General features: G+C 36.9%; 118 protein-coding genes, 1 pseudogene and 1 riboswitch (2 of these 120 running past the window's edge). Of the genes and pseudogenes, 25 read left to right on the forward strand and 94 right to left on the reverse strand.

All coding sequences use genetic code 11. The annotated features are described in order from the left end of the window. The 8 genes from rbr to NSA47_RS04955 form a co-directional block, all read right to left on the reverse strand. Nucleotides 1-501 carry the 5' portion of a rubrerythrin gene (gene rbr, locus NSA47_RS04920; RefSeq protein ID WP_257529798.1) on the reverse strand. The gene continues 36 nt to the left of window position 1, outside the view, so only the first 501 of its 537 coding nucleotides appear in the window; it begins with the start codon at nt 499-501; its stop codon lies beyond the left edge, outside the window. After that, a complete protein-coding gene (locus NSA47_RS04925) occupies nt 498-944 on the reverse strand; it encodes a Fur family transcriptional regulator (protein WP_257529799.1) in 447 nt (148 codons plus the stop codon). The genes rbr and NSA47_RS04925 overlap by 4 nt, the downstream gene beginning before the upstream one ends. A 225-nt stretch (nt 945-1,169) precedes the next feature. After that, a complete protein-coding gene (locus tag NSA47_RS04930) occupies nt 1,170-3,218 on the reverse strand; it encodes a methyl-accepting chemotaxis protein (RefSeq protein WP_257529800.1) in 2,049 nt (682 codons plus the stop codon). Nucleotides 3,219-3,376: 158 nt separating this feature from the next. Beyond that, nucleotides 3,377-3,865 (reverse strand): VanZ family protein, encoded by a 489-nt coding sequence (locus NSA47_RS04935; RefSeq protein ID WP_257529801.1) that lies wholly within the window; start codon nt 3,863-3,865, stop codon nt 3,377-3,379. A gap of 308 nt (nt 3,866-4,173) precedes the next feature. Next, nucleotides 4,174-4,965, reverse strand: coding sequence for a family 1 encapsulin nanocompartment shell protein (locus NSA47_RS04940; protein WP_257529802.1), 792 nt, complete (start codon nt 4,963-4,965; stop codon nt 4,174-4,176). Between the two features lie 17 nt (nt 4,966-4,982). Continuing rightward, nucleotides 4,983-5,342 (reverse strand): encapsulin-associated ferritin-like protein, encoded by a 360-nt coding sequence (locus tag NSA47_RS04945; RefSeq protein WP_257529803.1) that lies wholly within the window; start codon nt 5,340-5,342, stop codon nt 4,983-4,985. A gap of 127 nt (nt 5,343-5,469) precedes the next feature. After that, on the reverse strand, nt 5,470-5,736 hold the full coding sequence (locus NSA47_RS04950) for a hypothetical protein (RefSeq protein WP_257529804.1): 267 nt from the start codon (nt 5,734-5,736) through the stop codon (nt 5,470-5,472). Between the two features lie 12 nt (nt 5,737-5,748). Beyond that, nucleotides 5,749-7,110, reverse strand: coding sequence for a TRAP transporter large permease subunit (locus tag NSA47_RS04955; RefSeq protein WP_257529805.1), 1,362 nt, complete (start codon nt 7,108-7,110; stop codon nt 5,749-5,751). A 374-nt stretch (nt 7,111-7,484) separates the two neighbouring features. On the opposite strand from NSA47_RS04955, the gene NSA47_RS04960 reads away from it, so the two are divergent. Continuing rightward, nucleotides 7,485-8,873: a sodium:solute symporter family protein gene (locus tag NSA47_RS04960; protein WP_257529806.1), complete on the forward strand. Its 1,389-nt coding sequence runs from the start codon at nt 7,485-7,487 to the stop codon at nt 8,871-8,873. Between the two features lie 92 nt (nt 8,874-8,965). Further along, nucleotides 8,966-9,172: an alpha/beta-type small acid-soluble spore protein gene (locus tag NSA47_RS04965; protein ID WP_257529807.1), complete on the forward strand. Its 207-nt coding sequence runs from the start codon at nt 8,966-8,968 to the stop codon at nt 9,170-9,172. A gap of 50 nt (nt 9,173-9,222) precedes the next feature. Here NSA47_RS04965 and NSA47_RS04970 read toward each other — a convergent pair whose 3' ends face one another. Next, nucleotides 9,223-10,485, reverse strand: a complete 1,263-nt coding sequence (locus NSA47_RS04970; protein WP_257529808.1) for a uracil-xanthine permease family protein — start codon at nt 10,483-10,485, stop codon at nt 9,223-9,225. A 428-nt stretch (nt 10,486-10,913) separates the two neighbouring features. Here NSA47_RS04970 and NSA47_RS04975 point away from each other — a divergent pair, with 428 nt between their 5' ends. From NSA47_RS04975 to NSA47_RS04985, 3 genes are read left to right on the forward strand one after another with little or no spacing between them, the layout of a single operon-like run. Further along, entirely contained in the window at nt 10,914-11,285 is a 372-nt protein-coding gene (locus NSA47_RS04975) for a GntR family transcriptional regulator (protein WP_257529809.1), read from the forward strand. Beyond that, nucleotides 11,282-11,980, forward strand: coding sequence for an ABC transporter ATP-binding protein (locus tag NSA47_RS04980; protein ID WP_257529810.1), 699 nt, complete (start codon nt 11,282-11,284; stop codon nt 11,978-11,980). The genes NSA47_RS04975 and NSA47_RS04980 overlap by 4 nt, the downstream gene beginning before the upstream one ends. Further along, nucleotides 11,974-12,759, forward strand: a complete 786-nt coding sequence (locus tag NSA47_RS04985) for a hypothetical protein (protein ID WP_257529811.1) — start codon at nt 11,974-11,976, stop codon at nt 12,757-12,759. Before NSA47_RS04980 ends, NSA47_RS04985 begins: the two co-directional genes overlap by 7 nt. Before the next feature lie 134 nt (nt 12,760-12,893). Here the strand turns inward: NSA47_RS04985 and NSA47_RS04990 are convergent, their stop codons facing one another. Together NSA47_RS04990 and NSA47_RS04995 are read right to left on the reverse strand one after the other, a co-directional pair. After that, nucleotides 12,894-14,117 carry a sensor histidine kinase gene (locus NSA47_RS04990; RefSeq protein ID WP_257529812.1) on the reverse strand — a complete coding sequence of 408 codons (1,224 nt, stop codon included), beginning with the start codon at nt 14,115-14,117 and terminating at the stop codon, nt 12,894-12,896. Between the two features lies 1 nt (nt 14,118). After that, entirely contained in the window at nt 14,119-14,790 is a 672-nt protein-coding gene (locus NSA47_RS04995; protein ID WP_257529813.1) for a response regulator transcription factor, read from the reverse strand. 212 nt (nt 14,791-15,002) lie between these two features. Between NSA47_RS04995 and NSA47_RS05000 the strand changes: the two genes are divergently transcribed. From NSA47_RS05000 to NSA47_RS05015, 4 genes and pseudogenes are all read left to right on the forward strand, one after another. Next, the gene (locus NSA47_RS05000) at nt 15,003-16,103 is read left to right on the forward strand and encodes a S1C family serine protease (RefSeq protein ID WP_257529814.1); all 1,101 of its coding nucleotides are present in this window, start codon (nt 15,003-15,005) and stop codon (nt 16,101-16,103) included. 80 nt (nt 16,104-16,183) lie between these two features. After that, complete coding sequence (locus NSA47_RS05005; protein ID WP_257529815.1) at nt 16,184-16,870, forward strand: polyphosphate polymerase domain-containing protein; 687 nt, start codon at nt 16,184-16,186, stop codon at nt 16,868-16,870. Nucleotides 16,871-16,892: 22 nt separating this feature from the next. Next, nucleotides 16,893-17,588 (forward strand): annotated as a pseudogene (locus NSA47_RS05010) (DUF4956 domain-containing protein). 12 nt (nt 17,589-17,600) lie between these two features. Continuing rightward, on the forward strand, nt 17,601-19,265 hold the full coding sequence (locus NSA47_RS05015) for a CotH kinase family protein (RefSeq protein ID WP_257529816.1): 1,665 nt from the start codon (nt 17,601-17,603) through the stop codon (nt 19,263-19,265). 113 nt (nt 19,266-19,378) lie between these two features. Here NSA47_RS05015 and NSA47_RS05020 read toward each other — a convergent pair whose 3' ends face one another. From NSA47_RS05020 to NSA47_RS05090, 15 genes are all read right to left on the reverse strand, one after another. Further along, on the reverse strand, nt 19,379-20,170 hold the full coding sequence (locus NSA47_RS05020) for a methyl-accepting chemotaxis protein (protein ID WP_257529817.1): 792 nt from the start codon (nt 20,168-20,170) through the stop codon (nt 19,379-19,381). Nucleotides 20,171-20,315: 145 nt separating this feature from the next. Further along, nucleotides 20,316-21,254: a ribose ABC transporter substrate-binding protein RbsB gene (gene rbsB / locus NSA47_RS05025; protein WP_257529818.1), complete on the reverse strand. Its 939-nt coding sequence runs from the start codon at nt 21,252-21,254 to the stop codon at nt 20,316-20,318. 77 nt (nt 21,255-21,331) lie between these two features. Further along, a complete protein-coding gene (gene rbsC, locus NSA47_RS05030) occupies nt 21,332-22,297 on the reverse strand; it encodes a ribose ABC transporter permease (protein WP_257529819.1) in 966 nt (321 codons plus the stop codon). A gap of 3 nt (nt 22,298-22,300) precedes the next feature. Beyond that, nucleotides 22,301-23,797 carry a sugar ABC transporter ATP-binding protein gene (locus NSA47_RS05035; RefSeq protein WP_257529820.1) on the reverse strand — a complete coding sequence of 499 codons (1,497 nt, stop codon included), beginning with the start codon at nt 23,795-23,797 and terminating at the stop codon, nt 22,301-22,303. Between the two features lie 33 nt (nt 23,798-23,830). Beyond that, nucleotides 23,831-24,250 (reverse strand): D-ribose pyranase, encoded by a 420-nt coding sequence (gene rbsD / locus NSA47_RS05040; protein ID WP_257529821.1) that lies wholly within the window; start codon nt 24,248-24,250, stop codon nt 23,831-23,833. Between the two features lie 13 nt (nt 24,251-24,263). Beyond that, nucleotides 24,264-25,193, reverse strand: a complete 930-nt coding sequence (gene rbsK, locus NSA47_RS05045) for a ribokinase (RefSeq protein ID WP_257529822.1) — start codon at nt 25,191-25,193, stop codon at nt 24,264-24,266. 13 nt (nt 25,194-25,206) lie between these two features. Beyond that, the gene (locus tag NSA47_RS05050) at nt 25,207-26,232 is read right to left on the reverse strand and encodes a LacI family DNA-binding transcriptional regulator (RefSeq protein ID WP_257529823.1); all 1,026 of its coding nucleotides are present in this window, start codon (nt 26,230-26,232) and stop codon (nt 25,207-25,209) included. Between the two features lie 263 nt (nt 26,233-26,495). Then, nucleotides 26,496-27,731 (reverse strand): amidohydrolase family protein, encoded by a 1,236-nt coding sequence (locus NSA47_RS05055; RefSeq protein ID WP_257529824.1) that lies wholly within the window; start codon nt 27,729-27,731, stop codon nt 26,496-26,498. A gap of 25 nt (nt 27,732-27,756) precedes the next feature. Beyond that, on the reverse strand, nt 27,757-28,038 hold the full coding sequence (locus NSA47_RS05060) for a DUF503 domain-containing protein (protein ID WP_257529825.1): 282 nt from the start codon (nt 28,036-28,038) through the stop codon (nt 27,757-27,759). A 17-nt stretch (nt 28,039-28,055) separates the two neighbouring features. Beyond that, the gene (locus NSA47_RS05065; RefSeq protein WP_257529826.1) at nt 28,056-29,081 is read right to left on the reverse strand and encodes a threonine aldolase family protein; all 1,026 of its coding nucleotides are present in this window, start codon (nt 29,079-29,081) and stop codon (nt 28,056-28,058) included. 204 nt (nt 29,082-29,285) lie between these two features. Continuing rightward, nucleotides 29,286-31,178, reverse strand: a complete 1,893-nt coding sequence (locus tag NSA47_RS05070) for an ABC-F family ATP-binding cassette domain-containing protein (protein WP_257529827.1) — start codon at nt 31,176-31,178, stop codon at nt 29,286-29,288. Nucleotides 31,179-31,214: 36 nt separating this feature from the next. Beyond that, nucleotides 31,215-31,970: an exodeoxyribonuclease III gene (locus NSA47_RS05075; protein WP_257529828.1), complete on the reverse strand. Its 756-nt coding sequence runs from the start codon at nt 31,968-31,970 to the stop codon at nt 31,215-31,217. A gap of 265 nt (nt 31,971-32,235) precedes the next feature. Continuing rightward, the gene (locus NSA47_RS05080) at nt 32,236-32,778 is read right to left on the reverse strand and encodes a hypothetical protein (protein WP_257529829.1); all 543 of its coding nucleotides are present in this window, start codon (nt 32,776-32,778) and stop codon (nt 32,236-32,238) included. Beyond that, nucleotides 32,741-33,139: a hypothetical protein gene (locus NSA47_RS05085; RefSeq protein ID WP_257529830.1), complete on the reverse strand. Its 399-nt coding sequence runs from the start codon at nt 33,137-33,139 to the stop codon at nt 32,741-32,743. Before NSA47_RS05085 ends, NSA47_RS05080 begins: the two co-directional genes overlap by 38 nt. Nucleotides 33,140-33,190: 51 nt before the next feature. After that, a complete protein-coding gene (locus NSA47_RS05090; RefSeq protein ID WP_257529831.1) occupies nt 33,191-33,715 on the reverse strand; it encodes an ATP:cob(I)alamin adenosyltransferase in 525 nt (174 codons plus the stop codon). Nucleotides 33,716-33,890: 175 nt separating this feature from the next. Beyond that, nucleotides 33,891-34,072, reverse strand: a riboswitch (cobalamin riboswitch). A 246-nt stretch (nt 34,073-34,318) separates the two neighbouring features. On the opposite strand from NSA47_RS05090, the gene NSA47_RS05095 reads away from it, so the two are divergent. The 4 genes from NSA47_RS05095 to NSA47_RS05110 are packed head-to-tail and all read left to right on the forward strand — an operon-like array spanning nt 34,319 to nt 36,829. After that, nucleotides 34,319-34,693: a GntR family transcriptional regulator gene (locus tag NSA47_RS05095; RefSeq protein WP_257529832.1), complete on the forward strand. Its 375-nt coding sequence runs from the start codon at nt 34,319-34,321 to the stop codon at nt 34,691-34,693. Nucleotides 34,694-34,695: 2 nt separating this feature from the next. Continuing rightward, the gene (locus NSA47_RS05100) at nt 34,696-35,544 is read left to right on the forward strand and encodes an ABC transporter ATP-binding protein (RefSeq protein WP_257529833.1); all 849 of its coding nucleotides are present in this window, start codon (nt 34,696-34,698) and stop codon (nt 35,542-35,544) included. A 1-nt stretch (nt 35,545) separates the two neighbouring features. After that, nucleotides 35,546-36,154, forward strand: a complete 609-nt coding sequence (locus NSA47_RS05105) for an ABC-2 transporter permease (RefSeq protein ID WP_257529834.1) — start codon at nt 35,546-35,548, stop codon at nt 36,152-36,154. Between the two features lie 12 nt (nt 36,155-36,166). Next, a complete protein-coding gene (locus NSA47_RS05110) occupies nt 36,167-36,829 on the forward strand; it encodes an ABC-2 transporter permease (RefSeq protein ID WP_257529835.1) in 663 nt (220 codons plus the stop codon). 299 nt (nt 36,830-37,128) lie between these two features. Here the strand turns inward: NSA47_RS05110 and NSA47_RS05115 are convergent, their stop codons facing one another. From NSA47_RS05115 to NSA47_RS05165, 11 genes are all read right to left on the reverse strand, one after another. Further along, nucleotides 37,129-38,490 (reverse strand): MATE family efflux transporter, encoded by a 1,362-nt coding sequence (locus NSA47_RS05115; RefSeq protein ID WP_257529944.1) that lies wholly within the window; start codon nt 38,488-38,490, stop codon nt 37,129-37,131. A gap of 116 nt (nt 38,491-38,606) precedes the next feature. After that, complete coding sequence (locus tag NSA47_RS05120) at nt 38,607-39,521, reverse strand: sugar phosphate isomerase/epimerase family protein (RefSeq protein WP_257529836.1); 915 nt, start codon at nt 39,519-39,521, stop codon at nt 38,607-38,609. Nucleotides 39,522-39,533: 12 nt separating this feature from the next. Further along, nucleotides 39,534-40,577 (reverse strand): Gfo/Idh/MocA family protein, encoded by a 1,044-nt coding sequence (locus NSA47_RS05125; RefSeq protein ID WP_257529837.1) that lies wholly within the window; start codon nt 40,575-40,577, stop codon nt 39,534-39,536. 17 nt (nt 40,578-40,594) lie between these two features. Next, nucleotides 40,595-41,638, reverse strand: coding sequence for an ABC transporter permease (locus NSA47_RS05130; RefSeq protein WP_257529838.1), 1,044 nt, complete (start codon nt 41,636-41,638; stop codon nt 40,595-40,597). 1 nt (nt 41,639) lies between these two features. Then, entirely contained in the window at nt 41,640-43,148 is a 1,509-nt protein-coding gene (locus tag NSA47_RS05135) for a sugar ABC transporter ATP-binding protein (protein ID WP_257529945.1), read from the reverse strand. Between the two features lie 150 nt (nt 43,149-43,298). Beyond that, nucleotides 43,299-44,282, reverse strand: a complete 984-nt coding sequence (locus NSA47_RS05140) for an ABC transporter substrate-binding protein (RefSeq protein WP_257529839.1) — start codon at nt 44,280-44,282, stop codon at nt 43,299-43,301. Between the two features lie 70 nt (nt 44,283-44,352). Further along, on the reverse strand, nt 44,353-45,333 hold the full coding sequence (locus tag NSA47_RS05145) for a Gfo/Idh/MocA family protein (RefSeq protein ID WP_257529840.1): 981 nt from the start codon (nt 45,331-45,333) through the stop codon (nt 44,353-44,355). A 12-nt stretch (nt 45,334-45,345) separates the two neighbouring features. Beyond that, a complete protein-coding gene (locus NSA47_RS05150) occupies nt 45,346-46,158 on the reverse strand; it encodes a sugar phosphate isomerase/epimerase family protein (protein ID WP_257529841.1) in 813 nt (270 codons plus the stop codon). 211 nt (nt 46,159-46,369) lie between these two features. Then, nucleotides 46,370-47,371 (reverse strand): nucleoid-associated protein, encoded by a 1,002-nt coding sequence (locus NSA47_RS05155; RefSeq protein ID WP_257529842.1) that lies wholly within the window; start codon nt 47,369-47,371, stop codon nt 46,370-46,372. A gap of 127 nt (nt 47,372-47,498) precedes the next feature. After that, on the reverse strand, nt 47,499-47,864 hold the full coding sequence (locus NSA47_RS05160; RefSeq protein ID WP_257529843.1) for a DUF4363 family protein: 366 nt from the start codon (nt 47,862-47,864) through the stop codon (nt 47,499-47,501). An 11-nt stretch (nt 47,865-47,875) separates the two neighbouring features. Beyond that, nucleotides 47,876-48,604, reverse strand: a complete 729-nt coding sequence (locus NSA47_RS05165; RefSeq protein WP_257529844.1) for a DUF421 domain-containing protein — start codon at nt 48,602-48,604, stop codon at nt 47,876-47,878. 328 nt (nt 48,605-48,932) lie between these two features. Between NSA47_RS05165 and NSA47_RS05170 the strand changes: the two genes are divergently transcribed. The 4 genes from NSA47_RS05170 (at nt 48,933) to mgsA (ending at nt 51,475) form a co-directional block, all read left to right on the forward strand. Further along, complete coding sequence (locus NSA47_RS05170; RefSeq protein ID WP_257529845.1) at nt 48,933-49,820, forward strand: DUF5685 family protein; 888 nt, start codon at nt 48,933-48,935, stop codon at nt 49,818-49,820. Further along, nucleotides 49,804-50,421, forward strand: coding sequence for a J domain-containing protein (locus tag NSA47_RS05175; protein WP_257529846.1), 618 nt, complete (start codon nt 49,804-49,806; stop codon nt 50,419-50,421). Before NSA47_RS05170 ends, NSA47_RS05175 begins: the two co-directional genes overlap by 17 nt. 14 nt (nt 50,422-50,435) lie before the next feature. Further along, nucleotides 50,436-50,942, forward strand: a complete 507-nt coding sequence (locus tag NSA47_RS05180) for a hypothetical protein (protein ID WP_257529847.1) — start codon at nt 50,436-50,438, stop codon at nt 50,940-50,942. Between the two features lie 122 nt (nt 50,943-51,064). Next, nucleotides 51,065-51,475: a methylglyoxal synthase gene (gene mgsA / locus NSA47_RS05185; RefSeq protein WP_257529848.1), complete on the forward strand. Its 411-nt coding sequence runs from the start codon at nt 51,065-51,067 to the stop codon at nt 51,473-51,475. Between the two features lie 116 nt (nt 51,476-51,591). Here mgsA and NSA47_RS05190 read toward each other — a convergent pair whose 3' ends face one another. The 5 genes from NSA47_RS05190 to NSA47_RS05210 form a co-directional block, all read right to left on the reverse strand. Then, the gene (locus tag NSA47_RS05190) at nt 51,592-52,302 is read right to left on the reverse strand and encodes a YczE/YyaS/YitT family protein (protein WP_257529849.1); all 711 of its coding nucleotides are present in this window, start codon (nt 52,300-52,302) and stop codon (nt 51,592-51,594) included. Nucleotides 52,303-52,478: 176 nt separating this feature from the next. Continuing rightward, entirely contained in the window at nt 52,479-53,021 is a 543-nt protein-coding gene (gene thpR, locus NSA47_RS05195) for an RNA 2',3'-cyclic phosphodiesterase (protein ID WP_257529850.1), read from the reverse strand. Between the two features lie 96 nt (nt 53,022-53,117). Then, nucleotides 53,118-54,287 (reverse strand): N-acetylglucosamine-6-phosphate deacetylase, encoded by a 1,170-nt coding sequence (gene nagA / locus NSA47_RS05200; RefSeq protein WP_257529851.1) that lies wholly within the window; start codon nt 54,285-54,287, stop codon nt 53,118-53,120. Then, nucleotides 54,274-55,731 (reverse strand): PTS transporter subunit EIIC, encoded by a 1,458-nt coding sequence (locus tag NSA47_RS05205; protein WP_257529852.1) that lies wholly within the window; start codon nt 55,729-55,731, stop codon nt 54,274-54,276. The genes nagA and NSA47_RS05205 overlap by 14 nt, the downstream gene beginning before the upstream one ends. Before the next feature lie 13 nt (nt 55,732-55,744). Continuing rightward, nucleotides 55,745-57,076: a family 4 glycosyl hydrolase gene (locus NSA47_RS05210; RefSeq protein ID WP_257529853.1), complete on the reverse strand. Its 1,332-nt coding sequence runs from the start codon at nt 57,074-57,076 to the stop codon at nt 55,745-55,747. Between the two features lie 196 nt (nt 57,077-57,272). On the opposite strand from NSA47_RS05210, the gene NSA47_RS05215 reads away from it, so the two are divergent. After that, nucleotides 57,273-58,040, forward strand: a complete 768-nt coding sequence (locus NSA47_RS05215; RefSeq protein WP_257529854.1) for a MurR/RpiR family transcriptional regulator — start codon at nt 57,273-57,275, stop codon at nt 58,038-58,040. Nucleotides 58,041-58,366: 326 nt separating this feature from the next. Here the strand turns inward: NSA47_RS05215 and NSA47_RS05220 are convergent, their stop codons facing one another. The 23 genes from NSA47_RS05220 to proC all read right to left on the reverse strand — a co-directional run bounded on the left by NSA47_RS05220 (nt 58,367) and on the right by proC (nt 78,881). Then, nucleotides 58,367-58,918, reverse strand: a complete 552-nt coding sequence (locus tag NSA47_RS05220) for a BMC domain-containing protein (RefSeq protein ID WP_257529855.1) — start codon at nt 58,916-58,918, stop codon at nt 58,367-58,369. A 1-nt stretch (nt 58,919) separates the two neighbouring features. Beyond that, nucleotides 58,920-60,251: a 4Fe-4S dicluster domain-containing protein gene (locus tag NSA47_RS05225; RefSeq protein ID WP_257529856.1), complete on the reverse strand. Its 1,332-nt coding sequence runs from the start codon at nt 60,249-60,251 to the stop codon at nt 58,920-58,922. Nucleotides 60,252-60,264: 13 nt separating this feature from the next. Continuing rightward, entirely contained in the window at nt 60,265-61,662 is a 1,398-nt protein-coding gene (locus NSA47_RS05230) for an aldehyde dehydrogenase family protein (protein ID WP_257529857.1), read from the reverse strand. A gap of 8 nt (nt 61,663-61,670) precedes the next feature. Next, nucleotides 61,671-62,618 (reverse strand): cob(I)yrinic acid a,c-diamide adenosyltransferase, encoded by a 948-nt coding sequence (locus NSA47_RS05235; RefSeq protein ID WP_257529858.1) that lies wholly within the window; start codon nt 62,616-62,618, stop codon nt 61,671-61,673. Between the two features lie 11 nt (nt 62,619-62,629). After that, complete coding sequence (locus NSA47_RS05240) at nt 62,630-62,893, reverse strand: EutN/CcmL family microcompartment protein (protein WP_257529859.1); 264 nt, start codon at nt 62,891-62,893, stop codon at nt 62,630-62,632. 377 nt (nt 62,894-63,270) lie between these two features. Beyond that, the gene (locus NSA47_RS05245) at nt 63,271-64,005 is read right to left on the reverse strand and encodes a hypothetical protein (RefSeq protein ID WP_257529860.1); all 735 of its coding nucleotides are present in this window, start codon (nt 64,003-64,005) and stop codon (nt 63,271-63,273) included. A gap of 1 nt (nt 64,006) precedes the next feature. Then, entirely contained in the window at nt 64,007-64,834 is an 828-nt protein-coding gene (gene eutJ, locus NSA47_RS05250; protein WP_257529861.1) for an ethanolamine utilization protein EutJ, read from the reverse strand. 18 nt (nt 64,835-64,852) lie between these two features. Continuing rightward, on the reverse strand, nt 64,853-65,509 hold the full coding sequence (gene pduL / locus NSA47_RS05255; RefSeq protein WP_257529862.1) for a phosphate propanoyltransferase: 657 nt from the start codon (nt 65,507-65,509) through the stop codon (nt 64,853-64,855). Between the two features lie 8 nt (nt 65,510-65,517). After that, nucleotides 65,518-65,793 carry a BMC domain-containing protein gene (locus NSA47_RS05260; protein ID WP_257529863.1) on the reverse strand — a complete coding sequence of 92 codons (276 nt, stop codon included), beginning with the start codon at nt 65,791-65,793 and terminating at the stop codon, nt 65,518-65,520. A gap of 2 nt (nt 65,794-65,795) precedes the next feature. Continuing rightward, nucleotides 65,796-66,347 (reverse strand): BMC domain-containing protein, encoded by a 552-nt coding sequence (locus NSA47_RS05265; protein ID WP_257529864.1) that lies wholly within the window; start codon nt 66,345-66,347, stop codon nt 65,796-65,798. An 11-nt stretch (nt 66,348-66,358) separates the two neighbouring features. Continuing rightward, nucleotides 66,359-66,709, reverse strand: coding sequence for a glycerol dehydratase reactivase beta/small subunit family protein (locus NSA47_RS05270; protein WP_257529865.1), 351 nt, complete (start codon nt 66,707-66,709; stop codon nt 66,359-66,361). A gap of 8 nt (nt 66,710-66,717) precedes the next feature. Further along, nucleotides 66,718-68,520 carry a diol dehydratase reactivase subunit alpha gene (locus tag NSA47_RS05275; protein WP_257529866.1) on the reverse strand — a complete coding sequence of 601 codons (1,803 nt, stop codon included), beginning with the start codon at nt 68,518-68,520 and terminating at the stop codon, nt 66,718-66,720. 15 nt (nt 68,521-68,535) lie between these two features. After that, complete coding sequence (locus NSA47_RS05280) at nt 68,536-69,054, reverse strand: diol dehydratase small subunit (protein ID WP_257529867.1); 519 nt, start codon at nt 69,052-69,054, stop codon at nt 68,536-68,538. A 14-nt stretch (nt 69,055-69,068) separates the two neighbouring features. Next, nucleotides 69,069-69,710, reverse strand: a complete 642-nt coding sequence (locus NSA47_RS05285; RefSeq protein ID WP_257529868.1) for a propanediol/glycerol family dehydratase medium subunit — start codon at nt 69,708-69,710, stop codon at nt 69,069-69,071. Nucleotides 69,711-69,723: 13 nt separating this feature from the next. Then, nucleotides 69,724-71,388 carry a propanediol/glycerol family dehydratase large subunit gene (locus NSA47_RS05290; protein ID WP_257529869.1) on the reverse strand — a complete coding sequence of 555 codons (1,665 nt, stop codon included), beginning with the start codon at nt 71,386-71,388 and terminating at the stop codon, nt 69,724-69,726. Nucleotides 71,389-71,405: 17 nt separating this feature from the next. Then, nucleotides 71,406-72,203 carry a propanediol utilization microcompartment protein PduB gene (gene pduB / locus NSA47_RS05295; RefSeq protein WP_257529870.1) on the reverse strand — a complete coding sequence of 266 codons (798 nt, stop codon included), beginning with the start codon at nt 72,201-72,203 and terminating at the stop codon, nt 71,406-71,408. 2 nt (nt 72,204-72,205) lie between these two features. Then, entirely contained in the window at nt 72,206-72,502 is a 297-nt protein-coding gene (eutM, locus tag NSA47_RS05300) for an ethanolamine utilization microcompartment protein EutM (protein WP_257529871.1), read from the reverse strand. Nucleotides 72,503-72,730: 228 nt separating this feature from the next. After that, nucleotides 72,731-73,831: a response regulator transcription factor gene (locus NSA47_RS05305; protein ID WP_257529872.1), complete on the reverse strand. Its 1,101-nt coding sequence runs from the start codon at nt 73,829-73,831 to the stop codon at nt 72,731-72,733. A gap of 10 nt (nt 73,832-73,841) precedes the next feature. Further along, on the reverse strand, nt 73,842-75,071 hold the full coding sequence (locus NSA47_RS05310) for a sensor histidine kinase (RefSeq protein WP_257529873.1): 1,230 nt from the start codon (nt 75,069-75,071) through the stop codon (nt 73,842-73,844). 299 nt (nt 75,072-75,370) lie between these two features. Next, complete coding sequence (locus NSA47_RS05315; protein WP_257529874.1) at nt 75,371-76,513, reverse strand: anti-sigma factor; 1,143 nt, start codon at nt 76,511-76,513, stop codon at nt 75,371-75,373. Next, a complete protein-coding gene (locus NSA47_RS05320; RefSeq protein ID WP_257529875.1) occupies nt 76,503-77,009 on the reverse strand; it encodes an RNA polymerase sigma factor in 507 nt (168 codons plus the stop codon). Before NSA47_RS05320 ends, NSA47_RS05315 begins: the two co-directional genes overlap by 11 nt. 176 nt (nt 77,010-77,185) lie before the next feature. After that, a complete protein-coding gene (locus NSA47_RS05325; protein ID WP_257529876.1) occupies nt 77,186-77,923 on the reverse strand; it encodes an L-2-amino-thiazoline-4-carboxylic acid hydrolase in 738 nt (245 codons plus the stop codon). Between the two features lie 154 nt (nt 77,924-78,077). Next, nucleotides 78,078-78,881 (reverse strand): pyrroline-5-carboxylate reductase, encoded by an 804-nt coding sequence (proC, locus tag NSA47_RS05330; RefSeq protein WP_257529877.1) that lies wholly within the window; start codon nt 78,879-78,881, stop codon nt 78,078-78,080. A gap of 403 nt (nt 78,882-79,284) precedes the next feature. Between proC and NSA47_RS05335 the strand changes: the two genes are divergently transcribed. Next, nucleotides 79,285-79,671, forward strand: coding sequence for an allophanate hydrolase-related protein (locus NSA47_RS05335; protein WP_257529878.1), 387 nt, complete (start codon nt 79,285-79,287; stop codon nt 79,669-79,671). Nucleotides 79,672-79,752: 81 nt separating this feature from the next. Here the strand turns inward: NSA47_RS05335 and gltS are convergent, their stop codons facing one another. Next, nucleotides 79,753-80,961: a sodium/glutamate symporter gene (gene gltS / locus NSA47_RS05340; protein ID WP_257529879.1), complete on the reverse strand. Its 1,209-nt coding sequence runs from the start codon at nt 80,959-80,961 to the stop codon at nt 79,753-79,755. Nucleotides 80,962-81,357: 396 nt separating this feature from the next. Between gltS and NSA47_RS05345 the strand changes: the two genes are divergently transcribed. Continuing rightward, nucleotides 81,358-82,290: an LCP family protein gene (locus NSA47_RS05345; RefSeq protein WP_257529880.1), complete on the forward strand. Its 933-nt coding sequence runs from the start codon at nt 81,358-81,360 to the stop codon at nt 82,288-82,290. A gap of 66 nt (nt 82,291-82,356) precedes the next feature. On the opposite strand, the gene manA is transcribed toward NSA47_RS05345, so the two are convergent. Continuing rightward, nucleotides 82,357-83,304 carry a mannose-6-phosphate isomerase, class I gene (gene manA, locus NSA47_RS05350; RefSeq protein WP_257529881.1) on the reverse strand — a complete coding sequence of 316 codons (948 nt, stop codon included), beginning with the start codon at nt 83,302-83,304 and terminating at the stop codon, nt 82,357-82,359. A gap of 627 nt (nt 83,305-83,931) precedes the next feature. Here manA and NSA47_RS05355 point away from each other — a divergent pair. Together NSA47_RS05355 and NSA47_RS05360 are read left to right on the forward strand one after the other, a co-directional pair. Then, a complete protein-coding gene (locus NSA47_RS05355; RefSeq protein WP_257529882.1) occupies nt 83,932-84,582 on the forward strand; it encodes a GPP34 family phosphoprotein in 651 nt (216 codons plus the stop codon). Nucleotides 84,583-84,585: 3 nt separating this feature from the next. Beyond that, nucleotides 84,586-84,849: a MerR family transcriptional regulator gene (locus NSA47_RS05360; protein WP_257529883.1), complete on the forward strand. Its 264-nt coding sequence runs from the start codon at nt 84,586-84,588 to the stop codon at nt 84,847-84,849. Between the two features lie 193 nt (nt 84,850-85,042). On the opposite strand, the gene NSA47_RS05365 is transcribed toward NSA47_RS05360, so the two are convergent. The 8 genes from NSA47_RS05365 to NSA47_RS05400 all read right to left on the reverse strand — a co-directional run bounded on the left by NSA47_RS05365 (nt 85,043) and on the right by NSA47_RS05400 (nt 93,711). Beyond that, entirely contained in the window at nt 85,043-85,213 is a 171-nt protein-coding gene (locus tag NSA47_RS05365; protein ID WP_257529884.1) for a hypothetical protein, read from the reverse strand. Nucleotides 85,214-85,336: 123 nt separating this feature from the next. After that, nucleotides 85,337-87,307, reverse strand: coding sequence for a BglG family transcription antiterminator (locus NSA47_RS05370; RefSeq protein WP_257529885.1), 1,971 nt, complete (start codon nt 87,305-87,307; stop codon nt 85,337-85,339). Nucleotides 87,308-87,311: 4 nt separating this feature from the next. Then, nucleotides 87,312-89,984: a glycoside hydrolase family 38 N-terminal domain-containing protein gene (locus tag NSA47_RS05375; protein WP_257529886.1), complete on the reverse strand. Its 2,673-nt coding sequence runs from the start codon at nt 89,982-89,984 to the stop codon at nt 87,312-87,314. An 83-nt stretch (nt 89,985-90,067) separates the two neighbouring features. After that, on the reverse strand, nt 90,068-91,300 hold the full coding sequence (locus tag NSA47_RS05380; protein WP_257529887.1) for a PTS fructose transporter subunit IIC: 1,233 nt from the start codon (nt 91,298-91,300) through the stop codon (nt 90,068-90,070). Between the two features lie 139 nt (nt 91,301-91,439). After that, entirely contained in the window at nt 91,440-91,757 is a 318-nt protein-coding gene (locus NSA47_RS05385) for a PTS fructose transporter subunit IIB (RefSeq protein WP_257529888.1), read from the reverse strand. Nucleotides 91,758-91,773: 16 nt separating this feature from the next. Then, a complete protein-coding gene (locus NSA47_RS05390) occupies nt 91,774-92,223 on the reverse strand; it encodes a PTS sugar transporter subunit IIA (RefSeq protein ID WP_257529889.1) in 450 nt (149 codons plus the stop codon). 320 nt (nt 92,224-92,543) lie between these two features. After that, nucleotides 92,544-93,002 (reverse strand): type VII toxin-antitoxin system HepT family RNase toxin, encoded by a 459-nt coding sequence (gene hepT / locus NSA47_RS05395; RefSeq protein ID WP_257529890.1) that lies wholly within the window; start codon nt 93,000-93,002, stop codon nt 92,544-92,546. A 109-nt stretch (nt 93,003-93,111) separates the two neighbouring features. Beyond that, nucleotides 93,112-93,711, reverse strand: a complete 600-nt coding sequence (locus tag NSA47_RS05400) for a TetR/AcrR family transcriptional regulator (protein WP_257529891.1) — start codon at nt 93,709-93,711, stop codon at nt 93,112-93,114. A 309-nt stretch (nt 93,712-94,020) separates the two neighbouring features. On the opposite strand from NSA47_RS05400, the gene NSA47_RS05405 reads away from it, so the two are divergent. Next, nucleotides 94,021-94,902, forward strand: coding sequence for an ABC transporter ATP-binding protein (locus NSA47_RS05405; protein WP_257529892.1), 882 nt, complete (start codon nt 94,021-94,023; stop codon nt 94,900-94,902). 26 nt (nt 94,903-94,928) lie between these two features. Then, nucleotides 94,929-96,542 (forward strand): ABC transporter permease, encoded by a 1,614-nt coding sequence (locus NSA47_RS05410; RefSeq protein WP_257529893.1) that lies wholly within the window; start codon nt 94,929-94,931, stop codon nt 96,540-96,542. An 80-nt stretch (nt 96,543-96,622) separates the two neighbouring features. Here NSA47_RS05410 and NSA47_RS05415 read toward each other — a convergent pair whose 3' ends face one another. The 11 genes from NSA47_RS05415 to NSA47_RS05465 all read right to left on the reverse strand — a co-directional run bounded on the left by NSA47_RS05415 (nt 96,623) and on the right by NSA47_RS05465 (nt 107,317). Further along, nucleotides 96,623-96,907 carry a hypothetical protein gene (locus NSA47_RS05415; protein ID WP_257529894.1) on the reverse strand — a complete coding sequence of 95 codons (285 nt, stop codon included), beginning with the start codon at nt 96,905-96,907 and terminating at the stop codon, nt 96,623-96,625. 4 nt (nt 96,908-96,911) lie between these two features. After that, nucleotides 96,912-97,544 (reverse strand): class II aldolase/adducin family protein, encoded by a 633-nt coding sequence (locus tag NSA47_RS05420; RefSeq protein ID WP_257529946.1) that lies wholly within the window; start codon nt 97,542-97,544, stop codon nt 96,912-96,914. A gap of 1 nt (nt 97,545) precedes the next feature. Beyond that, nucleotides 97,546-98,484: a 1-phosphofructokinase family hexose kinase gene (locus tag NSA47_RS05425; RefSeq protein WP_257529895.1), complete on the reverse strand. Its 939-nt coding sequence runs from the start codon at nt 98,482-98,484 to the stop codon at nt 97,546-97,548. 34 nt (nt 98,485-98,518) lie between these two features. Further along, a complete protein-coding gene (locus NSA47_RS05430; RefSeq protein ID WP_257529896.1) occupies nt 98,519-99,889 on the reverse strand; it encodes a PTS galactitol transporter subunit IIC in 1,371 nt (456 codons plus the stop codon). A 29-nt stretch (nt 99,890-99,918) separates the two neighbouring features. Then, entirely contained in the window at nt 99,919-100,200 is a 282-nt protein-coding gene (locus tag NSA47_RS05435) for a PTS sugar transporter subunit IIB (RefSeq protein WP_257529897.1), read from the reverse strand. A gap of 146 nt (nt 100,201-100,346) precedes the next feature. Further along, nucleotides 100,347-100,805, reverse strand: coding sequence for a PTS sugar transporter subunit IIA (locus NSA47_RS05440; protein ID WP_257529898.1), 459 nt, complete (start codon nt 100,803-100,805; stop codon nt 100,347-100,349). A 93-nt stretch (nt 100,806-100,898) separates the two neighbouring features. After that, a complete protein-coding gene (locus NSA47_RS05445; protein ID WP_257529899.1) occupies nt 100,899-101,537 on the reverse strand; it encodes a histidine phosphatase family protein in 639 nt (212 codons plus the stop codon). Between the two features lie 50 nt (nt 101,538-101,587). Then, nucleotides 101,588-102,043: a PTS sugar transporter subunit IIA gene (locus NSA47_RS05450; RefSeq protein WP_257529900.1), complete on the reverse strand. Its 456-nt coding sequence runs from the start codon at nt 102,041-102,043 to the stop codon at nt 101,588-101,590. Nucleotides 102,044-102,073: 30 nt separating this feature from the next. Then, on the reverse strand, nt 102,074-103,864 hold the full coding sequence (locus NSA47_RS05455; RefSeq protein ID WP_257529901.1) for a BglG family transcription antiterminator: 1,791 nt from the start codon (nt 103,862-103,864) through the stop codon (nt 102,074-102,076). A 332-nt stretch (nt 103,865-104,196) separates the two neighbouring features. Beyond that, nucleotides 104,197-105,612 (reverse strand): alanine/glycine:cation symporter family protein, encoded by a 1,416-nt coding sequence (locus tag NSA47_RS05460; protein WP_257529902.1) that lies wholly within the window; start codon nt 105,610-105,612, stop codon nt 104,197-104,199. 553 nt (nt 105,613-106,165) lie between these two features. Beyond that, complete coding sequence (locus tag NSA47_RS05465; protein WP_257529903.1) at nt 106,166-107,317, reverse strand: trans-sulfuration enzyme family protein; 1,152 nt, start codon at nt 107,315-107,317, stop codon at nt 106,166-106,168. Nucleotides 107,318-107,772: 455 nt separating this feature from the next. Here NSA47_RS05465 and NSA47_RS05470 point away from each other — a divergent pair, with 455 nt between their 5' ends. After that, entirely contained in the window at nt 107,773-108,555 is a 783-nt protein-coding gene (locus NSA47_RS05470) for an IclR family transcriptional regulator (RefSeq protein WP_257529904.1), read from the forward strand. A 324-nt stretch (nt 108,556-108,879) separates the two neighbouring features. Here NSA47_RS05470 and NSA47_RS05475 read toward each other — a convergent pair whose 3' ends face one another. The 8 genes from NSA47_RS05475 to NSA47_RS05510 all read right to left on the reverse strand — a co-directional run. Then, on the reverse strand, nt 108,880-108,978 hold the full coding sequence (locus NSA47_RS05475; RefSeq protein ID WP_257529905.1) for a putative holin-like toxin: 99 nt from the start codon (nt 108,976-108,978) through the stop codon (nt 108,880-108,882). A 329-nt stretch (nt 108,979-109,307) separates the two neighbouring features. Continuing rightward, nucleotides 109,308-110,177, reverse strand: coding sequence for a ketose-bisphosphate aldolase (locus tag NSA47_RS05480; RefSeq protein WP_257529906.1), 870 nt, complete (start codon nt 110,175-110,177; stop codon nt 109,308-109,310). 28 nt (nt 110,178-110,205) lie between these two features. Beyond that, a complete protein-coding gene (locus NSA47_RS05485; protein ID WP_257529907.1) occupies nt 110,206-111,060 on the reverse strand; it encodes a class II fructose-bisphosphate aldolase in 855 nt (284 codons plus the stop codon). Nucleotides 111,061-111,167: 107 nt separating this feature from the next. After that, nucleotides 111,168-112,259 (reverse strand): PTS fructose transporter subunit IIC, encoded by a 1,092-nt coding sequence (locus NSA47_RS05490; protein ID WP_257529908.1) that lies wholly within the window; start codon nt 112,257-112,259, stop codon nt 111,168-111,170. An 11-nt stretch (nt 112,260-112,270) separates the two neighbouring features. Continuing rightward, nucleotides 112,271-112,582, reverse strand: coding sequence for a PTS fructose transporter subunit IIB (locus NSA47_RS05495; RefSeq protein WP_257529909.1), 312 nt, complete (start codon nt 112,580-112,582; stop codon nt 112,271-112,273). A 15-nt stretch (nt 112,583-112,597) separates the two neighbouring features. Next, entirely contained in the window at nt 112,598-113,053 is a 456-nt protein-coding gene (locus tag NSA47_RS05500; RefSeq protein WP_257529910.1) for a PTS sugar transporter subunit IIA, read from the reverse strand. 38 nt (nt 113,054-113,091) lie between these two features. Further along, nucleotides 113,092-114,924 (reverse strand): BglG family transcription antiterminator, encoded by a 1,833-nt coding sequence (locus NSA47_RS05505; protein ID WP_257529911.1) that lies wholly within the window; start codon nt 114,922-114,924, stop codon nt 113,092-113,094. 318 nt (nt 114,925-115,242) lie between these two features. Continuing rightward, nucleotides 115,243-115,343: the end of an alpha-mannosidase gene (locus NSA47_RS05510; RefSeq protein ID WP_257529912.1), read on the reverse strand. Its footprint extends 2,953 nt past the window's final position; the window shows 101 of its 3,054 coding nt (coding positions 2,954-3,054); its start codon lies beyond the right edge, outside the window; the stop codon is at nt 115,243-115,245.

Here is a 115,343-nt window from a genome sequence, read left to right on the forward strand (position 1 = left end):
TGGATGATCGCAAACTGGGCATAGATTTGGTGCTTTTTCTCCATAGTGGATATGTCCACAGTTTCTACACTTCCAAGCAATTTTCTCCTCTTCTACAAAGGCAGTTTCTTCTTCTACTCTCTCTAGAAGTTTTTTGTATCTTTCCTCATGCTCCTTCTCTATTCTACCAACACCTTCAAATTTTACAGCAATTTCATTAAATCCTTCTTCTCTAGCTACTTTAGCGAACTCTTTGTACATATCCGTCCATTCGTAATTTTCTCCTTCTGCTGCTGCTTTTAGATTGTCAGAAGTAGTTCCAATACCTTGAAGATATTTGAACCATAACTTAGCGTGCTCTTTTTCATTCTTTTGTGTTTCTTGGAAAACATCCATGATTTGCTCATAGCCCTCTTTTTTCGCTACGCTAGCAAAATATCCATATTTAGTTGATGCTTGAGATTCTCCTGCAAAGGCAGCCCATAGGTTTTGTTCTGTTTTAGTTCCTTTTAAATCTTTCATTTTATTACTCCTCCCTTTTGTTCTTCATTGTTTTTATAGTTACATTTCTTACAGATTCCTTTAAAGTATATATTTTTTTCTTGGATCGTAAAATTCTTTAATTCCTCTGTAAGAAATTTATCCATATCTACAGTAAAATCAAATATCTTTTTACAACTCATACACTTAAAATGCCCATGAGAACGTACATCCCCATCATATCTTACCTCGATATCCTCTATGGATAACGCCCGAGCCAGTCCATTATCTACAAAAAGCTTTAGGGTGTTATAGACAGTGGTCTTGGAAAGTGTGGGCATTTCCTCTACCAAAGCCATATAAATTTCATCCACAGTAGGATGGGTGGCATTTTTAATTAGATATTTAAGAATTTGTATTCTTTGATAAGAAGGTTTTATGTTTCTAGAGATCAAATTCTCTTTTAAATGTTTTTGCTCTAACATAACTCCTCAACCTCCATCCAAAAGAATTTATGTAATGATTACTACTTTGTAATGATTACAATTATATATTAATCCATCTATGAAGATTTGTCAATATCTTTTTCCAAAAAAATTTTTACCCTAGAATGTTGTGATCAATCACAACATTCTAGGGTTTTTGCCTTATTCCCTCTATACTTTTACCTTATATTCTATTTTTTCTTCTTTCCCATTCCAGATTTTTGTCTATATCTTAAACCTTTCTACTTGACTATTTAACTCCTCAGCTATTATGGCTAACTCTTCGCTGGAGTTGGATATCTCTACCATAGAAGCAGTTTGCTCCTCTACAGATGCAGACGCCTCTTGGCTACCTGCTGCATTTTCCTGGGATATGGCTGCAAGATGCTCTATGATTTGTACAATTTTTTCTTTTTGCCCGCTCATTTCTTTACTGGAATCATTGACAGCTGTTAGGCTCTCTCTCATGTTTTCTAAAGCCTGGGCTATGCCTTCAAACTTATGACTGGTCATATTCACACTTGAAGATTGAGACTTTGCTATTTCTTCCACTTCATCCATAGTCTTCACTGCAGTGGAGGTTTTATAGATAAGATCATTGATTATTGTACTTATTTCCCCTGTAAATTGGTTGGATTGCTCTGCTAGATTTCTGATTTCATCGGCCACTACAGCAAAACCTCGTCCTGCTTCTCCAGCTCTTGCTGCTTCAATGGCTGCATTTAAAGCCAACAGATTGGTTTGCTCTGCAATGCTTTTAATCATTTCACTGGCTTTCACAATATTTTCTGCACTTTCATTGGTATTTAAGATGACCTCTTGTACTTCCTTTGTAGCTTTCATACTCATGTCTGTCTTTTCCACTAAATCCTGAAGTAATTCCGCCCCTTCATCCTTGAGCCGGCGAACCTCCCAGGTTGCCTCATTTAGATCTTTAACATAGTCTGTATTTTTTATAATGACCTTTCCAAGATCTGTAACCGATACAAAACCTTCCTCCGTATCTTTTGCTTGTTCACTAGCGCCACTGGCTATAGACTCAATAGCATTGGCTACCTCATCGGCTGCCTTGGAGGATTGTCCCGTCGTCACAGTAAGTTCCTCAGAATGGGCAGCTACCATCTGGGCTTTATCCAATACATTTTTTATAATCTCCCTTATGGATATTTGCATAGCATCTACTGCCCTGCTTATTTCACCAAATTCATCTTTTCTATTTAGCAAGTCCTCTGATACCTCATTGCTAAAGTCACCCCCAGCAAAAAGATTCATTTGCTCTTTCAATCGTCTTATCGTTTTTATAGCATAGTTAGAACTTGAAAATAAAATAGCTCCCAATAGAAGAAGAACTACTAGGCCTGCAATAGAAATAATGAGAATATTTCTATTGATAGCAGTATTTATATTTTTCATGGAAAAACCTACATCAATAGCTCCTACTTGCTCCCCATTAACTACCACAGGATAAAACATGTCATAAACAGAGGTTTTGTCCTCCTCAGAAACAGACCTTTCCGTATAGATTTCGCCTTCTTTAATGGCCGTTGTGGCCCCTTTATTCCCCGAAAGATCTAACCCAATTTTCTCTTTATCACTATGGGCAATGGCCTTTAAATTGGGATCAACAAATAGGGCATAATCAACTTCATTATTGGCAGATAGATCCTCTACCAGCTGTTGATAGCCAAACTGTTGGGTTAGCTGATTAACTTGGTCAGCATCTATACCCACTTGGGCAAAAGTGCCATCGTCATATCTTATATATCCGTATTTAAAGTATGTATTGCTGGTGGTATTCATTCGAATATCCTCCATCAATTCTTTATCATTGCCATGGGCGAAGTCATATAGGGCATGTCCCTCTTCAGGGGTCCAGCCCATATACTCAGGAATATTGGTATGGGTGATAAAACCTTCTGGATTAAAATAGTTGATATGATCTATTCCATACTCCTTTACTAACTGGGCTATTTTTTCGTTAGTAATATTTTCTTTGATTTCTCCTATAGAGGTAGCTACGATTCTAATCTGTTGCTCTATGGAATCATTAATGATTTCTAAGGCTTTGGTATTTCCCTCTAGCTGCCTGCCTATTTCTTCTAAAATAATGTCTCCATTTCTGTCCATCTCGTTAAATAAGCTTGCCCTTGCGGAAAGAGAAGATGCTACCCCTATCAACAATATAGACAATACCACCACTAGGATAGGTATGGTCAATAATCGGATCCTAATAGAGCTAGAGCCAGTCTTTCCTTTTAGTAATTTGTTTTTCAATAATGTTTCCTCCTCTTAAATATATGATAAGGTTTTGAATATTAAGAATAGGCTTGTTTTATTCCTAGTATTCGTCTGTTTATTTGGTTATCCAAGTAAATCATCGGCATATTTTGTGAAAATTTTAGGAATTTTGACATAATCCTTTTTCTGGCCTTTTATTTAGATCTTTTCACTTTCCAGGAGGCCATAGCATATCCTGCAATGCCTGTCAAAGCTCCCATGCTATCAATGAAAACATCCCTTACCTGCCCACTTCTTCCTGGAATATATAATTGATGGATCTCATCGAAGGCAGCATAGGAAATACATAAAATTAAGGCAAAAATAAAAATTTTAAATCCCTTTACTCCACTTTGTCTCAGGGCATGTACTAGGAGTAATCCCAATACAAGATATACTGAAAAATGGGCCATCTTTCTTATAATATGATGGAGATATTCTACTCTTTGTACCGTCATAAAGGTATCTAGATCCAAGGGCATCACTTTATCCACTATAGATATTATGCTTTGGGTTATTTTGGCACTTAAACCTGCTGATTGTTTTGCTGGTTGAGCAGAAAAAGCAAAAATCATCACCATCCATAAAATAACTCCCGTCCAAGAAAGTATAATTTTTGTTTTTCTATTTTTAAATTTTATCATTGTATAAACACCCCTAGTCCTTTTATTTATCAATAATCTAAAGAAGACCATCATGGCAATGCATGATGGTCTTCTTTAGATTATTCTACTGGAAATCCTCAAGAACTTCTAGGGTAAAACCTATGCTTATAAAATAATCTGTTGTGCTAGTTAAATTCCGATTTTCTCATGTTCCAAGGTTAAGAGCTTGTAAATTTGCCTTCAGCAGTATCAAAAACTCGCTACGCTCAAACACTTGATTTAAAACACTTTCAGCTGTACAAAGCAAACTCTCCATTTAACGAGCACAACGAGTGAAAATAATTCTTTTATACTCTATATTTTATAATAATATTTTCATCCAATACTCTAAAGGTAAAGGTTTCAGTGATAAAAAGTCTTACTTCTTTATCGTCATGGCCTTCATATCCAATGGAGAAATCCTGGCCAATGGTAAATTCCAAATCATCATGATTGTATGGAATGAGATAAGCTCCCTCTACCACGGTACTGTATAAAACCTTTCCTCCCAATAAAGACTCTATTCTCTTGACTAATGGGTATCCTTGGGACTTTTTATGCAATCGCTTATAGGCTTCTTTTCCGACAATTAAAGTAAAGGCTTCTTCTACATAGTGCTCCTTCAAAGTCACTACTCCTTCTGAAAGGGCATCCATGATGGCCTGGTCATCATTGCCAAAGGGAATGATATTATGGGCGGTGCTTTGATCAAGCCCTTGAATATTTCCTGCTTCATAACCCTTGTAAACGGCATTTTCCTCAAATTCTGCAATCTTTCTTACCGCTTCTTCCAAGTTATCTAAGTCAATATCCCGAGCTCCTCGGGCCACATTATCCATTTCCCAACGATTCAAGGTGAAACTAGCTCTGGCTTCTACCAAGGGCTTCACTTGGAAAACCCCTGTCTTTACATCTTTTTCATCCTCTTTCAAGATAAGACGCCCCTCAGGGATAACTGTATAGTCCCATCCCTTAGGTCCATCTACCTTTACAGCTTTTCTTGCAGAAAGACGGCTTTTTAAAACTTCTGCTGCTTTTTCATCAATTTCACTCCATGCCTCTGCTGATATAGGTGCTAAGCCTCTTTTTAAAATATCCATAAAAAAACCTCCTTACTTTATTTTAAATCTCCAATTTGAAGTCCACCGGTTGAACTAGAAGAGCTTTCTCCTGTTTCTTCACCCATAGCAGCTTCTTCCAACTCGGTAATAGGTCCTTCAGTAAATAAATAAGTACTTAACTCTTCATCCCAGCCCCCCATATTTCTTCTTAGCCACTCAAGGGTCATGCAGGCATGTTCAATTTCCTCATCTCGATTATGGGCCATGATGGCTTTTAATTCTTCATCTTTAGATGCATTTACCCTCTGGTTGTACCAATCTACAGCTTCAACCTCTTCCTTTAAACTGTTTAATGCTCTGCTGATATCCCTTGCCTTTTCATCGAGCAACTCTACTGGCTCATGATATTGTGACATTTACATTCTCCTCCTCACATTGTATGTAATTTATTACCAACTTAATTATTCTAATACCCAACTCCTTTATAATATAATCAATATAATGCTAAAATATAACGTTTTTTATCCATAAAAATGCATAGCTCTATCTATTCTTTTCATCCTGTAAAGATAGAGAGTGACTTTTGGTTAAATAAAGATAAAATAAACCCACAATAATAGCTAGGGCAGCTATCTTGATAAATAGAGGCATAATCCCACTGGCAGCATAGATAGCCATTGTGCTTCCCCTCTCTCCTCCTGCAATAATGGCCACGACAAATAGGATAAAAACAATACCTCCTCCTAAGAGAGAAATCAAAATAAACAAGCTAAATATATATTTCAAAACACGTTCTATAGATGTAAACATTTTTTTCCCTCCTTAAATAAAGAAAACTGGTAATAGTCCCATGAGGATAAGTATAGCCACCGTTAGATGGGCCAATACCCAAATATAAGCAAGTTTACTGGTTTCTTTTATATTGGACTCTGCTATACCCATAGCAGCATACATGGCTAGGGCCAGGGGAGGTGTCATCCCTTCTAAAGCTCCTGTTATGGCAGGAAGCATGGCAGCAGCGATAATAGGATTAACGCCCACAGCCGTTAAGGTGCCCACAATGCCTGCCCCAAATATAGCAATTTGGGAAGATCCCGGTAAAATCATTCCTAAAAATGTCGTCAGTAGAGGAATGAATATGGCCAATTGCATCTTGGACATGTGAAAGGATTGGACATATTCTCCTAGAGAAGCCCCTACATTGGCCTCTCCATAAAGGTATGAAATGGAGTAAGCAAAGTAAACAGTGGCCGCCACAGGAGTGATTTGCCTGATGCCGTCTTTAAAAAGATTTAACATCCCTGAAAAACTAAGCCCTCCTTCTATACTATCCCTACTAATAAATAAAGAATAAAGGGCAGCTACTCCGGGAGTAAAGAGGATGACGCTACTGGAAAAGGCTTTAGCCCCTTCTTCCCCGAGTCTAGCGGTAAAAAAAGTACTGCCAAATTTGAAATCTAAATATAAAGGTAAAAAGATAATCACTGGCACCAATAGGGCCTTCCATCCTTTTTTGATGGTTTCTTTAAAATCAGGTAATTCTTCTTTGGGTACAGGCTCTACTTTATAGTATTTACAGAATAAAAATAAAGTGATTAGCCTTTGTAAAATGAAATATATTCCGATGACCCAAACAGCTATCCAAAAGCTAGATAGGGGGTATTTCCCAGGCTCCAAGGCATCCAAAACCCCAAAGGCCAAAAGAATGGTGCCAGAGGGGGGAATCATAGGACCTAAAGAACTGGCAGACATCTCTACAGTAGCAGCTAAGGCCCTAGGGAATTTTGTTCTAATCATAGCAGGTATGGTGAATACCCCTGTAGCCGCCACATTGCCAGGACCTGTCCCCGATAAAGCCGCCATAAATGTGCTGGAAACCAGACTTACATAGCCAGCTCCTCCACTAAGTCTACCCACTATGGACAATACAAAATCGATAATGGCATTGACCACATTGGTCTTACCAAAGATAAAGGCTAAGGATAAAAAAGCTACAATAGCATAAAACAAAGTATTGGTAGCTGGTTTTACCAAAAATTCTATGAACTTGTCATATCTCCCCAACACAACAATCATTACCCCATAACCAATAAACATGGCTTCATATATGGGTCTTTTCATTACAATAAATACAACCACAATGGTAACAAGCAATGCCAACAAATATATTAATTCTACTGGCATATCTAACCCCCCTTTACTTAATTTTCAGAAAATTAAAGATAAAAAATAGGCCCTAAGAGTTTTTGCCCTTAGGGCCTTTTATTCATTATACTATAACGATTACATTTTATCAATTTTTTCTATTCCATATATATTTTACTCTGAAAGCTAGGTTTCCTATGTCTATTTTTATTTTTTCATCAAAATATGTTACAATAATATTATTGTTAAATAATTGTCCTTTCACAAAAAATAAATTTACTTTTAGCAAATATTTGTAATGATCGTGGTGTGAAAGGGAAATAATAATTATAGGAGGTGGGGAAGAATATCTTAATGAATAAAATCTTTAACATGACTTGGTCATTTAAAAGAAACTATTTAGGAGTGTAAACATGGAAACTACATATTTAATTTTTATCATAGCATATTTAGTAGGTATTTCAATATACGGTTGGTATTTAAATAAAAAATTTATTACCAATAGCGATGATTTTGTCACTGCTGGACGGGTACTGCCCTTTCCTGTATTAGTGGGCACACTACTTGCCACCTGGATGGGTAGTGGCATGATTACAGGTACGGCAAACTTCATCTATGAACGGGGACCCATAGCCGCCATCTTCTTTTTGATAGGGGAGCCCGTAGGGTTGCTCTTAATTGCATTATTCTTAGCAAAACGTATTCGGGAAAAGGTAAGTTATACCCTTCCTGAATTGATAGAAGAGAAGTATGGTGTAGTTGCAAGGACAATCGTCGCTCTATGTATTGTTCTGGCTTATATAGGGATAGTGTCCTATCAGTTTACAGCGGGAGGTTATATATTAAACCTGGTTACAGGTATTAGCGTACCCTTGGGAACATTTATCAGTGCAGTTTTTATTGTTTTTATATCCGTTGTAGGGGGCTTAGTTTCTGTAGCCTATACGGATGCTATAGGAACATTAATTATATTTGCCGCCATGATCATTGGCCTTCCCCTTGCTGTCAGTCAAGCTGGAGGGTTATCCGCCCTACTAGCTGCTTTGCCTGCAGAAAAAACTACAGTTACAGGAGGACTAAGCAATGTTCAATTGATTGGATATATGTTACCTGTAATATTTTTGGTGTTGGGAGAACAAAATATATACCAGCGTTTTGGTGCGGCTAAGGATCCTAAGGAGGCCACTCGATCTGGTTTTGGATTATTCGGTTTAGCCCTACTATTGGACTTTCTGGTCATCGCTTTAGTTGCCACCAGCATCGTACTTTTCCCTAATCTAGAAAATCCTGATACAGCATTTCTTCAGGTGGCCATGGGCTTACCTACCATAGTGGGCGGTCTTATTATTGCCTGCTCTGTGGCTTTATTTGTCACCACTGCCGACTCTTATTTATTATCGGCCTCTACCAATGTCATCTATGATATTTGGGTAAGGCTATTTCGACCTAAGGCTACAGATAAAGAAAAAATTGTCGCCATAAGGGTTTGCATTATCCTATTGGCATTATTTGCACTCGTTATCGGAACTTTCTTCCCCTCTATCTTGGATATACAGATGTATGCCTATTCCATGTATGGAGCGGCAATTACTCCAGCATTATTAGGGGCTCTATTTTGGAAAAAAGCTACTAAAGCAGGGGGTCTTTCCTCGATCATAGTCGGTGGCGGTACGGTACTTGTCTGGGATGTCCTTTTAAAGACCCCTGGAGATTTAAACAGTATATTGATTGCTGGCCCCTTGGCCATATTGGTTTTGATTGTTGTAAGTTTAGGGACACAAAATAGAAAAAAGAAATTCTAAATGATCTGCACACACTCCCTGTGAAGGGAAGCACTTCCAGTATGTTTTTGTTCTGAAAGAATCAGACTAAGCATTACAAGGAGGTGTTCATTATGGGAAAAAGACCCTTAGTGCCAGAGGCTAAAGCAGCACTGGATAAATTGAAAATGGAATTTGCCAGTGAAATAGGGATAAGCTTAGATGGGAAATATCAAGGCAATACATCCTCTAGGGTAAACGGAGCCACTGGAGGACCTATCGGAGGAATGATGACCAAAAAGATGATAGAAGAATTTGAAAAAAATTTAATTGATGAATAATCTACAGGAAAAAACCGAGGGGCCAATCCCCTCGGTTTTAAATTTTCTCACTACATCATGGATGCTTCTTCTTCATCTTCTACCTCTGTTGGCAAAATGGCATTTAGGAATATTCCTACAATAGCAGCTAAGGCCATTCCTACTAGTTTGATGTCCACTAAGCCAATTTTTATTTCAATGACAGCTCCCCCTAAACCAAAGACCAATATAACAGCGGCAATAATCATATTTCTTGTTTTCGAAAAATCCACTTGATTGTTCACAAGAGTTCTAGCCCCTATAGATGCTATCATTCCAAAGAGTACGACGACTGCTCCTCCAATAACTGGTGAAGGGATGGTGCTAGTAAAGGCATTTAGCTTTGGAACCAATCCAATTAAAATGGTAATAACGGCGGCAATTCGCATGACTTTGGGATCGAACACCTTAGTCAAAGCCACTACTCCTGTATTTTGTGAGTATGTGGTATTGGCTGGTCCTCCAAATAAGGCTGATATAGATGTAGCAACCCCATCTCCCATAAGTGTTCTCGTAAGACCTGGATCTACGGACAATTCTTTTCTCACCACTCCACTCATAGCCAACACATCCCCGATATGTTCCACAATAGTGACCAACGCAATAGGTGCTATAATGGCGATGGAACCTGCATTGAACTTCGGTAAGGCAAAGTTTGGCATTCCTATCCATGCAGCTTCTACAATGGGAGTATAATCTATCCTACCCAAAACAGCAGCCAGTACGTAACCAGCAATAAGTCCCATAATAACGGGAACGATTTTCATAAATCCTTTTCCAAACATAGCTACACTAATGATCACCGCCAAAGTAACTAAGGACAATAACCAGTCTTGAGAGGCCATGTTTATGGCATTAGGTGCTAGGGTCATACTAATGACGATGATAATAGGCCCGGTGACAATAGGTGGGAAAAACCGAAGAATTTTCTCCACTCCGAAAACAGAAATCAGCAAAGCTACAATAACATAAATAAGTCCTGCTATGACAATGCCTCCTCTAGCATAGTCAAGGCCATATAACTCTCCTGCAAAAATCAAAGGGGCGATAAAGGAGAAAGATGAACCTAGATAGGCTGGCACCTTCCCTTGGGTAATGAAGTGGAAAAGTAAGGTTCCAATACCCGACATAATGAGAGCTACCCCTACATCAAGTCCCGTCAAAATAGGTACCAATACTGTGGAAGCAAATAAAGTAAATACGTGTTGTATCCCCAAAGCTACGCTCTTTACTGGTCCCAAGGTGCTGATATCTTCAATGGGCGCATTTCTTGTAACAACCTTTTGTTTTTTCACTTTTGTCCCTCCTTATTAGAACAGTTTGTGTGAGCAGATTATACTTTCATCTCAAAATAAGAATCCCAAGTACCTCCTGTGAATAATACAATAACCCATGATATTAGGCTTAAATAGAAGTGAAAGATTTTCTGCTGGTATTGTATTATCTACCCATAATTTTCCCTTTCTAACGATTATAAAGGTATTTAGGATCATCACTATCCTAGCATATAGGAGGTAAAAGAATTGTTGCTTCTTGTAAGCATAATTATTGAAAGACATCCAGGGCTGGGTTGTTGAAAGGGATTAAGGCTTTGCCCTAGTTTCCTTTATGGCCCATAAGAAATAGCATGAAAAAATCTATTGCATTTCTAGGAAATATTATGTATTATTGTATTAGATGATTAATACAATAATACAGTAGTGATGGGAAAGGAGTTGTTATAGTGAAATGGAATATTGACTCAGAGCGTCCGGTTTATATTCAACTCATTGAACAAATACAAGCAGGGATCGTCTCTGGTCTTTTCCGTCCTGGAGATCGGTTACCCTCGGTAAGGGATCTGGCGGCAGAGGCTAGGGTGAATCCTAATACTATGCAAAGAGCTTTATCTGAATTAGAACGGACCCATTTAATCTACACCCAGCGTACCAATGGTAGATATATTACTTCTGATTTAGAAATGATTAAGGAGTTAAAAAGGCAATCCGCTCAGGAGCTCATTATGGACTTTTTGGAAAAAATGAAGCAATTGGGTTTAGAAAATGATGAAACCTTAGAGATGATGACAAAAACTGTAAAGGAGATGAAGGAATGAATCCTATTTTAACATGTCAAGACATTACCAAAAGATATACGGGTTTTACTGCCCTTTTCAATGTAGATCTTACTTTAGAAAGAGGACGCATTATTGGACTATTAGGCCCCAATGGCAGTGGAAAAACCACTTTACTTAAATTAATCAGCGGCCTTTTAGTGCCGGATATGGGAAAGATCGAAGTTTGCGGAGTAGAACCAGGGATTGCTACAAAAAAACGGGTCTCTTATTTACCAGAAAAAACTTATTTGGCTGATTGGATGAGAGTAGATCAGGTCATGGATTTTTTCCAAGATTTTTATCAAGACTTTGATAAAGAAAGAGCTTATGGTATGTTAACTGATCTCCACATTGATCCCAAGCAAAAATTAAAAACTATGTCCAAGGGAACCAAAGAAAAAGTACAATTGATTTTGGTCATGAGTCGAGAAGCCGACCTTTATTGTTTGGATGAACCTATAGGAGGTGTGGATCCTGCCTCTAGAGATTATATTCTAAATACCATTCTTTCAAATTATCGAGAAAAGTCCACCATCTTGATTTCCACCCATCTTATTTCCGATATTGAAAAGATTTTAGATGAGGTAGTTTTTCTGAAGGATGGTAATATCACCCTACATTCATCTGTAGACGATATTCGACTAAAGGAAGGAAAATCCATCGATTCTCTATTTAGGGAGGTATTTAAATGTTAGGAAGATTAATGAAGCATGAATTTAAGGCTACCTCAAGAATATTCTTTCCTTTGTATCTGGTTCTTGTATGTATCTCTGTGATCAATCGCTTTACCCTTCATTTAAGTATGGATGAGGGTCTTATTCAAATCATTACTAATTTTTTCACCTCTGTACAAATAATATTAAGTATTGCTATTTTAGTGATTACAGTTCTTTTCATGATTATACGATTTTACAAAAATCTTTTAAGCAGTGAGGGATATTTAATGTTTACCCTACCGGTAAAAACCCATGAATTAATTCTCTCTAAATTGCTGATGACTTTATTTTGGTTTTTTACTAGCTTGATGGCGGTATTGATTTCTCTATTTATCGTCTTTGGGACTATGGATAATATCTCTTTGTTTATAGAGGTTATATCAACAACCTTTGAAGCATTAAATGCTAGTTTTGGTGGCAATTGGGTGTTACTCTGTATAGAATTTACTATACTTGCCCTCTTAAGTTTGACTTTCAATATATTATTGGTGTATATCGCCATTGCCGTAGGTCAATTGTTTACTAAGCAGAAGCTAGTGGCATCTTTTGTCTCTTATGCTGTATTTTATATGGCTATACAATTGTTTCTCCTGATAGTACTTGCTACTTCTGGTTATTTTATTTTTCAAGATACCTATTTAATATCTACTCTTCCTCAAGTAGCTTTTCCAATAGTCATCCTTACTGTTTTCATTGGATGTATAGTTTCTTATGGAGCAACCTACCATATTTTAGATAAAAAACTCAACCTAGACTAAAAAACAATTGCCTTTTTCTACAAAAAACCTCGAAGAATTCTTCGAGGTTTTATGATTATCCTTAACATCTTCATCTCTATGACCTTTTAAATTACCAATTGTTTATAGAATTCAGTAAAAAAATCATGAAAGTCTTAATGCAATGATCCCTTATTCTTTTCCTTGGGTAGTTTCACAACAAAAGTAGTATCTACCCCTACATTACTTTCAACATAAATTTTTCCATCATGTTTCTGGATAATGGATTTGGCTATGGCTAACCCCAGACCATAGCCTCCACTTTCCCTCGCCCGGGAAGAATCTTCACGGAAAAATCGTTCAAATACTTTATCAATATTTTCTGGTGAAATTCCCTTACCAGTATTTTTAATTTCCATTTCTATCATGTTTTTCTTAGAGAGTAAATTTACAAAAATTGACCCCTGGGAAGGCGTATTTTTAATGGCATTATCTATCAATATATTTATGACTCGCTCAAGACTGTCCTTGTCCCCATATAAGGATATATTTTTTTCAATATGACTCTTGAATATAATATTGTTTTCAAAGATAGAGGCTTCAAAATATAACAACACTCCCTCTAAAATATTGCTTAAATTGAAAGATTGCATAAGGAGGGGTTGTTTAAGCCCATCCATTTTTGCCAAGGACAACAAATCATTGATCAACTCTGACATTCTTTCTGTTTGAGACTGTATAAAACCTAACCATTTTGCCTGGCTGTTTATTTTTTCCTCTGGATTTGAGGCAATTACAGATAAATTTGTGTTAATAATCGCTAGAGGAGTTTTCAGTTCATGGGAGGCATCGGCAATAAACTGTTCTTGCTTTTCAAAGGTTTCCTTAATAGGCTGGATGGTTCGCTTGGCTAAGTAAAGACTAATTAAGAATAATAAAATTAAACTTCCCATTCCCGAAACAATAAATATCCTTAGCATGTTCTTTAGATTTTCTTCCATAGGCTTTCTATCCACGAAGGCTATTTTTATGCCAAAGGGTACTTCCTCCTTTAAGAAAGAATATTTATAATTTCCTACTTTAATTTTCCCAGAACTCTTATTCACTTCTATAGCCTTAGAAACTGCCTCCTTAATAACTTCCTCCTCCATGGTAATAAATGAAGAAAACACAATCAATTCATTATTGTTATTTAACTCCACTAGTAAACTTGTAGCCATTCTAGATTCAATGGGAGAGAGTTTAGGAGGCATATTCATCACTTGATTTAGTGTAAAGGTCAGTTGCCGTTGACTATTGAAGGCAGTGAGTATATAGATTGCAGCAAAAATAGCCACAAAGACAAAGGTTAATAGTGACATATTAATCATAACAAATTTTCGTTGTAAGGTTTTAAACATATTATGCCTCCAATTTGTAACCGACTCCCCTGAGGGTAGATATTTTAGCTTTTGTACCTATATACTGAAACTTCTTCCTTAGGAAGGAGATATAAACCTCCAGATTATTATTCTCTGCTTCTGATTCATAGCCCCATATCTTTACTAATAGATTTTCTTTATTCACTACCCTTCCCGGTCTAAGTAGAAAATATTTAAGAATTTCCACTTCCTTAGCCGTAAGTTTTATACTATTTTTTTCTCCCTCAAGAAGGTAAGTAGACAAATTTAGGGAAAAATCTTCAAAGGATAAGGTCTCATCTTTGATCACTTCCCCTTTTCTTCTAGCTAATGCTCTTAACCTTGCCAACAGTTCTTCAGTAGAAAATGGCTTTGGGAGATAGTCATCTGCTCCACAGTCTAATCCCCTTATTTTATCTGATATTTCCCCCTTAGCGGTAAGCATGATCACGGGAGTAGATATATTTTCCTGTCGTATCCTTTTTAATATTTCAAGTCCACTGAGTTTAGGCAGCATAATGTCAAGAATGATCACATCATAAATCCCCGTTAAAGCATAATCTAGTCCATCTTCCCCATTATAGACTCCGTCTACTGTATATTTGTTTTTCTTTAAGATTTGTATTAAGGCTTCAGACAATTGCTTTTCATCTTCAACTAACAATGCTTTCATACCCCATCACGCCCTTTTAAAAATATTTATTAGCATTATATCATATCTACCTTAAAACAATTTTAAATGGACTATAGATACAAAAATCTTCCATTTAAGACTGAATTAAGGATTCCATTATAAGATAAGCGTAGGATCAGGAAGCAAAAGGATGTTTATCCCGTAGGCATCCCATGTAAATCATTTTTCAATCGAGGATGGAGGTTTTAGATATGACAAAGAGCTTTAAAAGACTCACCATAGCTTTACTCATTATAGGTCCCATTTTTCTATCGGGCATTGCCGGGTTTATAGGGGCATACTTTGGACAGCATTTGTATTCAAAAGCTACTGTATCAGAGGAAAGCATCTTAAACAATAATATATCATTAAAGAACACAAAAAATACTTCAGGGGAAGCCCTGTCTTATTCTGAAATAGCCGACTTTGCTACAAACTCTGTGGTTGAAATTACTACCGAAACCGTAACGGGAGGCCTTAGAATGAGACAATATATTTCTGAAGGTGCTGGAAGTGGGGTAATTTTATCCAAAGATGGATATATCGTAACCAACAACCATGTTATAAGTGATGCAAATAAAATCACCGTTACCACTACCAATGGAAAAAATTATGCGGCAACCCTTATTGGCACAGATGCCAAAACCGATTTAGCCGTGCTCAAAATAAAGGCTACGGATTTACAGCCCGTCCAATATGCAGATTCCTCCAAATTAGCAGTAGGAGAATCGGTTATTGCCATAGGAAATCCTCTAGGGGAATTAGGAGGAACGGTAACAGAAGGCATTATATCTGCATTAAATAGAGACATTGTTATTGATGGAGAAACCATGAATTTACTGCAAACCTCAGCAGCCATTAACCCTGGAAACTCAGGTGGGGGATTGTTTAATCAATATGGAAAACTCATTGGAATTGTTAATGCCAAATCCAGCGGCTCTGATATAGAGGGATTAGGCTTTGCCATTCCCGCAAACACAGTAAAAAAAGTGGCTGAAGATCTCATCGCCCATGGATATGTACAAGGCAGAGTTGATACTGGATTATCCTTAATCGATGTATCCAATGAAAGGACAGCTATGCTCTATAAAATACAAAGACTAGGTTTATATGTTTTACAAGCAACGGATGATGCTCGTCAATTTCAACCTGGGGATTTCATAGAAAGTGTTGAAGGGACAGAGGTAAGTACCCTGGCAGAATTTAATAAAATAATTGATCAGCATAAAGTTGGAGATACCATAAGCATTATAGTAAGCAGGGGTAGAAATAAACTGGAAATTAACTTAACCCTAAAGCAATTTACCCATTAGCCCAAGGGCTTCATTTAAGACTGAATTAAGATCAGTGAAGTAAAGTAAATACAAATAACAATTATACTAGGGGTGAGAAAATGGATCAATTAAAATTCAGGCATGAAATAAAGCACTGTATTAACACTTTAGATAGCTATATTGTGAGAAGCAGGCTAAAGCATATTATGAAACCAGATGACTTTGCCTTAAAGGATGGAAAATATAAAGTTAGAAGTTTATACTTTGATAATCCTTATGATAAGGCTCTTTTAGAAAAGCTAAATGGCACAGGGAAACGAGAAAAATTTAGAATACGCCTTTACAACGATGATTCCTCCTTTATTAAACTGGAGAAAAAAAGTAAGATAAGGGGATTAACATTAAAAGAAGCTATACAAATAAGTGATGAACAGTGCAAAGCAATCCTCAAAGGGGATCTCTCTTGGATGTCAAATTCAGAGAATCCACTGATTTTAGAGCTTTATATGAAAATGAAAAATGAAGTTTTACAGCCTAAAACATTAGTAGACTATACCAGGGAGGCCTACAGATATGAGCCTGGAAATGTAAGAATTACTATAGATGGTCATATAAAAACTGGGCTTTTTTCTAAGGATTTGCTTAATCCTGTTTTACCTACAATGGAGATATATCCTTCAGGATATCATATTTTGGAGGTGAAATATGATGAATTTTTACCCGGAATAATCAGCGATATCCTACAAACAAACGAACATAGAAGCATCTCAGTATCCAAATATGCAGCCAGTCGATTATATGGCTAATCAAAAATTATGGAGGCGGAAAATGAATCCAACAAATCAACCTACTACTTTTAATGATATTTTCAAATCAAGTTTTCTTGAAAAAGTTTCATCCTTTTCTCTTTTAGACATGGTCCTTGCCATGGGACTAGCCTTTGTATTAGGTCTATTTATATTTTTAGTGTACAAAAAGACCTTTAAAGGCGTGATGTATTCCATTAACTTTGGCGCTTCACTGATGGCTATGACAATGATTACAACCTTTATCATACTCGCTATTACATCCAATGTAGTGCTCTCTTTAGGTATGGTAGGTGCACTTTCTATTGTAAGGTTTAGATCTGCTGTAAAGGAGCCCATTGATATAGCCTTTTTATTTTGGTCTATAAGTGTTGGAATTGTTCTTGGTGCAGGCCTTATCCCCCTTGCAGTACTGGGCTCCTTATTTATAGGAATAGTGTTACTGGTATTTGTGAACAAAAAAAGTACTGACAACCCCTATATTCTGCTTGTGAATATGGCCGGGGATAAAAGTGAAAATAATGTAATGGAGTTTGTTAAGACGAAAGTAAATAAATATGTAGTAAAATCAAAGACCCTATCCTCTGAAAGTCAGATAGAGTTGTCCATAGAAGTTCGACTTTAAAATATGTCAACAGATTTTGTCAATGGTTTAAGTAGAATTGAAGGAGTCAGCAACGCTGTACTTGTAAGCTATAACGGAGAATATATGTCCTAGGAGGAGGGAGCAATGCTAGAAAATAAATATATCAATAGAATAATTATCCTAGGAATGACTGTGGGAATAGGCTTAACCTTGTTTTTCATCCTATCTCCTAAAAGTCTAGAAGTTACTTCAAGCTCAACTACCCCAGCAGAATATGCCCATCTTTTGTTTAATAAAGATAAGGTAGCTGAAATAAATATACAAATGGACAAAACCGATTGGGATTGGATTCTTGAAAATGCTACAAATGAAGAATATAGAAATGCAGACATCACCATTAATGGCGAAACCTTTTATAATGTTGGTATACGCCCCAAGGGGAACTCTAGTCTGAGTATGGTCGCTAGAGACAATACCACCAATCGATTTAGCTTTAAAATAAAATTTGACAAATATGTAAAGGAACAAAGCTATTATGGGTTAGATGAGCTAGTGATCAATAATATGATGAGCGATACAACCTATATGAAGGAATACCTTTCTTATGATTTATTTGAAAAAATGGGAATTACAACGCCCTTATATGCCTTTTCCAATATCCGTATCAATGATGAACCCTGGGGGCTTTATCTTGCTGTAGAGGGTACCAAAGAGAGCTTTTTAAAGAGAAATTTTGAGCAAGATTATGGAAATCTTTATAAGCCAGAGGATAAGGGGTCATCCCTTATGTGGGTAGATGAAAAACATTCTAATTATCAAGGAATTAAGGATAACGCTCAAACAGAGATTACCTCTAGAGATTTTGACAAGGTAGTTGAAATGATTAAGCACCTTAATGAGGGAATAGACTTAGAGAAATATTTAGATGTGGATGAAATCCTTAGATACTTTGCAGTAAATACCCTATTGGTAAATCAAGATAGTTATATTAGTAATTTTCATCATAACTATCTCTTATATGAGAAAAATGGGATTTTTTCCGTTTTCCCATGGGACTTAAATATGTCCTTTGCTGGATTCCAAGTTGAGGGAGCACAACAGGCGGTGGATCTAGCTATTGATAGGCCCTATAGTGGAAGTGCAGAAAACTATCCCTTGATGAGTAAGCTCCTTGAGGTTCCAGAGTATAAGGAAAGGTATAACCACTATTTAGAAGAAGCTGTTCAGCTTTATTTTAAAAGCGGACTATTTAAGGCAACCATTGATCAGGTAGATGGTCTAATTAATGAATATGTTAAAAATGATGCTACTGCTTTTTATCCCTATGAAGAGTATAAAGCTTCCCTCCCCGTATTAAAAGAATTTGGGAAACTAAGAGCCAATAGTGTTCTTGCCCAATTAGAAGGAGAAGCAACAGCTGGTACGGTAGCTTTGGACTTAAAGGCCCTTGGTAGTATGGGTGGTGGAGGAGATAGACCTGATGATATGCCTAAAGAAGCTGCTGCCTTTGCACCCAATGAAAAATCCGGACCTCCCAACTTTGAAAATCGAGAGAAATTTAATCAAGATAAATCTCCCCAACCTCCTGAGAATGGACCTGGCCAAGTTCAGGATAGAAACCTTAGAGAAGAAAATCATCAAAATAAAAATCCTATAAGAGGGCAAGGCACCTTTGGTAGAGGTATGGAAAAAAAGGGCCAGAAGGAAAGATTTATCGTGCTATTCTGTATTTTGATTATGATCGTTGCTATAGTCTATGTGAAACAATTTAAGAGATATAAGTATCTTAAAGGAACTTCCAAAGCATAAAACTTATGATGGAGAGAGGACTATATCCTCCAAAATATCCTATTGGCAATGAAGGAATTCCCCATCCATATAAAACCTTCGGAGTTATCCCGAAGGTTTTATATTGATTAAAATTATTTTAAAGATGTCGCCAATTCCTTTGTTGCCCTTTCTAGTTCTAGCCCTACCTCATGTTGATTTTGAGAAATATCATTCAGTTGATCCACTTCTTTATGAATAGAGAAGACTTCTTCGCTAATCTTCCCTAAGATTTCTGTTATTTTCTTGGTAAATTCTTCACTATTAGCAGCCAGCTTTTGTACTTCCTTTGCTACAATAGCAAAACCCTTTCCATGCTCTCCTGCTCGGGCAGCTTCTATAGAGGCATTTAGACCTAGAACATTGGTCTGGCGAGTTATCTTGTTGATAAATTTAATGATCTGGTCGGTCTCCTGCACATGTTGTAGGGTAATATCGGCAAATTGATTAAGCTTATTGCTAAGAGCCGTCGTCTGCTCTATACTATCATGCATCTTTGCCACACTTTGTTCTGTGACTTGACCAATATTCCTTATTTCATTCATTTGCACTTCTAATTGATTGGTGAGTTCTTCTTCATTGCCCACAAGAATAGTCATTACCTTAGCCGCCGTGCTGCGGATAATTTCCGCATGATGGATATTATGTAAATTGATTTCCTCTGTTACCTTGTGGCTTCCTGTAACTTCAATAATTAGATCTACCTTTTCCGCTAACATCTCCCTAATGCTATCACTATGGGATATCCCCAAATCCCGGGCTAGTCTTATTCCTGGTGCATTTTCATCTACATCTACTATCCCTACTATTTCAATATCTCTCATTTTTTTTAGTGTTTTTAGGATAGAACTTCCTCCCTGTCCTCCACCTATAATGATTACCTTCACAAGATCTTCCCCCTTAGATAGTCTCTTATTTATTGCGCTAGATATTTTATCTTATTAGACATTTTATCTAAAAACCCTTCAAAATTCTAGAAGTTCTTTAGATGGAGTACAGTAAAATACCTATTTTATTCTCCAAATTATTGCTCTATTCTTTAACAAGTGCTAAATCTACAGGAATATAATCTTCTAAGGATTCCCCAGCGATCACCTTCATAGCTGCTTCTACACCTTGGCCTCCAATCTCCTTTGGAAGCTGTTGTACGGTTGCTGCCATACTGCCATCCTTTACTGCTGCAACGGCGTCATCTGTTGCGTCAAATCCTACAACCATGATCTCTTTACCAGAGGACTTAATTGCTTCCAATGCACCTAGAGCCATTTCATCATTATGAGCAAATACTGCGTCAATCTCTGGTTGGGCCTGTAAAATATTTTCCATTACTGAAAGCCCTTCTGCCCTATCAAAATTTGCAGTTTGTTTTGCCACTACTTCAATATCGCTCTCCCCAATAGCTTTGTTGAATCCTTCTCCTCTTTCTCTGGCTGCTGATGCTCCTGGAATTCCTTCTAATTCAACAACCTTACCAGCACCTTCTAATTTCTCAATAATAAATTCTCCTGCCATTTCTCCTCCTGCCACATTGTCTGAAGCGATATGGGCAACAACTTCCCCAGAGCTTGCGGATCGGTCAAGGGTGACCACAGGAATTCCTGCCTCATTAGCTGCTGCTACTGCACTACCTACTGCATCTGAATCAGTTGGGTTAATCATAATCAAATCAACTTTTTGCGTAATAAGATCTTCTACATTTGCAAGTTCTTTTGCCGCGTCATCTTGGGAGTCAAGGACTACAAGCTCCACACCTAATTCATCTGCTTTGGCTTGGGCCCCATCCCTTAAATCTACAAAGAAAGGATTGTTTAATGTGGAAACCACAAGACCAATTTTAGCACTACTTTGTTCTCCCGCAGTTGATTCTTCTCCCTCTGGAGCCTTATCTCCTTGTTCATTGCTACACCCAAAGAAACCAACCGCTAAAACCAATATCAATAATAATGCGAATACCTTTTTGATCCTTTTCATTTTCCTCCTCCTCTTTCCTTATAATTTGATTTATCTTTAACCCTACTAGGGGTTAAATTCTTGTACAGTGTCTACTCCTATTGGGATAGTTTTTGCTTTCTATCCAATAGAACCGCAATTAATATGACTACCCCCTTTGCCACGTCCTGATAGTAGGATGAAACTTGCAAAAGATTTAGGGCATTATTTAAAATCCCTATGATTAAGGCTCCTATAGCCGTTCCATAGATTGTCCCTATACCGCCAGACATGCTAGTGCCGCCAATGATCACCGCAGCTATTGCATCTAATTCATAGCCTACTCCTGCAGTTGGCTGTGCTGATCCCAGTCTTGCTGTGACAATAATGCCTGCTAAGGCAGATAATAAGCCTGAGAATCCATAAACAAATAGTTTTATATTATCGGTCTTAATCCCTGAATACATCGTGGCTTCTTCATTGGAGCCTAAGGAATAGGTATATCGACCAATTCTCATATGATTTAAAATATAATAGGCGATAATAAATACAATAATCATAATGTACACGGGAATAGGAATACGAAATAAATATCCTGTTCCAATCTTAGAAAAGATAGCAGAACCTTGGGCTCCACCAGCACGAATAGGTTTTCCTTGGGTAAATACCAAAGTAAATCCCCTTAATAAAGTCATGGTACCCAAGGTAGCAATAAAGGGCTGTAATCTCCCCTTGCTGATGAAAAGACCATTGATTATTCCTACGGCTAATCCCAACAATAAAGTAATGATGATGACAACTACAATATTCATCCCAGAGGATATGAGACTAGCCGCAATGGCTCCACAAATGGCTAAAACCGATCCTACCGAAAGATCAATCCCCCCGATAAGTATGGCGAAAGTCATGCCTGTAGCAATAACTGCATTGATGGAAGTCTGTCTTAATACGGTTAAAATATTTGACCAAGTTAAAAATCGATCATTTAGTATGCTCATCACAATAATCAAAAAGAATAATACAATCAATGGCTTGTTTTTGGATAAAATATCTTTCCACGATCTTTCCTTTAAGGATATCTTCATTCTTTATCTCACTTCCTTTCCCACAGCTAAGCTCATAATATTTTGCTGATTGGCCTCATCTATATCCAAGACCCCTGTTATCTTCCCTTCATGCATAACCAAAATTCTATCGCTCATCCCTAAAATCTCTGGTATTTCAGAAGAGATCATGATAATGCTCATTCCTTCTTCTTTATATTGATTAATGAGTTCATAAATCTCCTTTTTTGCCCCAACATCTACTCCCCTAGTTGGCTCATCTAAAAGCAGAATTTCAGGATTTGTATTTAAGTTTTTTGCCAAAGAAACTTTTTGCTGATTGCCTCCACTTAAAAATTTTAATAATTGTTTTGCACTGGAAGTTTTAATAGACATGCTTCTTATATACTTTTGAGTAGCCACCTCTTCCTGGGATTTTCTAATGTTTCCAAATCTTCCACCAAAGGACTTTAGGGAGGATAAGGTAACGTTTTCAATCACATTTAGGTTCAATACAACCCCATTGGCCTTCCTATCTTCTGAAACATAAGCAATTCCATGTTTTAAGGCGTCTTTCGGATTGTTTATTTTTACTTTTTTTCCCCTTATGAAAATATCTCCTTTGTCTTTTTGGTAAATGCCATAAAGGGTTCTTGCAAGTTCTGTTCTTCCTGCACCCATAAGACCTGCAACTCCTAGGACCTCACCCCTTCTGAGGCTAAAGGATGCATTGTTTACAAATTTATTGGTCATCCCCTTTACTTCCAAAACAACCTCTCCCAATTGAGTTTGGGTTCTAGGATATTGTTCCTCTAGTTTTCTTCCCACCATCATTTCAATAATTTTATCCTGATCTAAATGGCCAATAGGCTTTTCCCCTACCCATTCTCCGTCTCTGAGCACAGTGACATCATCACAAATTTCAAATATTTCATTTAATCTATGGGAAATATAGACTATACTATGGCCCTGTTGTTTTAATTCTTTGATGACTTGAAATAGTTTTTGGGTTTCAGCAATGGTAAGTGCTCCTGTGGGTTCATCCATAATGATTACTTTAGCATTTAAAGAAAGAGCCTTCGCAATCTCAATAAGTTGTTGTTTTCCCACACTTAGGTTTTTCACAAGCTCCCTAGGATTTTCCTCTAGTCCTAGTTTGTCAAGCCACTTTTTTGCTTCCTCATATAACTCAGCCCATTTTATATTTTTCGCTTTGGTCACAGGTTCCCTACCCAAGAATATATTTTCCCCAATAGACAAATGCTGAACGAGGTTTAGCTCTTGATGAATAATGGCTATTCCACTGTCCTGGGATTCTTTTGTACTGGTGAAATTTACAGCTTTGCCTTGGAAATACACTTCGCCAGAAGTTTTTAAATATACCCCTGTCAGGATTTTCATCAGCGTAGACTTACCTGCACCATTTTCACCTAGTAGTGCCATAATTTTCCCCTTATAAATATTGAAATCTACTTTATTCAATACCCGGACGCCAGAAAATTTCTTTACGATATTCCTCATGGATATAATTTTTTCAGGCATAATTCCCCCTCCAATTTCTACATCCTACTGGTTTTAAAAGACTACTCCCGATACCAAAATAATATTTGCATAGGGTGTAAATTCGCCAGTTCTAATAATGGCCTTGCTCTCTAAGGTTTTTTCTTTAAATTCCTCATGGGAGACATAGAATATTTGAATATCTCGGTTATCCTGTTGTTTGAGACTGCAGATTTTCTCCAAAATTTTATGATGAAGATCTATGCTTTTTTCCTTTATTTCCTTAGCCATAATCACCATTTCTATTTGTTGTTCAGATAAAATGGCCTCAAAAACCTCCATAAAACTAGGTATGCCCTTTGATACTGCTAAATCTATCCTTTGAACACCCTTTGGTACAGGTAGTCCGGCATCCCCAATGGTTAAAGTATCTGTATGCCCCATTTTAGATATCACATAGGAAATTTCCGAATGTAATAACGTGCTTTTTTTCACTTGCCTTCCTCCTTTACATCGTGTTTTGCCCATTGAACCAGTCTTCAAATTGGTCAACTTCTCTTAACAAGGGAAGGGAAGTCTGGGCTCCTTCCTTTGTCACGGTCATTGCACCAACTTTCATGGCAAATGCAATGGCAGCATCCATGGTTTGGTCCTTACTGAGGCTTGCGGCCAAGGCTGCATTAAAGCTATCTCCGGCAGCTGTCGTATCTATGGCTCTCACTTTATATGCCGGATAATGCTTTGTTTCTTCTCTATTTATGTACATACATCCCTTATGGCCCAAGGTTACTACCACCTCTTTTACCCCTTTGTCTACCATTTTCTTTCCGGCAATCTCTATCCCTTCCAGGGTATCTGTTGGATACTCACTTAATAACTCCAATTCCGTTTCATTGGGTGTTAAAACATCTGTATTCATAAGAATTTCTTTATCCAGCTTAGCTGCTGGTGCAGGATTCAATATCGTCATTTTTCCTGCTGATTTAGCTATTCTCAAGGATTCTCTAACGGTTTCTAAGGTAGTTTCAAGCTGAAGGAGCAAAAGATCTGCTGTGGTAATGATTGGACTAAAATTATCAATATCTTCCACAGTTAACCTATAATTTGCCCCTGGTGCCACGGTGATCACATTATTCCCTTTAGGATCAACGATAATGGAGGCTACTCCAGTGGAAGCATCGGTTTTTTCCAAAACTCCCTCTATATTGACCCCATCCCTTTTAAGGGAATCTTTCAAAATCCTCCCCATAGCGTCTTGCCCTACACAACCTATCATATGTACTTCACATCCTAGCTTTGCAATAGCATCGGCTTGGTTGGCTCCTTTCCCTCCAGGAATTTGTTTAAAGCTTTTTCCCATCACCGTCTCCCCAGATCTAGGAATTCTATCTGCATTAATCACCAAGTCCATATTTAAACTCCCCACTACTGCGATCATAGCCTTCTCCCCTTTAACTAGATTTTCTAACAATTAACTCGGTATCTAAAATTATCTTTCTTCCCTCCGAGGATTTATTTCTTGGCTGTTCTTTATTTTCAATACCGTCTATAAGTATCTCTGCCGCCCGATAACCCATCTCATAAATTGGCTGTTTAATGGTTGTAAGCTCTGGTTCTACCATACTGGCCACATAAATATCATCAAATCCCATAATCCCAACATCCTCCGGCACCCTTAAAGAGGCCTCTTTAAGGGCTTTCATAGCTCCTATAGCAATTAAATCGTTTCCACAAAATATCGCATCAAAGGGTATATTTTCCTCCAACAATTGTCTTGTGGCTTCCATACCCCATTGACTTTTGTACTCACCTATTTTTACATAATGGTTATCATAGGTAATTTTGTTTTGAGCCAATGCATTTTTGTATCCATCTAATCTATCTTTGGCCGTTTGTGTATTCATAGAACCTGCAATATAGGCAATTTTTTTATATCCCTTTTCCAAAAGATAATTTACCCCTTTGCAGGAAGCTTTCTGATTGTCTATAAGCACCTTTCCCATTACATTTGGCATTGCATAGTCCCTATCAATTAACACAATAGGCATTCTATATTTTCGAGATTCTCTAGCAATGTCTTTTCGGTCTGCAGAATGGGCAAATATAATCCCATCTACCATTTTTTCTGTTAAAATGTCAATATACTTATCTTCCTGTTCTAAGTTATCATCTGTATTACAAATAATGATGCTATATCGTGCCTGCCTTGCCTTATCTTCCGCACCCCTGGCAATCTCCGGGAAAAATGGATTTACAATATCTGGTAATACCAACCCTAAGGTTCTGCTCTGTCTGGTCACAAGACTTCTCGCCATTGAATTGGGAATATAATCTTTCTCCTTAGCAATTTCTAATACCTTTTCCCGAGTTGCTTGGCTAATGCTTTTATCCTTGTTATTAAATATCATAGAAACTGTGGCAATGGAAACCCCAGCCTCCTTGGCAATTTCTTTAATGGTTACCGGCTTTTTTGTCATAATGATCTTCTACTTTCTTTTTCATTATTAGGTTAAACGTTTAACCCACCTTTATTATACTGTAAAGTTCCAAAATTTACAATAAATAAATAACCCTAATTTTCTACAAAATCCCCCAAAAACTATAGGAAAATGACTATGGTCACTTTAGGGCTATAGAAGGGCCCCCTTACTCACAAGAATTAACTATCCTATATTTAAAAAAGAGCAGCCTCCCCCTAGGGGTGGACTGCTCTTTAGATGTTTCTTCACGATTATTTTATCTATAGAAGTATTTCCCTATTGCTTTGACTTCTAGCTACAACTTTGCCCCCTTTAATGGTATAAAGTCTATCGGGCTGAAGCCTTATGGCATCTCGGGGTGTCTTTGCATCTATAATGACGATATCTGCGATATTCCCTTCTTCTATTCCATAATTTTTCACGCCCAAGATTTTGGCAGCATCTTGGGTAATCATATCAAAGACTTTTTCTATTTCCTGGGGTAAACTCATTTGAGCTGCATGGGCAGTAACTAAAGCGACTTCTAGCATATCTGCCTTTCCAAAGGGGTAGAAGGTATCTTTGACACAATCTTGTCCAAAGCTTACATTGATTCCTGCCTCCAATAGTTCCTTGACTCGAGTAATCCCTCGTCTTATAGGCTGTTTATCCTTTCTCCCTTGAAGCATTAGGTTAGTAACTGGATTGGTAATCATATGAATACCGGCCTTTTTCACTTTGTCAATGACATAGCTGGCATAGTGGTCATCATAGGCCGCTAGGGCGCAAGTATGGCCTGCGGTAACTCTTCCTTGCCATCCTCTTTTTATGGTCTCATCGGCCAGCATTTCTAAAGTTCTGTAAAAGGGATCATCGGTTTCGTCCACATGCATATCCACATCTGCATTATACTTTTCCGCAATATCAAAGCAGATTTCAATATGTTTTTTACTGTCTTCCGGAGTATTCTCATTGGCAGGCATGCCCCCTACAATATCTGCCCCCATTTCCATAGCTTCTTCCATGAGTTTTTCACAACCGGGATCTTTGATTATTCCTTCCTGGGGAAAGGCTATGGTTTGAATATCCATAATGTCTTTATATTTCTCTTTGGTAGCAAGTACTCCTTCTAGGGGTTTTAACTTTCCTATGGTATCTATATCCACATGAGTTCTCATGCGAGTGGTGCCGTTTAATACCCCCATTTTGATTACCTGGCCTGCTCTTTCTACCACATCCTCAGTAGTATAATTTTTCTTTTTATCCCAAATAATTTCAATAGCCTCTGTGAGGGTACCGGTTTTATTCTCCCGTACTACATCTACGATATTGACTTTATCTAAATGGATATGGGGATCAATAAAAGCTGGGGTGGTTAGATTCCCCTTGGCATCTATTTCTTCTTTGGCCTTGACTTCCAGCCTCTCTGCTAGGGCTGTGATTTTCCCCTCTTGAATTCCCATATCCCATAGTCCTTCTTTGTTTCTAAGCCTTGCATTACGAATTATAAGATCCATATTTCTTCCCCCTTTATATTATTTCCTACAGGATCTCCACAGCAGAGTCCATAATTTCCAACCGATGATCTTTTTCTATAAAATCTATTATCTTCTCTACCGTCTTTCTTGCCTGTATCTGACTTAAAGATACACAGGCAAAACCTATTTCTGCCCTTTGCCAAATGTCTTGTTGATCTGCTTCAATAATGGAAACATTGAACCTAGCTTTTATTCTTTCCATCACGCTTTTCACAACACTTCTTTTTTCTTTAAGAGAATGGGCCTCTTGAATTCTACATTCTAAGGTACAAATCCCGACAAACATAGATTCACCCCCTATTTTTATCTATTTTTCTTGAAGAATTCGATTAAGGCATCTACACTTTCCTCTGTGGTAGCCCAAGAGGTAACAAGCCTTATTACTGTCCTGTCCTTGTCCAGCTTTTCTTGTACTGTGTATTTAAATTCCTTTGATAACTTTTCCAGTAAAGTATTGGGTAGTGTGATAAATAGCTGATTGGAGACAGGCTTCTCATAAAAGGTATAATCCAAGGCTTCTAATGAACTGGCTATTTTCTCTGCCATTTTATTGGCGTGCCTTGCCAGGTCGAAGTACAGATTATCTTGGAACAGGGCTTCAAATTGGATGCCTAAGACAAATCCTTTAGCCATCATAGCTCCTCGTTGCTTCATTAGGATACGAAAATCTGTCTTGAGCTCATCCCTAAGAATAACAATAGCTTCTCCTAATAATGCACCGTTTTTGGTGCCGCCAATATAGAAAACATCCACTAACCTTGCAATGTCCTTTAATGCTAAATCATTGGCTTCACTCATCAAAGCTGAACCAAGGCGGGCACCGTCCATAAAGAGAAGTAAGTCTTTTTCCTTGCAGATAGCATGAAGAGCTTCTAATTCTGCCTTAGAATATAAGCTTCCCAACTCGGTAGAGTTGGATATATATACCATCTTTGGTTGAGGTGTATACTCTTCAGCGTTTTCCTCAAGGGCTCTCTGTATTTCATAGGGTGTAAGTTTCCCTTCTTTACAGGGCACACTAATAACCTTATGTCCAGTTGCCTCTATAGCCCCTGATTCATGACCTGTGATATGGCCGGTATCCGCAGAAATCACACATTGGTGGGGACGAAGAAAGGAACCAATCACAAGAAGATTACTTTGGGTACCTCCAGGAATAAAATGAATATCTGCATCTTCCCTTTCCATAGCCTTTTTCATATATTCCTTTGCTTTTTCACTGTGAATATCTTGCCCATATCCTCCATTTTGTTCTAAATTTGCTTTGATCATGAGATCTAGAACCTGTGGATGGGCTCCCTCACTATAATCATTCATAAAACTGTACATATTCATCTCCCCATTCATCAAATTTTGGATTCACTTATTCTCCATACTTTTTTAATTTTATTATTTATCTACTATCATTAGATGTAGCAGCTATCCTTCTAGAAATTCATTATTCATTTTGTTTGCCCTTCACTTGACTTATAAAACATATCCTCTACCCTCTCTTGGGTTCTTATGGAAATTTACCTATTCCTATCCCTTTTCCTATTGTCCAATTTTTTCAGCTAATTCATTGAGATATACCCATCTTTGCATTTTCTCTTCTAGAGCTGTTTCCAGCTTAGACTTCTCTTCTGTCAATTCCTGAAGAAGGATATAATCAGTCGTTGTTTGCCCCATTTGTGCTTCTACTTTTTCTATTTTATCCTCTAATTCTGTAATCTCATCATCTATGGTTTCATATTCTCTTTGTTCTTTATAAGTAAATTTTAAAGGTTTTTCTTTATTCCTTTTGTAAGAGATATTGACCTTTTTCTCCTTAGGACTCTTTTCTTTGTCTTGACTGTCTTCTTCAAGATTATCTTTTTGGGACAATAAAAACTCAGTATAATTCCCCGTATGTTGTTCTATCTCTCCCTGCTCCTTAAATAAGAATATTTTTTCGGTTATTTTATCTAGGAAATATCTATCGTGAGATACCGCAATCACCGCCCCTGGAAAACCTTCTAAATAGTCCTCTAAAATGGTCAAGGTTTCTATATCCAGATCATTGGTAGGTTCATCTAATAAAAGTACATTAGGCGCCTCCATCAATACTCTTAAAAGGTGCAGTCTTCTTTTTTCTCCCCCAGAAAGTTTGGAAATATAGGTCCATTGTAGGGTACCATCAAATAAAAATCTTTCCATCATTTGAGAGGCGGTTATTTTATCTCCCTGGGCAGTTTCTATATATTCTGCTGCGTCTTTGATATATTCTATGGCCCTAAGCTTTTCATCAATATGATAGCTTTCCTGGGAAAATAGACCGATCTTTACGGTTTCACCACTTTCTACCCTACCGGTATCTGGCTTTATTTTACCTGCTAGAATGTTGATTAAGGTAGATTTTCCTTTGCCATTTGCTCCTATGATGCCTACTCTGTCATCCCTTAAAAGAGTATAGCTGAAATCTTGGATGACCTTTTTATCTCCAAAGCTTTTTGAGATATTGATTGCTTCTATTACTTTTCGTCCTAGTCTTGTAGCTCCTACAGATAACTCCATCTTTTCTGTATTTAGGTTTGTTTTTCCCTCTTTGAGCTTTTCAAATCTCCCTATTCTTGCCTTTTGCTTGGTGGTTCTAGCCTTAGCCCCTGTTCTTATCCATTTTAACTCTTTATTATACAATTGCTGTCTTTTTTGCTCTAAAGAACTCTGTAATTGCTCTCGTTCCATTTTCTTTTCTAAAAAATACTGATAGTTTCCTTGATACTCATAGAGCTTTCCCTTATCCAATTCTATAATTTTGTTCACGATTCTATCTAGAAAATACCGGTCATGGGTAATCATCAAGAGAGAACCCTTTCGATTATTTAGATATCCCTCTAACCAATCAATGGAGTCATCATCTAAATGGTTGGTAGGCTCATCTAAGATCAGTAAATCGCTGGGTTTAATCAAAGCCGATGCCAGGGCTATTCTTTTTTTCTGCCCCCCAGATAGCTTTCCCACTATGGCTTTAAAATCTGTAATGCCTAATTTTGTAAGGATGGTCTTGGCCTCACTTTCTAATTCCCAGGCATTCAAAGCATCCATTTGCTGACTTAGTCTAATGATTTCCTCACTGGACGTCCTTGGGGACTCTAAGGCTTTATTGTACTCTCTAATGATCTCCATTTCCTTGGCACTTCCTTGAAATACCTGCTCTAAAACTGTAGATTCCTGATCAAAATAAGGATTTTGGCTCAGGTATTCAATCCTGACGTCGTTCCCTTTAATAATTCTTCCATCCTCTGCTGCCTCTTGTCCTATAAGTACCTTGAGCAAAGTGCTTTTCCCTGTGCCATTAATGCCAATCAGTCCAATTTTATCCCCTTCGTGTATTCCAAAACTTATATGATGAAATAGCTCTTTTTCGCTATATTTTTTTGATATATTCTCTACACTTAATAAGTTCACAACGATTCCTCCTGCCATTTTCAAGGCTTTTAATGGCTATATTTCTAATGTCAAAACAATGGGACAGTGATCGCTTCCTAAAACTTCTGAATGAATCTCACTATCCTTTAATGAATCTTTTAATCTTTCTGATACAATGAAATAGTCAATTCTCCAACCAACATTTCTATCTCTAGCCTGTCTCATATAAGACCACCAAGTATAAGCATCTTCCCTCTCGGGATAAAAATATCTAAAGGTATCAATGTACTTGGACTCTAATAGCTTTGTCATTTTTTCCCGTTCCTCTATAGTAAAGCCTGCATTTTTTGTATTGCTTTTAGGGTTTCTTAAATCAATTTCTTTATGGGCAACATTTAAGTCACCGCATAGAATTAAAGGTTTTTCTTTATCTAATTCATTTAAATACTGTCTAAATTCCTCTTCCCATTCCATTCTATACGCTAATCTTGCAAGACCTCTTTGGGAATTTGGAGTATAGCAAGTTATCATGAAAAAGTCTTCAAACTCTAGGGTAATGACTCGCCCTTCTTTGTCATGCTCCTCCCTATCTATTCCATATCTTACCGACAAAGGTTTATGTTTTGTGAAAATAGCTGTACCGGAGTATCCCTTTTTCTCTGCATAATTCCAGTACATATCATATCCTTCTAAGTCCAAATCTATTTGACCTTCTTGTAGTTTTATTTCCTGTAAACAGAAAATATCTGCATCCACTTCCTTAAAATAATCCATAAATCCTTTATTCATACAGGCCCTAAGACCATTGACATTCCACGATACCATCTTCACTTTCATCTCTCCTTTCCATCATAAGCCTATTGTATCAATGTCTTCCCCAAGGAACAAGAGGGAAAAGAAACAAGGAGCCTAGAATTTCTGCTTTAAGAAAGTTTGGTCCCTTACTAGCAAGACCTCCTTTCCTGCATTAAGAAAAAAGTGTGCAATATGCACACTTTTCATGGGAAAGGAAGATATGAAGATGGCTAAAAATAAATTATTTTAGAGATAAAGCATCTATTATTTTCTTTTGAAATAAAGACCTGTTTCTGTGTCCTTAGTCTAGAATTATTCTTTTTCCTTGATGGGAAATGACCTTTTGTAAAGGCTTAAAAAGTATTAATATTAGGATAAAGTTGGAGACTCCGTGAATGATATCAAAGGGCAATCCCCTTACCCAATAGGTAATGCCATAGGCCCAACCATAGAAAAAGGATTCTGCCACAGCGAAAAATGCTCCAAAACCTAATCCATAAATCCCGCCTAAGATGGCAAAGCCATATTCACTTTTTACCTTCTTTCCTAAGGTTCCTGATAGCACCACCAACAACGGCCAAACAAAGTAATATACGATTAGCCATGTACTAAATCCATAAATAAATATTTCCGTGGTGGTAAAGATGAGCGATACTAGGAAAGTCCTCTTTATTCCAAAGACATTGGCATAAATAATAAAAAGCAAGGTCACAATTTCCACATTAGGAATAAAGGATAAGGCTAATTTCCCCCCTGTAATGGTAGCACTGAGTAGCCCGATTAGGGCAATATCCTTGGCTCTCATTTTAGAATTTTTGTAGCTCAAATTTGTAATGTTCTCCATCCATTATAGGGATTTCCTGGGGGCCTGTTTCTGCTTCTTTCCCATCTACGGTGATATAAAAATACTCACTTTCGCTCTCCTTAGCCTCATAATTCATCAGTCCTGTAACCATTGTACCAAAATCATATTTCGTAAAGGTTGCTCCTAACTCTTCTTCATGTTCTTGCAAAAGGGCCAGTAGGAATTCGTGATCTGTAGTATAGGTAAATTCTTTATCTACCCCTTCTTTTTCATTAACCACTTGTATGACTACCTTTTTTTCTCCTTCTACTCCCTTGGGAGACAGGAATGTATTGTAACCTACAAATAATAATACCGCTACTAATAAAACGCCAATAATAATGCCTACTTTTTTATTCATCTTTACTTTTCCTCCTTTTTATTTTGAAGTGGTGAAGTTTGTGCTGTTTTCTTATATTTTTAATTCATAACTTTTGGATGTAAATAATTTGTTCTCCTCTTTATCTAAAATATTGACATAAAGGCTTAGTATATATAAGAAGTTGGCCGATAAATTGGTAAAGGAAAAAAGTATAGAGGGGACTTCCTTTTCCTCTCGATGAATTTTATTCAGTAGCCTGACCACTTCCTTGGCTTTATGTCTAGCAATATTTATCTGACAGGACAGATAGGACCCCGTAGGCAAAGTGAAATGTTTAATCTTTATATCGGCCTGATACTCTTGATACAATTTGTGCAGTTTCTCCAAGTCCTCCTTCTCCACCGCTAACTTTCCTCTTAAGGAACCGTTAACGTGAAGGGACATTTCACATAACCATAATACATCTTCCTGTAAATTTCTAGGATAGTTCTCCTGTTTTGCTATAGAGTGCACCAATCCCAGATAACTACTTAATCCATCGGTCAATACTTCAAAATCACAGAACATACTTTTCTCTGGCATAAAAGTATAACATACTTCATCAAATTTCCCCATGATCTACCTCCTTCAATAAATATAAGCCATCAGCTGCTACTTCATTTGTTTTCCTGCCAACAGAAAAAACCCTTTCCACCTCACGGGAAAGGGTTTTTTCTCTGTATTCTATGGTATATATAGAATGTTATCTTCTGGTCACCATGAACAACACTTCATATCCCGTGAAGTTTCCAATTGTTCCTTCATATAGGCAGGTCTTCCGGCTCAGTACAAAAACTGTTTTTGCCTTCCCAGTTTCCCAGTGGCTAGTAAAAACAGCACATACTATACTTTACGGCGGCGGGACCGCACAGGACTTTAACCTGTTTCCCTTTTCATGCATATCTTCATGCAACCTATTTGACTTATTAACTTGTCTTATAACTCATTATATTCCCATACTTTCAAAAATACAACTAAATTTTTACAAGAAAGCGGCCAAGGTCGCTCCAGTGATATAGAAAAGCTTGGTTCCTTGCTAGCAAGGCAAACTTTTCTCTTTTCTTCTCTATCTCTTTTCAAAAAACTTATTGACAAAAAAGTATATATTTTCTATACTGTTAATATAATATATATACAGTATAGTCACACTATACACAGCTGTGTAGAAGGAGGGTTGTCATGGGAATTATGATATCCAATTCTTCCAATGAACCTATTTATCAACAGATTGCCGGTCAAATTAAAGGCATGATCATAAGGGGCCATCTACAAGAGGGAGATGCTTTGCCTTCTATTCGAGGCCTTGCCAGGGATTTGCAAATATCAGTGATTACCACCAAAAGAGCCTATGAGGAATTGGAGAAAGAAGGTTTTATCCAAACCATGCAAGGAAAGGGTTCCTTTGTGGCCATGCAGAACAAAGAACTTTTACGGGAAAAGAAATTAAAGATTATAGAAGAAAAACTTTTGGAAGTGGTCAAAGAAAGTAAATTATTAGGGTTAAGTCATCAAGAAGTTCAAGAAATGCTACAGATTTTATTTCAGGAGGTATAGAGATGTTACAAGTAGAGAATTTATCCAAATCCTTTAAAAATTTCAATTTAGACAATGTATCTTTTCACTTAGAACCAGGGTATATTATGGGTTTTATCGGACCCAATGGGGCTGGGAAAACCACCACCATTAAACTCATCATGAATCTTTTGAAAAAAGATGAGGGTAAAATTAAAATTTTTGGAAAAGACAATGTACAACAGGAGAAAGAAATCAAAGATCGGATAGGTTTTGTCTATGATTCCTCTTATTTTTATGAAGATTTATCTATAAAACAAATGAAGGATATTATTTCCCCTTTTTATAGTCATTGGGTAGAAGACACCTTTCAAAAGTATTTAAAAAGATTTGACTTGGACCCAAAGCAGAAAATAAAGAAATTATCTAAGGGGATGAAGATGAAGTTCTCTCTTAGCCTTGCCCTCTCCCACCAGGCAGAATTGATTATCATGGATGAACCCACCTCGGGTCTAGATCCTGTTTTTCGAAGAGAGATTTTAGATATTTTATACGATATTATTCAAGATGAAAATAAATCTATTTTCTTTTCTACCCACATCACCACAGATTTAGAAAAGATTGCCGATTATATTACCTTTATCAATAAAGGGAGAATAATATTCTCTAAGTCTAAGGATGAAATTCTAGAATCTTTTAAAATTGTAAAAGGAGCACCCCATCTTTTAGATGCCTCCATTCGAAAAAACTTTATCTCCCTTAGGGAAACTAAAGTTGGATTTGAGGGATTGACAGAAAGTCCAAGAATCATACAAAATACCCTAAAAGATAAAGTAATAATAGAAAAACCTAGTCTAGAAGACATTATGGTTTATATGGTAAGGGGGGAATAACATGTTTGCGTTGATTAAAAAGGATCTTATTTTAAGTTTTGGGAATAAACAAACTTATTTTTTATTGCTGTTCTATCCTCTATTGCTCTTGTTTATCACGGGCATGGAAAACCCTGGGATTATGATATTTGCCTGTGTTTCTACCTTTACGTTTTTACTCCCTCTGATTTCCTTTGCCTATGAGGAACTTCTGGATTCAAATATGCTTTTGGGTTCCTTGCCGATAAAAAGATGGGAAGTAGTGGTCAATAAATATATCTTTGCTCTGATTGTTTTTGGGCTTTCTATTCCTTATACCTATTTGTATATGAGCATTTTAAATTTTTTAGGATTTAACATTCTGGAGTTTTTCCATATATCTCTTATAAAAGATGTTTCTTTTTTCTCTTTATTCTCACTATCTATTGCTATACCCTTACATTATATATTCCCTTCTAAAATTGCTCGTTTAGCCCATGTTTTTATTTATATTCTGCTGACTAACCATTTTGTTCTGCAGGGTTCTACTACATTGCTTAAAGGGATTCAATCTCCTCTTTTAGGGATAGGGATATTTCTATTGTCTTTGGGGATCTCTATTGCGCTATATCAATCTAAGGATGTTTATTAGGAGGTGTTATTTTTGAAAGCATTAATCTGGAAAGATCTCCAGCTATTAAAATATGTAAACTTTATTATAGGGATAGTCGGTATCCTCTTTACCTTTGTTATTATGTCTCAAGAGGTATTCTTCATCTCCCAACTGGCTTATGCCTTTCTTGCCTTTGTTTTTCCCTATGTGGCTTCCATGTTTTTGTCTCAACATGAGAGTAAAAGCCAAGGAGATGTCGTTGTCAATTCTCTTCCGGTGAAAAGAAGAGAAATTGTAAAGGCCAGATATTATACCCTAGGGGTATACTCATTGGGCATTAACATCCTTATGTTTGTTTTGAGTACCTTGATTGGTGTATTTATGTCCGATAGCTTTAGGGGAAGCCCATCTTCTATATTTACCATTTTTTTGGCTATAGCTTTTACGCTGATTTTCTTTTCCCTTTATTTACCTTTCCAATATTATAGTCAAGGAAAAGTACAAATCTTTAATGGGATTTTTTATCTACTCCTTATGTTAATTCCCAATATCCTTAGAAGATATGGACAAAAAATCATGACAACAAAATTCTTCAATGTATTAGTGTCCCTAGACTTCGTGATATTAAGCTTTGTTCTTTTGCTCTTTTCTCTACTTCTCTACGCTCTATCCTTTGGTATCTCTACAATAATATATAAAAACAAAGAGTTCTAGGACTGGGAGGAGAGGATGAACAACCATCTTGGGGAGAGATCACCGTCTCCCCTGAGACTGTTTAAAAAACATATATAAAGGAAAATACCTGAATTTGTCACTGTGAGCATAGGGAAGAATCTAGCATTTAAGCTGGTTTAAGATTCTTCACTCCGCTACGCTACATTGAGAATGACACAAAGCAGGACTTTTTAAACAACTTGAGGGGAGACAACCGTCTCCCCTCTTTTTAGATTCCTATAAACTTTTTTGCAGATCTCCCTTGGTATTGTCGTTAGCATCTAGGAGGTATATTTCCCCTATGCCACAGTGGTTATATCCCTTTCATGATTTTCCATATGGGCAATCTTTTGATTATAAATATATTTAAGAAACACAATGCTTAAAATAATAGATACGACTTCTGCTATAGGATAGGCCCACCATATAAGATTCACATTTCCAAATAGAGATAATCCATAGGCCGCAGGTAGCAACACTACCAATTGCCTTGAAACAGCAGTGATCAGGCTTAATAAACCATTGCCAAAGGCTTGATACACAGAACTTGCGACAATGCTGACACCCGCGAAAATATAACTTAGGCTAATAATACGCAAGGCTGGAACACCAATACTGAGCATATCCTCTGATGCACTAAATAAAGATAACATCCCTCCGGGAAATGTTTGAATGAGGATTAGACCAAAGATCATAATACAAAGAGCATAGGCTACACTCAATTGAATGGTTTTGATAAGTCGCTCCTTAGACTTGGCACCATAATTATAGGCAATAATAGGAACCATGCCGTTATTTAGACCAAAGACAGGCATAAATACAAAGCTTTGTAATTTGAAATACACTCCAAAAACAGCGGTAGCTGTAGAAGAGAACTTGATTAAAATATTATTTATGCCATAGGTAGTCACTGAAGTGATGGACATCATAATAATAGAAGGAATACCTACAGAATAGATATCTTTAATGGTCTTTAGATTAGGCCTAAATCCCTTGAGCTTGACTGTAACTTCTTTATTTGCTTTAAGATTAAAAATAATAGCAAGAACTGCTGCCACTATTTGGCCGATGACTGTGGCCACCGCTGCACCCGCTACGCCCATTTCCGGCAATCCAAAGTATCCAAATATCAAAATAGGGTCCAAGATAATATTCACAATCGCACCCATTCCTTGGGTGATCATGGTATAAAAGGTTTTTCCGGTGGATTGAAGTAATCGTTCAAATATAATCTGAATAAATATCCCAATAGATGCTATACTGATAATACTTAGATAAGAAGTCCCATACCCAATAATCTGTGTATCATGGGTCTGGGCTGTAAAATAGGTCTTAGAAAACAGAAGACCAAAGATCAAGAATGCCACATAACTTAAAAGTCCTAAAAAGATACCATTATTGGCCGTACTATTGACCTTCTGGTAATTTTTTTCTCCAAGGTTTCTTGAGAGAAGAGCATTAATCCCTACCCCAGTACCTACTGCAATGGCGATCATAAGGTTTTGTATGGGAAAAGCTAGGGAAACCGCCGTCAATGCATTTTCATTGACTCTCGCCACAAATATACTATCTACAACATTATATAAAGCTTGTACCAACATAGAGATCATAATGGGTACCGACATATTAATCAGAAGTTTATTTACGGGCATAACACCCATCTTATTTTCTTTTGTTTGCAATATTTTTCCTCCTTAAAATTCTATACGTAAATTAAGCCTATAAAATTTAATTATACACCTTTTAAAAGAAAAAAGGAACAGATTTTCCTCTGTCCCTAGATCACAAAATTCTCCATATATTTTTTGGAAAGTCGTAAGCTGTCAAGGATGGGCTCTTTACTCTCCTCAAAGGCCTTGTCTTCCACTTCTATGCAAGCATAACCCTTGTAGCCAATATCGGTCAGGGCAGATACATAGGCTCCCCAATCCACATCTCCCAGTCCCGGTAATTTCGGACTCATGTATTCTAAGGGATAGGCCATGATTCCCACATCCTTTAATTTATCCTGATGTATTTTTATATCCTTAAAGTGAACGTGGAAAATTCTCTCTTTAAATTCATATATAGGGGAAATATAGTCCATGCCCTGCCACACAAAATGGCTAGGATCTATATTGATCCCAAAGTATTCACTGGGAATAATTTCAAAGAGCTGTCGCCAAATTTTAGGAGAGGTAAAGAGATTTTGCCCCCCTGGCCACTGATCTTCCCCAAAGAGCATGGGACAATTTTCTATAGCAATTTTAACCCCCTTTTCCTCAGCATAATGAATAATGGGCGGCCAGATTTCCTTGAATAATTCAATATTTTCCTCCACTGTTTTGTTTTGATTTCTCCCCACAAAGGTGGTGACCCTATGAATGTCTAACTTGCTACTTGCATGAATGACTTTCTTTAGATGTTCAATATTTTCATGGCATTTGACCAAATTCTCATCCATGGGATTGGGATAAAAGGCCAGAGAAGAAATTTCTATATCTTTACTGGTACAATAGTTTTTTATATAGCTAACTTTATCCTCCGTAAGATTTTCTACATCAATATGGCTGACCCCAGCATAACGGCGCTGGGCCTTCCCCCTTGGCCAACAGGCCATTTCTATACATTGATAACCCATGTCACTGGCCGTATCAATAACCTCTTCAAAACTCCAATCTGCCAAAATTGCGCTGACAAAACCCAATTTCATCAAGATCCCTCCTTAATATTGCTGCACCACAACCGTTCTTCCTGTTTTGGAAGATTCCATGCTGGCAAAAACTGCCCTCATGGCCTTTAGAGCTTCCGTCCCTGAAATCTCTGGCTCTTTGTTTTCCACGAGGCATTCCACAAAGTGGTCAATTACTCCCGACTTGCTTTGATTGTCATTGGTTTGGATTTGATCAATATCATAGTAAATATTTTCTCCATTTTTCAGCATTATTTTGATAGAGTACTGAGCATCATCATAGATATGCATAATGCCCTTAGTCCCGTACAAAATGGTGCTATTGTCCTCTGGACCATAATAATTCCAACTGGCCGTCATGGTGCCCACTATACCACCGCTCATTCTATAAATACAAAAGGCATTATCCTCTACTCCAATGGGATGACCTTGAGCATCCTTTTTATGCAAAGTCACTAACTTAGCGGTAGTCTCCACCACCACCTGGCCTGTTAAAAACTGAATTAAATCTGTTTTGTGAATACCCAAATCTCCTATAGCTCCCAAGCCAGCTTCACTTTTACGAAAAAACCAAACATTTTTTCCCGGGTCTATACTCCAAGTTTCAGGACCGCCATGCCCAAAAGTAGTTTTGAAGGTGATAATTTCTCCTATCACACCCTCCTGGATTAACTTTTTTGCCTTATCATGGGCTTTGGCATAGCGTTGATTGTGCCCAATCATCAAAAGCTTTCCTGTCCTTTTAGCTACCTCCACCATTTTTTCACAGTCTTCTAAGCGAGTAGCCATAGGTTTTTCACACAGCACGTGCTTTCCCGCTTTAAGGGCAGCAATGGCCATTTCTGCATGGACATGATTGGCTGTACAGATACTTACAGCATCTATTCCAGGATTGGCCAATAATTCCTCATAGGAAGTATAGGACTTCCCTCCGTATTTTTCTACCATCTTCTGAGTTCTGTCTTCATTTCTGCCATAAAAGCCCACAATCTCTGCATTTTTATTCTCTTTATACTCAGGAATATGCCTCACCTGGGCAATTTTCCCACAACCGATGATTCCAATCTTAACTTTCAATTTTCATCCTCCTCATTTTAACCCTCATCTTTCTTTTGCAATAACACCGCACCTATAACAATCAATCCCTTAAAAGCTTCCCTTAGAAAAGGGGGGACTCCAAAAATATTCAGTAAATTATTCATCACTGCAATAATGAGCATTCCAAAGACTGTCCCAATGATGGTCCCCCGTCCTCCACTCATGTTGGTGCCTCCCACTATAGCCGCTGCAATAGCATCCATCTCATTGCCACTACCGGCGTTGGAAAAGTCCATGGATCCAATCCTGGACACTTGGATAATAGCAGCAAAGGCCACCAATAAGCCCATCAGGGCATAAATACGTCTTTTTACCCGGTGAACATTTACTCCAGAAAGCTTGGCTGACCGCTCATTGGATCCAATGGCAATAATCTGCCTGCCAAAGGTTGTTCTTTGGGAGACAAAATACAAAATCCCTGCTATAATCCCCCAATAAAGAATAGGCATAAGCATATAATTTCCTATTCTAAGACTAGAAATCTGCAAAAATCCCTTAGGCACTGTGGGATTGTATCCCTGCATAAAATGCTGGGTTACACTGCGGAATATCTTCATGGCTCCTAAAGTAGCAATAAAGGGAGGGATTTTCCCCTTAGTTACCAGCAGCCCTATTCCTTCTCCCAAAAGAGCCCCCAACATTAGGCCTATGATTATGGCTATAATAAAGGCTGGTACACCTGTAAACCCTAAGTTTAGAAGAATACCCTTAGGTCCTCCATCTAAAAGCATCATGACCACTGCTCCTACGGCAACCAAAGTAGATCCCACCGCTAGGTCTATCCCCCCAGAAATAATGACAAAGGTCATTCCTAGGGCCATAATCCCAATGGCCGCATTGTTTCGTAAGATATTTATCCAGTTGTTAGTCCAGGAATGAAACCATTCTCCAAAGGAGGGATAGTTAAACCCTAATACCAGAGTTTGTAAGATGATCATAATCGCCAGGGCAATAGCTGTACTAAAAAGAGGTTGAGTAGTCCATTTATGTCGGAACCAACCAAGAAATGCCGTCAACTTTTTTTCTTTCACCATTTTCATTTTAGCATCCCTCCTCTTGACTTTGCTTGATTGTCCCGCCGGTAGCAAGACGCATAATATCATGCTGGTTCATGGTATCTCCCTGCACTTCTCCTTGAATCACCCCATGATACATCACTAGAGCCCGATTGCAAACTCGGATGATCTCCTGGGCTTCGCTGGACAATACCACTACAGCAATGTTTTCCCTAGCCAATCTTAGAATAATATCATAAATATCCTCTTTAGCTCCCACGTCAACCCCTTGGGTAGGATTATCTAGTATTAATAGCTTGGGATTGGCAATTAACCACTTTGCCAAGATTACTTTTTGTTGATTCCCCCCAGAAAGGCTGTAAATAGGGTCAGTTCCAAGACCCATCTTGATCCTCAGATTCCTCACCTGCTCACTAAACTTTTCCCTATGCATCTTTTTATGAATAATTCCTCTATTGGAAAATTTAGGCCAGGTAACAATCGAAGCATTTTCTATAATATTCATATCCTTAATAATGGCATTTTCCTTTCTATTTGGGGGAAGGTAGCCAATTCCTTTCTCTAGGGCCTGGGTGGTATTGAATATTCCCCGAGGTTCTCCCTGTAGATAAATATTTCCTGAAGTAATTTCCTTTGCTCCAAAAATGGCTTCAAAGAGTTCACTACGTCCATCTCCTAAAAGTCCTGTTACCCCTAGTACTTCTCCTGCATAAGCAGAAAAACTAATATTTCGGAAGTGGATATCATTGGATAGATTTTCTACTCGAATAATTTCATGACCTCTTTTGTCATGGCCTTGTAAAGATTTCATATGTACATCATGGCCTACCATAAAGCGGGCTAAATCATCCACTGTCACATCTTCTACCATGCCTTCTGCTACCATAGCTCCATTACGCAGTACTGCATAATTGTCACAAATATCCATAACTTCCCCAAGCTTATGGGAAATGAATACAATGCCTACTCCATGATTCTTCAAAGTTCTCATCATTTCAAATACCCTTAAAATTTCAGGTTCTGTTAGCGAGGTTGTAGGTTCATCCATAATGATTACAGAGGCATTCATCATCATAGCACGACATATCTCCACAATTTGCTTATAAGAAGTATTTAAATCCCGTACCATAGTGCGGGGATTTAGCTCCACACCCATATGCTGAAATACTTCCTGGGTTTTATTCACCATTTTTTCTAGATCTAAAATCCCACCCCGCTTTTTTAATTCCCGGCCAATAAACATATTTTCAAATATAGGTAAATCGTTAATAAGGTTTAGTTCCTGGTGAATAAAAGCAATGCCCGAATTTAGGGAATGGGCGGGTGTAGGGAAAGTAGCTTTCTTTCCATCTAAATAAATCTCCCCTGAATCTGGGGGAATCACTCCCCCTAGAATATTCATAAGAGTAGACTTTCCTGCACCATTTTCTCCTAGTAAGGCACAGACTTCTCCTCCCCTAATGGAAAAAGAAACCTCTTTTAAAACAAGGTTACTTCCAAAGGATTTGGAAATTTTATCCATTTCTACCTTCATCAAATCACATCCCTTTTGTTGTTAAAAGGAGTCCTCTACCCTTCATAGGGCCCTTGCCAGCAAGACCAACTTTCCTATTTCAAAATAAGAGGTTATGGCATAGCCATAACCTCTTTGCTTGCCTTTTCTATCAATTCGAACAGTTTGGAATTAATAGGGCGAATTGTCATCTAAAAATTCAGTATAATTATCTCGATCTACAATAGTGGTCGGAATAATGGTAACTTCCTCTGGCTTTTCCCCATTTAATACCTTCACTGCCACATCTACAGCATCCTTTACCATAGCAGGACTGTATAGGGCAGATTGAATCCAAATGTCTTCATTTTCAGGCATCATCTTAAAATATTCCTGCATACCGCCACCACCGGTTACAACCTTAATATCTTTTCGACCAGCCTCTTGAATAGCTTGTAGCACACCAATGGAAGTTTCATCATCCATGGAGTACACCGCATCAATTTTCTTATTGCTGGTTAGGATATCTGCAAAATCCTTCAATCCATCTTCCCTAGTAAATTGGGTAGCATAAGTAATAACTTCTAGGTCAGGAGCAATTTTTTCTATAGTCTCTACAAAACCCTTCTTTCTGAGCTCTGATACTGATCCAGAGGTAGGTACTTCTAGCATGACCACAGTACCTTCTGTTCCAATCTTATCTACAATATAATTTGCCCCTTGTATACCCATATCTTCATTGTCACCAGATACTCGATATACTCCCTCTTCATCAATGACAATATCAAAGTTCACGACGGTAATGCCAGCTTCTAAAGCTCTTTGAATGGGTACTTCCATACCTTCCCATTGGGGAAAAGCTACAATAGCATCTGCTCCCCAAGTCATTAGGTCATCTAGTTGGGCTGTCATTTCTTCTGCATTATTACTGGTTTGAATATTATATTCAATTTCTTCCCCTAGTTCTTTGCAGCGTTCCTCTGCATTATAGGCCACAGCAGCAACCCATCCATGGGTAACAGCTGGTGCTAAAATTCCTATCTTATGCTTCGCCTGACTTTCCCCTTCTTTTGCTCCTGCATCAGACTGGGTATCCGCTGGACTACTATTACAACCAGCCAGTAAAGGAACAAGCAATAGGGTAACAGCAAGTAAAATCACAAGAAACTTTTTCACATTAACATCCCCCTTACAATAAAGTATTTACTTCCATGAATTTTCCCTCTGTCTTTTGATATTTCTAGGGTTAATTCCCTTCATCATTGGATATTTCTTCTAAGATTTCCACCACAGCCAGGATTTGTTCTTGCCTTATCCTCGGAGAGGGAATACCCCTTTTTATGCAATCTATAAAATGGGATAGTTCATAATAAAACATCCCTGTAGGTGGAAGATTAATACCAGTGGAAATTTTGACTTTCTCCTCTATATCAAAATAGTAGGGGGGCCTTTCCCTCTGGTATAAAACTAAATTTTCTCCGTCATTGACCAATAATGCTTTTTCAAAATACACCCTCCACCTTGAGGTAAAGGGATAATCCGCATTATACCATGCGGCTTCTGCCACTATATTTAGTCCCTTATATGAATAATGAAAGCGGTAATGTTCCTCATAGGATTTATCCTGCCCTCTACAGCTAGTAAAGGAGTAACCCTCTGGTTTACCAAATAAACTGATCATTAAATCCAAATCATGGATATGTAAATCAAAGGGAAGAAGTCCGCTTTTTTCCTTATCAAACAACCAACCTCCTTGAGCCCAACTGGGGCAAGCAGTAATACGTTCAAAATATCCATCTAAGGGCTTCCCATATTTCTGGCTTTTTACCATTTCATGAAGAATTTCTGCTGCCTTGGTAAACTGTAAGACCTGACCTACAAATAAAAGCAATCCCTTTTTTTCTGCTCGATCAAACATTTCCTGGGCATCTTTTTTCCTCAGAGCAATAGGTTTTTCCACGATAACGTGTTTGCCCAAACTAAGACTTTCCATAACATGCTCTTTATGCAAAAAGGTAGGTGTGCAAATATCTATAACATCAATATCTTCTTGTTCAGTCATTGTGGCAATATCTTTATAGGCCGATACACCCCATTCTTTTGCCTTTTTATGATCTAAGGATGAATGGGAAACTACAGCCACCACTTGGCATCCCTCTATTTGAGCATAGTTGTTATAGTGTACTGCACCCATCCCCCCCATACCCACAATGCCGATTTTAATCATCTTCACTCCCCCTTATACCTCCAGTCCCAATGATTTAAGATAATGATAGGAATCCTGTACAGCCTGATTGATTTCTCCCAGATGCCGTGGCCCTTTTTGAGTAAATTCAATCTCAATACTTAGGGGACAATGATTTCCTGCTTTATCTAACCTTTCTATGATACTATGAAAGTCTATATACCCCTTACCTAGGGCAGGAAAGTTCCACTCCTTTTGAGCACCTGCCTTATCTTTCAGATGAATATGCCCAATTTTATCCATACATGCTTCCATATCCTTTACTACATCCACATCCCCGTAAAAAATGGCATTGGCCGTATCATAGTTAATCCATACGTGGGGGGAGTCTACCAAGTCCACAATAGTTTTTAATTGTTTTCCCCTTCCATGCTTGCCGTGATTTTCTAATCCTAGGAACAAATTGGACTCCTCTAAATACGGAATTAATTCTTTAATATGCTGTGCTACCTCTTCATCAGATACCTCCGCCCGATCCTCTAAATGGGCCTCTCCAATAGAAGAGATAATATAGCTACATTCAAAAAATGCGGCCAAACGAATATTCGCAATAAAATCTTCTATTCTGTCCCTGTCCATCAAATTACAATGACCACTCATAGAAAAAGGGTGTACACCCGATTTTTTCAATTGATCTTTAATATGATATAGTTTTTCAAAGCTCATATTGGGAAAGACATGCTCAGTCCATCCCTTGGTGGCGGTAAGTTCTATATACTGAAAACCAGCCTTTTTTATTCCCTCTATTGCGTCATTTAAGGAATAACCGTGATAGGTATTGGAGTTAATCCCTATAACCCTTTTCATCCTATCCATCCTTTCTGGGACAAAGTGTCTATCCCTATATCCTGGAAATTCTATCTATTTTAAATGTATGTACTCAATAAACTACATATTCCACCATCTCCTGATGGATTTTTTATTCTTTTCTGTGGATAAGTGTTATTTTGGGATTTTTCCATTAAAAAACTACCCACATCTTCAACATGGGTAGTGTTTATAGCTTTGTCTCGGGTTTCTATTTATTTAAAATCTGACCAATATTTTTCACTTGAATAGATAGGGTCCCATCGGGATTATTGATAAATTCTATATATTCCTTATTCTCAAAGTAATCCACAGGAATAATCAGTTCTATTCCTGTATCGGTTTTGATCTTGTGATTTTTCCCTAGTCTTATGGCAATATTTTTGTCCATCTTTACTTTATTGGAAAGACCGGCATTTTTTACTTCATTAACAAATTCCTCCTGCATAGCAGGAGAAGAAGCAAAAATTTGCTTTCCTAATTCTTCAGCATCTAAATCTTCAGAAACCTGAATGTTGTCCACAATAACATTCTTTGCTTTAGATACGGCCATGACTGTGCTTTGTCCATAGTTGTCGGCTATTCTTTCTGTAATATCGTTCATGAGCTTAACTGTTTCCTTGGGCGATATACCCGAACTACATTGCATAATATATTCAGGAATAATGTAAGCATCATCCCCACTAATGGAACGCTTTTTGTCATGAAATTTGATTTCTAAAGAAGATAAATTAATAAAGGCGTAGCCCTCTAGTTTCTGAGAGGTACTCGGTAAGATCGCGTAGTGATGAATAATATCATTTTTTACTTTGTCAGTGTCCTGTAACACCTGGTGAGTAAATCCTATTTTGTTAGGACAAAATAATAATCCTAACATCCTCTGCCCATCCAAGACAAAATCCGCTAAAATCACATCCATAGAATCCAATTGATCAGACTTTTCCATCACTTCATGGATCCGCTGGGCGATGTGGTGAGAAAAAGAAATAAAATCTAATCGATTATAAAAATATTCTATAAGCCCCTCTTCAAATTGACTGCCCTCTAAAAATTTTCCTGTTTTTAAATTGGAATCCTTAAAGGATTTTTCAATATGTTTCGCTAAAAATGTATTTACGCTATTGTCTTCGGTATCCAATTCCCTTTCAGAAAAAACTCGAATATCCGAATGAAAGTCTAAAATATGTAAAATAGCTTTATTAATAGTAATCATTCTCTGTCCCCCTGTTTTCTATGATGTGTAGTAAAAATTGTGATAGAAATATTGTATCATGGTACAGGGGGCAGGTCTACTGCTCCAAATAAACGAGGACAAGGTACCTATTCCTTGTCCTACACTCTTATCGACCTAGGCTTTCCCAATGTTCATGGGCTTCTTTAAGTTCCATGAGTGCATTGGATTTATCCTCTGCCAAAATTGCCCCTTTTAAGCGGGCTAGGTTTATTCTAAAGGCATTGAGTTCATCTCTTTCTGAACTAAACTGAATTCTTCTCACTACTTTTTTCCATGCATTTGCTAATTCTTCCCTTTGTTCGCCAACCTCTTGCCATCTTTCATTGCTTACATTGTGTTCCATTCTCTCAATAATAAGGGGGATGTTGTCATCTTTGCCCAATGGATTTTTAAGAAAATTAACACCAAACATAATCAAAACAAATATTACCAAAGTGATTATAGGTATAGTCACTACCATAAACTTTCTCATGAAAATTCCTCCTAAAATGGTCCCTTGTAGTCGCCAATATCCGTAACTTTTTTGATATGGTCATCATATTTGTCTATGTATAAACTTCCTGCATTATTAATGACGGCTAAAAACACCTCGGATACATCTTTAATTTTATGTTTTTTTAATTCCTTCATTAACCATTTTTTATCCTTGTTCATTTGACGTAGATTCTCTTCAATGAGTATTCCATCATAGATCAGTTCTGTATCAATCCCCGTGGCCGAAACTTGTATATCCATATCCAAGGGTGTTAAAGGTAAGTGCTCTGATTTTTTCAATACAGATAATTGTCCATTGGTTTCCAATATCGCAAAATCCACTTGATTGAGATCAAAAATTCCTTTATTCCTAAGTAATACCATTACATCAGATACTCTAAATTTCATTTTTTTTAATACATTTTCCATGATCTTACCATTCATGATAACGATAACTGGTTCACCCTCTATAAACTTCCCTGCATATCTCCATTTCAGAGAGATAAACTCCATAATATATCCTAAAAATGCCCAAGCAACAAGGCCTACAAAATGGGGCCATGCTCTACTGGATAAGTCTACCGTAAGCTCTGAGGCTATAGAACCAATGGTAATACCTAAAACATAGTCAAAAAAAGTAAGCTGACTGATTTGCTCCTTTCCTAGTATCCTTGCAAAGATCAACAAGGAAAAAAATCCAATAATTGCCCTGACTAATACCACCATACCTTCATTCAATCTGCATATCCTCCTTTATTTCAAATTTTTATTGGTAAATGATGAATCCCAACTAATTTTGAATTTTAAGCTCCTAAACTTATTATTGAACATAAATTGTTTTTTATCCCCTTTTCAAAAGGGTTGGACAACAAAAAGAAGCCAGGATATTGGCTTCTCTCTATTTTTCTTTTATTCATTTTCTAACCGATTCCCTTTAAACCAATCTACTGGATTTATCTAGGCAGCTCCTCTTTAAAAACTCCCCAAAATAGTATATAATTTCCCTAATGTAAAACTTGTCTACAATAGCTATTATTTTCAAAATATTAGGAAACGAGGAAATCATTTGTTTGGATATGTTATGCCCTATAAGAGTGAGCTAAAAATGAGAGAATACGAGACCTTTAGGGCCTATTATTGTGGTTTGTGCAAAACCATGGGTAAAGAATTTAACACCGCTGTACGTTTTGGATTAAATTATGATCTTGCTTTTTTAGGTATTCTCTTATCTTCTTTGCAGCCCACCAAAGACCAAGTAGTCATAGAGGGTTGTATTGCCCATCCTTTAAAGAAAAAGAAAATTATTGTCACAAATCAGAGTCTTATCTATACTGCTCACATCAGTATTATGCTTATTTACTTTAAATTATTAGATGATTGGAAGGATAATCAATCTCTTTCTTCTCTTCTTGCTAGCAGGGCCTTTTTACAGCCTATCAAAAAGGCAAAGGCATTATACCCTGAAAAATATGAGGCCATCAGAATCTATTTGGAAAAGCTATCCCTATTGGAAAAGGAAAACTGTGATCGTATAGATGAAAGTGCAGATCTCTTTGCAAAGATTATGGAAGAAATCGCTGCTGCTCCCTTTATTGAAGATGCCAATACCTTGCGCATCCTTAGGTGGCTAGGCTATCATCTGGGTCGATGGATTTATATCCTGGACGCCTTTGATGATCTAAAAAAGGATTGTAAAGACAAAAACTATAATCCCATCTTACTTCAATATCCTTATGCTGAAGAAGAAGATATAGAGGATTTTATATCTAGGGTAAAGGCCTCCATTGAGTTTACCCTTACCTTAAGTTTAGATAATATGGCTAAGAGCTATGAACTTTTAGATCCCCCCTATCATAGGGGAATATTAGATAATATTTTTTACATGGGTACTCGGTTTAAGATGGATCAAGTACTTCATGGCAAGGAGGATAAAAATTTTGAGAAATCCATATGAAGTTTTAGGCGTCCGTGAAGGAGCTGGAGAGGAAGAAATTAAAGTAGCTTATAAAAAATTAGTAAAGAAGTATCATCCTGATCAATATGCTAACAATCCCCTTTCAGATTTGGCTGAAGAAAAACTCAAAGAGATCAATGAAGCCTATGATAGCCTGATGAAAAATAGGGGAAGCAATAGTTATCAAAATCAAGACTATCATAATGCCTATCAAGGGCAATATAATAGTAATAATCCCCCCTATGAATTTATACAAATTAGGGAAATGATTCTTCGAGGAGAACTTTACCAAGCAGAAAAAAAATTGGAGTCTATCCGTACTCAAGATGGGGAATGGCACTTTTTAAGAGGTGTTATTTATCTTAGAAAGGGTTGGTATGACCAGGCCTATCAGCATATCCAATTGGCCGTTAATACGGATCCCTCTAACCAGGAATATCGTTCTGTTTTGGATAATTTACGAAATCAAAACACTGCCTATAGAAACATGGGTACTGGTCGGGGTTATCATCAAAATGATCTTTGTGATATGTGCTCCTTTCTTATTTGCACCGATTGCTGTTGTGAAGCCATGGGTGGAGATTGCATCCGCTGCATTTAATAGGAGGTAGAATAATGAATTCAGGAAGTAACACTAAAAAAATCACCTTCGGAGCAATGATGGTGATCCTCACCGTCTTGACCTTGTATTCCACCAGCCTTCTTCCCTTTAATAAGCTTTTTTTATTGGGGCTAAGCTCATTTTTTATCACCATAGTGGTCATCCATCATGGAAAAAGACAAGGACTATTGGTATATACAGCCTCCTCCCTATTGAGTTTAATGGTCATACCCAATAAAGCAATAGCCTTGGCCTATGTGCTGTTTTTTGGTTATTATGGGGTATTGAAAAGTTTTATTGAAGGGGTAAATAACCTATTTATAGAATGGGTGTTAAAACTATTGTGCTTTCACATTGCCCTAGTAGCAATTTATTTATTGGCTAGTAAATTGTTTTTTGAAGAAATCACCCTAGCTCTTCCCCTAGGAGCCTTGATTCTTGCTATGGCAGGTCTCTTTATTTTCTATGATTATATTCTGAGCCGGGCAATACAGTATTATAATCATAGGCGTAAAAAATAAGCTACACCTTTCATCATTGTATATTGTATTCTAAGGAAGCTCTTAAACTATTTGGGAAGAATTTATGATATAATTTTTATAGTAATCTTTGGAATAATCTTCAAAAAAGTGGAGGTAAAAATATGAATATTGCCCTTATTGCCCATGATAGAAAGAAAAAAGACATCGTTACACTGGCTGTTGCCTATAAAAGAATTTTACAGGAGCATACTTTATATGCTACAGGCACTACTGGTAAAAGAATCATTGAAGCCACTAATCTAAAGGTTCACCGTTTTAAATCCGGTCCCTTAGGAGGAGATCAACAAATCGGTGCTTACATTTCAGATGACAAAATGGACATGGTCATTTTTCTAAGGGATCCTCTAACTTCCCAACCCCATGAGCCAGATGTCACCGCCCTCATCCGTCTAAGTGATGTCTATGAAATTCCCCTAGCCACCAATCTAGGTACTGCCGAAATCTTACTTCGGGGATTAAAAGAGGGGTTTGTAGACTGGAGAAAATACAAAGGCAATAAAGGGGAAAGCTAAGTTTTCCTCCTTTTAAAGATTTATGATGAAGCATAATAAATGTCTTCACTTCACAATGGCATCCCTTATCTTAGCTCATTGCCTAACAGGTCAGGCATAGGTCTAGGAAGTGGATTTTATTGACCAATTCTCTCTTTTTCTTTGTGGCCTTTTATGGATTCCCACTCCTCTTTTAAGGTTCTTTGATGAACTTTTTTAGGATCAAACCTCATCATTAAAAAGATTCTATCTAAGATATAACCCATTCCCAAGGCTGCAATAATTGTCCCAATGCCATAGGGTCCTCCTAAAAGAATTCCTATAAGCAGGGCAGTAACTTCAATGGAGGATTTGATAAAAGTGACCGATAGATTTGTCTTTTTTACTAGCCCTATCATAATCCCATCCCGGGGCCCTGCCCCTAATCCATTTAATAAATATACATAAATCCCCATACAATTGACAACCATGCCAACAAACAAGAGCAAAAGTTGAAGAACCAGAGAAGAAGGAGTAGAAAATAGGCCTAGGCTTTCTATAATGTCTGCATAAAGACCGATAAGAATCATATTGAGTATACTGCCAATTCCCGGGATGATCCCTAGGAACACACCTCCTAAAATAATGGCAAGACCAGCTACTTGAGATACCCTTCCAAAGCTAAGACCTGTAAAAACACTAAGCCCTTGGTGAAAAGTCTCCCAAGGCCCAGCTCCTAAACCTGCATAAAGCATCATCATCATTCCCAATGCACAAAGGAAAAATCCAATATTTAATACCATCATTTTCTTGATAATGCTGTTTTGATTTTCCAAAATACCCACCCCTTCACAGTCATTCCCATTCATTTAAGTCATCACTTCGTCTTCTTACTCTTTTTCTATCTACACTTTCTCCTTTTCCTACAGCTTTTTCATCTCAGGAAAATTACTTTGTCTTTATCCTATCAGAAGGTGGAAGAATCTTCAATATTTTGGTAAATATATTTTATTTTTGATTGTCTCTCTTCTAAAGGCTCTTTTCCCTAATTAAAGACACGGGAATACATTTCGGTATAAACCAATTTCCCGTCTATTCTTTGAGATTTCATCAAACTTATTCTATCTACATTTATTTGTAAAGAAGGAATAGATTCTTTAAAGTCTTCCAATTCTGATTTCTTAGAAATAATTATCCTTCTCCCTAGGGTTAAATGGGGTTTAAATTTTCTATCCTCCATAGGAAAGCCTTTGACTTTTAATGCCTTTATAAGGTCTTGATTGAGCCTAGATAACCTTTCATTCTTCTTTACTCCCATCCAATAAATAAGGCCTTGGGAGCGTTTAAAACTTCCGAGCCCTTCGAGATGAATGGTAAAAAATTTTGCATTGATCTTCTCTACGGCTTGGTCCATAGCTCCTTTCACCTCATCCACCCTTGAAGTTTCTCCAATAAAAGCTAAGGTCAAATGCAAATTTTCCGGCTGGGTAAAGGTTCCCCCTGAGGAAATTTCTTTTAGATCTTTTATCACTCCCCCTATAGTTTCCTTTATTTGATCTGTAAAATTAATAGCTACAAAAAGTCTCATTTCTTCTCTCATCCTTTCATGGCATCTACGAAACACAAGGGGACAGTTCCTTTGTGCTTTATTACAGCAGAACCATCCCCCTGTACTCCCTATTCTCTAGTCTTTGTATGCACAGATACCTGCACAATAGGTTGAAATAATAGAATAACTTTCATCCATTACGATAAAGTCAGCATCCTTTCCTTTGGTTAGAGTACCCTTTCTATGGATAAGATTAGTTTGTTTTGCGGGATTTACACTGGCCATTGTAATAGCATCGGTAATTGTCGCTCCTGTATATTTTATTACATTTTTAAAACAATCTATTAGGGACATCGGCACCCCGGGATGCATATTTCCTCCATCATAATTGGTATATAATCGTCCATTTTTTATTTCTACTTCCCGATCCATTACCCTGTACTTTCCGTCTGGTAATCCCTTTAATATAAGGGCATCTGTGGTTAATATTACCCTATTTGGCCCTTTTAATTTATACATCATCTTCCATATCTCAGGATGAATGGAATAGGTATCAAAACCAGCCATCTCTGCATAAATATTATCGTTACATAACCCAACTCCTAATATTCCAGGTTCCCTATGATGCAGACTCCGCATTCCATTAAATAAATGGGTAATTTGATTACATCCTAACTCAATGGCTAGGTTCATTTCTATCATTGTTGCATTAGAATGGCCTGCTGAAATCACCACATTATTCTTTTTTAATACTCTTATGACATCTGCTGCCCCTGGTAATTCTGGGGCAATGGTCATTATTTTCATATTTCCACAGGAAGCCTTTAACCACTTTTCTGTTAGTTCTACATCTGGCAGAATAATGGCTCCCTCCGGTTGAAGGCCGGCTTTTTCTGGGTTAAGGAAAGGGCCTTCAATATTTGTACCCAGCACATCACAGACTCCCCTTTCCTTTTTCTCCATATAATTATTGATGATTTGAATAAAACGTAAAATCCCCTCATCCTTCATGGCTCCTATTGTGGGGATAACCGTGGTTATTCCTTCCATTGGAAAAATCTTCATCAATTCCGAGATTTCTCCCCCATAGGCCTCCATAAAATCAATTCCATAACCTCCATGGTTATGAGTATCAATAAAACCAGGGATAGCAAAAAAACTTTTATAGCTTTCGTCCAAGTTAGAATAATGGCGAGCACCGTCATAGGGTTCAACAGAAATGATTTTCCCATCATCTACGGTTATCACACCCTTATCTATATGTGTATATCCGGTAAAAATTTTGCTAAACCTATAGGCTTTCATTTCCTAAATCTCCGTTCATTGACTCACTAGACATGAATTCTTTTATTTTAGGTGCCAACTGCTCAACTTCTAATCCAACAATAAGTTGAACCTTTCCATTGGACATTTTTATTACCTCCATAATTCCAAGATCCTTTAAACTATCAATATCAATCTTATCAAAATCTTTGACCTGTAAGCGCAGGCGGGTAATACAGTTATCTAGTGTAATGATGTTACTAGCCCCACCTATAAATTCTAATATTTTCATTGGTTTTTCATCTGCTGTATAATTGGCATTTTGATTTTTAGATGTAGTTTGTTCCCTTCCTGGTGTTCTAATATTGAACTTTTTAATTAAAAATACAAACGTAAAATAATATGCAGCTCCTAATAACAAGCCGATAACAATTACCATGAATGGCTTGCTAGCTTTATTAAATTGCAGCACATAGTCAATAATCCCTGATCCACCTACACCAACAATTTTAATTCCCAATACATTGCAAACAACATTAGACAACCCCAAGAGGATTGCATGGGTAACAAATAAAATAGGAGATACAAACATAAAGGAAAATTCTATGGGCTCAGTAATACCAGTCATAAAAGAAGTAAATGCAGCTCCCAACAGCAACCCCTTAACCTTTTGCTTACTTTCAGCTTTTGCTGTACTATACATGGCTAAGGCCGCTCCTGGAAGTCCAAACATCATCATGGGGAAAAATCCTGATACAAAGGTTCCTGCTGTTGGATCTCCCGCAAAGTATCTTGGAATTTCGCCAAAAATTTCTGCAAATTCTGGAAGACTAGAGGGTAATTGCATTTGGATATAAGTATTGATAATATGATGTAATCCTGTGGGGATTAGTAAACGGTTAAAGAACCCAAATAAAAATGGGCCTGAGGCTGCATCTCCTAATAATACTCCCAATCTATTAATTCCTACATCTAAAATCGGGAAAATAAAGGATAATACCAGAGCACCAATAATCGCAAATAAGGAAGCCATAATCGCAACCAATCTTCTGCCACTAAAGAATGAAAGAGCTGCAGGTAGTTGTTTATCCTTATAATATTCATAGGCCAGCCCGGCAATAATTCCCGCAATTATTCCTATGAGGATATTGCTATTGACATTAGCCACTGCCGCTCTACCAAAGGAATTCAGGCCATCTCCACCATCCTGTAATGTTCTTACCAATATTTCATATACAATAACCCCTGAAAGTCCAGCGGCGACATTTTTATCCTTTGCAATACCACCTGCAACACTTACGGCAAATAAAATAGGTAAGATAGCAAAAATTGTCCATGCAGCCGTTTTAAGAAAAGGAATATTTAATAAGTCTGCATCAGATATACGGTTTAATATTGCTGCTGCTGGCATAACTGAAATAGCCAGCAACATTGAACGCCCTAAAACTTGCAATGCATCACTTATTTTTCTAAACATTTTTCTCATAACTTTTCCCCCTTTATTTAAGTTCAGGCCAATAAGCTTTATTTGCGCCCATCATATCATCCAACACTAACTTTGCTACTCGTGCTGACGGTACAGTTTGATTTAAAGTAAATGCCTGTAATGCCTTTTGATAAGAACCTTCAAAATAGGCATCTACGAGTAATTTTTCCGCTGCAACTTGGGCTTCCATTAGTCCTTTATGAAAATCACAAATATTTCCCCTCAATGAAATAGGTTCAACCCCTGTAGCCCCTACATATGCTGGAATTTCTACAACAGCATCTTCCCTCAAATTAGGTATAGCCCCCTTATTGGGGACAATAAGCATAAAACGCTGATGCAAATCATGTAGAATAGAAATAGCCATATCCACAATATATTGCCCATGTTCACCAAAATTAAAGTTTAAGATATCTTCCTTTTTCCCTTCACATATTTTCCGTGCCATCTCTTTTGTGTTCTTTTCCCTTCCATTCATCACTTTGTTCGCTCGTGTATATTCTTTATCTGCATGTTCTACTGCAATATCAGGATATAAATAATATTGCAGATAGCTATTAGGAATATTTTGGGGAAAATTTTTAGTCATTACAGACATCATGCTATACGTTTCCTGCCAACTTTCATCACCTGCATTGAAATCCGCAACTTTCATAGGGCTGATAGATAACTTTCTGATAATTTCAGGCATAACATCTCTCTTTAAGGATTTATCATATATCTTTGTGTACCAACCAAAATGATTTAACCCATAATAATCGCTAATCCAATTTTTTCTATCATATCCATAATTGACTGCTATGGTTTCTTCAATGGATATGGTCATGTCACAGGCATTTAAAATCTTTGCTTTTGGATACTGACGTCGCACAGCTTCAGCAACAATGGATTCAGGATTAGTATAATTTAATATCCATGCCTCTGGAGAATAGTCCTGCACATAGCCAACAATCTCTAGCAACCCTTTTATGGATCTTAGTCCATAAGCAAATCCCCCAAGACCACAAGTTTCTTGCCCTATTAGTCCATACTTTAATGGGATTTTTTCATCTTTCTCCCTCATTTCAAGGCCACCTACCCGAATTTGTGTAAAGACAAAATCACATTTGCTAAAGGCTTCCTTCGGTTTAGTTGTTTCCACTAATTCAACATGACAAACTCCTTTCTTTTTAAGCATAAAATCAATGATTAAATACATATCTCTATTTCTTTGGGGGTCATTATCATAGAGCACCAATTTTTTTATTGGTAATTTATCTAGATCATTTAGTAACGCCTGAACGATGCCTGGCGTATAAGTGCTACCTCCCCCTGCAATTGTGATGTTTAAATTATTTGTCGTCAAACTTCCCATCCTTTCTAATAAAAAGTCAATGACATGTCACTAATAAAATTATATAATATTTCCCAAGGAAAACGATTAACTCAAGGGATAAAGGTCTCTATTTCACATAAAGTTCATTGTTCCAAAAAGTGAAATTTGTTTTGTGACAATCTAAAATCTATGTTATTCTATAGAAAAAAACAAGGTGGGAGAGTCTATGAAGCTTGAACAATTAATCAATAATTGTAAGGAAGGTTTTTCACCGGTAGATATGGACATACTTTCATATATTCTTCAAAATAAAAATGCTATTATTAAAATGAGTGTCAGAGATTTGGCTAAAGAAGCCCATACCTCCAATGCAACAATTATTAGAATCATGAAAAAACTAGGTTTTTCTGGATATGCTGAATTTAAATATTACCTAAAGCAGCAGCAAGAAATAAAAATCCCTAAAACCTCTAAGAACAATCTGTCTCTGTTAGCAAAAGATATTGAAGAAACATTATCCCTCATCAGGCAGACTGATATGAAACCCTTATGCCAAGCCATTTTTTTGGCCAAAAGGATTTTTATCTATGGGACAGATTGGGGGGAAAGAAAGGCCGTTGAGGATTTTGTACGAAATTTTATGGCTTATCAGGTCTTTGCTACAGCTATTCCATCCATTACCGAGCTAAATTGGATCATCGATACTTTTACAGAGGAGGATTTAATTATCTTTATTTCCTTTAGTGGAGAAAATAAAGAATTAGCCCCTAAAATTACTAAATTAAAATTAAAAAATATTCCTTTTTGTTCCATAACACCACTAAGTAAAAATTATTTAGCCTCTTCAGCTACCTATAATTTATATTATCAATTTACCCCCTTAAACATAGATAGAGATCCTCACAATGAGTATAATTTTTTTTCAACACTACACATTGTTATCGAAGCTCTATTTCGTTTTTATGTAGATTCATATAAAAATGGAGTCCTCTAGCCGTGGTAAAAAATCTAGAAAGTAAGAAATACATAAAATTCCCATATCTTTTATACAATAAAAAACGGTGTTTATAGGTGAACAGAGCCTCTGTTCACCTATAAACACCGTTAAAAATACCTTTTAAAATTCCGTTTATTTACCATCTACTTATAGTATAATCTTAAAAAAAGTCATCGGATTGGCAAAATGTCATTACCACTTAGTGAGTAATTATTATTTCATCACTCTGCATGGCAATGTAAGGTGATTACTTTATGCCTATTTTATCAAATAATAAAGTGCTTTCCTTTCAACTTCTCCTAACTAAAGTCACGGGAGGTTTATTAAGTAAATAATTTAGCTATAAGTTCTCTATTGGGATTGGCGATGGCCGTGGTACAGAGGAGATCCCCTTGGGGGGCAAATTTATCTTCTACGGCAGCAATGGCTTTTTTGACAGAGGAGATTTCACCGGTAAGTATGGTGAAGCCCTTTCCTCCTAATCCTCGGGCTATCCTGATTTCCAACAGTTGGACCTTGGAAGATTTTAGGGCTGTGTCTCCTACTAGAATAGAATTTAAAGCAGACATGGTTTCTATGACTCCTATGCTATCAATTTTATTAAAGTCTGTAGTGCCAGTAAGGGCAGGTAAGACCTCTGGGTGGATGTTGGAAATGAGCGTAGATTCTATTTTAAATATTCCGCCCAAGGTTTTCCCTAAGTCTACGGCGTTTTTTACGGCGGCTACTTCTCCTGCCACTAAGCTGATGTACTTCCCTGGACAAATGGCGTTGGATAGAATGAGATTTACATTGGAGGATTTTAGTATTTGGTCGGTAACTTCTATACCCTTGGCTATACTCTTAAATTCAAATAATCCTATGGCTTTTTTCATTTTAATCCTCCTCTCCTTGTCTTGTGATGATAACTTTGTTTTGATGAATTTTTACTCTTCCTTCGATACTGGCGTGCATGTTGACTGCCATTTTATCCTGGGCCTCAAATAGAAGGTCTCCTTTTTGAACATGATCCCCGTCTTCTACTACTGGGTTACTGGGGACGCCGATATGTTGTTTATTTCCAATGATCACTTGGCTAAAGCCATCCTTTTTTTCTACCCACTCTGTATCTCGATCATAGTCTTGTAGATCTAAGCGGTATACCAATTTCTTTGCTGGAAATTCTCTGTATTCTTTAAAAGGATGGGTTTCTAATTCTGCCCTATGATTAGTATTTTTTATTCCCTGTTGAGTGAGTTGGGCCTTTAGAAAGATATTGACTTTCCAGGGTTGTAAGTTCATAATACAGGCCTGCTCGCAAAGACCACATTCGCAGCAGAGAAAGACTTCATCTACTCTGCTATGGCTATCTCCCATATTGCCATAGCTGGCAATTCTCATGATTTTACTGGGATGAAGATTGTGCCCTAAGAGGTATCTTGGACACACATCCGTGCAGAGATCACAATGGCAACAGCTGGTTTTGGCTTCTTTTAGCTGGGTAGCTATGGTCTTTTCTTTAGATGTTATGAGTCCATGGTCCTTGGGTAGGACGATATATCCCTTAGAAGTTTTCTTGATGGGTATGTCAATAGAGTAAAGGATTTTCCCCATCATAGGGCCTCCATCTATGACTTTGAATTCTTCTAAGTCTGTTCCTCCTGCCAATTCTATGGCTTCCCTTACCGATATACCCAAAGGGACTTTAAGAGTGGTGGGCTTTCGCACATGGCCGGTGATGGTTAAGTATTTTTCGGTTAAGGGCTTATCCTCTAGGGCATGACTTATATTAAGCAAAGTTTCTACGTTAATAACAATACAGCCTACCATAAGGGGGATGCCCCCCTCAGGCACGATTCTTTTGGTAACATCTTCTACAATATACTGTTCGTCTCCAGCGGGGTAGACATTTTTCAGAAGATGGATTCTAAGTTTGGGATAGACAGGTAATCTTTTTTTGATTTCTTCTATGGCTTCTGTGTATTTTTCTTTAAGGGCAATAACGCCTTCCTTAGCTCCTACTTCTTCTACACATCTGTCTAAGGCTTTTAAAATCTTGTCTGTTTCCTTGGCCATGAGGATTTGGTCCACCCGAAGGAGAGGTTCACATTCTGCTCCATTGACCAATACATATTCTGCTTGGGCATCTAGCTTGACATGGGTAGGGAAGCCTGCTCCTCCCGCTCCCACTATGCCTGCACTTTTGATTTTCTCAATAAATTCACTCAATTCCTCCCCTCCTTTATCTAATGGTAAAACCACCGATCAGAGAACACCTTCTCCTTCGGGTAAAAGTACTGGCAGAGGTCAAGCCTTCTCCTGTAGGGCCTGCAATGGTGAAAGTAGTATAGCCTTCTCCCCCCACTCCAATACCTGCATAGGAGGGTCCATTTTTCACAAAGATGGTGGTTTGTATTCTATGCCCCATTTCTGTCAGTACATCAATATTTTTAGAATGGCATATAGCCGTATGACGAAAACCATGTTCTACCTCGCAGGCCAATTTGATGCCTTCCTCTGCACTTTGCACTCGTACCAAAGGAAGTACTGGCATCATAAGCTCGGTTTGTACAAAGGGGTGGTCCTTGGAGGTTTCCATGATCAGGAGTCTAATGCTGTCCTCTACCTGAATGCCTATTGCCTCTAGGATGACTTTGACGTCTTTGCCAATAAACTCTTTATTGGGATGACCTTTTTCATTGACGAGTAATTTTTCCAGTCTGTCCATGGTTTCTTGATCCTTGATTTCATAGGCACCATGGTTTTTCATGTTGAACACCAAGTAGTCAAAGATTTCATCCTCTATAATCCCTTCTTTTTCAGCAATACAGGGCAGATTATTGTCAAAGCTTGCTCCATTTACAATATCCTTTGCCGCTTTTTCTATATCGGCGGATTTATCTACTAATACGGGAGGATTCCCTGCCCCTGCTCCAATGGCTTTTTTCCCAGAAGAGAGTACTGACTTTACTACTCCAGGACCTCCGGTGGCGCAGAGAAGGGATATTTTCTCATGTTTCATCAACCTATTGGCCTTCTCTAGAGAAGGATTATCCACGGTAACCACTAGGTTTTTAGGTCCTCCTACTTTTTCTATAGCTTGGTTGATCAATTCTACAGTCCTATTGGTGACCCTATAGGCTCCGGGATGGGGTGAGAAAACTACAGCATTCCCCGCTGCCACCATACCTATAGTATTGCAAATCACTGTCTCAGTGGGATTGGTAGAGGGGGTAATGGCCCCGATGACTCCAAAGGGAGATAACTCTAACAAAGTGAGTCCATCATCTCCGGTAAATACCCCTGAGCGTAGATCTTCTACTGATGGAGTCTTGTCAATGGCTAAGCGATTTTTAATCATTTTATCCTCTATCCTTCCCATGCCGGTTTCCTCTACTGTCCTTAGGGAAAGTTCTTCCACATAGTGGGATAGATGATTTTTGATGGAGTCAGTAATTTTCTTTCTGTCCTCCATGGATAATTCAAAATATTCTCTTTGGGCTCTATAGGCTGCTTCAATGGCTTCATCAGGGTTTTCAAAAACACCCATAGGCTTTTGATTTTGGGTATTCTCTAAGGCATTTATTTTTTCCTGTACCAATTGTACAATCTGATCCATATCTATATGTTGAATAGTCATAATTCACCTCATTCTCTTAAGATTTTGCTTCCCGCTAGGCAAACTATTTTATCTTCTTCTACTGTCCCTCCGCTTACTCCTAGGGCGCCCACTATTCTTCCCTGAATCTTTAGGGGGATACCACCGGCAAAGGTGACCACTTTGCCCTGATTGGTCGTCTCTAGACCATAAAGTTCTTGCCCTGGCTGGCTCTTTTTCCCTAGGTCTTCTGTAGGGGCTTGAAAGGCTAGAGCGGTAAAGGCTTTATTTTGGGCAATATCAATGCTCCCTAAGATTGCTCCATCCATTCTTCGTAGTTGTAGAATATTCCCCCCTGCATCCACTACAGTGATCACCATAGGGACTTTAATTTCCTTTGCCTTTTGAATGCAAGTCTCCATGATGACATCTACCCTTTTGGTATTTAGGGTTTTTCTCTCTCCTGGGTCCTCCAAACATGGAACTACTTCATCTTCATATCGACTAAGGACATAAAGAACATCGGAAAGTCTATTGATAAACTCCAAAATACATAGATTAACTTCTTCCTCCTCCATAAGGGTGATAATTTCTCTTTCGGCAAAGCGTACTTGGGTACGGGCAGAATGTAAAAAAGCCGAGGCTTTAGTTTTTCCTGGTAGGACAAAGTAGTTTTTGTCCTCTAAACTCTTTGCTATCTCATCTACTATCCCCTCTAAAAACTTGACATCCTCTGCTTGTATTCTCACCCTAAGCCGTTCTATACCCTTAGGGTCAGAGGCCAGTTCTCCCCCTACTACAAAGAGTTTTTCCTGGATGGTTCTAACCACCTTGATAAGAGTTTTATGGGTGAGATAGTTGACGGCTATGCCAATGGCGGAGTTAGCTTGATCTACTGCTCCATAAGCATGAACTCTTTGGGAGGATTTTTTTACTCTAGCACCTCCAAAGAGGCTGGTATCTCCCTTGTCTCCTGTCCTTGTATAGACTTTACTCATATTCTTTCCCCCTAATAGATTTCTAGAGAATCAATAATGGCCACTATAGCCGCATCTATGGGGGTTTTATCTTGAAAAACCGTCCGGGCCGATCCCCCAGAGGCGATGATGACTCTATCTCCAAAGCCGGCACCCACAGTATCTACGGCGATCAGGGGCTGACCATTATTTTCAAATGCTGGATTGATGGGTTGCACGATAAGGAGTTTGCTACCGATAAGTTTTTCGTTTTTGGTGGTGGCTACTACATTTCCCTTTACTTCGGCTAAATACATTTCATCACCTTGCTCTCTATGATAAATTTATGCCTTACACTGTTGAGATATTTGATTCCGATTTTCTCTTGTTTCGAGGTTAAGAGTTTGTAAATTCACGCCAGGCAGCGTTAAAAACTCGCCCCGCTCAAACACTTGACTTAAAACGCCCGTCTAGCTTATTTACAAACTCTAAGCCTCTTCACAAAGCAAAATCTCCATCAACTATCTCAACAGGTTACATGGTTATTTCAAAACAATAACTAATTTGGTTCTTTGTCCCAGCGGGGGATTACTCTAAATTCTTACTTACCTTTCACTATTCTTCGGTCTGAGCAAAACATAGAGAAATCCCTGCCTTGGATGGGTAAACCCCGGGTAGACAGAATCCTCCATCCCTATATTCTTCTCATAATCATATTCTTCTCATCTATATAATCCTCTGCTTCCATGGTGAGCTTTGAATCTTTGGCAATGTGTATAACTTTACTATTGGTATGATTTATGGAATATTCCATTCCTTTGATATCCCTTAGGGTGATAAATTTTTGATGTAAGATGGGTTTGTCTTGTATATTTTTTGGGGGTTGCTCAGGAATTTTATTGATTTTATTCTCCATGGATAGATTATGTTGTACTACCCTCACGCCTATCTCCCTCAGCTCTGTCATAAAACTATTGATTTTTTTGGCCAATCCTGGATTTTTTATATCTTGAAGATCTTCACTTAGGCAATAGACAGGCTTATTGGCTTTAAGGGTTTCATAGATAAGCCCACCTAGGCTGTCCTCAAAGTCTAAATCTTTGATGTTTTTCAGTTCTCTTAGGGAAACATTGGATAAGATCATTCCTTGGTAATCCTTTATCAACTCTTTACCCTTTAGATCCTCAAGTTTAGTGCTTCTAAGCTTGGTCATATTTTTATAAATGGGATCTTGGTATTCCTCCTGATTGTTTTGTAAGAGAGATAGGACTTCAAATTCATAGTTCCTATCTATTATTTTTTTCATTAAAATTCTTAGGGTGGAGAAATCTGTGGAATCCTTTAAAACCAAGAGAATTTTCTTTTGACACTGTAAGGCTTTTATTCTTTTGATCACTTCTTTGACGATGATATCTATGGTTGGTTGCATTTTAATTTCCCTCCACTGCACTGAGTGCTATGCCTAGGGGAGTGACTAACATGGGATTGTAGGGTTTTATGATAGGTAGGCCTAAATCTTTTTGGAAGTGTTGTTCAAATCCTTGGATTTGGGATCCTCCACCTACGAGATAAATCTCTTTAACCCCTTTATTGCCAATAGAATTTTTGACGATATTGGCCATTTTGTCTATGACTGGCAAAAGGGTAGCTAGAATTTCCCTGGCTCTCTCCTGGGAACATTTGATTTTTTCAGCCTGATCATAGTCTACATGGTAGCGTCCCGATATGACTAAATTCATGTGGTGACCTCCGGTGGCCTCGTCATGGGTGAAGACTACTTTTCCCTTTTGGAGTTGGGAAATGCCAGTGGTACCTCCACCGATATCCACCACTGCTCCTTCTTGAATCTTTAAAAGCTTTGCCGCAGCAGAAGGTTCATCTACCATATTGACCACTTGAAAATCACAGGCTTCTAATACATTGGTAACTATCTTTTGGGAGGACTCTGCTACTCCCGGTGGTATGGCACCAGCAGCTTTGATTAGGTGTACCCCCAATTGCTTTTCTAGTTGAGCCTTTAATCTGCGCACAACTTCAATAGCTCCGATAAAATCGACAATGATTCCGTCTTTCACTACCTTTGCCCTTTCAAAGGCACCGGCGATGATCCTGCTTTCTTGGTCTAGGACACACAGAACAATGGAAGATGTGCCTAGATCAACACCGGTATAGAGTTCGCCTGTATAAGGGTGATGTTGTTGGGTTTTGATGAGGGTTTCAAAATCTTTGATTTGTTTGTTGGTTTCCTTTAGATCCATCTTCCAGCCTCCTCTAACTCATTTGGTTTTTTGTATCGGCGGAAGGATTTCCCTAATCCTTACTCTATCCCCATTTTTTAGATTGGCTGCATTGGCTTCATCTACATCGATATGCATCTCTAGGGCGTATTTGTCTGATACCCTAAGCATGACGTCTTTGAAGATCAAGGCTCTAGGGCCAGTGGTTTCTACTTGAACGATTTGGCCATTTGTAAGCCCATGTTTTTGGGCGATATCCTCTGGCATGTGAATATGCCGATAGGCGGCTATGGCTCCCTTGGGCAAAATGACTTCGCCCTTGGGACCTACTAAAGTCACGCTAGACGAGTGTTGGATATTGCCTGATTCTCTGATGGGAGGATTGATGCCTAAGGTATAGCCATCGGTTAATGAGAGTTCTACTTGGGTATGGTTTCTGATGGGGCCTAGTATTCTTACTCTTTTGAGGCTTCCCTTTTGGGTTTTGACTTCTAGAGTTTCCTGGGCAGCGAATTCTCCCGGTTGTTTCAAGTCTTTATATCTGGTCAACTGATAGCCTTTACCAAAGAGGGTTTCTAAGTCCTCTTGTTTTAAGTGGATGTGTCTATTGGACACACCCACTGGCACAAGTAAGATATCTTCTATATAATTTTTTACTACCTCTTCCACTATTTTTCTTAGGTCTTGCCTATTCATGTTGCCACCTACTTTTTAGGAATAAGTATTTCCACATCAGCATGAGGTCTTGGAATAACGTGGGTAGATACCACTTCTCCTACCACTTGGGCAGCTGCGGTACCTGCATCTACGGCTGCCTTCACTGCCCCTACATCCCCTCTGACCATAACGGTGACTAATCCAGAACCTATTTTTTCATAGCCTACTAATTCTACGTTGGCGGATTTGGTCATGGCATCTGCTGCTTCTATAGCTCCTACTAAACCTTTGGTTTCAATTAAGCCCAATGCGTTATTATTCATCTTTATTTCTCCTTTTCAATATAATGAATGCATTTTTTTCGAGGCTCTCCCTTATGTCTAGGACAATCATTATCTAGACATAGATTACAGGTGGGAGTATCTTTTTCCCCAAGAACTGCTGATTCTTCTAAAGCTTCCTGAGTTTCTTCTTGAATCTCTTGAATGTCTAACTCTTCTTCCTGTTTTATTTCTTCTTGCTCTTCTATTTCCTCTATCCTTTCCTCTGAAATATTTTCTTGGCCAAAAGAAGTTTTTTCTTCTGGTCGGTTGTTAATGTTTGCATTATTTCTAATCAAAGGATCGATCTCCCTACTAGGTCTTGGAATGACTTTGTAGGAAATCACATCCTCCTTTACTTCCCTATTTCCCATTATGGCATCCACTGCTGCCTGTACTGCCCCTACATCCCCTGCTAGCTTTATGGTATGAAAGCCATTTCCTCTAGCAGCTTCTACTCCATGGAGTTCTATATAGGCTGATTTTAGGGCGGTATCTACAGCAACAATCGTAGCTGCCAATCCCTTAAGCTCTATTAATCCTAATGATTTATTCAATATTCACCACCTCAACTCCTAAAGGGTGCGCCCTTAACTAAGCGGGCAGCATTGACCCCTAAGTCTCTGCTAGCCTTTAAGGAATCTAGTAGGTTTCTGGTAAAGAGGAGATAGTTTTCCGGCAGTTTTTCTTGATAAAGACTTGCAAGATACTGACTATCGACTCCTATACCTACCCCTAGTTGAGATTCCTTTATGGCTATTTCACAGAGTTCCTTTACATCATCCTTCTCTTTAAAGATTATTGTAAAGGGAATTCCCTCTTCCTCTATCCCGTAGGTAATCTCTTCAATCGCTTCAAAACTTTTTATGTTTTTGTTTATGCATAGGACTATGCAAACCTTTTTATTTTTATCTTCCATATGATCACCTATATAACCAATCCCGTAGCAACGGCATTTCTTGGTCCCATGGTCCCCCGAATATTGCCCCGACCTGCCACTACTCCATATTGGGACAGGGCGTCGGTAACCAGTTGGGGGATTTCAAAGTCTAGGGCAGAGCCCCCTACTAGAACAACATGTTCTATGCCCCGAATATCTCCCGTCAAACTCACCTGACTTAAAGCCCTTAGGGCATTGGTGACAAATACCTTTTCCTTGGCATTTTTCCGAACAAATTTAATTTTTTCTATGGAAAGATTTTTGTCTATGGGGACCATCTCTTCTTCTTTGATGATAATGACCCGAGCAAAGAGTTTTGGATCTATGGGTTGTGGAAAAAATTCTACCGATCCATCTTCATGGCGGATGTGGAAGAGGCTCTCGGCCTTGGCTAGGGGATATTTCTTGATATCCTCGGCTAGTTCAAAGCTATCCAATCCCAATTCTGTCTGAATGAGGAGGGTGACCATATTTCCCGCCCCAGCTAGGTGAATGTGCTTTATCTCTCCCTCCCCTGTCATCATAGAAGCGTCGGTGGAACCTGCTCCCATATCCAAGATGGCAATAGGCTTATCGGCGCCCGGGGTAGTGAGAGCTCCCTTTATGGCCATCTCTGCCTCTACTCCCCCTACTTCCACCGACCTTTGGAGCCTTTCTTCCATGAGCTTGGCGATCCGATCCATTTGAAGTTTATCCGCCTTGACCATGGCAGCTACACCTACGGCATTTTCCATAGAAAATTCCCCTGCCAGTCCTCCAGTCACTTTTTGAGGAGATATGGTATCCACGGCTAAAAGGTCTTTTATCTTTACATCCCCATGTCTTTGGTCGGTGAGATTGGCCATGACATGGCGAATTCTTTCTAACATCCCCCCGGCATTGGTGCCGGCCTCTCCCACAATATCCTGTACCGGCTGACAGAGCTCTAGGGTTGTCATAAGAGCCTTTGCTCCATCATCTACATTGATTTGTTTGGAATTTTTCTCCCCCACTATAGTGATTTCACCAGCGGGTATGCTGCGTAGCTTTACATCTCCCTGGGGTGTTTTGATGACTACAGCAGAGCGATTGCCAATAAGAGCTCTAGCTATGGGGACTACAAATTTTGTTTCTTCACTATTTAGTTCAAAAAGTGTGGCTATGCCATAGGGATTGGAGAGTACTTCTACCACTTTTCCCACATGGGCAACCTCAACAGCAGTTAGCATTTTTTTAGGGATGTTGTCAAATAAAGTGACTTCATCCACTATGGGAATGACTTTTTGCAGGCGGTTATTGATCAGCACACCATCATCATTTTCTGCAATAGCCCCTGGGATATTCACTCCTCTATCCATGGCTTCATTAATTCGTCGGGCGGATTCATTGAACCCCATGGTTTTAGGAATGAGAACAATGGCCTTTTCCCCTTTGGCTAGACTTTGTAAGTCTTCAATAGGAGTGGATATCCCTACCCCTATGCCTATTCCTCCAGGTGTGGAGGGGTTGTGACCGATCATCGTAGACTCTGTAATAATGGTTTCCGTGATGGTTTCCATGGCCACATCCCCTATAACAGGTGCCGCTTCATTGATGCGGATAAGATCCACATCCTCCAGTTGAAGCCTTGCATTCTGTAGGGCTTTGTTTAGAGAACTATAAATGCCCGGTAGGTTATCCTTAGTGCCCTTTATTCCTGTGGTATTTACTAAGGCTTCACCCAAGAAGGTCAGGCCGCCATCTCCCTGCAATCTTCCTATGGCTGTTTCTGTTGAGGCATTTCCGATATCTATACCTGCTATAATTTTCATAGTGTGCCTCCCGTACTATGCTTTAAGTCTTCCTCTTTTCTCATAAAGTTCTGCTGCTTCCCGTACAAAAGCAGCGTTGATGGTACAGGAATATTTATTTTCCAACTCATCTGCTATTTCCATGAGTTCTGCCTTGGTAGACCTGTAGGGTCGTAAAGCGTTATAGATTTCTAGAATTCTTTCATCAGGAACAGCGATTAACTCTGATGCTCTTCTAAGGTTTTTTGCAAAATTATCCCGACCTACAGACTCTGCCACTTGGGCCTGCATCTCTAAGGTTTCAGGCGCAATTTTTAAATCATTTACCGAGATATCTTCCTGTAATACTCCCTCCATAGTAATGGCGTCTAAGGTTTTTCCTGTGGGGGTTTTGATGATTTCAGACATTTTTTCACTTAAAGGATAATGTTTGTCAGTGACTTTTTCCATCCTAAAATCCTTAGGAGTTTCCTTAGGCTCTGTATAGCTACTGCCTTCTTGCATATTTTTCATCACGTCTTTGATCATCTGCTCTAGGGCTTTATTATCTATCATCTTTCACCTCTCCTTTATATACTCGTTTCCAACTCTTCAGAAGGCTTATTTTTCACAACATGTTCGGTTTCTTTGATATGAAGAAGGGCTGCAATGGCTTGGTATTTGGGACGAGCCATCTGATCATTTTTTGTAGGAACAGGGTTGGGGGATTCTCCCTTGGCATATTTTGCAGCGTTTCTCCCAATATCTCTATAAGTATCTAGATCGAGCAAGGGAGCCTGGGGAAATAGTTCTAAATTACTGAGGGGCGCTAGATCTTTAGAATGAATGACTGTCGTCCCCTTGGATTGGACACCCACACCGATACCTGAGCCACTTAAAGTAGCGGCATGATGGGCGATAAAGGCTACATCAGAGGTATGATATACTCTAATTACCCTAGGGGTTAATCCTTCCTCTTCTATTCCTGCCATAACTTCCCTTAGGAGATCCTTATGGGGTACTTGGGTAATGGTTTTGGTCTGCTCTTCTCCAAAGGCAGGGCCTATACCAATGACGACTTCATCTTTTCTCTTTCCTGACTGAGCGATACCCTTTTGCCCTAGGGCTAAAGCTTCTTCCTCTATAATACAAGGAGCTGCATTATCCTTTTTATTTAGATTTTGTAGTACTTCCTCTATAATACTCTTTAAGACCTTTTCATTAATTTCCATTTATTCTACCCTCCTATTCAAAGTCAGAGGCAGCAAGAGCGTTATCGATATCTTTGACTTCCTGCCATCTTTCTTCACTCATGGAGTATCCTGTACCAGGACCTCTATAGTCGTTCTTATCATTTACTGCACTTCGCACGTGAAAGCTTTGGTCTACTATGGCGGAGGTATGAAGGTGATCTCCGGATACCCTAAGCTTTAACATATTCAGTAGGGTTTCGGCCACGTCATCATAGCCGGATTTTTTAATGGCCTTGACAATATCTAAACCTGTGATACTGCCCTTCATGAGCTCCGTAGCTGCCTTGATGTCCTCTACCATATTTCTTTCAGGCATATCCTTGGATCCATGGGCATAGGTAGCAGCTTCCACTTCTTCATCCGTGATAAGGGGTAGATTGAGTTCTCTAAAAGTAGCCTGTAGCACCTTGGCCGCTTTGTTTCTTATTTTGATGACTTCTTCTTCTTTGACTGGTCTTAAACCACCATCAACTTTAAGATCTCTTTGAAGAATATTGTAGTCATCATAGTCCTCGGCATCAAAGTTAGAACCGGCAAACATATTATCGTAATTAGGAGTGGAGGAATAGCCGGAAAAGATGAAGTCTGTCCCTGGAATCATTTGCATAAGGGTTCTAGCTGTCCTTCTAATGTCAGAGTGGGAGAAAGTCTGGTCATTACCAGAGGCCACTTCTAAATCCAACATGGCAGCCAATACATTTTCTGCTAACACGGCTCTTATTCCAGAAGGTACTGCCCCTGGTACTCCTATACAGGATATGGAACCATTTTGTAATCCCTGTACTCCTGCCCCCTTGGCTACAAATATACAACGGGACTCTAGGTAAAGCATGGAACCCTTTTCTGCATAACCCATGAGAACTTCTGCACCAGTCCCTGAAGTAAATCTCATTTTCAGCCCCCGTGAAGCATAGGCAGAGGCTAAAAAGGCCTTAGACCAAGGCGTGTCATCTCCATCAATAAATACTTGTTCTGTACCATAGACAGAAACCGTCTCAGCATAAGCGGTAAATCCTTTCATGCCTAGGGTTAATTCGGTAGCCTCTTCTACAGCACACTGGGTAAGGATACCCGGTCTACCTACATTAGCTCCGATAAGTAAAGAAATGGCATTAAAGGGTGCATATCTTACTACAGCTACAGTGGTTTCCATTTCATCAAACCCTCTTAGGGCAGATTCTGCCGCATCTGCTGCAATCTGCACAGGGTTATCCTTTACGTTGGTGACATGGCATTGATTTGAGGGGGTTTTTCTTGCTCTCATTTTCGTTAACGCCATCATGAGCTCTAGTACATTCATTTGGGCTAATACTTCAGCCGCCTTGGCTGGAGTAAGAGATAGAGTGATTTTCATGAGCTCCTCTCTAGGCACATTGATATCTACTAACATGTGAGCAATTTGCTGAGAGTCCATATTCATTACTTTCTCTGCATGTTCTAAATTAATGGCATAGTCTGCCACAAAGGTATCAATAAGGTCAAAGTCTTCTCTTTTTTTACCATCCAGTTCTACCACTTTTCCCTTTTCTATTTTTATGCTGGGTTTGGGATCATAAGGAGAGTCCATGGCAATCAGTCCTACTTCTGGCCATTCCTTTACAAATCCGTCTTGGTTGACGGGCCTTTTGGCAAGAATTTCAAAACGTTTGGATTTCATTTATTTGCCTCCTATTCTTAAATATATGGTTGTGTATTGGATGGAGCAGGTTCGTTTCCTAAGGCTTCTAGAAGTTTTACTCCCACTTCCTTAGCTGCCATAACTGCTTGCCTGACGGCTCCTGAATCTCCACTGATGAATAAAATCACTTCGTTGGTAAAGGAGGTGGTAGAAGGAGAAGCATAGCCTACGATGTCTACGTTGGCTGCCTTTACTGCGGTATCAGCAATGACAACCCCTATGGCTGCTGGTGCCCCTACAATAACGCCAAAGGCCTTTCCTATGGGAGCCCCCCAAGCTTTATTACAGGCATAACTAGCTCTAGCGGTATATTGTAGCTCGATATGCCCAGCACTATTGCCATAAACATCTCCAAAGGTTCTATCTAATTCTTTTAGAGTGACTTCTACTGCTCTTTTGGCATCGGATACGTCTTCAGCACCAAATAAAATAAGGTTTCCATGACCGGCTCCCCCTTGGGTATCTCTAGGGAGTTCAATGGAAATGATTTCGGTATTGGTGGCTTTTACGGCTTCGTCTGCAGCCATGATTTGAGGGCCAGCCCCAGTTCGTCCACCGATGATACCAATGGATTTATATTTAGGATCTAATTTCATAAATTCGTGCAGGTTGTGATCAACATTAGCGATGACTAGGCCAATAGTTTCTCCTATGGCGGTACCTACAAATTCTGTAAGACCAGGATTGCCGATATTGGCTTTTGGTTGGGCTGTTTCTCCCTTGGGCGTTTCTTTATTGTCTCCTAATTGCTTTAATACTTCTTCCATCACTTTTTCCATTAAATTTTCTTCCATCTTTAATTGCCTCCTTTATTCTCTACTCTAGTGGGTAATATGTTTTCCACATCTGTATGAGGTCTTGGAATGACATGAACAGAGACTACTTCTCCCACTCTTGTTGCTGCTGCACAGCCAGCGTCGGTAGCTGCCTTTACAGCCCCTACATCTCCTCTGACCATGACGGTCACTAATCCTGATCCTATTTTGTTGTATCCAATTAGGGATACGTTGGCTGATTTTACCATGGCATCAGCAGCTTCTATGGCTCCTACCAGACCTCTGGTTTCAATCATACCTAATGCTTCGTTGGACATTGTATAACCCCCTTTTTGATTTTTGTTCACCTGTTGTAGTCGTTATCATTACATTATAAGTATAAAAAAAAATGGCTCGAAAGCCATTACACTAATTTTTTAAGTTCTGATAGATTTTTATGGAGTTTATTATGGGATGATACTTTTTTGTCCTAGGATGATAATTTTAGGCGTAGAGAATTTTTCCATTAAAATGCATCTTTTTTTCCCTAGGCCTTCTACTTCTTATCATACAATCCACTTCCCATATATCTGGGGAGTGGCCCTTTGTAGATACTTATTGGTTTCATTTTGAGTTTCTTTGAATTGTTCCCTATATTTGCTGGGGGTGAGTCCTGTGGTTTTCTTGAATACTTTACTGAAATAGTTGGCTTCGTTGAAGCCTAGGGCATAGGCAATGCTGCATAGAGAGTGGTCGGTGGTAGTGATCATTTCTTTGGCTTGGTTTATTTTTCTTTGGGTAATGTAATCAACAAAGTTTATTCCCACTTGGGCTTTGAATAATTTGCTGAAATAGTGGGGAGATATGTTCATGTAGGTTGCTACTTTTTCTAGGGTGAGATTGTGGGTGAGTTTTTTTTCTATATATTGTAGGGCATAGTCCATTTCCTTTGGATACTTGACTCGTTTTTCTTCAATGATGACTTGAAAGATTTCTTCAAAGATAAGGTCTAGGATTTGGAGATATTGTTCCTGGGACATGATATTTTTTAGTCTCCTCTTTACTTCTTCCTGTAATTGTTTATCTACATCTATACCAAAGCCATTGGCAATGGAGGATAGAGTGATGAGAATATCCTTGAGAATAGTATGGGCTTCTTCTGCACTTTGAAACTTTGTATGGTGTAGTTCTTTGAGATTTTCCTTGGCTTTGATATAGTCTCCTTGCAGAAAATTTCTTTTGAGTTTTTCTTTTATGTCTGTGGGATTGGAATCCTGCTTTAGGATATTTTTATAAGAAATTTTACTCACTATATTTTCTAGGGCTTCGTAGATGAGTTTTGGTCGGGTGGGCTTAAGTAAATAATCGTCTATATTGTATTTAATGGCACTTTGGGCGAGTTCAAAGTCATTATAGGCTGTGATAATAATAATGGCGATGGCAGGATTGATTTCTTTTATTCGCCGAGAGGCTTCCATGCCCCCTAGCTTGGGCATTTTTATGTCCATAAAAATAATATCTACCTCATGTTCTTTTACAAACTCTATGGCATCCATGCCGTTGTCCACTTCTCCAATAATGGTGTATTGTTGGGCCTTGGAAGATAAAATCATTTTCAATGCTTCTCTTTCTAAATATTCATCTTCTACCAATAAAATTCTTTTCACACTTTCTCACCTACCTCGGTATTTTTATCGTTACCTTGGTGCCTTTCCCTGGGATAGAATTTATCTTTAGTCTGTAGTCCGGTCCAAATTGATGAATTAGCCTTTTGTCAGCATTGATGAGTCCTATTCCGTTGGATAGTTCATCCTGATTGTCCACATATTTTCCCTGTAAGATTTGGTCAATCTTACTTTGTTCAATGCCTACACCATTATCCTCTACGGTCAAAAGGATGTCTTCTTCCAGCTCCTGAGCTGTAATGTGGATATATCCCCTATCCCTGGAAAATATTCCATGATCTATAGAATTGCATACAATGGGTTGGAGGATCATAAAGGGCATCTTTAGGTTATAAAATTTTTCATCCACATTAATGCTAAATTTAAGCTTATGTCCCATTCTTATTTGCTGAATTTTTAAATATTTCAGGACATAGGACAGCTCTTGTTCTACGGATACCATGTAATTTACTTCATTTTTAATGGTATATCGCAGCATATCTGCTAGAAAAAATATGACTTCTGTGGTCTTTTCTGCTCCCTCCATCATGGAGAGATTGCTAATGGTGTTTAGGGTGTTAAATAAGAAATGAGGATTTATCTGGGATTTGAGGATTTTAATTTCTGCATCCTTTAGGTTTTTCTCTAATTCTATACGGGCTTTCATTTCTGCAATGAGTTTATTGTTTTTTTCGTTAAGCTGTTGCTGAGCATATTGGGCGATTCCGCTTTTCACCACATAGTTTCCAAAGATAAAAAGTAACTGAGCAGCGGATTCTAATTCTTCTTCTGTAATCTTTGCAATATCTTTTAAAAGCTCTTTCAGCTCTGGAGTATTTAGATGGTCTTTCATTTCCTCAGACACCCCGGGTACGCTTGTACTATATTTATTCTCGGTTCCTTGTAGCTTTACCTGCCCCGCTAGGATGGATCCTAAAAATTGCCCTTCAAATATGATAGGCACTGCCATATCATAGAGTCCTGAATGGCATCTGTATATATGGGGCTTACCTGTACGAGCAGATTGGAGACCTCCAAAGGCATCGGATTGATAGCAGATGTCTCTACATATTCCTTTTTCCCTAAATTTCATGCAATAGTTTGTAAAATTGCTATATTTTGTAATGGGTTCTCCCCGAAAATCTACTGTAACTGCCGCTAATTTTGTCACTTGGGAAAAACTATCTTGAATGTCCTGTAAATCCTGTACATCGATAATGTCTTTCAGGCTTAAAACTCTCATCATAATTCCCCCATGAAAAAAGTTATCTATACCTCTATCTTATAAATAACTTTATCATTTCATGACTAAATTTTGAAGAGGTATTGTAAATTATTATCAGGTAGGGGTGAGAAAGTGTCAGAAAAATAAGGGAAAAGCAGCTTAAGGAAAATATAAATATTTCCCTAAGCTGCTAGATGATGTTTTTCCGCTATGACAAAGAGCTTATTGGGCTTATATTATTAATTTCTGTCGCTAACAGGATGGCCATTTCTTTTTTATAATCTACAAGGGAGGACTCCAATGTGCTTTCCTTGTACTCAATCCATATTCCAGAAATCTACTTCCCCCACTGTAACGCCTCTTACCCAATCTTCTTCTTTTAATTTCAAAATTTCTTTACTGGGGCCTGTCACTACCATCCCATAAATCTTGACTCCATTTTTTTGAACATAAGAAATAATCTCATCTAAATTATGCATGGTAAATGGGGCTACTCTCTGGGATATTTTGGGATATTTTTGGAGATATTTTAGAACTCTTAAAAAGTTTTCATTTCTCAATTTTCCGTCTCCATAGTCATCTATATTAGGGGCAGATTTTAATTCTGTGGTGGCTTTACTTCCTAAAAACCCTTTTTCTACTTCCTTACTCTCTAACCTATAGTCTTCTTCCAACCACATGGGATGATGGGGGAAACCAATGGGTTGGGCAAATACATCTCCATCAGGCCTTTTAATATCCACTCCTAACCATAATAACTGTAAGTTTTTCCCTAAAAACTTTTTCAAAGCTTCTTCCGTTGGGTATGCTCTATCAAAGACCACAAAAGCCTCCGCTACAGTTCCCTCAGGAATTTTTTCTAAGCGCTCCCATTGGGATACATATCTTTCTTCTGAAGGATCAAAGGAGATTAGCGGGTGGTCATCATCAGAGTAAAGCTTTATAGGCTCTATACTTAGGGCATTGAATAAAAAACTGCCTTCTATATCTCCTATTTTTTTCTCCCTATCTCCTATACGCTTTTGTAAATTCCCCTTTATCCCAGTAGTAAAAAAAGGTCTTACTTCCATACCAGAGCCCTCCATTCTTGCATTGGGATAAGTGGTGGCTATAGAAAATTGGACAATCTCCCTATACCTTTCTATTCTTGGAGGGGTTCCTGACAAATAGTAAAAAGATGACACGATACTGGATATCACCGTAATTACTATCAAAATTGCAAGAGCAGTTAAGGCATTGTGAAATCTTGCTTTCCACTTTCCCTTTATAAGAGCTTTTCTATATTTTTTGTCCTCTAGGACATTTTTTCTAGGGATTTCCCTAGAATCATCCACTTCTCTTTCTATCCATTCCTGATATTTTTCCAGCCGATCAAGTTCCCTTTCCACTTCTTCCTTTTCTTCTGGATTTAAGGTTCCCTCCATATATTGTTTTAATTTTTCTTCAAAATCATCTCTCATCTTTACCCCTTCCTTTCATTTTTTCCCGAATAGCTTGCCGTGCTCTAAATACCAATACTTTATAATAGGACAAGCTAATTCTCATTTTCTCCGCTCCTTCTTTGTAAGATAATTCTTCAAAATCACAGAAATGGATAGCCTGCCTCTGTCTGATAGGTAGGGTCTTTATGATGCTTTCTATTTCTCCCAAATTTTCTTTGGCTAAATATTCCTGCTCTATATTGGTGTTTCCCTCCACTTGGTGAAAAAACAAATCTTCTCTTGGGATACTTCTTTTGTTTTTCCTCAAATAGTCTATATAAGCATTGTGGGCAATAGTAAAAAGCCAGCTTTTCACTCTTTCCTTAGGACAGCTTTCAAAATGTAGATAGGCCTTATAAAAGGTATCTTGCAGAATATCCTCTACAATGTATTTATCCTTGCATAGGGATAGGAGGTAATAATGAAGATCATTTATATAAAGTTTATAAATATCATCCAATGAATTTTCCCTCAATGTTCTTACCTCCTCTATAAATAAGACGTTTAAAAGGTCAAAAAGTTACAACTATATCCTGTTTTCTATCATTGGTGCAAATTTGAGTGCGTATTTATTATGCTTTTTATCTATCCTAGTATACTAGAGTATCAATTGGAGTTGGTCATATAAAAAAAACGGCTTAAGCCGTTTTTCTATCCCTTTATGCCCTCATAGGGAGGTAGGATATCAAAATCTACTGCATCATATTTCCTTAGTTCTTCTAGGGCTTGGGTTCCATATTCCTTTTCAAATCTTTCCAAAGCCCTTTGGAAAGCTTCCTCCCCTTTTTTCCCTAGGTGGGTTTCAACCTCTTCCTTTATGGTTTTATAAAGATGTCCCATGTGATAGGCCCAAGGCATCTTTGCCCTCTTGCCTAATTTCTTTTTTCTCTCCTCTAAAACCTTCTTTTCCTCAGGGGACATCTTCCCTTCTCTAAACCAGAAATCACAAATCCTAGCTCCCTGGGGACGAATACCCTTGACTTCAAACAATATATTTTCGTTGAATCCTTTAACCAAATAAGTATCAATATCCTCACAATATAAGGGAGCATATTCTAACTCTTGTCCTTCCTGCCAGGCCAAAAACCAAGGACATTGATGTCCTTCCATAGGAACATCACGGCTACTTTCTGGAAAGCGAAAATCCAACTTCCCCGTAGTATCCTCCCATTCTCCATAGGCAATATAATTTAAAGGAGTAAGTTCAAATCCATCGGCCTGTGCCCTCAGGGCCATCCTATGGCCTCTTTGAAAACCATATCTCTTTACTGCATCCTTGACTACCTTTTCCCCTTCTCTTCCAAAGGACAATGCCATTTCTTTGGCAATAAAGGAAAATAACCTTGCATGATGGGTAGGAGAAAATACAACTTCCTGTTTATTTATCATTATCTCACCCTCCTCTAAGATAAGGGAAGTATCCCTTTATTTTGAAATAGGAAAGTTCGTCTTGCTGGCAAGGGACCAAACTTTCCTATTTCACTAGGGCGGCGGTAGCCGCTTTCTTGTGCAACGAAGATCCATAAAATCGTTATGCTTTTCCTTAGGCTAGACTACTGGATTTATCTGTAGCCGCCACAACAGCCTTCATTACAGCATGTCTAAAACCATTTTCCTCTAGGGCTGCTACGGCTTCTATAGTGGTTCCTCCTGGGGAACATACCATATCCTTTAATTCTCCGGGATGTTTTCCGGTTTCTAAAACCATCTTCGCAGAACCCAAAAGGGTTTGGGCTGCTAATTTATAAGCCTTATCCCTAGGCATGCCCCGAAGGACTGCCCCATCAGCCATAGCTTCAATCATCATAAAGACATAGGCGGGGGAAGAACCTGTGGTTCCGGTGACCACATCCATTAATTTTTCTTCTACCCATTCTGTTTTCCCAAAGCTTTGAAGGAGTCTCAAAACCTCTTTCTTTTCTTTCTCTGTTACCTTCTCATTGGTACACACGCTGGTCATAGCTTCTCCCACGAAAGCTGGAGTATTGGGCATAGTTCTGATGACTTTGACTTTTCTGCCAAAGTTTTTTTCTACACTTTCTATACTCTGGCCTGCTGCAATGGTCACGACAATAACTTCTTTTTTTACCCTATCTTTGATTTCCTCTATGACCCTTTGATATCCATCAGGTTTTACAGCCAGAAATAAGATATCTGCTTTTTGGGCTACCTCCTTATTATTGGCAGTGATGTCTATTCCACACTCTTTAGATACAAAATCCAAACTTCCCTGCACCCTATCGGAGGCAATAATATTTTTGGGGGAAACCGTCTTTGATTTTGTCATCCCTTGGATGATTGCCCTTGCCATATTTCCACATCCTATAAAGCCAATAATTCTTTCCATCCATTCATCCCCTTTTTTATTTTTATTCTATCATAATATTCTATATAACTAGAGGGGTTGTCCTATGAATATTTTAATAAGAAAGGGGTTATCGCCACTCTAGCCATACAAAAAGAACTGGAAGAAGCAAAATCAACTCCTAGTTTTTTTATCCTACTTAAGAGATATTAGGAGAGAATAATGCACAAAACAAACTCTTCATTTTGCCAGAACAGCAGATAATTTGTAGAAAAAACAAAGAATTTTCCTTATCTCTACATTTTTCTGTAGAAAAGAATTATTTCCTGGGTAATATTGTCGACAAAAGGATAATCAGGTAACCTGTCTAGATTCTATAGACCGAAGAGTTGTGAATTTGCTATACTATAAGGAAAAGAATATCTATTCTAGGGGAGGGAGATCATTGGAGACTGTATTACTAGCTGTAAATGGAACCCTAATGCGTGGTTTAGAACTCAACAAAAACCTTACTGGCATTGGGGCTAGATTTCTTCGGGAAGATCAGACAGATTCTTGCTATAGGTTGTGGAGTATTGAGGATAAACATCCTGCCATGATGAGAGTAAGGGAAAAAGGAACTAAGATTTCTTTAGAAATATGGGATGTTCCTGTGGAAGGCCTGGTATCGGTACTTTTAAATGAACCACCAGGATTGTCCATTGGTAAAGTAATTCTACAAGATAAAAGTGTAATTTTAGGGGTTATCGGTGAACCCTTTTTGTGTATGGATCAGTTGGAAATCACAGAGTTTGGTGGTTGGCGTCCCTATATACAACAAAGGAAGGCATAATAAGAAGGATGGGATTTCTAGAAATCCCATCCTTCTTATTCCATATCACTACTAATGGACCTCCAGGGCCCTGTATCAATACTAAAACATATTCATGAAAAAAGTAATAATTCCTGCATTTAAAAAATCAATAAACAAAGCCCCCACCAAGGGCATTACCAAAAAAGCTGTGGGGGAAGGCCCAAACTTTTCTACTACAGAAGTCATATTAGCAATGCCATTGGGGGTTGCTCCCAATCCAAATCCACAATGCCCTGCAGCAATAACGGCTGCATCATAGTCTTTCCCTAAAACCCTAAAGGTCACAAGATTTGCATACAAAAACATCAAAAGTACTTGGGCCAATACCATGATCAGTAAAGGAATAGCTAAACCTGCCAATTCCCACAGCTTCAGACCCATAAGAGCCATAGCTAAAAATAGAGCTAAAGCTATGCTTCCTAAAATATTGATTTCATTCATAGGCACCTCATAGGATTTGGTAAGATCAGAAATATTTCTCATTATAGCTCCCAATAACATAGCCCCAATATAAGAAGGCAAGGTAATGCCAGCATCTTGAATAATAGCAGATAAAACACTCCCTATACCCATAGCGATAAGTAATTCAAAGGCCGCTATGGAAAAATTGCGATCAACCAATGGCTCTTCCTTGTTTTCTATTAGGGCTGCCTCCATAAATTGGTCATCTGTCGAAAGTTTACTTTCTTCCTTTTTATCCACTAAGCCATACTTTGTGATTAGCCTATTGGCAGTAGGCCCTCCAATCATGCTACCAGCCAATAACCCAAAGGTTGCGGCTGCAAAGGCTATAGTGTTCGCTCCTGGAATCCCCGCATTTTCAATAAGGATTCCAAAGGATCCCGCCGTTGCATGGCCTCCTGTCATAGGTATGGATCCTGTAGCTAAGCCAATGAGGGGATGAAGTCCTAGTAGATCTGCTAGGGATATCCCTAGAATATTTTGTAAAACCACCAATATAACTGCACAGAAAAAGAATACCAATACCTTTAGCCCTCCCTTTTTTAAGGACTTAAAGCTTGCACTAAACCCTACAGATGTAAAAAATGCTGTCATAGCAAGGGTTTGAAGAGTAGTATCTATATTAAATTCCAGAATATTTTTTTCTTTAAGAATCCAGGCTACCAATGCAAAGATCAATCCCCCTACCACAGGTGTGGGGATGCAATATTTTCTCAATACCCTAAATTTATTTTCCACCAAATTCCCCAATAATAATACCATCACTCCTAAAGCAGCGGATTGCATCATGTCAAGTGTTATGATCAAAGTATCACCTCTATTGTTTTTTAGATTTCTCATTATTTGTTTATTTTATTTGTTTATCGAATGAAATATTATGATTATTATTCGCTATTCCTGGTAGAAAAACTCAGTGAATAAACTAGAAAGGCATTTTAAAATGGAGGAAATCTTATTTTTAGGGGAGATTCTTTTTATGGTGAAAACATATCTTATTATTTTATAATAATTTTTTACAATATGCAACAACCATATAATGTTAGGAGACAAGCCATAGAATAAACATTGAAAACATAATCATTAAAGATATCCCTTTATATTGTGTATTTTTTTATTGGAACATTATTGTTTCAAAGGATCTATTAAACTATAATAAGTATGTAAGTGCACAGAAAATAGTTTTTAACATGAGGGGGTTAAACAATGACAAAGAAAAAGAAATCTTCTTTTAAAAAATATATATTGGGGACGCTGGTCATTCTTTTATGTCTTGTACTGGGTACAGGCTATTATGTCTACAATCTGCTCAATCAGGTGGCGACTGGCCCTATAATTGATTCCAATGAGGAATTGGGGATAAAGGAAGACAACAAGACACCAAAGGTGACCAATATTGCTCTCTTTGGATTAGATAGGCGAAATCCCAATGAGAATAGTCGATCCGATAGTATTATGATTGCCACTTTAGATCTAAATACCAAGAAAATTAAGCTGACTTCTATTATGAGAGATACTTATGTGAATATTCCTGGCAGAGGGATGGATAAAATCAATCATGCCTATGCCTTTGGTGGCCCTCAATTGGCCCTCAAAACCATCAATGAAAACTTTGATATGAATATTAGAGATTATGTCATGGTAGACTTTTTTGGTCTTATGGATATTGTTGATGACTTAGGCGGAATAGAAATTGACATTAAGGATTATGAAGTATCTAGAGCCAAAGTCAGTGGAACGGGTGTGCAAACACTAAATGGGGAGCAGGCCCTGGCCTATTCTAGAATTCGTTATGCAGGAAATGGAGATTATGAAAGAACAGAGAGACAAAGAGTCGTACTAGAGCAGATCATGAATAAGATAATGGGAGCCGGAGCTATGCAATATCCTAAGATGATCAGTAAGCTACTGCCCCATGTGGAGACGAGTCTGACTAAGCCTGAAATGCTAAAACTAGGTACTTCTGCCTTTACTCATGGAGTACGGTCTATAGATCAGTATCGAATTCCTGTGGATGGTTATGCTAAGGGACAAAAGATGAATGGGGTTTATTATTTAGTGCCCCAGGATTTGGCGGCTAATGTGAATTTTTTGCATGAATATATTTATGAAAAAGATGGGATAGAGGTCAAAAATTAAAAGATAGAAAAGGCCAACTGCTATAAGCAGTTGGCCTTTTCTATCCTTTAATGTAGATATATCCTTCTAAACATGAGAGATAACCATTGCAAAGTTTCCTTGGAGATTATATTTTTTCACTTCCGAAGTTATCATAAAATGATCTCCTTTGGTAACATGATATTCCTCTTCTCCTATTTTTATTTTTCCTTCTCCCTGAATAATACTGCAAAGCGTAAAAGGAGTATTATTCTCTACATCACTATATCCATTTATCTCATATTTTTCCACTGTAAAATATTCTGACTGAATAAGCCTAGTCTTGGTCATTCCCTCTATGTTTTGTACTTCTAGTTCATATTGTCTATTCTTAAAGGGTACTTCGATAACATCCTTAGATTTTTCTATATGAAGTTCTCTTAAATTTCCCTGTTGATCTCTTCGATCATAATCATAAAGTCTATAGGTAGTATCAGAGTTTTGTTGTATTTCTAATACTAAAGTCCCCGCCTTAAGGGCATGTACTGTACCACTGGGCACATAGAAGAAGTCACCTTTTTTGATAGGAGTGCTTTGCAATAAATCCGCCCACCTACCTTGATCTATCATTTCATCTAGTTCTTCTTTATTCTTTGCATTAATTCCATAAACTAGCTTAGCCTCTTTATCACAATCTAAGATATACCAGCATTCTGTCTTTCCCAGTTCTCCATTTTCATTTTCTCTAGCGTAGTCATCCCTTGGATGTACTTGCACCGATAGATCTTCATGGGCATCAATGATTTTTACCAGTAAGGGGAACTTTTCTCCCTGAATTCCACCAAAAATTTCCCTATGATTTTCCCAGAGTTCTCCTAGGGTTTGTCCTTTGAATTGACCATTTTTTACTATACTTTGCCCATTGGGATGGGCGGCAACAGCCCAGCACTCTCCTGTTTTATCCGATGGGATATCATATCCAAAGTCTCTTAACTTATTACCACCCCATATTTTTTCTTTAAAAATAGGTTCAAAAAAAAGTACTGAATTACTCATTTCCTTACCTCCTATTCTTTAGATAGCCTTATTATTGTCTTATATTGAGATTCTTTATATGCTTATTTTAACATAAAATCCTCATGATTTTTATAATACTCTTTCCACAATTTTTCATATTCCCTAATCTTAGGACGATATTGTCGTTCTGGGTAAATCTCTCCTCCATGTAATTTAAGCCCCCAAAACCTGATTAAATAGTTCTAGTAACACATCTTTCATACCAGAAGCATTGAAGACCAATTCTACCGCAATGATGAGAAAGCCAATGAGTTTACTAAACTCACGCTTAAAGCGCGGATAATTAGATTTTTATACTATTTAAAGATAAAGAAAGCAGGTAAAAACCCGCTTTTACCCATACATAAACATTACATAATTTGCATAGGATTAGATCTTAAATTGAATTCCAGTTAAGGTATATGTCAAATAAGGTTAATTTTATGTTAATTTATAACAATAATAAAATGCAGTAATGCTTCTATCCCTTGCCTTTTCTAATTTTTATCGTCTTATATATCTTTCTTTCAAATAAAACTATCTCTTTGCAATTTAAATAAAAGATGGTATTATAAGATAAGTAGTAAGTAGTAAGTAGTATGTTCCATTCAATATAAGGAGGTAATTATGGATTATTCAATTTCTCAAAGTTTTTTATTATGTGTCTTAAAAGAAGACGGAACAATACCTAAATTAAGTCTAGATGAAAACTGGTTAATCGCTGCAGGTATGTTGGATCTCATACTAAATGATATAATCGACTATGTGGATGAAAAAATACAAGTAAAGGGCGAGCTTCCTAGAAATCTATCTTATTTAAAAACATTCTATACTTTCCTTAAGTCATCGGATAAAAGTGCCAAGAGTGTGGTAATAGAATTTTCTACAAAAGATTTAGGAAAATCTAAGACTAAATTATTTAAAGCTATAGCAAAATCACTTGCAGAAGTAAATGCAGTGAAAATAGATAGTAAAGCGAATTTTCTCTCAAGTAGCGAATCTTACATCCCAAATAAAGTTGAAGTTAAAAAAATCATAGAAGAGATTAGGGCTGAATTACTTGAGGATGGACCAGTTACCCAAGAGAATACAGTACTCTCTATGTTATTGGACAAATCTTCTCATCTAAAAGATTACTTCTCAAAACATGAAAGAAATAAGTTAAATGAAAAAATGGAGGAAATACGAAATTCCCCTGTAAATAGCCCTGTTAAAGAAGCTATGGAATCAACTATTCTATTAATATCTATTTTGGCTATATTCTTAGGAGTTATTTAATAGATGGCTAGAAGAAGAACAGATAAAGTTATAAGTAGTTCTGAATTTGTAACTATCGGAGAGCTAGTTAGGTTAACAGATATTCGTTATAGTACTTTAAAATATTATACCGAGTGTGGTCTACTACCATTTTTTCAAGAAGATACGAATCTTACAAGACGTTATAATAGAATAGATTCAATTGATAGACTGGATATAATAGAAAAACTTAAAAAAGAAGGAAAATCCATAGCAGAAATAAAATCAACATTAAAATCGGATAAATAGTCAGGTTCTTGCCTGACTATTTATCTATAATAAAATCTTTTAAGTTATAACTTTCGGCTGTAAATAATGCCATTACTATAAAACTAATTATAAGTATATTTGGAAAAAATACTGTTCTTTCCAAACTATCAAATATCCAATACTGTGGAGTAAATTTACCTATATATCTAATAATTTTTAGCACCTCTTGATACTATTCATCATAGGCAACCATAGACAAAAATAAGGTTAGCATAGATATCAAAGCAGCTGTTGTACCTGCAATTTCAGGATTTTTAAAGATTCTTCCTATTGCCAATGATAAGCTAATAGAAAATGCAGATGCCAAAACAAAGTTCATTGTTATAATTGGAAAGTTAACCATTTCATAACCAACTAATAAAGATCCTATCAAGACAACTACAGAATTGGACACAACATCTGAATTGTAAAAATGATATTTTTACAAATAGGCTACCTCTCACTTGCCCTCTGGCTTAAGATGGATTTATAAAACATATAGATTTTTTATAGATTTTAAGAAAAGATTGATATTATTCTCTTCCATTAATTTTTTGAGTACTTCCTTATTTGCAGTCAAATTATTTAAAAACTTGAAAAAATTCCTCATTGTATTATCCTTGGAATAATCATCTTTTTTCACCGCCAAAAGAAATATAATCTGGACCTGATCTCTATCCCATACAATTGGTTTTCTTAGTGTAAGGATACTTATGGTTGAAGATATAATGTGATCTGTACTCCCATGGGGTATAGCCAGAAAATTACCTATCTCTGTGGAATCTACAGCTTCTCTTTTTAACACCGTAGAAAAAAATTTTTCATCTATTCGCCCTGTCCTTTGTAATTCATCTGTAATAAATTTTATAATTTCTATTTTATTTTTAAAATTTTTATTTAAAAATATAAATTCATTATAGATAAATTTATGAGCTTTTCTGTCCTTTTTTAAATCCATAGTCATTAGATGTTTATTTATTGCCTCTTCAATTTTTTTCTCCTCTGTTTGATCGATAATAGAATTTATCTTTATGTAGTTTATATGATATTTATCAATATCTACGGTTGAAAATATAAAGTTTACTGAGTTACTTTTTGTATATTCTCTAATTTCTTTAACAGAAATACTCCCTTTAAAATCAATCCATGGAAATATTTTTTCCAACTTTATTTTCAGGTAATTGGAAATCCCTATTCCAAGATGACATAGAATAATCGCTGAATATTTTTTAGGAGGATCCTTCCTATTCCTTTCAATAGAGGCCTGAAAATGGATGGTTATATATGCCACCTCCTCCTTTGGAATGTTCATATTGTATTGGGTATTAAATCTATCTATAATATCTAAAACTTCATAGTATAAATATGGGCTCATTTGTTTTATCTTATCCAATATTGGATTTTCCAATGATAGGCCATAATTAATCCTATTAAGGGAGGCGTATAAATGTAGCCTTAAAGCTTGTATTAATATTCCATCAGACTTAAAGGATGTTTCCCCGATCTTTTCTAAATTATCTAATAATCTATCCATTAAAATATCTACAATATTTGCTTCTGAACTATGTATAAAATTACTTAATTCAATGGTATTGTCCCCATTATATTTTGCTCCTAATAGATGTATAGCTAAATAAATGATTTCATCCTCTGGAAATCTTATAGAAAAGACCTCTTCTAGATTTCTAGCTAACTTCATTGCCCATGAATACTGAATTTTTGGTGCCACTAAATCTTTTTTACTTCTGGAGAGTTTTATAGATTGATTTAGTTTTATCCTCTTTATCATAAAAAGAATATGTATAGTTAATGCGTCACTCGATTCATCAACAAAAGATATCTCCATATGATTTTGTAAGTCCACGATAGCCTTGTTAACCATCTCTATCTCATAGGGCATAAAAATACTTTTCAAACTATCTTTAGCTTTATTAAACTCTCCTTGATTCTTGATGGCCTGTGCCAATGCTTCTCTCTTATCCTTCTCTACCCCTTCAATATAATTTCCCACCCTCTGTTTCGAAATAATTTTCAAATTATATTTTTCCAATTGTCTTCTGATTTCAACTAGATCATCTGCAATAACCTTTTTATTTACATAATATTTCTTTGAAAACTCCTTTAATGTCATGGCCTTTGTTGACATTAATAATGTATATGCCAATTCAAATCTTCGCTCACGGGTAGATAATGTTTCTTCATTTAAGCAACTACTTCCTAGAACATGGTTAAGAGTCCATCTAGAATTTTCTTTCACTCTTAAGCAAATTCCTTTTCCTTTGATTCGATCAAGCTTTAAATCAGAAGAAAACTTGCTAAGATATTTTTCTACCTTATTAAGGGAATTCCTAATGGTCTTATCTGAACAATTTTCATGTTCAGCCATTTCCCGAACCAATACAAAGGTATTCTTTCTTTCATATAAAATTCTTATCAAGTTTTCTTCTCTTCTATTCATAAACTCACCTTTTTGTTTCTATATCATTAGGATGCTGTAAATAAATAATGCTCTTCACTTCGCATGTTCCAACTTTTATTTTGCGGTCTTTTATTGTAGAGATTATCCTTTCATCTAATGTGGATTGGTAGAGACTTCCTGATGTCCCTGCAAATAATGCATTCTTGCTCAAGCTTCGATGGGGATTATAAAATCTTATAACCAACTCCTCTTTATCCTCTGCTTTTTTAACCGTGGATAAAACCACATCTCCTTTGATCTCAAAGGCTGAATAATCTGAGGGTAAGTCTTTATCCCTTGGATTTGTAAGTATAAAATAGGTAGTATTATTTTTAAATTGTGCTCCTTGGTAGGAAATAATCGGTGTAAGTATTTCCTTTGCATTTTTAGCAAAATCATAGGCCTGATATTGATCATGGTATGCCATATGATACTTTGCATGTATTTCTTTATGCATAAGCTCGGCATCGGGGGTTGGGGCTTTTGTTCCTGATTCCCTACCGGGTCTATCATTTAGCTCTTCTTTGCCAAGATAGGGTGTAGACCGCAATATCGTCATAGCAATTTTATTAAATTTTTCACCGATAATCTGATATTCCCGCACCGAGTCTGTAATGACTTGAAGGGCAGAATTCTCTTTTGCTATCCCCACAAAACTTTGCATTGGCTCTATTGTTCTTGGCTTTTCATTCCATCCTTCTTCCTTCCAAAACTCAACTTCTTTGAGATATACCTTTCTTTTGATGGTACCGAATTGTTCATCTGCATAGGAATACTTTGCATAGATATCGGTATTTACAACCATTCTTAATCGATGTTCTATAGCTCTATTGAGTACAGTGATATCTATTTCCACATTAGGATTGTTTTTAACTAAAGAAAGATTTAGAGCTATCCTATTACAAACAGAGGTTTTTCCTTGATCTCTTTCTTTCAAGTTATAGGGCAATGGCATTTCAAGAATGATATACAGTGTGCTTTTAAGAGTATTTGATGTATTGTCTATACTTTTTACCCTAACATTTCTTAAATACTGGTTATGGGTTGGCTCAGAATAGTCATAACTATCCCCTTCATCCCCATCATCTTCAAAATAGATAGCATCTATATAATTTTTTTGTCTCTTCTTATCGTAGATATCTATCCTTCCATCATTATTTATTGATATAGAAAGATATTCATTTTCAATACAATTGTTTTGCTGGACTAATGATTCCTGCATTTTTTCTTTTTTACGTATATAGAGAGTTTTATAGCTAAAGGGTTGTAGTTTCTCAATATCGATAAGCATTTTAGCCTCAAATATATTTTGGATTTCCTTATGCCAAGAAGTATGGGAATCATTGTCTACACCAATTTCTCTAATTGATTTTTTAAGAATAGAATCGGTTACATTTTTAATATCCACCACTTCTGATGGGTATCTATTGCCTTCTTCATCATAAATTTCTACTTCACGAAAGGGTAAAAATAATTGGGTTTCTAAAAGTCCTCCTCTTTCATAGGGAAGAAGGTTATATACCTGAAATTGGAAGTGATCCTTCACTGGGATTTTTGTACTGATTTCCCTAAGCTTTAATTCTGTTAATGCCCTAGAAAGATGGTTTGCTTCAATAAATCTGTGCTGGACATCTCTATTGGTGTCATCTGAATTGCACATACCAATGCTATCATGGGCAGAATTATCAAGCATCAGTTTCCAAATCTTTTCAAAAACCCTTTCCTCATATTTACATCCCAGCATATAAGCCAAAGATGACACGGGTTCAGCTATATTTTGAAGATAATTTTCTATCCTATTATTCATGATTTTTAAATCTGCCCGGGTGGAGAAAATGCTTTTATGGGTTCTGGAATATTGTCCAAAGGTAAACTCCCCTTGATATCTTTCAAAATCTATACCGGATTTCTCAATCTCGGCCATTGCTTCCTCCAAGGACATCATTTCAACATCAATGTTTGGCAATACCTCCCTAGCGGTCTTAATCAGTTTGGGCAAATTTTTTCTAATGGGTTTTTGATCCTCTCCATTGAATAATAATATGAATCCTGCTGCATACTTCTCTTTCAAATTTTCTATGCTTTCCATAAGGTACTTTTTTAGATCCTCTGGTTTCTCTGGTGGGTAGCCAAAGCTACCATAGGCATAAATATTATGGACAAAGACTTCATCTCCATTTGGTGAGCTCCAATAAAATTCTCCTTTTTTAACTAATCCATCAGCAATGCCTCTCCTAAATGCTGCATACTTCAGTCCAAATCCTCTATAGATTTGTGGCATCTGCTCACTCATTCCAAAGGAATCTGGAAGATATCCAATTTCCATGCACTTTCCAAGTTCTTTAGCCTTGCGTGTACCATAAAGCAAATTTCTAACTAGAGATTCTCCCGATACCACCAAAGTATCTGGTTGGGTGTACCATGGGCCCGTAGCTATCCTATTTTCTCTAATAAGCTTTTTTATTCTTTCCTCCATACTAGGTCTCATAGAAATATAGTCTTCTATTATTGAGGTTTGCCCATCAAGGATAAAACATTTAAATTCCTGATCTTGTTCTAAATGATCAATAATTTCATCAAAATCATGGAGAGAGTAAATCATTGATTTGGAAGATGTAAAATACCATTCTCTATCCCAATGGGTATGAGGAATTATGCCTACCTTCAACTTTTTCATTTTGCCTCCTTATTATAAAGATAAGGGAGCCCTTAAGGATCCCTTACTTCATTGGATTTTTTTGTTTTTAGAGATGATCTGTTTTATTCAAAAACTTCTAATTTCCCCTTCTTAATTAAATTATTTCTATACAATACATTTATTACAGCAATTAAGGTAGCCCCTACAACCAATCCTATAATATAGGGAATGATTCCATCGATTAGTGGCCATGCCCATATAGCGGATTCTGGGAACCATTGGACGGCTCCCAGTGCAATTGCCGTTATTGACCCTATGACAGAGCAAACCACATATAACGGAATTGTAAATCCAGGTCTTTCCAATGCAAAGGGAATAGCCCCTTCTGAAATCCCCATAAAGGCTAAGAATATGGATGTCTTTCCTGCTTGATAAAATTGCTTATCGTATACTCTTCTGCCTACTAACTTTTTATCAATGAGGGTACTTAATCCAAGTCCTATGGATGGCGTAACTATGGCTAGAACCCTTGCAGTAATAGGTAGGGTCTTTTCCACGGTAAATGCAGTAGCAACAAATCCAGCCGCCTTGTTTACAGGGCCTCCTAGGTCAAAAGCCGTTGCAGCCGAAAGGATGGTTGCATAGATCATTTCCCCCGCTGTTCCTGCCGAAAGCAATATGCTTCTTATTCCATTGTTTAAAGCTCCACCTAGCGGAGTAATGATATATACCATTGCTATTAATGTAAATAATGCCGTTAACAGAGGAACTAAGAAGGTTGTTTTAAAGGCCAACCAATTATGGGATACTTTTATTTTTGCGTTTAGCCATTTGACAAAATATCCAACAGTAAAAGCTATGATTACTCCGCCTAGAAATCCTGAAGCAATTGGTGGTACGGCTTCCCATGTTCCATCCACCAATCCCATTCTTGCAACCGGATTGTTAGCTACATACCCACCGATAAATCCTGCCAGAAGGGCAGTTTTTCCACCTATTGAATTGGCAGTAAATGCTGAGAACATAGGGACTGCAAATCCGAATAAGGTAAATCCAAAGCTTGACATTGTATTTGCTAATTTTAATAATGTTTCACTGGTGCCTACAAACTGACCTGAGTTTAATGCATCCACAATAGATAAGGAAGGATCAATTCCTAAAATAACATAGGGTATAATTTGTGAAAATGCCCCAATAAGTCCTCCCATAATTAATATGGGTATCATGTAGGATATTCCTGTCATTATGTGTCTGCTTATTTCTGTCCAAACCGTTCTTTTTCCATTTCCTCCTCCTTTTGCCCGTCCCGTAGGTTTATCACCGGATGAACCTACCGTTCTTTTGGTAATTGCCATGTAAAACTCCCCCTTTTCTTATTCAAATGAAAATGAACTTAATTTGTTGTACTCGTTGGTTAGTATTCAGCCAGCACAACGGTAAATTTATGATTTTTATAAAAAGCTAATAGCTATTTGGATATCTTAAAACTTCTTCTTAAAATCCTAAATCTTCTTCAATTTCTTCTAAGATTCCCCCTGGGTTTTTAATCAATTCTTGCAATCCTACTTCATATATTTCATATCCTTCAAACCTTTCCATGCCATCAGGCGTAATGGCTATTGCATGAATAATGATATCCGCCTCTGCAATATCTGTAGCTTCAAGTCTATTTTGAATACCATCTGAGCCTTGAGTTTCAACCTTTATATCATATCCTCGCTCTTTTGCTGTTTTCTCCAAGGCTTCTGCCGCCATAAATGTATGTGCCAATCCCATTGTGCAAGCACATACCCCTACAATTTTTTTTGCCATATCCCTTCTCCTCCTTTTAAGAATTTAAAGCATTTTGTATTAATTTATATACTACGTTCGCATCATTTGATTGGTTTAGCGTTAATTTAAACTCCTCATCAATCAACTTCCTAGAGATCTTTGACAACATAGTTAAATGAATATTTTCTTTATTTTCCTTGGGGGTTAAAAAAGATATAATTAGTTTAATGTTCTCTCCACCCCAATCAATGCTATTTTTTAGCTTTATAATCAATACCGCTGGAAAATTAATTGTCTCTGATTTTGTATGGGGTATGGCTATTGTCTCATCAATTGCTGTGTTAAATTCTTTTTCTCTATTCCATAAATCTTCTTCTGTTTGCTGTTTGTCTTTAGATATTCCCAACTCATCAGCCTTACTGGCAATAAAATTCATAGCCTCTTCTTTCCTTTTTACATCTACATCTAAAAATAGGTAGTTTCTTTTAAAGATTTCCAATTGCATTCCCCTTTGACCGTTTTTAAGTACTCTTTTTAAAATTTATAATAATGATCTTGTATTTCAAAACAGAATTTTCCTAATCCTTTAAAGTTATTATAGCATCGTGAAAGGGTTTAATTTATTTTAAACTTACCGTTATATCGGTAAAATATATTTAATTAAACAGGCCTTATCAAGGATATAAAAAGAGACTGGGCACGAATAATTTCGTGCTCAGTCTCTTGATCTATACTATTCTTTTCTATTTTTATGTTTTTTGTCCCTTACTTAGCAGCCATAGGGCAAACGGAGTCAGATGTGAATAATTTACTTATTCTCTCATCTTATTGAATTTTATTAACAGAATATATAAATTCCTCAAAATCCCCTAAATGATTTTCGATAACTTTTTGTAAGATTTCTACATCACTATTTTGATAATTATGAACAGCTATGTTTCTGAAACCAATCATTGCCTTTAATTTTTTTAACATTTTATCGTCAATTATATTGTGATGATTTAATGCTTCAAAAGCTCTTTGAATATTCAATACGATAGAATCTTGTTTAGTATAATCTTTTAAATGAACACTCTGAATATCCCTTTTCACCTCAAAAGAAAGATTACCTGCAGCCATAAGCAGCGTATAGGGATCAATAATATTATCTGTATAAATAGCCAAGTCTATATCACTATCTTCATGTCCTTCTCCTTTGGCAAAAGATCCAAAAAGATAAATAAACTTGGGGTTAAATTCTTTTTTTAAAAAACCTATGATTTTCTTCTTATTTTCTTCTGGCAAGTATATCTTCCTCACCCTTTCATCATTCTCTATCTATTTATAGTATATCTTTTCATTTTTTTGGAATTCGCTTATTTCTCCTAGGATTATCCTATGATTTTTTCCTCTCTCAATCCCTTTTCCTTGGTGCAATTCCTTTAAGAAGCATTTCTGTCCACTCTTCTATATAAGGTGTGGCTTGCTCATATATTTGTGGATTGGATAACCCTTCTACAATAGTCCGAAAATAAAGGAGTAAAAATTCATCAGAGTATTTTAAATCCACTTTTCCTTCCTTTCGTCCTCGATGAAATAAATCCAGCATCGTACTATAACTATCTCGGGTGTATCTTTGGATTATTAGAGACAATCCATTTTCATTTTTCTCTGTGATATATTTCATCATTCTTGTGTAAAATCTTTTATTGATTCTATTTAGAAATCTAATTTTATTCTGTGTTAGGGCAATTAATGTCTCTTCAAAAGATTTATTCTCATCCAGAACCTCCTCTGCTTCTTCTATCAATTGGTCTAAAAAAGACTTATAAACTTCATGGATTAGATTGTCCTTACTATCAAAATATTTAAAAATTGTAGTTTTCCCCACATTAGCATGCTTAGCTATTTCCTCCATTGTGATATTTCCATCGTCACTACTATTCATTAATTCAAAAGTTGATTCTAAAACCTTCTTTTTCTTTTCTTCGGTTCTTCTTTCAAAACCATTCAACTTTATTACCTACTTTCTATAGATCATTCACTTAAAAAATATTATTTTCACTAATTTTATTCCTAATTCTATTATATACGAATACTTATGAACTATCAAAGCTGGTTTAGTATTTATTATTGATTATATTTTTGAAAAGTGTTAATATTGAACTAATAAGTTTATTTTAGTTTAAAACATGCCTTAAAACAAATTAATATGTACCAAATATACATGAATAGTTTAATACGTCCTCTAACATTTTTACTTAAACTGGAAATCAGGTTATAACACGCTATCAAAATTTTTTAGTGAAGGAGTGTCAAGGTTATGGCAGAAATTGTGAAATTACAAGGAGTTCAAAAGAAATTTGGTAAGTTTCAAGCCCTAAGGGATGTAACCTTTACCGTAGATAAGGAACAAGTTGTTGGCTTTATCGGTCCAAATGGAGCAGGTAAATCTACAACCATTCGTATTCTATTGGGGATTCTTAAACGTAATGGGGGAGAAGCACAAATCTTTGGAAAGGATGTTTGGAAAGACAGCTTAGAAATTCATAAGCGTATTTCCTATGTTCCAGGTGATGTAGCCCTTTGGGGAAATCTAACAGGAGGAGAAATTATCGATCTATTTATTAAACTTCATGGTGGAGGAGATAAGAAAAAACGGGATTATCTCATTGAACGTTTTGAATTGGATCCTAAGAAAAAAGCCAAAAGTTATTCCAAAGGAAATAGGCAAAAAGTTGGTTTAATTGCAGCACTATCTGTTAATCCAGATTTATATATATTTGATGAACCCACTTCCGGTCTTGATCCATTGATGGAATCTGTCTTTCAGGAAGAAGTAGCAAAAATCAAAAAGGAGGGTAAGGCCATTCTCCTATCTTCTCATATTTTAAGTGAAGTAGAACGTTTAGCAGATAAGGTGGTTATCATTCGTCAAGGTGAAATAGTAGAAACAGGTACTCTAGATGAATTGCGTCATTTAACCCGTTCTACAATAACATTATTAACAGAAGATGATGTGACAAAAATGGCTTCTATCCATGGCATACACGACTTCACACAAAAGGATAATCAAGCTACGTTCTCAGCAGATAATCAATACATCAATGATATTCTAAAGGAAGCAACCAAGTTGGGGGTTAAAAAGTTTGAGGCTGTGCCTCCAACTCTTGAAGACTTGTTTATGCGTCACTATGAAGAATAATCATTTGATTGGGAGGTGAGAATGTGATGAAAGAGAAATTTATGCGTTGGGATATATTGTTTTTACAGTATCTAAAGCGCGATTGGAAAAAAATAATATTTTGGATTATAGGACTCGGTCTATTTTCGGCAGGTTTCGTTCCTGCTTTTGAAGAAATAGCCAAGGGGCAAGGCTTAATTGGAATGTATGAAACCATGCAAAATCCTGCCATGACATCGATGGTTGGACCTACTCCAATTAAAATAGCAACCCATTATACATTAGGGGCAATGTATACCCATACAATGTTATTATTCTGCGGTTTGTTTGCCATGATCATGTCTGTTTTGCACATAGTGGGGCACACCCGTAAAGAAGAAGACTTAGGACTTTTGGAACTTATACGTTCATTTCAAATAGGACGTCAGGCAAATTCTCTGGCTTCAATGATAGAAACAATTTTCATAAATGTATTACTTGCACTATTTATTGGTGGTGTAATGACCATCTTTGGTGCCGATACCATCTCTGCAAAAGGATCTTTTTTATTCGGAACATCTATTGGAATGGCTGGCATAATGGGTGCAGCCATTGCACTTGTGATGGCACAAATAATGCCATCATCCTCTGGTGCAACAGGGTCATCCCTTGGAATTGTGGGACTTCTCTATATCCTTCGTGCAGGCACCGATATCTCCAATATTGATTTATCCATGATCAATCCAATGGGCTGGACTTATTTAACCTATCCCTTTACTGAAAACCACTGGCTGCCCCTTGGCTATGGCTTTATTTTCTGTCTTATCCTGGTGGTTATCGCCTTTGCTCTTGAAGGAGCTCGGGATATGGGAGCAGGGTATCTACCTGAAAGAGAAGGAAGAGCAAATGCAAAAAAATCATTATTATCTGTCCCGGGTTTATTTATCAAGATTAATAAAGGAGTAATGATTGCTTGGTTAATTGCTTTTGTCATTTTGGGTGCTGCCTATGGATCCATTTATGGAGATATGCAATCTTTCATTGAAAGTAGCGATATCGTACAGCAAATGTTTACTCAATCAGGGGTTTCCATTGAAGAATCCTTTACGGGTACCATTATGATGGTTATGATGGGCTTGGTTTCTATTTTGCCCATTGTTATCGTCAATAAACTTTTTGCTGTAGAAAGCCGTTTATATTTAAGTCAACTTCATGCTACAAAAGTGACCCGTGGTCAATTTTATTGGACCAGTATTGGGTTAGCCATTTTTGCTGGTTTACTAGGAACTTTATTCGTTGCAGGTGGACTTGGAGGGACAGCAATCTCTGTAATGTCGGATAGTGCAACAATGGAAATGATTGATTTTTTAGCTGCAGGATTTAATTTCTTGCCCGCAGTATTATTCTTTACAGCGCTGGCAGCTTTAACACTAGGGTGGGCACCAAGACTGGGTAAACTTATCTATGTATATCTTGGATATTCCTTTATATTAAATTACTTTTCAGGTATCTTGGATTTGCCGGATTGGTTTTTAAAAACAGCTATAAAAAGCTGGATACCACGAATGCCCATGGAGGACTTTGATGCTTCTATCTTCATTACCATAACTGCAATTAGCATCGCTTTGATGATCATTGGCTATTTGGGATATAAGAGACGGGACATGATGGAAGGGGCTTAACCCAAAAGTAAATAAAAATGAGAACCACAATCTAATTTATAAGGAGGTGCCCCAGAAATCAATCTGGGACACCTCCTTAATTATGCTTTTGTATTTTTATATTTTTTCCTTTTGGTCTTTACTCCATCGGTTAACTCTTCTAGGGAGATATCCTTTCCCTCCATGCCAATTTGCCGCAGATATGCATCTGGTAAAGAAATATTTCTAGAATAGGGCTTTAAAAATAGAGCAAAGAGTAAAGCTAGAAGGCCTAGTATAAACTGCTTGCTTATTATAGCAAAAATCAACAATACCACCGTAAAAATAACCAAGGCATAAAACAGCCATTTAGACATCTTTTTCCCTTTATCTCTGGATTGATTCATCCTACTATTTATGGTCATACTTAAAACCAGCAGATTGTAAAGCTATGGACTGCACATAGGTATATGCGTTGATTTCAAGCCTTTCAAGAATATTGTTGGTACTTGCTAGACCGTCCCCTGCTAAAATAACTCCATGTCCCCTTAACAAAGCACCATAGGGCGGTTGTACGCCAGTAGGAAGGATTTCTTCTTTAATAAATGTAGTAACTGCATTAGCTAACTCTTCTGATACTGCTGGTGCATAGGGTAAGCATGGGAAAGCTTCACCTAGTTTACCAACATTTTCACATACTAGGGGCATATCAATGCCCATTGTGGCAAATGCCATCATTTCCTTTGGGTGGGCATGGATTACTGCATTCACTCTTTTATCGGTATGATAAATGGCCATGTGCATATTGATTTCTCTGGTTAGTTTACCAACCCCTTCAATAATATTTAAATCTTTATCTACCACCAATATGCCTTCTGGATTTGGATTCCATAATTGCTCTTCGGACATCAGAGTAGGCGTCATGATGAAAATCCCTTCATCTACTTTAGCGGATAGATTTCCCCCTGCTACATTAGTTGTCCATCGATCAAACATAGATTTTACGATTCTGCACATTTCTCGTCTTTCTAGTTCATATAACATATTAATCAATCCTCTCTATTTTTACTAAAGACTGTAACCTGTCTAAGTCCCCCACATCAATAGAAGAAGTATCGCACTGTTTTGCTTTAGAAGTCCCTACCGCACTTGCAAATCTTAGCATTTCTTCAATTGATGCCTTTTCATATATCTTTGCAACTAAACCCCCGACGAAAAAGTCACCTGCACCAGTTTCATTAACCTCTTGAACTTTTGGAGCAGCAGCATATATACAATTTCCTTCAGCATCTATTGAAATACTTCCCCTTTTCCCAAGGGAAACAACCCAATAGTCACATTTCCCTTTGACTTCCATAAGTGCTTCCTTAAAATCATTAATGGAGGTTAGTTTTTTGTTCACATACTCTTGAAATTCAAATTCATTGGGCTTTATTAAATAGGGTTTAACATGAATTGCTTCTCTCAGATATTCACCAGAGGAATCTACTACTAATTTAGCCCCTTTACTTTTTACAATAGAAAGCAAATCTACATAGTCAGATAAATGAAAACCAGAAGGAGGGGAACCCGCGAAAACAACAATGTCTTCATCTTTTAATTGACTATCCAAATAGGTTTTTAACCTCTTTAGGGAATCTTCTAAAATAGTAAAACCAGGTTGTGTGATCATAAAACTCCCTTGATTGGTCTCATCAATTAAAATAATGGATTCCCGTGTTTCTGATCCTGCTTGATGAATAAACTCACATTGCACACCTTTTTCTTCCATCATCTCTGCCATCATTCTGCCAGCTTTCCCCCCAATAAAACCTGTGGCAATGCTATCAATCCCCAGCATGGACAGAGCTACTGAGACATGAGTGGCCTTCCCTCCTATGTCATAGGTGGTAAGCTTTGTCTTGTTATTGTGCTTTCTTTGGAGTTTTCCATAGATTTGGATTAAACGATCTATTGCTGTGTTGAGAGTAACTGTATATATCACTTAAGTACCCTCCATTCTTTGTTTTGAGATTGTATTACTGTTCACTTAATGCATCTTCTTGTTCAAATTGTATATTCCGTTTTTTAAAGGTCATGACAAAATATACATATAAAGCGATGTAAACTGCCATCAATAAAATACCAATAAATTTACCATTGAATATCTCCGCAAATTGTGCAACAACCATCCGCCAGCCTGGTGACTCCATAGTTGCCCATGAGATCGTCTGGCCTGCTCCCAGTTGATAAGAGCCTGTTTCCAATGCTAGATTGGTAATGGTAGATGCAAAGTAAGTTCCTGCATATAAAAATATAGGTGTTGAAATAGCACCAATAATGATCATGCGCAGAATATGTCCGCCAGTTAAAATGTATAGAGGTGCCCCCACACATACATTAATCAGTCCACCTGCAGGTAGAATAGTATTTCCTGGCAATATTGCGGAAATAATCAAAATAATAGGAACTAAAATAATTAAGGTTACCCAGATTTCTGATGAGCCCGCTAAAAAGGGCCAATCTAAGCCAATATAAAAGTCCCGTCCTGGAAATCTTTTTTTCATAAATTCAGATGCAGCATCTGATATAGGTGCTAAAGCTTGCATAAATAATTTAGCCACCATAGGGAATAAAACCAATGCCGTCGCCAAATATACAGCTAAATTTAGTGAACCTTTCCAATCATATCCTGAAGCCAAACCTAATACTATTCCTACCACAAAGCCCATAACATGATTTTCTGCAAAAATTCCAATTTTGTCCTTTAAAACTTCCACATCTAATTCTTTATTTAAGAAAGGAATTTTTCTTAATATTTGGTCAAAGGGATTTAAAAAAACATTTATCAATGCCATACTGTGGGGAAATGCAACACCAGGAATATTTGATAAACGATAGGTTTGGGGTTGTGTTACATCTGCCATAATCAATTCAAGGACTACTTGCACAGCACCAATAAATAGAGCAAAAACAATATTATTACTTACGTAGTACACGAAAACAGCTGTTAATACCTTATTCCAAACATTCCACATATCAACATTTAGTGTATTGGTCTTCCCTATTGCTAACATAACAATATTAATAATAATTTGAATAGGGAAAAGCAGTATAGCATATGGCCACGCCCATGCAATGGATGAAACTGGAGACCAGCCTACATCTATGGATGTCAGCTGTAGACCTGTGTTTTCAACTATGGCTTCGGCTGCTGGTGAAATAAAACCAAACATGAAATTCATAATGGTATTCATTCCTATGAATGCAATCCCTAAGGTTAACCCTGCAGAAATTGCATCTTTGAGCTTCAGTTTAACGATTAAACCAAGAATGATGATAACTATAGGCAAAAAAATGTGTGAACCTAACCCTAATATCGTGTCAAATAATGTTTGAATTATTTGCACAATATTCACCCCTTTCTTTGTGCTTATCATTATTTTTTAAGAACTTCTACCAACCTTTCAAATTCCTTATCCATACCTGCTCCCGTCAAAAACGCAATTCCATTAAAAATGGGTACATCTGTATTGATATTTTTAGGACCCGTTATGCTAATGTATGCATCACATCGTTTTAAATGTTGACCAATGGATTTAATATCTACTGCTTCTACCTGGGCTCTAATTTTTTTCTCCTCCAACATTCTTTTTACTTTGGAAGCAACTGTTTGGGATGTAGCTACGCCTGATCCACATGCCACAATAACTTTTTTCATGGGCTTCACCTCCTAACTGCCTATTTTATTTTTAAATTTATCCAACACTTTCCCCTAGCTTTACTATTTAATAAATACTTTTCCCCCTAGGACAAAAGCGGATAAACCAAAAATTTCAATTCTACACCCAAATATCCATTGACAAATTAAAATGAAGAATAAAATAATTCAAATATTTCTGCAGCATCCTTACATCCCAGTAGAGCATTCATAAATTCTGAATTCATAAATAACTCCATCAATCTTGATAAGGTCCCTATTTGTGATTTTTCTTCTTTTAAACACATCAAAACAATGAAATGTGCATAGATCACATTGGCATCATTGCCCATTTCATGAAATTTCACAGGATGTCTGGGCCGAATTAACATCATACATGGCTCAATCACATGTTCTGTATTCCCATGGGGAATAGCAACTCCAAATGGAACAGTGGGTAAACCCGTAGGATATTCTATTTCCCTAGCTAAAATGGCGTCTAAGAAAGATGGTTTTACTTTGCTCTTTTCTAATAGGATTGGATAGGCCTTTCTAATTAAATCTAAACTATCTATGGCTTCAAAGTCACCAAAGGTAAGCTCTCTTGAAAAAAAATCAGTTCTCATCATCTTCACATCTCCTTTTATATCTGGGTTGTTCAACTCATTCCAATAAAATTTGTCCATGGGATGAATCACTTATTTTTTCTCACAAACAAATTAATGGCAAGTAATAAATAACTCATCTATTCTATAGGCTCTATTGTCATCTTTGCTTAATATGGTTAGTGAAGAAGAAGGGATATCCTCATCTATCCAAAAATCTTCTATTTTTCTGTGCAACAAACAATAGAAGATGGCTCTAATAATAACCCCATGGGTCACTACCAAAACATTCTCGGCATCCTTATGTTCATCATTCTTCAAATCAGATAAAAAGTGGGAAACCCTATCAATGACTTGTTGTACTGTTTCACCATCACCAAGAGGAGCATAATCTTGTGGATGATGATAAAGATCATAATAAGTATGTGGATAGTTTGTTTTACACAATTCTATTGATTGTCCCTCAAATATTCCAAAATCCATTTCTACTAATCGATTATCGTATTTAACTGTTTTAACAGCATTCTTTCCCATGGTCTCTATGATTAATTTACAAGTGTCTATAGCTCTTGGAGAGGTTGAACAATAGATATCCTTAAAAACAATTTCCTTTGAGTGGATATACTTTCCAACGCCTTTCGTTTGTTGTATGCCCAGGGAAGTTAAATCTGAATTAACTCTTCCTTGATAAATGCCTTTAACATTCATCGTTGTTTGTCCATGGCGAACTAAAAATATCTTTTTATACCCCATCCTTACCCTCCTATGTAGACAAATTGTATGACCATAGTATAAGATCTCTTTCATTTCGCTGTGCTATAAATATGTTTCAGAATTTCTTCCTTGGTACTTGCATGTAATAAATCTTTTATTAATCTTATATTCCCTAATGAAGCCGTTACATTTTTCAATATCTCTATATCTATTTCTCTTTTTAAATCTTTTGGAATAGCCAAGAGTATAATTAATCTTACTAAGTTTTTATTATTGTCCCAGGATATTTCATCTGTTGTTCTAGCAATGGCAATTGCTGGATTAACTACGCAATGGGAATGGCCATGGGGCATTGCTAGATAATCTCCCGCGAAAGTAGGTCCCATATTTTCTCTCTTATAGATATCTTGAATAAATCTGTCCTTATCTACTACAGCGCCCTTTTTTATTAAACGCTCTGATAGTTTTTTAATAACCTCTTCTTTGGAATGGACTTTTAAATTTAAGATGATACAATCTTCACTAATAACCTTAGAAATCGTCATATTTTCTCCTATTTTGAACCTTTGACTTTTTTACTCTATTATCTTCCTTAAAGCAGATGATAAATATTGATAATTTGAATAATATATAACAAAGATATAGGTTTCCAATTTATCCTGCATAAGGGTATATCTTTTAACTAAATCCTTTAAATCTGATTTCACATAGACATAGATCTGTTCCTTTAAATAGATTAACTCTTTTTTATCAAATAATTTTTGAATTTCCTCCACATCTTTGTGCATTTCAGCTGTTTCTATTGATACTAATTGCCCTTCCTTACAAAAATGAGGGGTTTTCTTATTATTCTGGATTAATTCTATACAATTTTTAATATTTTCTTTATCAATATGATTAAGAAATACAGAAGTCATCAAATAGGGGTTTTCTATATCTAAATTAACGGTGGAGATAATTAAATCGATTGCATTTAAATCTATATTACTGACCGAATAAGATGGAATTACATTTACAACATCAATATTGGGAAAGGTATTTTTTAATCTAGTCGTTAATAATTGACTTGTTCCATAGCCACTATGACAAACAACCAATGTTTTTATTTTCATCGTTTCAAGATTTCTTTCATTTTCAGATATAAAATAAGATAAAATGTAAGCAACCTCATCATCTTTTATCATCTTCATGTCGAACTTACGGCAAACCAAATAGCAGGCAATTTTTGTAATATAAAATTGTTCTTCAAATTCTAGTAAAAAATCCTTTAACAAAGGATTCTTAATATGAATATGGTATTTCAATCTGTTTAACATCGGTTTGATATGCAGTATCAACCGATCATATAAACTAATTTTAAGATGATAACTTATACCTAACATTTGGGACACAATATTGATTAAAGAATTTGTAAAACTAGCATGTACAAAATTGGATTTATTATTATCTTCTTTGGCGTGTCCTTCATAACCTAATCTTACTGATATCAAGTATTTATAGATATAGATTGACTCTTCTTTATTTGTTTGAATATCAAATTGTTTTTCTATTTCTTTTATTATGTAAATAGCACTGTTATACAGTTCATGATCCTCTATTATTACAGTTTCACTGAGTGCCGAATTCTCATTGATATAATTCCCGTTTATAATTCGACCTGTCATAATAATTAGATGGGTAAGCAGATTCATATAATAGGGTTCATAGATAACTATCTTCAGCTTTTTTTCTAATTCATTTAAAAGATTTTCGAAAAAGGAGATAGACCGCTCCTTTAACATCACTTTCATTTCACCTATCCTTAATTCTTTATGTCTCATATCCTGATATTTTGTAATATACTTGGGGTTAATTTCCACATACTCTTGAAGTATAGAGACCAAAGCTTTCCTAATATTGATTTCACTGCCTATAATTTTTGTTCCTTTTAATGTTTTGGAGACTTTTAAATGATATTTATCTAGTTGATGTTGAATTTCATTTAAGTCATTAACAATGGATGTCCTACTTACCATGTATTTATCCGAAAGCTTTTGTATATTGGTGTATTGATTTGTATAAATGAGAAGATTTAATAAAATCTCAATTCTTCTCTGTTCTAAATCATGATCGCTATCAGATACTTTAATACTGTTCAATAGGCTGTTTAAATACTCTAATTGTGATGATGTATAATTCAGTTTTACTCCTATCCCTTGTTTTCTATCGATTTTGCATCCACTAGAATGTATAAATTTTTCTATTTCATCTAGGTCCTTTGAAATGGTTTTGCCTGAGACATTTAAAATATGTGAGAAATGTCTAATCGCCTGATAGCCATCTTCAATTATCAATTCTTTTAACAGATCTATTTGTCTCTTATTCATAATTTTATAGGCCCCTTTTAATCCTGATTATATTACGCTTCTATATGAAATTCTATTACATGTCAGTTCTGTAACGATAAGTAGATTATGTGCAAACTTCCTTTATAAAGGAAACCTATTTATTATTTAAGGCTACAAAAAAGCGGCTATCGCCGCACTTATGAAATAAAAAGATTTAGTTTTAGAGGAACAAGACCAGCTTTCCTATTTCATAAAAAAAGCTGAATAACCAATTAAGATATTTGGCATTCAGCTTTTTGATGAAATGGATATGACTTCATGGGAAGTGTAAAAGGTTCTTGAAAAGTCCGAATTTATATCCTTATTAATATTTATACTGCACCACTTTTTTTTGCTGCCCTCTTTTTCTTAATTGTATTTAGAGTTGTATCTAAATCTGTTCCACCTTCTTCATATTCCTTCCAAAGCTTAACAATAACGCCGTTAATTCCGTATAATCCAATGAGATTTGCAAATACCATTAGTCCATTAAAAGTATCACATATTGCCCAAACTAAGCTTACTGTTGCTATTGAGCCAAATAAAACAAAGAAAAGTATTAACACGATATATGCGGGAACTGATCTGACACCAAAAAGCTTCTTGAAGTTTTGTCCACCATAGAAATAAGCAGCAATAATTGTTGAAAAGCAAAAGAAGAATATGGTGATGGTAATCAATATAGAACCCATATGTCCAAATACGCTTTGGTAGGCTCCTTGAATGACACCTATACCTTCTGCCCCACTTTGATAAGAACCTGTAGCTAATATTAATACACAAGATATTGTTAAGATTATGAATGAATCTATTACTACTGACATCATAGCAGCAAGTCCTTGATCACAAGGATGTTTAACCTTTGCTACCGCATGAGCATGTGGAGTGGAACCCATACCAGATTCATTGGAAAACAATCCCCTTGCTATTCCATATTGCATTGCTTGCCTAACAGCAATACCTGTAAAACCTCCTCCTATTGCCCTTGGTGAAAAAGCAGCTTTAAAAATCATTGCAAAGGCTTCCGGTATACTAGAAAAATTAATTGCTAATATACAAAGTCCACACACAGTATAAAATATTGCCATAATAGGAACGATCTTAGTGATTGTTGATGCAATTCTTGTTATTCCCCCTTGAACTACAGCAAATAATAATATAGCCACTACAATGCCTGTTATTAATGGTGGTATACCGAAAGAATTGTTTATTGCATCAGCAATGGTATTCCCTTGAACCATTGCGGCAGCCATTCCAAAACCTATTATAAGAAATATAGAAAATGCTCCCGCTAAAACTTTTCCAAATTTTCCGGTAAATGCAGCTCTTATATAATATGCTGGACCACCTGTTACAGTCCCGTCTGATAAAGTTGTTTTGTATTTTTGTGCTGCAGTAGCTTCTGAAAATATTGTTCCCATCCCCAAGAAAGCACTTAACCAAATCCAGAAAACTGCACCCGGACCTCCTGCCATAATAGCTGTTGCAGGACCTGCAATATTTCCTGTGCCGACTTGTCCTGCTATAGCTGTAACGAGCGACTGCCAAGAGCTCATTCCTTCCTTATTTGCCTTTTCCCCAAATTTAAAATCACCAAAAGTAATAAGAAATGCATCCTTCAGTCTTCGAATTTGAGGAAACCTCAGCCTAAAAGAGAAAAAGATTCCAGTACCGAGTAAAATGAAAACCATAAAGTTGCCCCAGAACACCCCATTAATTGCATTAAAAAAATTCAATAAAATATCCATAGTTTTTCGTTAGCAAATAGCGCTAACATCCCCCTTTCTATTTTTAAATTAAGCTTTTAAAATAAAAACACACTTTGCTTTTATATTTTGCATATTTCACATGCCAACTTTAAATAATAGCTAAACAATTTTCTATTATTGTTATTTTATTTAGGTTGATCGCTTTCATATAATTTAAAAATATATAGTTCCATTCATTTTTAATAATTTAATCCTATTTAAATTTCTGCCCCTTAATTAAATCATTTTGTATTGTTCTTATCGTCAAGGTACCTTTTATCACAAATATAGAGGGTATTCTTTTCAGTTATGAGTTCATCCATTTTCATGCGATGCTAAATGATAATGGGTAAAAAAGATCTGATTTTCTGGCCAGTGTCCTTTCATTGGGTGGTATGGTTTGGATAATTCTATTTAGCCCTAGGACACTGGCTTTTTCTATACCTAAAATTATGGAAATTCTATAAAAACTCTAGATTAGAAAATATCAATGGTGATAAATCTAATAATTAAACACTCGTGAAAATTTTATTCCAATGTAATATGGCGGTCCTTAATCTAATTTATCGAAAGCCTGCTTAAAGTCAGCAATTAAATCCTCCACCTCTTCACACCCAACAGAAAGACGAATTAAATTATTCTTCTTTGGATTTGGATAGTAAAGGCTTCGAACATCACCAAGACTCACTGCGATGGAAAATAGTTTAAGGTTTTTGCCTAACTCCTCCATTGCTGGCCCGCCTCCCTTTAGATAAAAGGAAACCATTCCCCCTTTACCATTAGGTAAGAGATTTTGAGCCCTATCATAATCTGGATGGCTTTCAAGTCCAGGATAGATTACAGACTCCACTTCAGATCGTGATTCAAGGAATTCTGCAATGGCTTGGGCATTCTTTGCATGGGCTTGCATTCGAAGATGCAGTGTACGTAGGCCCCGGAGGAGCAACCAAGAATTAAATGGGCTAATTACAGTCCCTAGATTGTCTCCATAATAACGTACCTGATCTACAATTTTTTTATTTCCAGCCACTACACCCCCTAATGCATCCCCATGACCTGAAATGTATTTCGTTGCAGAGTGCACTACAAGATCCGCACCTAATTCTAAGGGTCTTAAAAGATAGGGTGATAAGAAAGTATTGTCCACGATAAGAAGCAAACCATTATCATGGGCAAGCTTGGAAAGGCCTGGTATATCAGTAACATTTAAATGTGGATTAGACAAAGATTCCACAAAAATAACTTTGGTATTTGATTTAATCTGCTTTTCAACATTGGATAAATCATTAGTATCTACCCGGGTAACTTCAATATCTTTTTTAGCAAATACATCATCTAAAAGAGATTTCGTTACTGTAAAAAGATCAATAGAGGCTATACAATGATCTCCTGCATCTAGGATGCTCAATAATGCTGAACTAACCGCCGACATTCCACAGGCAGTGATGGTCGCATCCTCTGCACCCTCCAATGCAGCCACTTTTTTCTCTAAGGCAGCAGTCGTTGGATTGGCGGTCCGACTGTAAAAATATGTATCAGGGACCCAGTTCATTCCATCATCTACAGCAGCTTCTTTCTCTTGGGCAGACTCAAAGGCAAAGGTGGCACTTTGATAAATCGGTGTATTAAGAGCTCGAGTCGTAGGATCAACCACTTCACCTGATTGAATAGCACGTGTTGCAAATCCCATTTGTTCTTCTTTCATTGAAATACTCCTCCTCAAAATTATTTTTAAAACCTTTTCACTTTTATTATAAAGAGTACATTCAATATTGTCAAACACTATTTGTCATTATCAAAAATTTTTTTTATTTAGTAGCAAATATCAATCTGCAAGTAATTATGTGCACAGCATAAAATTAAGTCTTTTTGATAAAGTAGATGAGCCGCCATAAAGGAAACAATAAAAATAGGATCATGTAAATGAATAGTAGAAGAAGAGAGTTTATATGAGAAAAAGGCAAAGAAAAATCTATGTGGAAGAATTTGTAGATAGGAATTTATACTCATTGATTATGTGAATTGATTTAATCCTATCCAATAAGTTTATGATAATATCAAATAAATTTGTAATTTATGGATACTTACATTAGAATAAAAGGAGGAAATAGTATACTCTAATAAATAATTAAGACCTCTTAATTAGAAGGGAAGAATTAAATGGATGAAAAAAACACTAGACCCCGAGTCATTCAATCGGTACAAAGAGCTTTAGATATTCTTGAATGTTTTGATCAATTACATAGAGAATTGACATTGGGTGAAATCAGTGAAAAATTGGGTCTAAATAAAAGCACAGTTCATGGAATTATCAAAACCTTAAGTATCAATGAATATATCGACCAAAATAATAGCAATGGAAAATATTTATTAAGCCCAAAATTATTAGGCAAATACCAATTGGTTTCTGATTCAATCTCCATACGACTAAAAGAAATAGGCTCTTATTATATAAAAAAATTAAGCCTCAAATATAAGGCTTCCAGTAGATTGTTTTCTTATAGAGACCAAAATTTAATTTTTTTAGAAATGATAAAACCTAATAATTCTTATTATACGATCAGTTCTGTCACTGGATATCCTATTCCCCTGAATGCAACTGCCTCTGGGAAAATAGTTTTAGCTCATATGGAAGAAGAAGAATTAGAATATTATTTAAAACAAGAGTCTTTCGTAAAGTTTACAGATAAAACCCTTGTAGAAAAAAAGGATATTCTTTTTGAAGCAAAGAAAATTTATGAAACTGGTTATAGCATAGAAAATGAAGAAATAGAAATAGGGATCTATTCCATTGCTTCTCCTATTTATGATAACCAAAACCACTTAATTGGCGTTTTAAGTTTAACAGGACCCATTGGAAAGTTGAAAGATCAAACCCAAGAAATAATTGTAGATATGACAGATTATAGTAAAAAAATTACTGAAAAATTGATAGGAGCATAGACTTTACAAAAAGAAAATGAGAAATTAAACTTGATGGATTTATTACAATCTATTATTCATGAAAATAAGAAGGAGATAAAATAGAGAAATAGATAGCATTTTATAAAAAAGACTCAATTGTCCTTATTTTTAATAAGTCAGATAAGGATATCCTTATCTGACTTAAAGTCTATCTATTGCTACCCTGATTTAATTTTTTAAAAGTTTTGTTTATTTTTCCTTATCTATGGTATAATAATAAAAAAGGTAATCGGATTCGCAAAATGCGATTGCCACTTTGGAGTTAATTATTCATTAATCACTCTGCATGGGCGTGCAGGGTGATTACTTTTTTTGGTCCTTATTCCTATCTAAATAGGAGATTAGCGATATTGTAAATACACCAAAGGTTATCATTAAAGATATTGCCTCATATGTACTCATATCGCACCACCTCCCTTCATCTTAAGTAGAGAAGTGGCGACCACACCCTGCTTTTATCCGATTACCTTATGCCTATTTTATCAAATATTATAATTATTTTCCATGAAATTCTTCTCTCATCAACAATAATCTTGCCTATTACCATTTCTCAGTATATAAATATCCACTCATCCCATGAATAACCTCATTATTGATTTAGATAAGAACAACCCCTTCAATTGCGCTACAAAAGATAAAGGGATGAAACTTTTTCATTTCATCCCTTTTGTATAAATATTCTCCTTTTTTATTCTGAGGTGATTACTTCGTTTATTTTCTTATACCATGTATTATTTACAGTATAATTTTGCCTTATCTATTGAATTAAATAAATTCATTTTAAATTCAATCACTTCTTTGGTTGCTTCTATACATTCAGGATAGATGGCATTGGGTTCAAAGATATTTTTATCCCTGTCAAAAATCTCTCTAGCTTTTTTATAAAAAGCGGCTTTAATATCACTGGAGATATTTATTTTTGAAATTCCTAGAGTTACTGATTTAGCAATTTCATCATCAGGATTACTGGAGCCTCCATGTAGAACTAAAGGTGCTGCCACTTCTTTTCTAATTTCCTCTAATAGATCTAGTTTTAATTCTGGTTTCATATCAGAAGGATAAATCCCATGTTTGGTTCCAATGGCAACGGCTAAAGTGTCTATTCCTGTTCTTTCTACGAATTCCTTTGCCTTAGCTGGGTCGGTATAGATGATTTCATCTGCTCCACCTTCAGCAGAATTTCCTGCATTTCCAATAGTTCCTAATTCCCCTTCTACAGAGACATTTAGAGGATGAGAAATTTCTACTACTTTTTTGCAGATTTCTATATTTTCCTCAAAGGATAAATGAGATGCATCAATCATTACCGAGGTAAATCCGACTCGAATAGCTCTTAGTACTTGCTCAAAAGTAGAACCATGATCCAAATGGATGACCATGGGCACATTGGATTTATTGGCCTCTTCAATACAGGATGCTACAAAACTATCTTCCAAAAAAGATAGCTCGTCTGGATGAAGGGCTAGAATTACAGGGGATTGTTTTTCATTGGCACTTTCTATGACAGCCTTTAAGATTTGCCCACTTCCTATATTAAATGCTGGCACTGCAAATTTATTTTCTTGAGCTACACTTAATAGTTCTTTCATATTCATTAGCATATTGTTCACTCCAATTATAGTTTGTATTTTATAGGGCCTTACCCTTGGAACCGGATAATTCGATGTAATCTTTAATCACTTGGGCACTATCTTTTTCCACTTGATGCATTAAATAAAAGAAGTTGATATCAGGATTTTCCTTGAGGATTTTAAGAGCACTGTCCCTATTGGCATTCATAAAATCACAGCCTACATTGATTTTATTGATGCCGTGTTGTACAGATTTTAAAATATTTTCCTCTCCGGATCCTGATCCTCCATGGAGAACCAAGGGAATATCTACTTTTTCCTTGATTTCCTTTAATCTTTCAAAATCAAACTCTGGTACCATGCCCTCAGGATAGTCTCCATGGGAACTGCCATAGGATATAGCCAAAGCGTCTATTCCAGTGCTTTCCACAAATCTTTTGGCTTCATCTGGATCTGTCTTCATAGCATTTTCGGTATAATTCTCACCTTCGGTTCCTCCTAGGCTACCTAGCTCAGCTTCAACCGATATCCCCCTTTGGTGGGCATAGCTTACCACTTTTTTAGTTTCTGCAATGTTTTTTTCAAAATCAAAATCTGATCCATCGTACATAATGGAAGAAAATCCATCTTCAATAGCTTTAAAGACTAAATGTTGATCCTTCCCGTGATCTAAGTTTAAAGCTACGGGAACAGATGCCTTGTTGGCCAAGGTTTTTACCATGGGAGCAATAAGATCGCTGGGAGCATGCTTGACTAAATGTTCTTCTACGATATTGACAATAATAGGGGCCTTGAGTTCTTCTGCTGCATTAATAACCGTCCTAGCTGTTTCCAGATTAAAACAATTTATGGCCATAACCCCATAGTTTTCCCTATGGGCTTTTTCTAGCATTTCTTTCATGGAAACGTACATGATAATTTCCCTCCTAGAATAATTCGGTATATCTATATATCGAGTTAAAGTATAACTAGTTGTGCTAGCTATGAGATTTTAACGAGCACAACTAGTTGATATTCCTGTTAAGATAATCTAATATTAGATAAATCAATATCTTCCTCTTCTTCTTCCTCTTCTAAAAATATCTCTTGCTCCTTAGGTTCTTTCTTGAGAACCAAGAGGAGAACTGCTGTTACTAGGGAACCTACAGCCAATGCTATAAGGAATTTAATAGGATTGGTCATAGCAGGTACAATAAACATTCCTCCTGATGGAACAGGTGACCCTACTCCCCACATCATAGATAGTCCTCCACCAATAGCTGCCCCTATAGAACAGGAGGCAATAACTCTAATAGGATCCACAGCGGCTATAGGAATAACTCCTTCTGTGATCATGGCAATCCCCATAGGGAAAGCAACTTTGATGTTTTCTACCTCTCTACTGGAGTATATTTTCTTTCTAAGGAATCTAGAAAACACTAGGGATAAGGTTACCCCAAAGGGTGGCACCATAGATGCTAGGATCTTTACCGCCTCTGGCTCTAGTATTCCTTCTAATAATAAACCATCTGCAAATAGAGATGCGGTTTTATTCACTGGTCCTCCAAAGTCAAAAGCGGCCATAGCTCCCATTATAGAACCAAATACAAATCTAGATGCGCCTTGCATATTCACCAAGAAGGCGGTTAAAGCATCTGTAGCTGCAACGATAGGAACACCAATGACAAAATACATCAATAATCCAATAACTAGTGTAGAGATCAATGGTAGGATCATCATTGGCATTAGACCTTCTGCCCATTTAGGTACTTTTAAATTTTTCTTAAGCCAATTGATGAAATAACCAATAATATACCCCCCCAACATACCGCCAAGGAATCCTGCACCTATAGAATTGGCAATAAGTCCCATAAATAGACCTGGTGCAATTCCTGGACGATCAGCGATGGAATATGCTATCCCCGCTGCAATGACTGGGGCCAATAAACCCATTCCCAATACGCCCAAAGAAACTAAGGCATCGGGAATAGAATAAGCTTGAGTATAATCCCCTATGACGTTTCCATTGGTTAGATTGCCTATAGCAATTAATAATCCTGAGGCCACGACTAAGGGTAACATATAGGAAATAGCTGTTAATGCATGTTTTTTTAATTGCAATTTTTTCAACATCTTTATTCCCCCTATTCTTTTACTAAATCTTCTACCTTTTTCATTAATCCTTTAGGTGATTTAATGACAATACTTGTGGGTACTTCTACCATCTTTTTCCCTTCAAATCTTTCTTTACCAGATATCTTAATATCTGCAGCAATGATCACTACATCGGCATTGTCGATATCTTTTTTCTCTAATTTACCTTCTGTCCCTACGGTTCCTTGGGTTTCTATTTTTATTTCATGTCCAAGACTTTCTGCAGCCTTAACGAGTTTTTCTTTGGCGATATAAGTATGAGCTATTCCCGATGTACAAGCGGCAACTCCAACAATTTTCATCTTTCCACCTCCTTTCTATTCATGTTTTGTCATGATTTCTAGAATATCTTCTGTAGATTCTACTGATAATAATTTTTCACATTTCTCTTCATCCCCTAAGGTTGACGCTACCTGTGCCAGCAATTTAATGTGGACACTAGTCTTATCTTCTTCGGGTACAGCAAATAGGATAATCAGTTTTACTCCTTTTCCATCTAAGCTTTCCCATTGGATTTCTTCAGAGGTTCTGCCAATGGCAAGGGCCGTTTTGGCCACATGTTTTGATTTGCCATGGGGTATAGCAATATAACCGCCCATACCTGTCTCTCCAATTTCTTCCCTGGCGTATACATCTTTTATAAAGCCTTCTTTATCGGTTATCGATCCGGTTTTTACTAATAAGTCTGTTAATTCATCTATAGCTTCCTGTTTTGTTTTTGCTTTAAGATTGAGATTAATTCGTTCTTCTAAGATAATATTTCTCAAGTCCATTTGTTCATCGCTCCTATCTAATGTATTCCATCCATTCTTTATGGAGATTTTTGTTTGTTATGATTGCTGATTATTTTCTTTACTGTAGAGATCAAATAATGATGGTTATCATATTTTATGACATATATATCTTTGTTCTCTTTGTCTATACTGGTCAATAAAAGGGTACTCTTTTCATTTGTTTTATAGGGATATATACAGATTGTTTCATTCAGACATACCATTTCATTTTTATTGAATTCAATCCCTTGGTTTTTCTTGAGGATATTGGGTAAATCTGTCTCCTTCTTATAGTTATAAGTATTATTTACAACTACATCCTCAAATATTTCCTTTTGCTTATTATTTATTTTCCCAAGGGACTGATTGTCTATTAGGTGTTGAATATTTTTAATATCCGCCTCCCCTAAAAAGGCTGATACTAAAACATAGGGCTTGTCTATATTTAATTTAACTGTGGAAATAATCAGGTCGATATCATCTAAATCAACCCTATTCAATTTGCTAGATGCGATAACATCACTGATATTAAGATTGGCAAAGGATTTTCTAAGTCTTGTTGCTAGGAGCTGGGAAGTTCCATAACCACTATGGCATATGACGATGGCTTGTTTATTTGAATTGGACTTTTCTATTTCATATTGGAAATAGGTCATAATATAGGCAACTTCATCCAAGCTGATGTTTTCTATCTCCAGCATATCGCATACAATCATGCAGGCAATCCTCGTGATGGTAAAGAATTCACTGAACTCAGTAGTTATTTCATCCAATAAAGGATTTTTGATTTTAATCCCGGCTACAAGCCTGTTTAGCATTGGTTTAATATGCAACAATAGAGATTGAAATAGTTTATTATCATAATTAAAATCTTTTTCACTCATATCGGAAATGACAGCGATAAGCTTACGGGTAAACATCTTTGATAGGGCTTCCAGTTCATCACTGGGTTTTGATATTTGATTATCCTTATTCCTTAAACCACTGGAAATCAAATATTGATAGATATAAAACACTTCATTATCTGCAATTTTGATATCATAGTGATTTTCTATCTGATTTACTATTTTAAATACGCCTTTGTATATTTTGCTATCTATCTCTGTTAGTCTATCGTTACTGCCTCTTATCTCTTCTAGATCATTGCCCTCTCGAATTCTTTTTGTCATGATCAGTAGATGGGTCAATAAGTTTGTATAATAAGGCTCATAGATAATTCTTTTCATGTCACTTTCTAATCCATTGAGTAGATTTTCAAAGAACTTGATTTCATCCACTTCGTCCAATCCCTCAATATTATTTTCATTATGGCGTAAAATCTGATATTCTATTAAATAATTTGAATTGTAATGAATATTTTCTTGAATAACATAGGCAAGCGCATTTCTAATATCCATTTCCTTTGCGGAAATACGGGTTCCATCCCTTGTTCGGATAATTTTAATATTAAATTCTCTAAATTGGTCCTCAATGTATTTTAAGTCATTGAGTATAGAGGTTCTGCTCACATAGTACTGGTTGGAAAGCTTTTGAATGGTGGTATATTCTTTGGAATTTAATAATAAGCTTCTGGCAATTTCAGCTCTTCTTTGCTCCACTGAAATTTGTTCATTTATATTTCCATGGCTATTGATGATCTCCACCAGTTGAAATAATTGGGCATCATCATAGTGAAGTTTTACTCCGCTCCCGGATTTTCTTTCTAAGGTAGACCCAGTTTTTTCAATAAAAGATTGAATCTCATCTAAATCCCATGAAATAGTCTTATTGGATACCCCTAAAGTGTGGGCAAAATTTTTTATGGGCTTATATGAATTATCGCTAATCAATAATCTAAGTAATTCTATTTGTCTTTGATTAAGTTGATCCATATTACCACTTCCTTTTTCTTAATTGTTATTATAGCAAACCGTTTACATAATGAATATTACATTGTGTTCCGCAACAATGTGGAAGTAATGTACATTGTATTTGGAATATTCTTATTATGACACGGAAAAGATCTTATTATTAGGTGGATGGAATATATTGTGATTCTTATACCCTAAAAAAGAGAGGAAGCCCAATTGGGCCTCCTCTCTTTTCCTAAATATCCTCTGTAAATTTTTCTATGCTCATCCTACTCTCCAATTTACCATTTTGAGATGATCCCATCCTATTTGGAGAAATGATGGTTAACATCTATTGTATTAACTACAGTTTATTTTTAATGTAATGATTTCAAAGGGTTTAAATTCTAATTCATTATTCCCTCTACTGAATAAACTCCTATCGGTAGGTTCTTCCATTA

The organism is Irregularibacter muris, from assembly GCF_024622505.1.
GTDB lineage: Bacteria > Bacillota > Clostridia > Eubacteriales > Garciellaceae > Irregularibacter > Irregularibacter muris.

Bases quoted from the DNA above. Each gene is read 5' to 3' on its own strand.
- NSA47_RS04925 (WP_257529799.1), bottom strand. From the start codon at position 944: ATGTTAGAGCAAAAACATTTAAAAGAGAATTTGATCTCTAGAAACATA.
- NSA47_RS04935 (WP_257529801.1), bottom strand. From the start codon at position 3,865: ATGATAAAATTTAAAAATAGAAAAACAAAAATTATACTTTCTTGGACG.
- NSA47_RS04940 (WP_257529802.1), bottom strand. From the start codon at position 4,965: ATGGATATTTTAAAAAGAGGCTTAGCACCTATATCAGCAGAGGCATGG.
- NSA47_RS04945 (WP_257529803.1), bottom strand. From the start codon at position 5,342: ATGTCACAATATCATGAGCCAGTAGAGTTGCTCGATGAAAAGGCAAGG.
- NSA47_RS04950 (WP_257529804.1), bottom strand. From the start codon at position 5,736: ATGTTTACATCTATAGAACGTGTTTTGAAATATATATTTAGCTTGTTT.
- NSA47_RS04955 (WP_257529805.1), bottom strand. From the start codon at position 7,110: ATGCCAGTAGAATTAATATATTTGTTGGCATTGCTTGTTACCATTGTG.
- NSA47_RS04960 (WP_257529806.1), top strand. From the start codon at position 7,485: ATGGAAACTACATATTTAATTTTTATCATAGCATATTTAGTAGGTATT.
- NSA47_RS04965 (WP_257529807.1), top strand. From the start codon at position 8,966: ATGGGAAAAAGACCCTTAGTGCCAGAGGCTAAAGCAGCACTGGATAAA.
- NSA47_RS04980 (WP_257529810.1), top strand. From the start codon at position 11,282: ATGAATCCTATTTTAACATGTCAAGACATTACCAAAAGATATACGGGT.
- NSA47_RS04985 (WP_257529811.1), top strand. From the start codon at position 11,974: ATGTTAGGAAGATTAATGAAGCATGAATTTAAGGCTACCTCAAGAATA.
- NSA47_RS04990 (WP_257529812.1), bottom strand. From the start codon at position 14,117: ATGTTTAAAACCTTACAACGAAAATTTGTTATGATTAATATGTCACTA.
- NSA47_RS04995 (WP_257529813.1), bottom strand. From the start codon at position 14,790: ATGAAAGCATTGTTAGTTGAAGATGAAAAGCAATTGTCTGAAGCCTTA.
- NSA47_RS05000 (WP_257529814.1), top strand. From the start codon at position 15,003: ATGACAAAGAGCTTTAAAAGACTCACCATAGCTTTACTCATTATAGGT.
- NSA47_RS05005 (WP_257529815.1), top strand. From the start codon at position 16,184: ATGGATCAATTAAAATTCAGGCATGAAATAAAGCACTGTATTAACACT.
- NSA47_RS05015 (WP_257529816.1), top strand. From the start codon at position 17,601: ATGCTAGAAAATAAATATATCAATAGAATAATTATCCTAGGAATGACT.
- rbsB (WP_257529818.1), bottom strand. From the start codon at position 21,254: ATGAAAAGGATCAAAAAGGTATTCGCATTATTATTGATATTGGTTTTA.
- rbsC (WP_257529819.1), bottom strand. From the start codon at position 22,297: ATGAAGATATCCTTAAAGGAAAGATCGTGGAAAGATATTTTATCCAAA.
- NSA47_RS05035 (WP_257529820.1), bottom strand. From the start codon at position 23,797: ATGCCTGAAAAAATTATATCCATGAGGAATATCGTAAAGAAATTTTCT.
- rbsK (WP_257529822.1), bottom strand. From the start codon at position 25,193: ATGATCGCAGTAGTGGGGAGTTTAAATATGGACTTGGTGATTAATGCA.
- NSA47_RS05050 (WP_257529823.1), bottom strand. From the start codon at position 26,232: ATGACAAAAAAGCCGGTAACCATTAAAGAAATTGCCAAGGAGGCTGGG.
- NSA47_RS05055 (WP_257529824.1), bottom strand. From the start codon at position 27,731: ATGGATCTTATAATTCGTAATGCAAGGCTTAGAAACAAAGAAGGACTA.
- NSA47_RS05060 (WP_257529825.1), bottom strand. From the start codon at position 28,038: ATGTTTGTCGGGATTTGTACCTTAGAATGTAGAATTCAAGAGGCCCAT.
- NSA47_RS05065 (WP_257529826.1), bottom strand. From the start codon at position 29,081: ATGTACAGTTTTATGAATGATTATAGTGAGGGAGCCCATCCACAGGTT.
- NSA47_RS05080 (WP_257529829.1), bottom strand. From the start codon at position 32,778: ATGGAGAACATTACAAATTTGAGCTACAAAAATTCTAAAATGAGAGCC.
- NSA47_RS05085 (WP_257529830.1), bottom strand. From the start codon at position 33,139: ATGAATAAAAAAGTAGGCATTATTATTGGCGTTTTATTAGTAGCGGTA.
- NSA47_RS05090 (WP_257529831.1), bottom strand. From the start codon at position 33,715: ATGGGGAAATTTGATGAAGTATGTTATACTTTTATGCCAGAGAAAAGT.
- NSA47_RS05095 (WP_257529832.1), top strand. From the start codon at position 34,319: ATGGGAATTATGATATCCAATTCTTCCAATGAACCTATTTATCAACAG.
- NSA47_RS05100 (WP_257529833.1), top strand. From the start codon at position 34,696: ATGTTACAAGTAGAGAATTTATCCAAATCCTTTAAAAATTTCAATTTA.
- NSA47_RS05105 (WP_257529834.1), top strand. From the start codon at position 35,546: ATGTTTGCGTTGATTAAAAAGGATCTTATTTTAAGTTTTGGGAATAAA.
- NSA47_RS05115 (WP_257529944.1), bottom strand. From the start codon at position 38,490: ATGGGTGTTATGCCCGTAAATAAACTTCTGATTAATATGTCGGTACCC.
- NSA47_RS05120 (WP_257529836.1), bottom strand. From the start codon at position 39,521: ATGAAATTGGGTTTTGTCAGCGCAATTTTGGCAGATTGGAGTTTTGAA.
- NSA47_RS05130 (WP_257529838.1), bottom strand. From the start codon at position 41,638: ATGAAAATGGTGAAAGAAAAAAAGTTGACGGCATTTCTTGGTTGGTTC.
- NSA47_RS05135 (WP_257529945.1), bottom strand. From the start codon at position 43,148: ATGAAGGTAGAAATGGATAAAATTTCCAAATCCTTTGGAAGTAACCTT.
- NSA47_RS05145 (WP_257529840.1), bottom strand. From the start codon at position 45,333: ATGATTAAAATCGGCATTGTGGGTATGGGGGGGATGGGTGCAGTACAC.
- NSA47_RS05150 (WP_257529841.1), bottom strand. From the start codon at position 46,158: ATGAAAAGGGTTATAGGGATTAACTCCAATACCTATCACGGTTATTCC.
- NSA47_RS05155 (WP_257529842.1), bottom strand. From the start codon at position 47,371: ATGATTACTATTAATAAAGCTATTTTACATATTTTAGACTTTCATTCG.
- NSA47_RS05160 (WP_257529843.1), bottom strand. From the start codon at position 47,864: ATGAGAAAGTTTATGGTAGTGACTATACCTATAATCACTTTGGTAATA.
- NSA47_RS05180 (WP_257529847.1), top strand. From the start codon at position 50,436: ATGAATTCAGGAAGTAACACTAAAAAAATCACCTTCGGAGCAATGATG.
- mgsA (WP_257529848.1), top strand. From the start codon at position 51,065: ATGAATATTGCCCTTATTGCCCATGATAGAAAGAAAAAAGACATCGTT.
- NSA47_RS05190 (WP_257529849.1), bottom strand. From the start codon at position 52,302: ATGAATGGGAATGACTGTGAAGGGGTGGGTATTTTGGAAAATCAAAAC.
- thpR (WP_257529850.1), bottom strand. From the start codon at position 53,021: ATGAGACTTTTTGTAGCTATTAATTTTACAGATCAAATAAAGGAAACT.
- nagA (WP_257529851.1), bottom strand. From the start codon at position 54,287: ATGAAAGCCTATAGGTTTAGCAAAATTTTTACCGGATATACACATATA.
- NSA47_RS05205 (WP_257529852.1), bottom strand. From the start codon at position 55,731: ATGAGAAAAATGTTTAGAAAAATAAGTGATGCATTGCAAGTTTTAGGG.
- NSA47_RS05215 (WP_257529854.1), top strand. From the start codon at position 57,273: ATGAAGCTTGAACAATTAATCAATAATTGTAAGGAAGGTTTTTCACCG.
- NSA47_RS05220 (WP_257529855.1), bottom strand. From the start codon at position 58,918: ATGAAAAAAGCCATAGGATTATTTGAATTTAAGAGTATAGCCAAGGGT.
- NSA47_RS05230 (WP_257529857.1), bottom strand. From the start codon at position 61,662: ATGACTATTCAACATATAGATATGGATCAGATTGTACAATTGGTACAG.
- NSA47_RS05235 (WP_257529858.1), bottom strand. From the start codon at position 62,618: ATGAGTAAAGTCTATACAAGGACAGGAGACAAGGGAGATACCAGCCTC.
- NSA47_RS05240 (WP_257529859.1), bottom strand. From the start codon at position 62,893: ATGTATTTAGCCGAAGTAAAGGGAAATGTAGTAGCCACCACCAAAAAC.
- NSA47_RS05245 (WP_257529860.1), bottom strand. From the start codon at position 64,005: ATGCAACCAACCATAGATATCATCGTCAAAGAAGTGATCAAAAGAATA.
- eutJ (WP_257529861.1), bottom strand. From the start codon at position 64,834: ATGGATCTAAAGGAAACCAACAAACAAATCAAAGATTTTGAAACCCTC.
- pduL (WP_257529862.1), bottom strand. From the start codon at position 65,509: ATGAATAGGCAAGACCTAAGAAAAATAGTGGAAGAGGTAGTAAAAAAT.
- NSA47_RS05260 (WP_257529863.1), bottom strand. From the start codon at position 65,793: ATGAATAATAACGCATTGGGCTTAATTGAAACCAAAGGTTTAGTAGGA.
- NSA47_RS05270 (WP_257529865.1), bottom strand. From the start codon at position 66,709: ATGGAAGATAAAAATAAAAAGGTTTGCATAGTCCTATGCATAAACAAA.
- NSA47_RS05275 (WP_257529866.1), bottom strand. From the start codon at position 68,520: ATGAAAATTATAGCAGGTATAGATATCGGAAATGCCTCAACAGAAACA.
- NSA47_RS05280 (WP_257529867.1), bottom strand. From the start codon at position 69,054: ATGATAGATAATAAAGCCCTAGAGCAGATGATCAAAGACGTGATGAAA.
- NSA47_RS05285 (WP_257529868.1), bottom strand. From the start codon at position 69,710: ATGGAAATTAATGAAAAGGTCTTAAAGAGTATTATAGAGGAAGTACTA.
- NSA47_RS05290 (WP_257529869.1), bottom strand. From the start codon at position 71,388: ATGAAATCCAAACGTTTTGAAATTCTTGCCAAAAGGCCCGTCAACCAA.
- pduB (WP_257529870.1), bottom strand. From the start codon at position 72,203: ATGGAAGAAAATTTAATGGAAAAAGTGATGGAAGAAGTATTAAAGCAA.
- eutM (WP_257529871.1), bottom strand. From the start codon at position 72,502: ATGTCCAACGAAGCATTAGGTATGATTGAAACCAGAGGTCTGGTAGGA.
- NSA47_RS05310 (WP_257529873.1), bottom strand. From the start codon at position 75,071: ATGAGAGTTTTAAGCCTGAAAGACATTATCGATGTACAGGATTTACAG.
- NSA47_RS05315 (WP_257529874.1), bottom strand. From the start codon at position 76,513: ATGAGAGATGATTTTGAAGAAAAATTAAAACAATATATGGAGGGAACC.
- NSA47_RS05325 (WP_257529876.1), bottom strand. From the start codon at position 77,923: ATGATAAATAAACAGGAAGTTGTATTTTCTCCTACCCATCATGCAAGG.
- proC (WP_257529877.1), bottom strand. From the start codon at position 78,881: ATGGAAAGAATTATTGGCTTTATAGGATGTGGAAATATGGCAAGGGCA.
- NSA47_RS05345 (WP_257529880.1), top strand. From the start codon at position 81,358: ATGACAAAGAAAAAGAAATCTTCTTTTAAAAAATATATATTGGGGACG.
- manA (WP_257529881.1), bottom strand. From the start codon at position 83,304: ATGAGTAATTCAGTACTTTTTTTTGAACCTATTTTTAAAGAAAAAATA.
- NSA47_RS05355 (WP_257529882.1), top strand. From the start codon at position 83,932: ATGGATTATTCAATTTCTCAAAGTTTTTTATTATGTGTCTTAAAAGAA.
- NSA47_RS05360 (WP_257529883.1), top strand. From the start codon at position 84,586: ATGGCTAGAAGAAGAACAGATAAAGTTATAAGTAGTTCTGAATTTGTA.
- NSA47_RS05365 (WP_257529884.1), bottom strand. From the start codon at position 85,213: ATGGTTAACTTTCCAATTATAACAATGAACTTTGTTTTGGCATCTGCA.
- NSA47_RS05370 (WP_257529885.1), bottom strand. From the start codon at position 87,307: ATGAATAGAAGAGAAGAAAACTTGATAAGAATTTTATATGAAAGAAAG.
- NSA47_RS05375 (WP_257529886.1), bottom strand. From the start codon at position 89,984: ATGAAAAAGTTGAAGGTAGGCATAATTCCTCATACCCATTGGGATAGA.
- NSA47_RS05380 (WP_257529887.1), bottom strand. From the start codon at position 91,300: ATGGCAATTACCAAAAGAACGGTAGGTTCATCCGGTGATAAACCTACG.
- NSA47_RS05385 (WP_257529888.1), bottom strand. From the start codon at position 91,757: ATGGCAAAAAAAATTGTAGGGGTATGTGCTTGCACAATGGGATTGGCA.
- NSA47_RS05390 (WP_257529889.1), bottom strand. From the start codon at position 92,223: ATGCAATTGGAAATCTTTAAAAGAAACTACCTATTTTTAGATGTAGAT.
- NSA47_RS05405 (WP_257529892.1), top strand. From the start codon at position 94,021: ATGGCAGAAATTGTGAAATTACAAGGAGTTCAAAAGAAATTTGGTAAG.
- NSA47_RS05410 (WP_257529893.1), top strand. From the start codon at position 94,929: ATGAAAGAGAAATTTATGCGTTGGGATATATTGTTTTTACAGTATCTA.
- NSA47_RS05415 (WP_257529894.1), bottom strand. From the start codon at position 96,907: ATGAATCAATCCAGAGATAAAGGGAAAAAGATGTCTAAATGGCTGTTT.
- NSA47_RS05420 (WP_257529946.1), bottom strand. From the start codon at position 97,544: ATGTTATATGAACTAGAAAGACGAGAAATGTGCAGAATCGTAAAATCT.
- NSA47_RS05435 (WP_257529897.1), bottom strand. From the start codon at position 100,200: ATGAAAAAAGTTATTGTGGCATGTGGATCAGGCGTAGCTACATCCCAA.
- NSA47_RS05440 (WP_257529898.1), bottom strand. From the start codon at position 100,805: ATGAGAACTGATTTTTTTTCAAGAGAGCTTACCTTTGGTGACTTTGAA.
- NSA47_RS05445 (WP_257529899.1), bottom strand. From the start codon at position 101,537: ATGGGGTATAAAAAGATATTTTTAGTTCGCCATGGACAAACAACGATG.
- NSA47_RS05450 (WP_257529900.1), bottom strand. From the start codon at position 102,043: ATGACGATTTCTAAGGTTATTAGTGAAGATTGTATCATCTTAAATTTA.
- NSA47_RS05455 (WP_257529901.1), bottom strand. From the start codon at position 103,864: ATGAATAAGAGACAAATAGATCTGTTAAAAGAATTGATAATTGAAGAT.
- NSA47_RS05460 (WP_257529902.1), bottom strand. From the start codon at position 105,612: ATGGATATTTTATTGAATTTTTTTAATGCAATTAATGGGGTGTTCTGG.
- NSA47_RS05465 (WP_257529903.1), bottom strand. From the start codon at position 107,317: ATGAAAGAAGAACAAATGGGATTTGCAACACGTGCTATTCAATCAGGT.
- NSA47_RS05470 (WP_257529904.1), top strand. From the start codon at position 107,773: ATGGATGAAAAAAACACTAGACCCCGAGTCATTCAATCGGTACAAAGA.
- NSA47_RS05475 (WP_257529905.1), bottom strand. From the start codon at position 108,978: ATGAGTACATATGAGGCAATATCTTTAATGATAACCTTTGGTGTATTT.
- NSA47_RS05480 (WP_257529906.1), bottom strand. From the start codon at position 110,177: ATGCTAATGAATATGAAAGAACTATTAAGTGTAGCTCAAGAAAATAAA.
- NSA47_RS05485 (WP_257529907.1), bottom strand. From the start codon at position 111,060: ATGTACGTTTCCATGAAAGAAATGCTAGAAAAAGCCCATAGGGAAAAC.
- NSA47_RS05490 (WP_257529908.1), bottom strand. From the start codon at position 112,259: ATGTTGAAAAAATTGCAATTAAAAAAACATGCATTAACAGCTATTTCC.
- NSA47_RS05495 (WP_257529909.1), bottom strand. From the start codon at position 112,582: ATGAAAATTGTTGGAGTTGCCGCTTGTACATCGGGAATAGCTCATACT.
- NSA47_RS05500 (WP_257529910.1), bottom strand. From the start codon at position 113,053: ATGGACTTGAGAAATATTATCTTAGAAGAACGAATTAATCTCAATCTT.
- NSA47_RS05505 (WP_257529911.1), bottom strand. From the start codon at position 114,924: ATGGATCAACTTAATCAAAGACAAATAGAATTACTTAGATTATTGATT.